This window comes from Acidobacteriota bacterium, from assembly GCA_016196065.1.
In the GTDB taxonomy this organism is placed as follows: domain Bacteria; phylum Acidobacteriota; class Terriglobia; order Terriglobales; family Acidobacteriaceae; genus Acidiflorens.
Map to the genome: position 1 here is coordinate 1 of JACPYL010000008.1, position 115,343 is coordinate 115,343.

A 115,343-nucleotide genomic window follows, 5' to 3' on the forward strand; every position below is an offset into this window, starting at 1 on the left:
ATAAGGCGTTACCGTGGCCAGCCCGGAATTCTCTTCGACCGCCGAGTTGATCGCGCCATTTTCATGCGTCGTGCTGTGGTAGTCACGGAAGGCAACCAGGGGACGAATCTCGAGCGCGAGGTTCCTCGGCGACTCGGGGTGGTTGTTCTTCTTCAGTTCGTACTGAATCACGGTGGTGTTGTCGCCCTGCACCATGAAAACGGTCTTCTCGATTTCGATCCCCTCCACCTCATAGGTGAAAACAGGAAAAGGATCAAGGCGAAATTCTTTTAAGTATTGAAAGCCCTGGGGGTAAACCGTGCGTGGATAACGGTTGGCGGACAAATGAAACATCTGGCCGTCGATGATCAGGTTTTCTTCCAATTTGGAGAGCAGCACGAACCGGCCAACCGGCGGCTTGGTGGCCGCCACCAACAGGCCGTGATAGCGGCGCGTGTTCAGCCCGATGATCGTGGACGAGGCGAAGCCGCCCAGGCCGTTGGTCTCCAGCCACTCGCGGCGAAGTGCCGCATCGAGATCACCGCATGTTTCCCGTTTGAACCGAATCATGACCGCTTCCCTCTCTCGGGACGCTTTTTAGATGTTTCCTGCTCCCCTTCGGGCGCCGCTGAATCTCGTACGCCTGATCGATGACCTTCTCTACGGCCGCCGGCGCAAGGAGCACACCGACATGCTTCAGTCCTTTCGGAATCTTTACGATGAATTCTACGTCGTCGACCTAGGATTCGGTCACGCAGCCTATACCTCAATTCCTGCCACACGCCTAAAGTCTTTCTCCCTGTCCACCGATATACCAGTGAACGAGGTCGAGGAACGAGCCCGCAGCCGGGCAACTTGATCGATCGAGGAAGAGGTCCGATTCATGGACGGCATAACTGCTCTTATCGTGGACGATTCGTCCGTCATGCGGAAGATTGTCGAACGTTCGCTACGCCAGGCCGGTATTGTCCTCGCCCAGGTTTTCGAGGCTGGCAATGGCGCCGAGGGCCTCACCGTACTCGCCGACAACAAGGTTGACCTGATCCTCTGTGACATCAACATGCCCGTCATGGACGGACTCGAATTCGTCAAGAGCCTTCCCGCCGTGCCGAACGCCAAGAATGTACCTGTGGTCATGATCACCACCGAAGGCAGCGAAGCCCACGTCGTACAGGCCCTCTCGAACGGAGCGCGCGGGTATATCCGCAAACCCTTCACTCCCGATCAGGTCAAGGAACAAGTCATCCCCGTACTCGCCGGAAAATCATGAAATCAGTGAACCCCATGCTCGCTTCCGATGCACGTCACGTTGAATGGATTCCCCTTCTCGATACGTCCGTCCGCGAAGTCTTCGAACTCATGCTCAGCAGCCACCTGACAACGCCAGCGGCGGGTTCGGACGCCGACGACCTGGACACAACGGCCATGGTAGGGCTGGCCGGGCAACTGTGCGGCGTTCTCAGTGTTCGCTGCGATCGGAAGGCAGCCGCGCTCACGACTTCCAAGATGTTAGGCGTCCCTTTGGACAAGGTTGGCCCGGAAATATCGGACGCGCTCGGTGAAATCTGCAACATGGTAGCGGGCAACTTCAAGAACAAGATTACTGGCCTGTCGCAGGGCTGCATGCTTTCTCCGCCCACGGTGATTACTGGGACCGACTACAGCATGACGTCCTTGACGGATTCTCCTGCCCTCGAAGTGCGCCTCGCCTTCGAAAGCATGCCGATCGTTGTCTCTCTTGAGATCCACGCCTGAACTTCTCCTGCACTTGACGAGTCTTGCCTCATCTCATCGAAAAGGGAAGGACGCGCATCCAGGATTAATCTGCCGGTAAGAAACGAAATCGTACTTTTCTTGCGGTCACCCGCTCGCGCACCCTCGGATCAGGCACCTACCGGGGCGGCCCCAAACACCGTCGCTACCAGTTCGTGAATCTCTTCGACGGTCTCGTCGAGCTCAAATGTGAAGCGCACCAGGTCCATGCCTTCCAGTTCGCGGTGCTCCTTTGCCAGAATTGACCAGGCCGGATCGGCGATCAGATCCACCATATGGCGCTCGTAGTAGCCGTACCCTAACCCTCGCATGCGACACAGCAGATCACTCAGGTGAACGAGCGCCACCAGTCCCTGTGCCTTCTGGCTTTGCTCGATGGCGTGATGATGCAAGATGACATCTGCCACGTCATCGTCCAGATGCCATTTTTCCGCCAGTGCCTCGCCGGTCTCGCAGTGCGTGAAACCCATGCGAGCCAATTCCGCATCCCACAGGGGAATCCCTTCCTGGCAAGCCCATTCCATCACTTTCGCAAACTCGTTCGGAAAGGACAGGCAGTTCACCATGAACCCGATGTCATGGAGCAATCCCGCCATGTATGCCTTCTCATGATCGGAGTTGGCCAGCTTTTCACTGAACTTGCGGCACACCATCGCACAACCCAGCGAATGCCGCCAGAACACTTCTGGATCAAGCACCCACTTTTTCACGGGAAATGCCTGGCCCAGACAGCACGTCATCAGGATCGTTTCCACCCGCCGCATGCCCAGGCTGATGACGGCTCCCTTGATGGACTTGGGAGGTTGCGCCAGCCCAAACAGCGGCGAACTGGCCAGCCGGAGGCATTGCGCCGCAATCGTGTTGTCATACGAAACCAGCCGCACCACCTCGTCGACCTTCACGTCCTCTTCGGTGGCGCTCAACAACTTCAGTAGAGGCAGAAAGACGGCTGGTATCGCGGGCATCGTTTCGATCTTTTCCACCCGTTCCCGAATCATGGCAGTCAAGGATTCATTCATAGTTTTCCGCTCTTCAAGGAGGGTTTCCAGTACGCGATCGTCCCCGGAAAGTGGACCAGATGAAACTGCTCATTCATCTTCATGAGCGACTCCGAGGTTCCCAGGAAAAAGTAGCCGCCGAAATTCAGGTTGGTGAAGAAGTGGTTGATCACCTTGGCCTTGGACGCACCATCAAAATAGATGAGCACATTGCAGCACAGAATCAGATCCATGCCCTTCATGAAGAGCATTTTGGAATCGTCCTGCAGGTTCAGACGGCTGAAGGTGACCAGTTTCTTCACCTCCGGACGGACCTGCAACTTCTGGCCCTCTCCGGCCGTGAAGTACTTGCGCTTGTAGAGATCGTTTGTATTCCGCAGCGCGTAGTCTCCGTAGATGCCTGCCTTGGCGGTCTCCACCGAGCGGTCATTCAGATCGGTCGCGACAATCTCCACCGTCCACCCTTTCAACAGGCGCTCGCTCTCTTCCAGCATGGTCATGGCCAGGGTGTAGGATTCTTCTCCCGTCGAGCATCCTGCGCTCCAGATCCGCAACCGCTTGGTGATCTGCTTGGTTTTTTCGACCACGAGTTCGGGCAGAATCACTTTGCGGAGCGCATCCAGTTGCGGTTGGCTGCGAAACAGGCAGGTCTCGCCGATGGTGATTTCATTCAGGAGATGCCGTAGCTCTCCATCGCGGCCAGGCTGGGCTGTCAGTTGATCCCAGTAGTCGCGCACGGTGCGCACGTCCAGTTGCTTCATGCGCCGGCTGCAGCCGTCGGAAAGCAGATAAAGCTTTTCGTCCGCCTTGTAAATTCCGGAAACCTTGTAGACCATGTCGCGAATCTGACGGTACACAGGATCAAGCGTATTGGGCTTGATCGCTGCGTTTGCAGGAAGAACGGCTTGAGTCACGATCGTCATTTTGCGGGGCGCTCCAGGCTGGCATGACTTCTCAATTCGACGTGCGGACGAAGGGCGCGGTTCTGCAGCACCCGGCGTGTGATTTCGGTTGCCAGGTGATTCAGGGGATACGCGGCATCGGCGAGGCCGGACGCATGCACCAGGCCAGGCATTCCCCAGACCACGGAACTATCCTCGTCCTGAATGATGACTTCGCCGCCCGCGTCCCGGATCGCTTGCGATCCCAGCACGCCGTCCGAACCCATGCCCGTCATCACAACTCCGAGAACGTTCGCGCCATAGGCTGCGGCCACCGACCGAAACAGCACATCGACAGCTGGACGGCAGGAATTCTCGGGTGGCGCCTGATTCATGCTCAAAGTGCAATGCACGCCTGCCTTCAACACTCGCATATGAAAATTTCCCGGCGCAATCCAGGCTCTTCCCGGCGCCAGGACCATACCTGCGCGGCCTTCTTCTACCGCGATCGCGGAACGGCTGGCGAGACGTTCCGCAAGCAGCCGCGTGAATATGGGCGGCATGTGTTGCACCACCACGATCGGGACGGGAAAATCCTCTGGAATGCGGGGCAACACCTCGGCCAGCGCATTGGGGCCACCCGTCGAAGTGCCGATGGCGACCACCTCGATGCGCGATGGGCTCGGTCGTGTCCGCACTTTCGGCGTCGGGCGCAGTCCGGGCAACGGAAGTAGTTTCAGGGGAACTACGCTACACAACACCTTGATCTTCGGAATCAGCTCACTTTGAATGCGCTCGATCGCGATCGTCGGACTTCCCGTGTTACTCGGTTTCGTTGCATAGTCCGAAGCACCCAACGAAAGCGCTTCCAAAGTAGCCGCCGCACCTCGTTCAGTCAGCGTGCTGAACATGATGACCGGCAGGCGGGGATACAGCTTGCGAATCGCCGCCAGTGTCTGCAAGCCGTCCATCACCGGCATTTCGATATCGAGAGTGACCAGGTCAGGCTTGAGGACTGGAATCTTCGAGAGCGCGATATGGCCATCGCTGGCAGTCCCGACGACTTCGAAAGCCTTGTCTCCGGCCAGCGTGTCGGAGAGCAACTTGCGAATCACCACCGAATCATCGACGACCAAGATGCGAATCGATGCCATAGCCAACCGTACGTTTCCGCTTTCACAACCTGAGTTGCGGGCTGTCGAATTGCCTGCGACCCTTAGCCCGCATGAGCGGCCAGACGCCGGCTTTCCGTAGCGTGCTCACCCTGTTCATGACCCTGGTCGCTCGGATGAATCTTGAACTGCGCCACCAACCTCCGCAGTTCTGTCGACGTCTCCACTAACTGCTGCACTGCTTTTTGCGTATCCCCTGCCCCGCGCGACGTGCTTTCCGCAGCTTGGGCGACGCCAGCTATGTTGCTGGTGATCTCGCCACTTCCCTGCGCCGCTTCGCTGACGTTCCGCGACATCTCGTTGGTGGTGGCGTTCTGTTCCTCCACCGCCGTCGCAATCGTGCTCGAGATGTCGTTAATCTGGTGGATCACGCCGCTGATCGTACTGATCGCGTCCACGGCTGCTTTGGTGTCGGTCTGAATCGCTTCAATCTTGCGGCTGATGTCTTCCGTCGCCTTGGCCGTTTCCTTGGCCAGTTCCTTTACTTCATTGGCGACCACCGCAAAACCTTTTCCCGACTCTCCGGCTCGCGCCGCTTCGATGGTCGCGTTCAGAGCCAGCAGATTGGTTTGCTGTGCAATCGACGTGATCACTTTGATGACTTGCCCGATCTCGGCCGAAGAATCTCCCAGTTTTGCGACCGTGGCCGTGGTGGATTCGGCTACGCGGACCGCGCCCGTGGCCACCTTCGCCGCTTCCGTGGCGTTCTTGGCAATTTCCTTGATGCTGACCCCCATCTCCTCGGCGCCCGTGGCCACTGTCTGCAGGTTTTGACTGACATGCAAGGTGGCATTGGAAACAACTTGCGCCTGCGCCGATGTTTCCTCCGAATTCGCGGAGATTTGCTGGCTCGTACCGGACAACTCTTCACTTGCTCCGGCCACGTTTTGCGCGCTCATTGCGATCGACTCAATGGCACTCGCCATCACGTCGATGGCCTGATTCAACGCGTGTCCCATCGCCCCAATTTCATCCTTGGAGTCCACTTCGACATGCCGCCGCAAATCTCCACTCGCCAGGGTCTGCAGCACGGACAGCGTCCGCGCGAGGGGACCCAGAATCCCTCGGGCCGTCATGTAGCCGAGTCCTCCCACCATCAGGAAGGCGGCCAGGCCGAAAGCGATCATCATCGTGGTGCGCGATGCCAGCACAGAGGTTTCATGCCGCTCGCCCTGTTCGACCATCTGGTTTGCGAGTTTGACGATTTGTTCCACCGACGCGGCATGTTGCAGGTAGAGAGGAGTTAACTTTGTCATCCGCAGGTTGCGCGCTTTGGCTTTGTTGCCCTCCAGAATCGCCGGCACATATTCGTTTTCCGCAACTTCAAACCAGGCCCGCGCCGCGGTGTAGCAATCCCCCGCCATCAGTACCTTGATCTTTCCTTCTGGTACGGTGCCCAGGTAGTAGGCATGGCGATCCTCGAAGTCCTTCCGTGCCTGCCGGAACTGTGCGATCGCCTTCTCCGCCGTCGCCCGATCGGGCGCTTCTTCCATTTCTCCCAGCAGCGTGACCACGTAGGCGATACTCTCCGCCGGCGCGACGTAGTCGGCGATAATGTCCTGTCCCAGCTTGATCTCTTTGTACAGACTCCCGTTCAGTTGCACGATGCGAAGCGTCGCGAATGCCAGCACAGCAAGTACCAACAGGCCCATCGCCGAACTTCCAATCAGCAACGCTAGCTTGGTCTTAAAGGTCAGATTCACGTCAATTCTCTTCTGATCGCCCCTGCCGCCATGTGGCCTCGTTGCATCCCGCTCTTGGACCAGGGGACCGATCCACACGAAATCATCGCGACTGAGGACAATGAAATCATCGGCCTCGAACCAGCCGACTTTAACGAAACACACAATTGGCTGCGCCTTTGGTGTGCTCGTCCGTTTGAAAACACGGAGAAGATGGTTCTACATCGCTCCGTGGGCAGCCCGCGCGCGCTGTGCGGACGATGGTTGTCCGCCGCTGCTAGTATGGATCTTGAATTGTTCAACCAGCCGGCGCAGTTCCGCCGACGTCTCCACCAACTGCTGCGCCGCCTTCTGCGTGTCTCCCGCTCCCTGCGACGTGCTTTCCGCTGCCTGGGCCACGCCCGCAATGTTGCTCGTGATCTCTCCACTGCCGTGCGCCGCTTCACTCACGTTCCGCGACATCTCGTTGGTGGTGGCGTTCTGTTCTTCCACCGCCGTCGCAATCGTCGCGGAAATATCGTTGATCTGGTTGATCACGCCGCTGATCGTCCCGATCGCTTCCACCGCCGCCTTCGTGTCGGTCTGAATCGCTTCGATTTTCCGGCTGATGTCTTCAGTCGCCTTGGCCGTTTCTTTCGCCAGCTCTTTCACTTCGTTCGCCACCACTGCAAAACCTTTGCCGGCTTCTCCGGCGCGTGCCGCCTCGATGGTCGCGTTTAACGCCAGCAGGTTGGTTTACTGCGCGATCGAGGTGATGACCTTGATGACCAGGCCGATCTCCGTGCTCGATTCGCCGAGCTTGGAGACCGTCGCCGTCGTCGTTTCAGCCACCTTCACCGCGCTCGCAGCGATCTTGGCGGCTTCGGTCGCATTCTTGGCAATCTCCTTGATACTGGCTCCCATCTCTTCCGCTCCGGTCGCCACCGTTTGCAGGTTCTGACTCACTTGCGCGGTCGCTTCGGAAACAACTTTTGCCTGGGCCGACGTTTCTTCCGAATTCGCGGTGATTTGCTGGCTGGTGCTAGACAGCTCTTCACTCGCCCCCGCAACCTGCACCGCCGTACCTGAAATGCTCTCGATCACACCATGCAAGTTGTTCTTCATCTGGTTGAGTGCAATTCCGGCCTCTCCAATCGCGTCCCGGGTTGTGATTTCCATGTCTGCGACGGTCAAATTGTTGGCGGCAATAGTCTGGATCATGGCCACCATTTTCGATATCGCTCCCGTGATGGAGCCGGCGAGGAGTATGGCGAGGACAAGTCCGAGCACGACCCCAACCCCGGCCACAGAGAGTGCCATCCACTCGGACCTGGTTCCTTGCGCCCTTTGATTGTTGGAGCTATCCTGCAAATCTTGATCCTGCTTCTCATCGAACTGTCTCAGTGCTGCGCGCAGGCCCTCGTGGATCTCTAACGCCTCCGTTCCGAAAAGGGTTTGGACCGCTTGCCGTTCGTCGCCATTCTTGCGCAGCTCGATTGCCTTGTCTTGTTTATCTCGAAGTCCATCGACAGACTTCTTGATCGCCAAGTTCATTTTTGTTTCCGCGTCGTCGAGTTCCATTTTGCTCAAGCGATCGAATCCAACTTCAACTTCGTGATTTCCCTCCTGATAATCGTGAAGATAGGACTGGTTGCCGGAGAGCAGAAATGCGCGCGTCGAGGCAAGCCCTTTCCATACCCCTTGACTGATGTCCATCGACGCGTCTTTCATCGCGACGGCATCGTCCACTTGTCGAGTAACCCGAGCAACCCCGTTGGCAGAGGAATAGCTGAGATAGCCCATCAGAACCACAAGCATCAGCAACGACCCGAAGCCGAAGCCCAACTTGACCTTCAAACTGAACTTGTTCACCGAGTTTCCCCCTTCAAGGAACCAGACCTGCGACGCCTGGGGCGAAATGCAAGCGAGTCCAGAATCTCCCCGACCCTGACGCCGCACACAGCCGCCTTGATAGAGTGATCGACTGAAGACGCAAGACCCTTACTGGATGGGAATACAAAACTGAAACACGTCCTACTCAGAAGGAGACGACCAACCGAGGAGTTAGGATCGGGCAGTCCGGATTCGACGACAATCCTCCCGGATGATGCAGGAACTGAAAATCCTGTACCAGGGCAACGTGCTTCGCAATGGCAACCTTGTAGTAGCCCTCCAAAACCAATTCGGAAGTGAAGTTGCCTGTGCCCGGTGCTGAGGTAAAGGCAACACGGGTAAACGCAAACCCGAGTGAGTCTTGACTGCGGCGCGCCAACGGTGCCTGAAGAGTCGCGCCTCCGCCAACGTGCTTTGTGAGTTGGCTAACCTGGCCGTCGGCCTGGCCAAACTGAAAGAACATTGACCAGCGCTGCTCCTTCCGAGCGGACAAGGAATTTCTCCACAGGGCCTGCTCCAATACCGCGTAGTAGCCTTGCGTGGAACCCGCTGCTCGCCCATCGAAATGCGGAATAGCGGTGGCGTCCAACCTCCAATATCCAACGCTGACCCGCCCCGGCAATTCCTTTTTGCCGCTTATCGTCCATGTTTTCCCCGGCTCCAGAACCGAAAGTCTGCCTTTGCCATCAGTCTGAAAGACGCCGAATCCGACGCTGCCACTGGTAGTGGGATGAAGGACTGCAAGCACGGCCAGCCTCGGTGAAGGATAGGTCGGAAACGCCATGATCGTCGGACTGAAGCCCATGGAGGAATTTAGAAAATCGCCTGCGCTCTGCACTGTTGCAAATTCGGTATTCGCGTCGATCTTTCCGCCCTTGATGCGGAGTTTCTCACTCCACAATTTCTGTTCCAGCCAGAATTCGTACAGCATGGTTTTGGATGGTGCATCAATATTGGAATAGACCTGGGCGGCGCCGTCATCGCTCCTCCCAAACTCTCGGCTGTGTTGTTTCAGGCGAATCAAGACCGTGCTTCCGTTCCAGCCAAACGCCTTCTTGCCATCAATCGATGACACGAGGTCAAACGACTGCCTGCCATATCCCAAGCTCGGATCGACCTTGCCTCGAAGATCCTTTGACCAGTCGTTGACGAACGTTCCCTGGAACGAAATTCCATGGTCATTCAGGCTATGCAGGAGGTAGCTGGTTCCTGACCACAGTGACTTGTTAGCCGTAGGCTTCATTTGCCCAGGAACTGCCGACAGAGTGAGGCTCGGAATCAGGGGTTCCAGTTGTGGCCATAGCTCGTCCCGTCTCAACCCCGCCGTGAGAAGCAGGCATGGGGGCACCTCGCAGGGTTCATGCGGTGCTTCGCCGCACGCAGAACTGGCGAGGACTTTGTCGCATCCGGCGGCGTCACGGGTCGATGTTTCGCCTGACCACAGAGAGGCGGATGCCGTGAGCACCAACAAACATACGCATAGCAGGTGGTAGAAACGCTCACCTGACCATCGGTGGAACTTCATGGAAGACTCTCCTGCGGATCGTTTCGGCTTTGCTCTAAGGTGCATGCCTAATTGGGAGATCGGCGGGACGGGGTGCTCCTTTACCCGTTTAGAAGTGACGGTCCGGCCATTACTGCGCTTTACCTTGGTAACAACCAACGTAGAGCGCCTACACGGATCACTTTTGCGATGGATTCAACACGCCTGCAAGGTGGATCGGAGTTTGAAGGTGACAGGTTTCAGATTGACTGAGGGTAACGCCCGTAGGGACTCGGCGATCTCGCAGCTAGTTGGCTTCGTTCATCTGGCAGGCTTTTTCAATGTCCAGCACATGCATGAGCCGTTCATTCAGCTTGTGCACGCCGAGGATCATGTCGCGCACCGAGCCGCGCAAAGTTTCTGGCGATGGTTCGAACGTGTCTTCCTCCACCTCGACCACATCGCCAATTTCGTCGACCAGCAGGCTGACCGCACCGTCCTCGGAGCGCACCACCACGTTCATGGACTGCGCGCCTGGCGGGCTCGGCCCCAGTTCCAGGCGCAGGCGCAGATTGACGGCAGTCACGATCTGGCCGCGCAGGTTGATCAACCCGCTGACCACGGCCGGAGCCAGCGGCACCTTGGTGGTATCCAACGTACGAATCACTTCCTGGACGCCTTGCAATCCCACGCCGAACAGCAGGCCATCCAGATAGAACGTACAAAACTGCGACGTGTGCGCCATGGCCTAGTGAGCAGCCTCCGCTGCATGCATCGCCTTGCCCGATTCGGAGCCGCGCAAATCCGCGCTTCGCAGAATGGCAGCGATGTCCAGTAACTCCGTCACTCGGTCACCAATCACGACGGAATAGAGCACGGAGGAGCGCGTGGCCGCCGACTTTACGTCTGCCCGATCCTCGACAATGTCCAGAATTCGTTCCACCACCAACCCGAACGAATGGCCGTCGTGATTCAACACCAGCACCTGGATCGGGCCCGAGCCCGGTACCGGCGCCACCATCAAGGCGCGCAAATGGTTGCGTCGTTCTTCCAGGGCGACACTCAGCCTCACCAGGGGCAGGATTTGTCCGCGATATTGGGTGACCCATTGTTTGCCCGACATTTCCACCTGCTCGAGGGGAAACTCTTCCAGGCGGGCCAGCGTACTCAATGGAATTGCCATGCGCGAATCGCCCGGCCCGGCGAAGAGCAGGAACGTCTGCTTCTCGGAACCCACGACCAGCGCATCCGTCGCCTTTCCAGCCATGGCCCGGTCCCGCGTTTCCGTGACGACACTGGCACGCTGAGCCAGTCCCAGCACATCGAGGATGAGCGCCACCTTGCCGTCCCCCATGATGCTCGAACCGGCAAAGGTCTTCACCGACTTGAGCTGCTTGCGCAACGGCTTGACTACGATCTCTTCGGTGTCGTTGATCTCGTCTACGATCAACCCGAATTGCCGCTCGTCCGCTTGCAGGACCACGATATTGACCGCTCCGTCGCTCTTCGCCACGTCGGAGGCGAGTTTCAGTTCCCGATCCAGATAGACCAAGGGCAGCAACCGGCCGCGCAAGCGGTAGACCGGTGCTCCGTGAACCAGTTCGATCCCCTTACCCGCCTGCTCCGCCTCCAGCCGGACCAGTTCCAGCAAGCTCACCTGTGGAATGGCATAGCGATCGCCGCCACACGTCACCACCAACGCTGGAATAATGGCTAGCGTCAACGGAATCTTGACCCGCACCGTAGTGCCCTGGCCGAGTTTCGATTGCACATCCACCGTCCCGCCAATCCGTTCCACATTCGTTTTCACGACATCCATGCCGACGCCGCGACCCGACACATTCGTCACTTTGGCGGCGGTAGAGAAACCGGGCAGGAAAATCAGATTGAAGATTTCCCGCTCCGACATCCGCACACCCTGCTCCGGGGATACGACTCCGCGTTCCATAGCTTTCTTGCGGATGCGTTCCCCATTCAGCCCGGCACCGTCGTCGGTAATCTCGATGATCACCTGTCCGCCTTCATGGAAGGCGCGCAAGATCAGGCGTCCAGTAGGGTCTTTGCCCGCTTTCACCCGATCCTCAGGAAGTTCAATTCCGTGGTCCACGGAATTCCGCACCAGGTGCGTAAGCGGATCCTTGATCGCCTCGATGATGGTTTTATCGAGCTCTGTCTCTTTCCCTTCCATCTCGATGGCCACCTTCTTGCCGCAACCCAGCGCAACATCGCGCACCGTGCGCGGAAATTGTCCCCAGATATTCCCGATAGGCTGCATGCGAGTCTTCATGACCCCTTCCTGCAGTTCGGTTGTAATCAGGTTCAAGCGTTGCGAGACGGCCAGAAAGCCCGCGTCTTTCATCCGGTTGGAGAATTGCAATACCTGATTCCGCGCCAGCACCAGTTCTCCTACCAGAGTCATCACTCGATCAAGGAGCCCCACATCGACTCGAATCGTGCTGTCGGAAGCCGTGGCCTGCCCTCGCGAGGCTTGTTGCACGTGCAGTGCATCGACCACATCCGACGGCTTCACTGCCCCTTGCTCTACCAGAATCTCTCCCATGTGGCGGGGATCCCCTTCCGCCTGCTGCTCGGCGGCCAGATGGACTTGCTTTGGGGTCGCGCTCGCGTTCTCGATCAAGAGATCGCCAATGTTGGGCACAGCAGGAATTGTCTCGGGCGGCTGTTGCAGCCGGGTCAGGGTCGCGATCAACAACGAGTCGTCGCGCTCGCCTTCCTGTCCGCTCACCTCGATCTGGCTGAGCATCTGGCGCACCGCATCGACCATGCTCAGAAGCGCGGTGGTGATCTCGGGTGTCAAAATCAGCTGCCTATCCCGCAGCCTAGTCAGGAGGTTCTCGCCCACATGCGCGACTGCTTCCAGTTTGTTGAAACCGAGGAAACCGCACGTGCCCTTGATCGTATGAATGGTGCGAAACACGCTCGCCAGCGCATCGCGATCGTCAGGATTCTTCTCCAGCCCCACCAGTTCCCGATCGAGCCGGTCCAGGTTTTCGTAACTCTCGACCAGAAAGTCCTGAACGATATCGCTGTCGCCCATCGCGTTCCCTTCTCGATTCCATTTGGCAAGTTGCGGCGACCGTGGTCCCAAAACCGCAAGAGCACCAATGCGAGTTGTCTTCCCACTGTCCATCGTCGGCCCCATCTGTTTCCTTTACCGATCGTTGTCTAAAGGTGGACGCACGGAGAGTCCTGGTCGTGCGGAGGACCGCCCAACCCTTCTACTTATGAACTTGGGTCTGATCCCCTCCGGTAACTCTCATTCCCAGGCCCTTCCTTCTCCTGCTACATTGGACCGTCTCGCGATCGCCGTTGCCGCATCCGGGTTAGGGAGAATCATGTTGGGACTCGTAACCTTTTCCCATTTCGTGAATCAGACGGAAAGTGGCGCGTTCTTTGCTACGAGGACACCTTGATGAAGTCCCGCACCGACCGAAGGAAATTTGCCGCTGTCACTCGCCGCGAACTCCTGAAACTGACACCCGTCCTGGCCTTGGGCGCATTTGCCATCCCAAAATTCCAAGCACCCCTGCTCAAGGCTGGACTGGGCTTCAGCGACTGGGCCTCCGGCAAGCTCTTCCGCCCGGGCCATTTGGCTCCGACCTATGCAGACTCCGAACTCACTCCGTTCGAGAAGTTCCCCATCAACGGCTACGACGTTGAAGATCCCGAAGTCGATTTGGAGAAATGGACGCTCACCGTCAGTGGAGCCGTCCAGAAGCCGGGTGAATATACCCTGGCGCAAATTAGGACACTCCCCGAGGTAGCGCAGAACACGCGGCACGTTTGCGTGGAAGGCTGGGACGTCATCGGACACTTCAACGGCGTTCGACTCTCTGATTTCCTCACCATGATCGGAGCCGACCCGACTGCTCGCTTTCTCACCGTCGAGTGTGCCGACGATTATTACGAATCCCTCGATATGGCGTCGGCACGTCATCCCCAGTCCTTGCTCTGTTACGGCATGTATGGACAGCCTCTGACCCGCGAACACGGGGCGCCGTTGCGCTTGTCGGTTCCAACCAAGGTCGGCTACAAGCAAGCCAAGTATTTGACCGATTTCAAAGTCGAACACGTGCTCTCCAAAGCAGGGTATTGGGAAGACCAGGGCTATTCGGAGTTCTACGGTCTCTGAGGCACAAAGGAACAAGCCTTGTATTTACAACCAGATTCACAGATTCGTTAAAAGCAGGTAAACATGGCAACCCGCGCGCTGGAAGTCGAGGATGTGAAGACTGGCAAGGTCACCGAAGCTGTCTATGAGCATCACTACATCGTCCGCCTGACCCACTGGGTAAATACGGTCGCGCTCTTCGTGATGGTAGGCAGCGGCCTGCAAATCTTTCGTGCCTTTCCCAGCCTCGGCGCGAAGATCCCACAAAAGGATCTCCTCAACTGGCCAAAGTCGTTTGCGATCGGCGGATGGCTGGGTGGCGCCTTGCAATGGCATCTGACCTTTGTGTGGATCTACATGGCAACTGGTCTGCTGTATCTCGGGTACCAGGTCTTCAGCGGAAACTATCGTCAAGTTCTATTTGGACCGCGCGATGTGCCGGGAGTCTGGCCGATGGTTCGCCACTATTTTTTCTTTGGCCCGAAACCCGCACAGAAGGAACCCTACAACTCGCTCCAGAAGCATGCCTACACGTCAGCGATCGGACTCGGCATCCTCTCGGTACTAACTGGAATCGCCGTGTGGAAACCGGTGCAGTTTTCCTGGCTGGCCTGGCTCATGGGCGGATTCCACCTCGCCCGCATATGGCATTTCCTGACCATGTGGGCGATTCTGGCCTTTGTATTCGGCCATCTCGTCATGGTCGTACTTCACGGATGGGGTAACTTCGTCTCCATGCTGATCGGATGGAAAGAAGATCCGGATTATCCCTCCAGCAAGTAACCAGCGGCACCATATGGCATGCAAGATCGCGTTGAGGATTGATGGCTGACGAGGGCAACAAGCCGGGAGAGGATACCCGGCAATCAGACGAAGAGACGCTGATCCAACGCATCCGGGACGGCGAACACGATCTCTTCTACGAACTGATCCGGCCTTACGAGCGCCGGATCTACGCCACCGCCTTTGCCATTTTACGCAACGAAGCGGACGCTGAAGACGCAGCCCAGGAGGCAGTGCTGAAGGCTTTCAAACATATCCGGCAGTTTCGCGCCGAAGCAAAATTCAGCACCTGGCTGACTCAGATCACGCTCAACGAGGCCCGGATGCGGAAACGCAAGCAGCACGTCCACCTCATGGAAGCGATCGTCGACCAGCAGGACGATCATGGAAATTACGTGCCCCGTGATTTTGCGGACTGGCGCGAGATTCCATCCGAAACATTGGAACGAAAGGAAATCCGGGAAAAACTCACGCATGCGCTCTCTTTACTGGGAGACAAGTATCGCGAAGTGTTCGTGGCCCGCGATATGAATGCGCTGAGCATCGAGGAGACCGCCAAAGCGCTCGGGATTTCAACCGCATCAGTAAAGACCCGTCTGCTGCGGGCACGTCTCATGCTGCGCGACCTGCTCTCCCCGGCGCTGGACGCCAACTGGAGTAGCAAATTGTCATTCGCAAAAGGGAATAAGCCATGGTGATGCGCTGCCAGGACGTCTGGCCGGAAATTTCGAACTACCTGGAAGGCGAGGTTAGTCCGGAATTGCGCGCCGCCATCGAAGAACACATCCGCGGGTGCCAGCACTGCGCCGCCGTCCTGGATGGCACACGCAACGTAGTCCAACTGTACGGAGATGAACGTATGATCGAAGTGCCCCTGGGCTACAGCCAACGCCTGCACCGCCGTCTGGAGGAAAATATGCCTGGAAGAGCCACAAGAAGGAGCTTCATGGGATGGATGGTCGCGGCCGCAGCCGCCGTGGTCACCGTCGGGGCTGTCGAGTTGGCAAGTTCTTCGGCTCTCGGCAAACGCCAGCCGCGTTCGGAGCACGCGCAGTCCGGGAGCGCCATTCCTCCCGAGTTGATGGTGGTGGTCTCCGACAAAGGAAAGATTTTCCATCTCGCCGCCTGCACGTTTATCCACGATCGGAAAAACCTCCGGAGCGTCGCGGCCCGAGATGCACAGCAGCAGGGCTTCGTCCCCTGTGTTCGATGCCTGCGGCAATACCTCAAGAGCTAACCCGCTAAGAAGTCTTCTTTCTCGCACAAAAAAAGACGCGGCTTGCCGCGTCTCCCTGTTCAGAATTGGCGAGGCGAACCTCGCCACTACCATCGATCCCTCGCGATTAGTGCTTCATCGCGTCGTCTTTCTTCATTTCATCCTTCTTCATGTCGTCTTTCTTCATCTTGTCGTGCTTGGTTTTCTTGGACTTCTTGTCCTTCTTCATGTCGTCGTGCTTCATCTGGTCGTCTTTTTTCATCTCGTCGTGCTTCATTTCGTCTTGCTTCATGGCATCGCCCGACTGTGCGAATGCCGCCATGGACAACGTCAGGAAACACATCGCCACCAGTTTGCCGATTACTCTCTTCATTATTCCTCCCACGGCTCTCGATTGATTTTGCGGCGGCCTATTCCCGCCGCATTCATGGGATGCCCGACCATCTGCAAAGTTACGGCAAGATTCCTCTTTCAAAAGAATTTTTCGGCAGCCAGCAACTCCCTCGTTGTAAGATTCCGGGCTATGAATGTCACTGTGGCTGCCTCTCTGCTTTCAGCCGTTCTTCTCGCCGCACCGTTGCTCTTTGCGCAATCCAGCGCGCCCGCGAAACCGCCCGAGTTTGATCACGACGCGATTCACGTCCGCGATCTCGCCAAGAGCGCCGAGTTCTACGAAAAAGTCATCGGCCTCGAAAAAATCGCGGAACCATTCAAGGACGGGCGTCACGTCTGGTTTCGAGTCGGGGACCACAGCCAACTGCACGTTATCAGTGGCGCGACGGAACTGTCAGCGCAGCCGATCGACATTCATTTTGCTTTTCGAGTCCAATCGTTGGCCGACTTCATCGCCCGTCTCGACAAGATGAATGTGAAATATCGCAGTTTCAAGGGAGATGACAAGGTTACCGTCCGGCCCGACGGCGTCCGACAGATTTACCTGCAAGACCCCGATGGCTATTGGATCGAAGTCAACGACGGCAGCTACTAGGCGTCACCGAGAGGACGCACCGGCAAGAATCGTCTGCAGTTGAATTGCCTTGCGGGAATCGACGTGGAAGAGCGGCCCTTCAGGGCCGCGTCAGTTATCTAATTGACAGGGCTTCAGGCCCCGAGAAGTACTACGAATGCGTGCGCCAAATGCTCATGCCCCGAATCTCTCCGCAGCCCGCGCTTTTGCCTTCGCTGCTTCTTCTTCGCGATTTTTCGGAGGCGCGATGGTCTCCAACGAACGCAGCAGCCGGTTTGACACTCCCGCAATCTCCTCGATGGCATTTTGAAATGCCAACTCGTTCGCCTTGGAAGGCTTGTTGAAACCGCTGATCTTTCGGACAAACTGCAGCGATGCCGCGCGCACCTCTTCGTCCGTCACGGGCGGATCGAAATTGAAAAGATTCTTGATATTCCTGCACATATGAATTCACCTTAGAGGCGCGGCTGGGCGCATCTCCGTGCCTACCAGCGCAACCCCACCGTCACCGGGAACAGGGTTGTGCGACGATCGCTGGTATTGGCGTGATGGTAGCGTCCTTCCACATAAACTTTGGTGGACTTGTTCAAGCGATAGGTGAGCCCACCTCCGAAGTTATACCCCCCACCGCTCACGGTATTTCCTGAAAGGACCTGAGCTCCGTCGGTGAGGCCGTTTTTGCACACGATGCCCCACAACTGCCACGCAGGCTGACAAACGGCGCCTCCCGGCAAGTCTTGCGTCCGCGCCTCCAGGTTCCGTTGATACCAACCCGCACCCCCAATTGCATACACTCCCACTTTGCCCTGCACAGGAACGTTATAGAAAAAGTTTAACGTCGCAGCATGCACACGTCCCGTCGCATCCGGCAGGCTCTGTTGCGACTTCACGCCGTTTTGAAAGGACAGGTTGTAGTACATGTACTCCGCTTTTACTCCAAACGCACGACTGAAATTCCATCCCGCGCCCGCTACCCCGTTGTAGGAGGCGTCGGTCACTTTGCCAACGTCGCCCAGGGCGTGACCGTATCCGCCGCCCACATTGAAATTGAAGCGATTAAAAATTTGCGCCGATGCGGCCGTGATTCCCATTCCAAACAAAATTCCGAACACAAGCAGTCTGTTACGCAATCGTAATCTCCTGATGCAACAGTTCGTTTCTGAATCCAACGCCTTCTCATCTCTTGGATGCGGTAACCCGGTCTCGTAAGCGGGTGATCGCTTCGAGTTTTCGGCGATCATCTAGTGTCTACGCAGTTTCTTAAAAATCACCGGCCAATAGTTACGGAAGAAATTCATTCCTGCGCGGCTGGCGATGTCTGTCCCATAGCGTTGGAATGTCTTGCCCACGGTCCGTTCCCCTTCAGGCCAGTAGGCATTCGCCAGGCCCTCGCCCATCGCAGGCCCCAGCAAACCCGACCAGTTGGCCGTTTCGTTTCCATCGTCATTCCGTGTAACGAAGATGCGCTTCACCGCATACTTGATACTGCTGCCCAGGGTTGGATCGGCTTCCGGGAAGAAGCGCGGGTCCTCGTGCAGCGCCGACGCCAGGATGAAGGTTCCAAAAAATTCATTGGACGCATTGCGGGCCATGGAAGCGCCAAAGCGCTTTCCGTATCCTTCTGGGCCCTGCGGGTAGCCATGCGGATAATATTCGATCTGGCCAATCCCCGCGCTAAATGCCGAGCCAAAGATCGCCGAAAACGACGCACTATTGTCGACAAACAACTTGAATTTATCTCCCGTGGATAGCCGGTCCTCGCTGGTGGCAATATCTGGAAAGAATAGAGACTTCCGGTTGATCGTCTCGAACACGCCCTTCGGCGTGTTGCGCCGGGATGTTTGTGCGCTCCGCGTGGCGGATGGAGCGTCGGGGGGATTCTGTGCCGGAGCAGGCTGTTGCGCACTCGCGACGGCGCAGCCCAGCAGGATCGTGCAGGTGGACATGACGAGCCACCCCCACGCAGCCTGACCAGTGTGAGGAACCGAAAATTCCAACAAGGGCTGAAACACACATTTTGGGTTCAGAAGGCACTTGGGAGCCTGGGTGATGAGACGAGGGCTAATTGGCATCCGATCAGGCTAACGAAAGCCTTGCTGCTTAGCAAATGGTCGGGACGAGGTTTGCCTGCGTTTTCGGATCAACCGACCCGATCCACGGGTTTCAGGACGACGGGCTGGTCCGCGCGGCCAGGTACTCGACCAGTTCCACCACGCTGAGACCGGATTCGAGCATATCGATCATCTGCTCGGCGCTGACGCCCACTTGCTTGCCCAGCAAGACGAGTTTGGTGATCGCCCGCTCCAGGACCTCCTGGTCAGTAAGAGTTGGGGTTTCGACCAAATTTGCATACCGGCGGTCAGGAGGATAAACCTCTTCCATGGCACGCTCCCAGGGGCTTTCCGCGGCGTGGACGACGATTCCCGCAAGTATCGTACCCCGAAGGAAGACTCGCACCATCGCCAGCGTTGTCCGAAAGTAGTCCGTTTGCCCACGGCCGGTCAGTGATGTTGATTACAAATGTTTGTGACAACACTTCGTCGCCAGAATCCCGATTTGGATACCCGTGCAGCCTGTTTCCCAACCTGAAATACGGTCGATTTCTTATTCGCATACCGTGAAATTGTCTTTCACATAGCCCGGTGCTACCATCCAATTAAGGTCTGGTAGAGAAAGAGAACGAGGAGGAATTTCATGTCCGATCGTGACAGCAACAGTTTTGTATGGTTCCTGGCAGGCTTGGGTATTGGCGCTGTCGTGGGTGTTCTGTATGCCCCCCGCTCCGGTGACGAGACCCGTGAAGCGTTGCTCGCCAAAGCGCAAGAAGGACAGGAAAAGGTTCGCCATCACGCTCGCAAAGCCCGCGAACAGGCGGAAGACTGGATGGAACGCGGCCGTGACGTCGTCACACAGCAGAAAGAACAACTTCGGTCTGCGTACGAAGCCAGCCGTCAGGCCTATCGCGACAAGACCAGCGTTGCGACCGAACCGACCAGTGGAGAGTAATCAGACGGAAGGACAGTTGTCCCGGTGAAAGTGCTCATGGATGACAATCTACTTAAAGTGTTTATTGCGCTGACCTCGTTCGCTGTGGTCATTCAGTCTGGGATCCTGGTCGCCCTCTATCTCGCGGTGCGCAAGAGCGCCGCTCGCATGGACGCGCTCGCCACTGAGGTTGCAGCGAAAACCCTGCCGACCCTCGAAACCGCGCAAAGCATGCTCGTCGAGTTGCGTCCGAAGATCGAAACGTTGGCCGCCAACGCCGCTGATTCAACCACCATCATGCGCGTCCAACTCGGGCGCCTCGATGCCACGCTCAGCGACATCCTCGACCGCACTCGACTGCAGGTGATCCGCGCCGATGAACTTCTCAACCGCACCATGGACAAAGTGGAAGACACCACCGAGGTCGTGCACAAAACCGTGATGTCGCCGCTACGCCAGGTCTCTGGCCTGATGAGCGCGGTCAGCACGGGATTCGAAGTATTCTTCGGCCAGAAACGCCGCGGGCCGCGCAACGGCATGGGCGTACCGCAAGACGAGATGTTTATCTAACGAATCTGCCTGTAGAGACGCGGCTTGCCGCGTCTCATTCTCTACACTGTCACTTCCCCTCTAAACGTCGCGCCACGAAATCTTTCCCTGCATACCGGTAGGTCAGGCTTTCCACTTTCTTCCCTGCCCCGACATTGAACACCACCCGCCCTAGAAAATTTCTCTCGAGGAATTCCGTCGCAGAAACTGGAACCAGTGGCGTCCGGAAGGTTCCAAGTTCCAGAAGCAAGGCATCACCGTCTACCGCGAGCGTGAACTTGCCGTTGGGGACAAAGTAATCTGGCCCATACTGATACTGCCCTGCGTAAGCGGCCAAGTTTCCGGGTGAGATCCTCGCCGCCGCGAAGACCGGGGGTCTTTCCCGCTGTTCTCCAAAAACAATCGCTCCCAAGGCAGGCGCGATCGGGTCCTGCGACATCGTCGCATAACTATTGCTGAGCACAATCACGGTGACGTCATCGTCCGGATAGCGATCCAATACCGCAGTGAAGCCGGGACTGCGGCCATTGGCCGACATCACACGGCGGCCCGCCCGCTTCCGCTGAAACCAGCCGAACCGGTTCCCCTTACCCTCGACAAAATACTTCTGGCGGGTGGCCGCCTTCAGCAAGGTGTCCGTATTGAGTGCACGATCGAAGCGGTAGAGATCGTCCACCGTGGAGTACAGCGAACCGTTCCCCGTTTTGTTTGTCCAATCGAGATACGGTACTTTCTCGTAGCCAATACTCCCCGCCGGTTGATAGCCCGTCGCCGCATTGGCAATCAGCTGTAAAGCGTCTCCATCGTGCCCGGAGTCTTTCATTCCCGCTGGCTCTAGAATGTGCCTTCGCACATAGTCCCCGTAACGCTCTCCCGTAATTTTCTCCAGGATCAGCGCGAGCAGGTTGTAGTTGGAATTGCTGTAGTGATAATCGCTTCCGGGTTGAAAATCGAGCTGCACTCCCGAGAACTTCGCAACCAGTTGCTCAACCGTATGCGGACTGCGCGCGAACAGATCGTAATCGGGAAGATCGTTGACGTTCGGAATCCCCGAGGTGTGCGTGAGCAAATGATCCAGACGAATCTTGTCACCGTTGGGGAAATCCGGGATGAAGCGCGCCACCGGATCGCTTACGCTGAGTCGTCCCTGCTCCTCGAGTTGGAGGATTGCGATCGCGGTGAATGGCTTGGAGACCGATGCGATATGAAAACGGGTTGAAGGAGAATTCGCGACCCGCAACTCGTAGTTCGCCATCCCGTAAGCCTGGCGAAAGAGCACTTGCCCCTTGCGAGCGACCAGCACCACGCCGGTAAAGTTACCGCTCTCAGCAAAGGAACGGACATACGCGTCAAGACGTTCCGCTACCGGGCGTGCCGCCTGCTTCTGGCCCGAGGCCACGCTTGCAAGGAGAATCGCCGCAACCGCAATTTCGATCCCAATACTCCGCAGAATTCCACTGATCATGAGTGTGCCGGTCCGAATCAACGGATTCTAACCCGCCACTGTCTACATCGCCAGTTGGGAACATGGCTCAGTGCCGGGCCAGCACGCCTTCCTTCGTACGATCCGCCGAACTGGCCCCTTCCAAATTGTGGGCCCGATCGCCGTGGAAAAATATCAAGTGGATAAAGAACATCAAGATCAGAACACCGCCAAACGTGCATACGATGGTCGCGCCCGTCGGCAGATCCATCAGCACTGAGAAATAAACGCCCAGCGCGGAGACAAGTGTACCCATGGTCCATCCGATTGCCAGCCGCCTGCCAATTCTGTCAGCGAACAACATGGCACCGACCGACGGTACGATCAGATAGCAGAAAACCAGCAATACGCCCGCAATCGCCACCGACGAAGTCACGACAAATCCAAACGACGCGTAGAACAGAAAGTCCCACAGCCGGATGTTCATCCCGCTCGCTTCGGCTTTCGGCATATCGGTCGAGATCAGCAGAAACTTTTTGCGGAAGAAATAATGAAAGATGCCGACTGCCCCGTAGAGCACCGCCGTCTTCAGCACTTCGGCCTTGGACACAGCCAGGATGTTGCCGACCAGCATGTCCTTGAGGTGCTCGGTTTCGCCCGTCGCCTTGCTCATGGCTAGGATCGCAGTTGCCGAAGCCACCGCATACGCGATGCCGATGAACGCCTCTTGCGGAATGTGCCCTCGCCGCGTCCGTGCGAACGCAAAAATCCCGGCCCCAAGGAACGTAAACCCAAGGCTAAGAAAATAGGCGCCGCGTCCGTGCGGATCCATTCCCGCCAGGATCGCAATGGTCGCGCCCAACGCGGCGATCTGCGCCAACGCCAGGTCAACAAAAATGACCCCGCGCTCGACCACATGTACGCCCAGATATGCGTGGATCCCGGTGAGGATCAAACTGGCAATAAACGGCCAGATCAAAAAAGGAAGTATGTCCATGCTTCTCCTTACGAACTTTCGAATCTTGTCTCGCTGCCTTCGCGCTACGGATTCGCCTGAAAAGCCTTCACCAGCAAAGCGATATCGTAATCGAAGAGCTGAAAATAGTTTGTGATCTCTTTCACTCCACCTACCGACGGCATATATTCCACTACCGTTCCTTCGGTTTGACGTGCAATCGAATCGGGCGTCTTACGATCAAAATACGGTTCCACCATGATGACCTTCACATGATCGCGTTTCATCATGTTGCTCAATTCAAAAGTGTGGCTTGGAGTCGGAGGAATACCGGGGCGAGGCTCCACAAATCCCACCACATCCAATCCAAAGTGTTTGGCAAAGTTCGGCGCGGAGTTGTGATAGGTGACTACCTTCCGTCCCCGATACGGTTTCATATCGGCGTCCCACTTCTTCTCCGCTTCCGTCAGCCTGCGGTCGAAATCCTGAAAGCGCTGCTGAAAGTAGCCCGCATCTTTCGGATCGAGTTCCGCAAATTTCGCAGCGAAGCCCTTGGCCACACGTCGTCCATTATCCGGATCGAGCCAGTAGTGCGGGTTCCCGAGCGGATGCACATCGCCCATCGCGCGCGTGATCGAACCTTGCGGAATTTCCAGGATCGCCGAAAATTGCGAAGCGTCCAGATATCCGCCTGCACCCGGTTGAATCCGTGAATTGCCGCTCTGCGCAATCAGCGGCGGCAGCCAGCCAATCTCCAATTGCAGTCCCACCACCACCAGCAAATCCGCCTGTCGTAGTTTCAACAGAAAGCTCGGCTTGGCCTCGACAAAGTGCGGATCCTGATAGCCCTTCGCCATCGCTTCCACGTTGATCTTGTCACCGCCGACTTCCTGGACCAGCGCCGCCAGATCAGTCGTAGCCGTCACGACGTTGAGCTTCTTCGCCGCAGCGGTGCCTGGAGAAATCAGGCCCGCCACGAGCACTGCCGCCACAAAAAGTAACAATCCAGCGTTCGAAATCGCCTTATTCATAAAATCTCCTCAACCTAAAACGGATGCGCGCCATGCGCGCCTAGTGAGAACAGCAACTGCATCAGGAATTCGTTCGACTTGTGACCGCCTGCGTAATCGGTGAAACGATACTGTCCGCGAATCTGGCTGAACTCGCTTGGCCAGTACGTCAGGATCGCCGATCCGCCTGTATCAGTGAGATTAGCGGCCCGTGCGCGGTCTGACCAATCGTAGCGTCCGCCCACAAACCATCGCCGCTTGAACTGATACTCGCCGGATGCGTACATTCCAAATGCACGCTGCTCGGTGAGTAGGTCATGACGCTGGCTCCATATGAATTCACTTCGCGCCACGAACGAGTTGTAAATTGCCCGCCGCAGAGGCTTCCAGCGCAGCGTTGCATCCATTCCATACAAACTCGTAATGAAATCGCTGCCCAATTCGTTGTGTCCGCGAGCATAGGACGCACCCAGTTCCAGGTTCGTCGACTCGTTCAGATCCTTGTATCCCCGCAGGTGCGCCACTGTGCTGATATCGCCCTTCTTATGCGACTGGAACACCAGTTCCTCTCCATCGCCCGAATCCCCGCGAAATACCTGCCCCGTAGCCGAGAGGAAGATGCCTTTGGGAAATGGGATGATGCGCTCGACAGAAATTCCGGCATCATCGATGCCATCTTCCCCGCCCACGAGGTTCTGCGTGACCAGAGGACGATCGACAAACGGCAGCACGTGATTGTGCATTCCATTTACCTTGCCGAACGCCGACCGCATCTTGCCGACTCGTGCAACAAAGCTCTCCGGAAGCGCCGTGAAGGTGATGAATCCCTCTTCCACATTCACACCCTGCTCGCCGAAGGTCAGGAAGAAATCTCCCTTCGCGTACGGATCGATCACCGCCTGCACGCCCAGTTCGGACTCATGCATCTCCAGCGAAGGAGATGGACGAATGGAGTTGCCGCCTGCAAAAGCGACGAAGTCGCCAATCATGCTGATATCCGGATTCAGGGCCTTGGCCGCCGAACCGCCCGCTCCGCCCAGACTCACCGGTTCAGGCGCCACACTCGCCACCGGAGCACTTTCCGTGGATGCTGTTGTCTCGGTTGAGCCGGGGACAGGCGACGGCGCAACCGCAGCTGCCTGCCCGCCTTGCGCCTTCAGTGTGCGCATCTGTCCTTCGAGCGCGATCAGACGATCTTCCAGATCACGAATCTTCTGTTGCAGTGCGGCCGTATCGTCCGCGGATGCCGTGCTTCCCTGCTGCCCAAGCGCCATCCCTGACGCCAACAATGCGAATAAACAGAAACCGATCCAAGGCTTCATGACAAACTCCTATAAAAATGGAAATTGGCAGAATTAAGACTTACAACCCAGAACTGGGAAGCCTTAGAAAACGGGAGGAGCCCGCAGATCCAGCCGCAAACGACGCATAACTGGACGTACCTGCTCAGAAATCAGCAGCGTGCGCGAGCGGGTCGGGACGAGAGAGAAAAGAATCAGCAGCAGCGTCAGCAGCAACGTCTGAGACACCGCGCACACGGGACAGACCGGCGTAGACAACGAAAACGACGCCTGCAGCCCCGACGAAGCACGCTCCGACGGTGGACACACATGTGCCCCTTGTACGATCAACGCCAGGCACACTATGCCTACAAGCGTCATCAGTAGCGCGTTGCACCGTAAAGTTTGTCGGGCGGACAGAATCATTACTCTCTCAGTCAGATGCCGCGAACCTTCGAGTAGTCGCTCGAGAGTCCTGACTTAAGCCGGATTCTACCATGCGACGGATCGACCGGCCCTGCCGCCGAGGTAATCAGTGCTAGTCTTCGTCCGCCGAGGACGCCTTGCTCGTTCCCTGGACACGTTCGCTTTTCCCGTCCGGAACCTGCACGGCGTGGACGGACTGCTCGGCTGCAAGCTTCTGAAACGCCGCGATTTCCTTGTTGCGCACATCGTCCCAGTGTCCCAGCAATTGTTCTGTTTCCTTCTTCAGGCGCTCAAACAACTGGCTCTGTGATTCGGTGGGCGCCGAGTCCGACGCGCCCGTCACCGACATCGAAAGGAAAGCCAGCCGTCCATCCAGCCCCGGAGGATAGCTCAGCGAATCTTCATTGGCGCTGATCCTGAGGTTGATCAGAGGATCGCGCACCGAAATCAGCTTCGCATCCAGTCCATTCGCGGCGTCGACCAGGTTCTTGTAGGAATCCGCCGGCCCCAATCGTTTCTCAATTCGCGTCAACTGATCGCGAACATCTTCAATCTGGTTGACTGCGTCATAGACTCGATTCAGTTGTCCGCGCACATCCATTAACAACTGGAATTGTTTTTCCAAATCCGCTTGCGATGTACTCACCCGCGGATCGATCTTCAGTTCCAGTGGAACCGTTGAACTCTTGCCATCCGCTGTCAAGCGCACCTGATACTTGCCCGGCAACGCGAACGGACCGCGCGCCCCTTCGTTGTATTCCCAGAGGTAATAGCCCGGAACGCGGTGCGCTCCTTCATAGCGCAGATCCCACACAAACCGATTCAGCCCTGCTTCGGACTTAATCTGCTTCTCCGGCTTCTTGTCGTCCGGATCGAGCGGTTCATCGGGCAATTCAATCTTCTGATTGGAGAAGTCCCGAATCACCTTGCCTGCCGCATCCAGGATTTCAAGTTTCACTTCCTGCTTCGGCGCCTGTTTCAGATAGAAGTAAATCACCGCGCCGCTGGGTGGATTGTGCCCCGAGAAAGCTGATCTCGGCCCCTCTTCACTGGCAGGAATTCTCCGGCGAAATGCGGTCGAAGGCTGGTAGAGGTGCACATCTTCACTCCCCACCGGGTCTGCAAACTGGCGCAGGGGCCCAACGTCATCCAATATCCAGAACGAGCGTCCGTGAGTGGCGAGTACGAGGTCGTCGTTCTTCACGACCAGATCGTGAATGGGCGCCGTCGGGAGGTTCAATTGCATCGACCGCCACTGCGCGCCATCGTCGAACGAAACAAATACGCCTCGTTCGGTTCCGGCATATAACAGTCCACTCTTTTTCGGATCCTCGCGCACCGCTCGTACGAATGCTGTGTCTGGAATGCCTGTTACGATGCGACTCCACGTCTTGCCATAGTCGCTGGTTCTGTAGATGTAGGGATGCAGATCGTCATTCTGGTGACGATCGATGGCGACGTACGCCTTTCCCGCATCCCGCGGAGACGCTTCGATCAAGCTGACCTTGCTCCATTCCGGCAAGTCTTTTGGAGTGACGTTGGTCCACGTCTTCCCTTCATCCTGGGTCACGTGAATCAATCCGTCATCCGTCCCTGCCCAGATCAAACCCTTGGTCAGAGGCGACGCCGCAATCGAGAACACCGTGTCGTAATATTCAGTTCCAGTGTCGTCGATCGTGATCGGCCCACCCGAAGGCTGCTGTTTCGTCTTGTCGTTCCGCGTCAGGTCGGGGCTGATTGCTTCCCATCGCATGCCACCGTCCGTGGTTTTGAAGACGCGCTCGCCGCCGTAGTAGATCGTGTTCGGGTCCTGCGGCGAAATCACGATTGGCGCCGTCCATTGAAAGCGGTGCTCGAGATTCGCAGCCCCGCGCGCGTCTGACAAGTCAGGCCACACAGCAATATTCTTCACGTGCCCGGTACGCTTATCGAAGCGAGTAATGTTGCCCTCATAGTCGCCTGCGTAGACGATGTTGGGATCGGGCGGGTACGGCACAATGTATCCCGCCTCCCCACCTCCGACCGGAAACCAATCCTTGCTCCCGATTTCACCATCATCGCTGCGGCTCAAGATTGAGATAGTGGAATTGTCCTGCTGCGCGCCGTACACGCGATAGGGATCACCCGTGTCGGTGATCACGTGATAAAACTGCGCGGTCGGCTGGTTGTCCTGGCGCGTCCATGTCTTGCCGCCATCCAGGCTCACGGTCGCGCCGCCATCGTTGCTGGCGATCATGCGCCGCGAATTTTTCGGATCGATCCACAATCCGTGATTGTCGCCGTGCGGGACTTTGATCTTGTTGAACGTGCGCCCCCCATCCGTGGACCGGAAGAACTCCACGTCCATGATGTACACCGTCTCTGCGTCCTGCGGATCGGCGACCACATGCATGTAGTACCACGGCCGTTGATACAGGCTATGGTTGCCGTTCACCAGCGTCCAACTGTCTCCACCATCGTCAGAGCGGTAGAGTCCGCCTTCCTTCGCTTCCACAATTGCGTAAACGCGATCGGAGTTCGCTGCCACTGCCAATCCGATGCGGCCATACGGCCCCTTCGGCAAGCCATGCGATTCCAGTTTTTTCCAGGTCGTACCGCCATCCGTCGAGCGATACAGTCCGCTGCCGGGACCGCCACTGGAGAGGCTCCAGGGCGTACGCCGCGTTTCCCACAGCGACGCAAATAGAATGTTCGCGTTGTTCGGATCGAACGCGATATCGATGGCGCCAGTATTCTCGTCCTTGTAGAGAACTTTGTCCCAGGACTTTCCGCCATCCATCGAGCGGAAGACTCCACGCTCTGTATTGGGGCCGAAGGGATGTCCGAGCGCTGCCACAAAAACAACATCCGGGTTGCGAGGATTTACGATCACCTTTCCGATGGCGCGAGAATCTTTCAGCCCGACGCTCTTCCAGGTCTTGCCCGCATCAAGAGATTTCCACACGCCATTGCCGTCAGAAATGTTTCCCCGAATGCAAGCTTCGCCCGTTCCGACATAGATGACGTTCGGATCCGATTGGGCCACGGAGAGGCTCCCGATGGAAGGCGCCGCATCTTTGTCCAAGATCGACGACCAACTGGTCGCGCCGTCAGTGGATTTCCACACGCCGCCGCCCGTCGCGCCAAAATAATATGTCGTCGGATCCCCCGGAATACCCGACGCAGTCAGCGACCGCCCGCCACGAAATGGACCAATCGCGCGGTACTTCATCCCCTTGAACAGCGGGTCGCCTTCATTCTTCTTGGATGCATCGGCCGGCTCGGCTTGCGCCTGCGGAGGTGTGTTCGTGATCGGTTGCTGATTCCGATTTCTCTCTTTTTGCTGCCCGACAACCGATGAAACGCATGTCACCAGCAACAGTCCCAAACTCGCGAAACGAAAACCAAGCCGCTGCATCATGGACAACTCTCCAGGGGGAAAATGAGTGCGCCTAATGGTAATGCGCTTGGCCTGATCTCACAATCCCTCGGTACCCGGGAAGGTGGCCGTAACGTTCGACGATCCTGAACCCATATAGTCAACACCGCTTGTACAGAAACTCCCGTTGACTTCTACCTGCTTGCACCTAGAATGTTTCAAACATTTCAACCGTAATTTGTTTTAAACAGGACATCATCCGAATGCAGCGGGAATTTACATCCAATGAAGTGATGATCCTGACCGGGATCACCGCACGCCAGCTGCAATGGTGGGACGAACGCAGCATCGTGATCCCGGAACGGCGAGGCCATCGCCGGGTCTATGCCTGGGACCAACTGGTGACCGTGGCCGTGATCTGCCAACTGCGCCGCCGCGGATTTTCTCTGCAGCGCATGCGTAGAGTCATCCGCTTCCTGCAGCAGGAATTTGGAACCAGCTTGGCCGCCACCGTCGGCGCCTCGTCTGAATATCACTTGCTCACTGACGGCACGAACCTTTTCCTGCGCACCTCGGCAAGGCAGGTCGTCGATTTACTGAAGAATTCGCAACAACCGATGCTGGACATCTGCTTAAGCGACGAAGTACGCCGCGTGAAAGCGGAGATCCAGGCTCAGAAGAAGGACGCAGCGTCAGAACAGATCCGGCCCTTACGGCGGATTCAAAAAGCGTAAGTGGAACCAAGGGAGGAACAGATGATCGGCGAACTGAGCGTTCTCAGCGAGTGGATTCCCGAACAGATGGAGCCCGGAACCGTCTTCGTCCTGGAAAATGCAGGCGAGGTTGGCGAAAAGGAAGATCCCTACTGGGCGGTACTGTCCTGCCCGACCTGCGGCACGCTCGGGCTAGTCACACGCAAACAAATGGCTGGCCTGCTGCCTGTAATCTGCGGATCATCCCACTGCTCCGCACAGTTCTTTATTCACGACGAAGAAATTACCGTGCGTAAGCCGTTCTAGAAAACCTTTCTCGGGGAGACGCGGCTTGCCGCGTCTCTCGTCGATCCTCAAACCTTCCCTACAAGAAACGATCTTTCTAAGCCTGCCGCTCCGCCGTTTGTAACTTCACCGGCACCTGCTCCACAATCTCAATATCAAATCCTTCCAACCCCGCCACCCGCCGCGGATGATTCGTCAGCAACCGGATTCGCTTCAGATTCAGATCGGAAAGGATCTGCGCTCCCAGACCGATGTCACGCTGGGTTTTCCGTTCACTCTCTGGCAGAGTCGGCAGCCGTCGTTCGCGATGAAACGTGAGAAACGACTGTTCCCCAATCTTCTCTGCCGAGAATCCTTTGGAAGTCTGGTGCAGATAGATGAGTGCCCCGCGCCCTTCTTCGGCAATGGCCTGCAAGGATCCTTCGAGCGTGGCTCGACAGTCGCAACCGGTGGCGCCAAATACGTCGCCCAGCAGGCAATGCGCGTGCATTCGTACCAGCACCGGGCGCTTCGAATCCGTGATATCTCCGCGGATAAACGCCAGGTGCGAGCCTCCGCCGTCGACTTCGCTTTCGTAAGCGATCACGCGGAACTCGCCGTGCCCCGTCTCGACCATCGCCTCGCCCACGCGATGGACATAGCGCTCGTTCTGCATGCGATAGCGGATCAACTCCGCCACCGTCAGCATCTTCATGTCATGCGCGCGGCAAAACTCCATCAGATCCGGCACCCGTGCCATCGTGCCGTCGTCTCTCATGATTTCGCAGATGATTCCAGCCGGCACCATTCCCGCCAGCCGCGCTAGATCGACGGACGCTTCCGTTTGCCCCGCCCGCACCAGCACTCCGCCCTTGCGTGCCCGCAGTGGAAAAACATGCCCCGGCCGTGCCAAATCCGTCGGACGCGTTGCCGGGTCAATCGCAACCTTGATGGTGTGGGAGCGATCATAGGCCGAAATTCCGGTCGTCACTCCCTGTCGCGCATCAATCGCTTCGCAAAAAGCCGTGCCGTATTGCGAAGTATTCTCCGCGGTCATGTTCCCGATACGGAGATGATCAAGCCGCTCTTCAGTCATTGCCAGACAAACCAGGCCGCGGCCATACTTCGCCATGAAGTTGATAGCCTCAGGCGTAACTTTCTCCGCCGCCAGCGTTAGATCGCCTTCATTTTCACGGTCTTCGTCATCGACAACGATAATCATCCGCCCCGCGCGGATTTCCTCAATCGCAGTCGCAACGTCGGTAAATGGGCTTTTAGGAGACATAGAATTAGCCAACTGATTTCAAACTCAAAATTACTTCGCGGCGTCCGACTTCTGGAAGTCCACGATCTGCTTCATCACCTCCAGAGGCACCCCGCCGGTTAACATGCGCCCGTTGATAAAAATTGACGGCGTACCGTTGACACCCACGGATTTCCCCAACGCCAGAGACGCCTCAATTCTGGACTGCGTGTCCGGCTTTACTGCGCAGGTTGCAGCCGCTTCTGCATCCGACCCCGAATCGGTAGCGATCGCTTTCAACTTTTCGTCTGCATTGGCCGCGGTAATACTTTCCTGTTGCTCGAATGTTTTCTGGACGAACTTCCACACCGCATCCTTCGCCTTTGCATCACGTCCAATGCAATCCACGTAGCCAGCGGCCTTTTGCGCCCAGTCGTGACCGGGAAGGGGGAAATTCTGAAACACAAAGTGAGCGTCCGGTTCCTGCGCCAGCAGCGACTCCACGATGGGAGCAACCACCTTGCAATGCGGACACTGCATGTCACTAAATTCGACGATCGTCACTGGAGCTTTGGACGGCCCTTTCGACGGCCCCGTCAGACTCTTTTCAAGCTTGACGCGGCTCTGTTCGAACGGCTTTGGACCAAACGGGATAATGTCGCCCGTCACCGCGTGCTTGCCGTCGCTCGTAACGTAAAAGCGGTTCGTGTTGGCACCCTGTGCGTCCGTAATCACGACCAGCACTTCCGTGAGCCCTCCCACGCCGGTGGGACGAACGTCCGCTACCCGAAATGTCACGCCCCCGTTGTACCCAACCATCTGGTTCATGAAGGCCGTGATCACTTCCTCTGAGGGCAGCGCGGAGCTATCGGCAGCCACGGGAGCCGCAGGTGCTGGTTTCGGAGCGGTCTTGGCGACAGGCTTCGACCCAGTTGCGGGTTTGGTTTGGGCAGCCGCGACAGCAGCGCAGCAGGCGATTACGAGGAAAGTACGCAACATGCTTGTCATAGTCAGTCTTTGATTTTTACAAATGCCGGCGCAATTGTCGATGTAGCGCCGGGATCGATAGTGGGTCATTTTGAGAACGCTCGCAGAAACACAACCACGAAGGCCACCAAGTTTCACACGAAGTATCACAAAGCCTCGGGCCAAGATTTCCTTCGTGACCCTTCGTGTGAAACTTCGTGACCTTCGTGGTAGTTCGGACAAATTGAGCCACTACTCCGGGATTTCCGATGCCGCTTTACATTTCCGGCTTCGCCGCAATCGGCAACCTGCGCCCGTAGCCAAACGCTTTGGTAGAGATCTTGATTCCCGGCGCCGCCTGTTGGCGCTTATATTCGCTGCGCTCCACCATGTGGATCACGCGCTTCACAAGGTCGAGGTTCAGATCATGCGCCACCGCAATCTGCTCCGCCGACCGCGCCTCTTCCACATAGTCTTCCAGGATCGCGTCCAGCACATCGTATGGCGGCAGAGAGTCAGAATCCTTCTGGTCGGGCTTCAATTCCGCCGAGGGTGGCTTGTCGATGGTGGCCCGCGGGATTACCTCTCTCCTCAGGTTCACGTATTCACTCAGTCGATACACCAGCGTTTTAGGTACATCGGAGATCACCGCCAGCCCACCCACCATGTCGCCGTAGAGCGTGCAATATCCAACCGCGAGTTCGCTCTTGTTGCCGGTCGAAAGCACCAGCGCCCCAAATTTATTGGAAAGAGACATCAGCACCATGCCCCGGCTGCGCGACTGAATATTTTCTTCCGTTGCATCCTCTGGCATTCCCGCAAATACCGGAGCCAGCGTCTCGCGGCAAGCCTTGTACATTTCGTTGATGGACAGCAACTCGAATCGAATCCCGAGATTCTCAGCCAGCTGGCGAGCGTCGTCGATCGATCCTTGCGACGAGTAGGGTCCCGGCATCCCGACGCCCGTAACGTTCCCTGCCCCGACCGCGTCAACGGCAATTGCGGCTGTGAGCGCCGAATCGATGCCGCCACTCAGTCCGATGATCACACGCTGGAATCCGCATTTGCGAATGTAGTCGCGCGTGCCGAGCACCAGCGCTTCGTAGGCACTGGCCTCGTCGCCCTCAATCTGTTCATGCATGTCGCCGGTAAGGCTTTGCGTGTCGAAGTAGATGAGATCTTCAGCAAATGACTTACCCTGTGCGATCACCCGTCCGTCCGGAGCAATCACCAGGCTCGATCCATCGAACACCAGGCTGTCGTTGCCGCCCACCTGGTTCACCATTGCGACCGGAACGTTGTCATTCTTCGCAATCGTCGCCAGCATGTCGCGCCGCAACTCACGCTTGCCCAGCCAGAATGGCGACGCTGAAATATTCAGCACCAGGTTGCCGCCCATCTTGATCAACTCTTCGACTGGGTCCACTCCATACAGCCGTCGATGCCAGAAATGCTTGTCGTTCCACGCGTCTTCGCAAATCGTGAGCGCAATCTGCTTTCCTCCGCCATCAAATAATTGCTGACTCTTCGCAGGAGCGAAATTGCGTGCCTCGTCAAAAACATCGTAGGTGGGAAGCAGCATCTTCGACTGGATGAATTCGATCCGGCCATCGCGCAGCAGAGCCGCCGAGTTCATTACCGACTTGCCGGTCTCGGCCTTCGCTGGAGTGACGAGCCCGCAGATCACGGCAATCCCGTTCGTCGCCGCCGCGATCTTCTCCACCATCTCGCGATTGTGGGCCACAAATGACGGCCGCTCTACCAGGTCGCGGGGCGGATATCCGCAAATGGAAAGTTCCGGAAATAGAATCAGCCCGGCACCGGCGTCACGGGCTTGTTGCGCAAACTGAATGATTTTGGCAGCGTTACCAGAAAAATCCCCTACCGTGGGGTTGATCTGGCCAAGGGCGATCTTCACACCAATAGTTTAGAGGGAGAAGGGTGCCGGATGCCAATCGGTCGATGACACGGCAAGTTTATTCGGCCCCGAATTGCCGCCCGGATCCTTCGACGGCGGCCGCGCCACAGGCGGCGTCTTGTTGATGCCGGTGGCGGGATCGCTCTCCGGCATATCTTCTCCGGGACGCCTGAGCGTCGGCGCATTCACCGGCTGGTCGACCGGCTGGTCGCCAGAAGCAGCGACTGCAGCGGGCAACTCCACTTCGCGTTCAGTGCGAATCTCTTTCTGACCGCCCACTTTCATGGTTTCAACGCGCGCCACCTCGTCGCCGACGAAGCGTACAAAATCCACATCCTGCGGCGGTTCGCCATAGATCCACTCTTCGTAATCGACTTCATCGGCGTGCTCGCGCAACTTCTTTGGCGGACGCCCCTTCGCGTACATCACCATTTCCCGGTTCATCCCGACCAGCACATGGTGATTCTTTATCGCGTCTTTGATTTTCGGAGGCACCGTGTCCAGATAAGCTTCCAGTGGCGACTTGGAGTCGAAATCGAGCACCGGACGCATCACCTGCTTCAATTCCGGCCCCGTCATCTCCGGTACATAGTGATCAAAATAAATATCCACGAACGAGCCGCGCGCATTCGCATTCGAATCCGATGGGGCAACTGGAGTCGAGCCACCCGCGCCCTGAATCTGAATTCGCTGGTACCACTTCTGCTTGCGAACCGGCCCACCGTTCAATTCAAAGTGAATGTAGTCATTCTTGATGGCGATCATCGTGATTCGTGCCTGGTCGCCCGGTTTCGCTGCCGGCCCCCACAACGCCATCAAATGTTGCAGGTCCTCGCCGTGGGGAGTAAGTACTCCGTTCTTCAATTTGAGCCCGGTCTTGCCCATCGGAAAATTTGTGCGGACGTAGCACAACTCAGACTCGAATACGCGGATGATCTGCTGACGGGTCTCCTTCGACATTCGAGGAGGCGGAGTGTCTTCTGCGACAACGAGAGCGCAGCCGAAAAGGGCAACCAGAAGCGGGAGACAGCGGAAACGCACGGAGCACCCCGGACTAATACACTTATTATAGACCCGATCGCAAGTCGATTGAGACATTGCAGTACTGAATCATTGGGCGAATCGTTCAGACCCCGGTTTGCGGCCCTTCAATGTGTAACTGACTAAATCTCTCCATGATTTCAGTGGTTCACACCCGTATACTGCGCGAATGCGGGACTTCTCCCCCGAACCGCCTCTCGAAGCTGAGGGCCCCAGCATCGAAGACCGGCCGAAGGCCTCCACCGGCCTGCCCGCCGCCGTCAATTCGCTCGTCGTATCGCTGCGCCAGCTTGGCGCCGGCCGCACGTATGACACGTGGCGGATGGTCAACAAAGTCGACGGCTTCGACTGCCCCGGCTGCGCCTGGGCCGATCCCGACGGAAAGCCCCACGCAATTGAATTCTGCGAGAACGGAGCCAAAGCCTTCGCCGACGACGCATCGACTCGTCTCTGCGGACCCGAAATATTCTCCCGACACACGGTAGCGGAGCTCGCCCGCCACAGCGACCTCTGGCTCAATGCCCAGGGACGTATCGCGGAGCCCATGTTCCTCCCCCCGTCGGAAGACCATTACCGTCCGATCTCGTGGCCCGAAGCCTTCCGCATCATCGCCGACGAACTACGAGCCTGCTCCACTCCCGCCGAAGCAGTCTTCTACACCAGCGGAAAAGCGATTAACGAGTCCGCATTCCTTTTCCAACTGCTCGCCCGACAGTTCGGCACGAACAATCTGCCGGACTGCTCCAACATGTGTCACGAATCGTCAGGCTTCGCGCTGAAAGAGGCACTGGGAGCAGGCAAAGCCACGGTGACCCTTGAAGATCTCGAGGGCGCGGACGTGATCATCATCCTCGGCCAGAATCCGGGGACCAATCATCCGCGCATGTTGGCTTCGCTTGAAACAGCCAAGAAGCGCGGCGCACGCATTGTTGCGGTCAACCCACTGAAAGAAGTTGGCTTGACCCGTTTCATCCACCCGCAGGATCCGATGGCCATTCTGACGAATGGCACGGCGCTCGCCGATCTCTATCTGCAAGTGCGGATCAACGGCGACGTCGCTCTTCTCCAGGGACTCGCCAAGTGCCTTTTGGCGAGCGATGCCCTCGACCGCGAGTTCCTCGGCCAGCACACCATTGGATTTGCCGAATATCGCCGCCACATCGAGGCCGCAGATTGGGATGTAATCGTCCGCGAATCCGGCATCGAGCGCCCGCAGATCGAGCAAGCCGCGCAGATGCTGGCCACGAGTCGAGGCACCGTTGCGTGCTGGGCAATGGGCCTGACGCAGCACGAAAACGCCGTCGACAATATCCGCGAACTGACAAACCTGTTGCTCATCGGAGGTCACATCGGACGTCCCAACGCGGGCCTGTTCTGCGTGCGGGGACACTCCAACGTTCAGGGCGACCGCACGATGGGAATCGCCGAAGAGATGCCCGAAGCCTTCTATGCCGCGCTGGAGAAGGAATTTGCCATCACCTCTCCACGCAAGCCCGGCTACAACACGGTCGAAGCAATCGAAGCCATGGTCGCGGGAAGCGTGCGAGTATTCCTCAGCCTCGGTGGCAATTTCCTCTCTGCCACGCCGGACACTCACGCGGTCGCCGAGGGCCTGCGAAAAACGCGATTGACTGTCTCGATCGCCACCCGCCTCAATCGCGCTCATCTCGTGACGGGCGATGCAGCGCTGATCTTGCCTTGCTTATCCCGCACCGAACTGGATCAGGTGGGCTCGGTCGAAAACACTGTCTCGTGGATCTCATCCACGCGCGGAATCTTTCCGCCGATCTCGCCCGCGTTGCGCAGTGAAGTTGCCATCGTGGCGGGAATCGCCGACGCACTCTTCAACACCACATGGACCAGCGATTACGCCACCGACTACGCTCGCCTGCGCGACCGAATTTCCCGCATCGTCCCCGGTTTCGAAAATTTCAACGACCGCCTCGGACAGGGCGGCTTCTACGCACCCGTCCCCGCCAAGCAACGTGAGTTTCGCACCGCCAGTGGAAAGGCGGAGTTTGCAGTCTGCCAGATCCAGCCTCTGCCCGTTGAGCCCGGTCAACTGGTGCTGACCAGCATCCGGACGCACGATCAATTCAATACCACCATCTACGGCAATAACGATCGCTATCGCGGCATCCACGACGGACGGCGAGTCATATTTCTGCATCCAGAAGACATGCGAGAGCGCGGCCTGGTCGCTCGACAACTGGTGGATATCACGAGCCACTACCGGGAAGAAAAAAGAACCATTCAATCCGTCAGAGCAATTCCGTACGATCTTCCGCGTGGAAACGCGGCCATGTATTTTCCGGAATCCAATCCGCTCGTCCCTTTAGGACAGCGTGCCCGAGGCAGCATGACGCCTGCCTCGAAGTCCGTCATCATCAGCATCGTGGCCAGTCGCTCAAACACACCGTAGAGACGCGGATTGGCAGCGCCAGTTCCTGGTCTCGCGAGGGAACCGCTACGCTTGCGTCTCCACACGCAATCCATCCCTTGCTACTCTCAGCGGCAAAATGTGTCCACCCGCCCGCGCGACCGCGTTCGACACCGCTTCCTTCGCGCCTTCTTCTACCATCATCAGGACGCATCCGCCTCCGCCCGCCCCGCAAACCTTGGCGGCGCGCCCGCCATGCTTTCGCGCTACCGCGATCAGCTTGTCGATTAACGGAGTCGTAATACCCGGAGCATTAGTACGGCGCGACTTCCATTCCTCGCGGAGAAGCCGTGCGACATCTTCCCAGTCATGCCGCAACAGTGCCTGGTGCATCTCGCGGGCGATCTCGCCAATTTTTTCCAAATTGCGGAACACGTGTTTATCGCCGTTGATGTGAGCTTTGAATACTTCCCAGTTATTGATTCCAGATTTTCGCGGCGCGCCCGTGTAGACCAGCACGAAACGCAGTTCGATCTCTTCCGGAGCAACCGGAACGGCTGCTCGGCGCACCCCATCGGCGTCGAGATGAATGGCACTGACGCCGCCATACAGCGCCGGATAATAATCCTGGCATCCGGTGGGCACGCTGATCACTTGCGCTTCCACGTTCTGCGCAATTACGCGCATCGTTTCCAGATCCAGATCGCGTCCTGTAAACCGGGCTAGTGCCGCGGTCGTCGCGATCATGAGTGCCGACGATCCCGAAATTCCTGCGCCCGCAGGAGACTGAGAATTCGTTTCCACTCGTAGCCCGCGCTCCGGCGCAAAGTACCGCACCAGATAGGCCGCCAGCACATGCTGATGTTTTTTTGCGGCCACCAGCGCGTCGAGATCAGCGAACGTTTCCTCGCGGCTCGTATCCACCGAGCACAGTTCAATACGCTGTCCTTTGAGCGGCGTCACCCGGCAAGTGGTCAGTATCTCAACCGCGAAGTTCAACGTCATCGCCCCAGGATGAAACAGGTAGAGCGGCCAAAGATCGATCGTGCCTCCCGCCAGGTCGGCGCGGCACGGAGCATGAGCGGTAATTGTTGGTTGCAGGACTCCCGAGGTCTTTCCAGCCATGCCAAGTTTGTATCACGGCTGCCCGGTTGAATTCAGTGAAATGGCGCACCAGTCGGCGGATCGGAGTGTTGCAAACGCTAAATTCCGGTTGGGGTGCTGCCTAGGGATGGACTTTCTTTGATGAATGGAGCGGGCCACTGGCATCGTCCAGTCTCTCCAGGTGGTGCCCGGCACAGCGCTCTCTCTGCTTGGCCCGCGTTCTGAACAGACAACAGTTTACATGATCCGCCGACGTGAAGCTCTGGTTGTGAATCGCAGCTGGAATCTTTGGTAAGGGCTGGGAAATTGGCCGCCGACCTTCCTTACCTCGTCGGACGCAACGACTTTTTCCATAACCAGCGGAGCCTTCCACCGATTACTTACGTAACGGTCAGCTGTACTAGCAGCACCTAAGGCTTCGCTCCTCCATCCTCCTAGAATAGGGAGGTAACGGAACGAGCCCGCCACCCCGCTCGCGGCCGTGAAGCACCAAGGACAGGCCTTTTGTCACCCAAGCTGCCCATCCCAACCCGCGTGCCGCTGCTCTACGTCATCCTTGGCGTGTTGCTGGCGCTCAGTGTCGTCCCCATGTATTTCTATTCGGCGCAGATTGAAACCATGAATCGCGACCGGCTGAAAACCAACGAGATGCTGTTGCAGAACACTGTTACGCGATCGTTGGCCGACGACATTTCTCAACATCAGGAAACGCTGCGCATGATGTTGTCGAACCTCGCCTCATCGATCCAGGTGACGACCGGCAACGATATCGGAGCGCAAAATATCGCGGCCCCGGAACTGCGAGCACTGTTGGAGCATTTCGTTTCGTCCTCGAATGACATTGCGTACGCCACCGTCCTGAACCTCGACGCCAAAGGCATTTCCGCCGGACGCATCGAGCCGGACGCATTTCTACAACGCGAACTCGAGCGTGCCTACGCCGCCGCTCATGAAAAACGAAGCTATAGCGGACAGCCGCTGGTGGTGGGCGGCGGAAAATCCGCGCGGACCGTTCTCCTGGTCAGCACGCCTATCGTGTACGGCGACCGCTTCCTGGGAATGATCGGATGTGTCGTCGATCTGCAATACCTGATCCGCCGCTTGCAGGAAGTGAACCGCGCCGGGCTCATCCCCTACGTGGTCGATAGCCAGGGACGCCTGGTCGCCGCCGCCTCTGCCGAGTTTGCCACCGGGCAGGACATGACCACCTTCGACATCGTCCGCAGTTTTGTCGACGATGGCGGCAAGGCTCAACTCGCGGCCACACGCGAATTTACCGTGCGCAGCGGCAAGAACAATACCGAAATGCTGGGAACCTACAGCCCTGTTTCCGCACTGGACTGGGCGGTCGTGGTCCAAAAGCCGCGCGCGGAAGCGTATAGCAGCATCTATGAAATGCAGCGCATCGGCCGTCTGCTCGCGCTGCTGGCAGTTTTCCTGAGCATCGGCCTGAGCATTTTTTCCGCGCGCCGCATCACGCATCCGCTGCAAGTGCTGGCGGAATCCAGCCGCGCGATTGCCAAGGGAGACTTCACCCAGCGCGTTCACATCAAAACGCGAACCGAAATCGGTGAACTGGCGTCTACCTTCAACACCATGTCGGAGGAACTGGAGCAGTTCGTTGAAGACCTGCGTCGCGCCGCCGACGAAAACAAAGCCCTCTTCATGGGCTCGATTCAAATGCTCGCTGGTGCAGTCGACGAAAAAGATCCTTACACCCGCGGCCACTCCGACCGCGTCACGAAATACTCGCTCATGATCGCTACCGAAATGGGGTTGGATCCCGGCTTCCTTGAGATCCTCCGCATCTCAGCGCAATTGCACGACGTCGGCAAGATCGGCATTGAAGACCGGATTCTGAAAAAGCCCGGCGCACTGACGCCCGAAGAATTCGAGATCATGAAGACGCACACCACCAAGGGTGCGAACCTTCTCCGTCCGGTCACGCAGCTGCGCGAAATGTTGCCCGGCATCGAACTCCATCACGAGGCACTCAACGGACGCGGCTATCCCTACGGGCTTTCCGGAGACGACATTCCTCTACTGCCCCGCGTGATCGCCGTCGCCGACACCTTCGATGCGCTCACCACCAACCGCCCTTATCAGCAGGCACACGATCCGTACGAAGCCATACGGATCATCGAGAATCTTTCCGGCAAGCGCCTCGACCCGACTGCCGTCACCGCTCTGTTGGCAATCTTCCTTCGCGGAGACATCAAAATTCCCAAACAAGGGACTCCCGCCGGAGCGACTCCTTCTATACCCGGTCCAATCACTCCACTCGATCCAACTATCGTCGATACGCGCAGATCGTAGAAACGCTGCGAGCTACGAGCTTTGAGCTAAGCGCGAGCCGCTCGCCACGGTTCGAAGACTCAACCGCTATTGGAGTTCGCCGTCTGCGTCTGTCCCAGACGAACGACCGCCACGCTCTCACAACCTCCGCCCGCCTGCTCGCAGCTCGTAGCCCCAAGCTCGCCGCCCTATATAATCACCTCACGGATACCTCATGATTCAGACGCTGTTCGGCAGTCTCGACGAAGTCCAGAAGCCAAGTTTCCTTGATCGTATGAAGGAAGCGGTGACGCGCACCCGCGAGAACCTGGCGGAGCGCATCGAGGACGTCGTCGCCATTGGCAAGGAGATTGACCGCTCCACTCTCGACGATCTGGAAGCGACCCTGATCAGCGCCGACCTCGGCAGCACGACCACCCACGAAGTCCTGCAGAAGCTGCGCGATAAAGCCGATCGTAAGCAGATCAAAGATGTAACCGAACTGAAGCGACTGCTCAAAGAGGAATTGCTGGCGATCCTGACCTCGTCAACCGCCGCCCGTCCGCTCACGAAAGTGGACGGCACCCCCGAAGTCATTCTCGTCGTGGGCGTGAACGGCACTGGCAAGACGACTACGATCGGCAAGCTGTCGCAAGTTTTTCGCTCGCAAGGTAAGACCGTCCTGCTCTGTGCGGCTGACACTTTCCGCGCCGCCGCCATCGAGCAACTGGAAATCTGGGGACAGCGCACCGGCACGGAAGTGATCAAAACGAAAGCCGGCGGCGATCCATCCGCCGTCCTGTTCGACGCCCTGCAGGCCGCTGCTGCACGAAAGACCGACTACGTGATCGTCGACACTGCCGGCCGGTTGCACAACAAGCAGAACCTGATGATGGAACTGGAAAAGATGAAGCGCACCGCCGAGCGCATCATCCCCGGCGCGCCCCATGAGACATTGCTCGTGATGGACGCGACTACTGGACAGAACGGATTGCAGCAGGCACGCCAGTTCACGCAGTCCGCCGGCGTCACCGGAATCGTGCTCACAAAACTCGATGGCACTGCCAAAGGTGGTGTCGTGGTCGCCATCTCGCGCGAGTTAGGACTACCGGTGCGCTTCGTCGGCGTCGGCGAAAAAGCTGGCGACTTGCTGCCCTTCGACGCCAAGGAATTTGTGGATTCGTTGTTTGCATAGGACCACGGGCACGAAAGACGACGGGAGACCCTAGCCACCCTTGAGCGACGAACTCTATCAAATGCGCCGGGCGCTCGAACTGGCCGGCCACGGTGTTGGACTCGTCTCTCCGAATCCAGCCGTCGGCGCGATCGTCGTGAACTCTGCCGGAAAAAAAGTGGGCGAAGGCACGCATACCTATGACGGCATGAAGCACGCCGAAATACTCGCCCTGGCGCAGGCCGGCAATCGCGCCCGCGGCGGCACTCTCTACATCAATCTCGAACCCTGCTCCCATCAGGGACGCACGCCGCCCTGCGCCGACGCCGTCATCGCCGCCGGAATCAGCCGCGTTGTCTGCGCCATGAAAGATCCGAATCCACAAGTGAGCGGTAACGGCTTCTCAAAATTGCGAGCCGCTGGAATTCAGGTCGACGTCGGTCTGTTCGAGGCCGAAGCCAAGAAATTGAACGAGAGCTTCGCGAAGTATGTCCGCACTGCGCTCCCGTTCGTCACGCTGAAGTCAGCGATGACTCTCGATGGCAAAATCGCGGCCGCCGCCAAACCCGGCATCGAGCGCGGTTCCACGACTCCACCCTTGGAAGGTGCGCGCACCGGCCATCATTGGATCACCGGAGAATCGGCGCGAGCCCATGTCCAGTTGCTCCGGCACGCGCACGACGCGATTCTCGTTGGCGTAGGCACCGTAATCGCCGACGACCCTCTCTTGACCGACCGTAGCGGCCTTCCCCGCCGCCGACCCCTGCTTCGCGTGATCCTCGATTCCTTCCTGCGCTTGCCCAACACCTCGCGCATCGTAAAGACCGCGCAGCAGGACGTTCTCGTCCTCTACTCCACTGCCGACGAAAATCGTAAGCGCGAACTGGAAGGACTGGGTATCCGCGTGGAGCAGGTCGCCGCGGACGATGCCGACGGCCGTCCGAACATGGCCGACGTGATTCGCCATCTCGGCCAGCAGACCATTACCAGCCTCTTGATCGAGGGCGGCGCGCTCGTAAACTGGGCGGCTCTCTCCTCTGGCGTCGTCGACAAGATATTTCTTTACTACGCTCCAATGATTCTCGCAGGCACGGGGTCGGTTCCCTTTGCTGGAGGCGAAGGCTACAAGCACGTCAGCGAAGCCGCCCGCGTTAAGAGTCTCGACATTCACCGCTTCGGCGACGACTTCGCCGTCGAGGGCTATTTGCGGGATCCCTACCAGGAATAGACGTCGCATCAGCTAGCCTCCCAGGTGCAAATTCGTGCCTATTGACAATCGCGCTGGCCGGGTCCAAAATCCTCGCCCGTTGCGGGTTTCGGCTTCGAGAAGGCCTCCAGACCATTTGTTTTGTTTCGGAAGCCACGGAACTCTCCGGCATTGTTCAACGTATTGCTCATTCAGCAAGTAACGTTTTCTAAAAAAGGAATCCGATCAAATGTCCCCTGTTCCCTTCTCAGTCCGTCTGTTCGCCGCACTGGCTGCGTTCGCGCTGGTGGCAGCACAGCCGGCAGCCCTGCATGCTTCCACCTGGAATCAGCTCTCTCCGGCGGCATCTCCCCCCGCTCGCTTTTACCCGGCCATGGCATACGACCCCGTAAGCAAGAAAGTCGTCCTGTTCGGAGGTTTTAGCGACAACGGCAACCTCAATGACACATGGACCTACGACGGCAACAACTGGACCCAGGTCGCAACCCCCGTCGCGCCGCCCGTCAGGAATGGCGCAGGCATGGCGTATGACCGTCCGAGCGGCAAGCTGGTGATGTTCGGTGGCTTCGACACCAACCGATTCCTACACGACACGTGGGTCTGGGACGGAGCCTCTTCAACTTGGACGCAAGTCGAGATGCAGCGCATGCCCGCGCACGCCACCGGAGCCTCGTTGTTTACCGACCCGATCTCCGGCGACGCGATGATGTTTGGCGGATACAACTCCAACCGGCGCGTCCCCGCCTTCAATATCACGTGGCGCTGGACGGGGACCTCATGGAAACAGCTTCACCCCCACACGGTTCCTATCCCAAGAGGTTGGGGAACTGCAACCCCCGATCTACTGCGGCATAACGTCGTCCTCACCGGAGGCAACGGCGATACCATTCGCACCGACAACACCTGGATCTGGGACGGGACCGACTGGACATGGGTAACCCCCGCCACTCAGGTTCCCCGATTCATCGGAGCCGGGGGCGTATTCGATCCCGCGGTACATGCGGTTGTTCTGTTCGGAGGATTGGGTGAAACCTGGTCGTGGAGTGGAAGCGACTGGGCTCAAATGATCCCGACTGTCTCCCCGTCCCCGCGCGAGGGAGTGGGAATGGCGTATGACCGCGACGCACATCAGGTCGTCCTCTTCGGCGGGTTGACCGAGGATGGAGTCTTAATGAACGAAACCTGGCGGCTCGTCGGACACTAGCAATGAATTGCTCTATCGGCCGAATGTTCTGTCACTTGCCGGACGCGCAAGTGACGGACTTCGGTCGATGGCAAAGTGAAGCGGACTCGTATCGCACCCGCAATAGCCGGGAAAACCCGAACCATTTATCCTGTAGACACGCGGTTTACGGGAAGGTATTCATGTTCACCGGCATCATCGAGGAAGTCGGCACCATCTCAAAGATCACTCAGCACGGCGAGAATCGTCGCATCACCATTCAGGCGGAGCAAGCTCCCAAAGAGTTGAAGCCCGGCGAGAGCATCGCCGTCAGCGGCGTCTGCCTGACCTCACTCGATATCAAGGCAAATTCATTCTGCGCTGACCTTGCACCCGAAACCTGGGAACGGACCTCGTTCTCGCGCATTCATGAAGGGGCGCGGGTGAACCTGGAACTTTCCATGAAGGCCAACGGCCGCTTTGGCGGACACATCGTGCAGGGCCACGTCGACGGCGTCGGCCGCCTGATCGAACTCGAACGGATCGCCGACTCCGACAACTGGTGGCTCCACATTGAAATGCCGCCCGACATCGAGAAATACACGGTCTTCAAGGGATCGATTTCGATTGAAGGAATCAGCCTGACGGTCGCGAAGCTGGAAAATAACCGCTGCACCATCGCAATCATTCCGCACACAGTGGAGATGACGAACCTCGGCTCCCTCAAACGAGGCGATCCCGTCAACCTGGAAGCCGACCTGATCGCCAAGTATGTCGAGAAAATGATGAAACGCGAACCAGAGAGTACTTTGTCAATCGAGGACTTGGTACAGCAAGGGTTTTAGAAATCAGTGATTAGTGATTGGTGATGAGTGATTCGTCGCTAGTGATCGAGTTCGCTTTTCCTAACCACCAATCACTAATCACTAACCACTGTTCTTAAGCTTCTAGCGTCAACTCGTCCAGATCCAGAAACTCCTGCACAATCGGCTCCTCGGATTTCTCCATCTCTTTGTAGGGTCCGAAGAAAATCACGCGCGCCTCGTGCAGGAACACGATGCGATCCGCCAATTTCTTGGCCAGACGCATGTCATGAGTCACGACCACGGATGTGAGATGAAGCTGCAATTTCAGCCGCGCAATCAGGTCGCCCAGCAACTGCGCCATCAGCGGATCCACCATCGTGGTCGGCTCGTCGTACAAAACGCACTCGGGCTGCGCGGACAATGCACGCGCAATCGCCACCGACCGCTTCATTCCGGTAGAGAGATCCGAAGGAAGCAAGTCGCGCATCTCCTTCACGCCGACCATCTCCAGTAGTCCATCCACCACCTGCAGAATCTGTTCTTCGGACAGTTCTCGCCGCTCGCGCAATGGAAAAGCCACATTTTCGCCAACGCTCAGCGAATCAAACAGCGCTCCATTTTGAAATACCATCGTCACTTTCTTGCGGATCAGTTCCAGCTGCGGTTCGGCATAGTCGGTGATATCTTCCCCCGCAACGATGACGCGCCCAGAATCCGGCTTCAGGAACCCCATGATGTTGTGCAGAGAAACAGATTTCCCGACACCGCTTCGCCCCAGGATGCAGACCATCTCTCCCGGCAGGACATCGAAGCTCACATTGTCCAGAATGACGCGGTCCCCAAAGGCCTTGGAGACGTTCTGAAACTCGATGTAGGGTTTAGTGGTTCCGTTAGCCATCGCCAACAGCATGGCATGAGAGGCGACTCGGGCTCAACCGTTTGTTGAAGAAATTTATCCGTAAAGACGCGGCTTGCCGCGTCTCCGACATCTCCACCGCCACTGCTGGCGGAGACGGGGGCCCCGTATTTACGGATTGGACTGTGCGGCCCGCAAATCGTCTTGTGTATTGATATTCAGGAAGATTCGCTCCGAAAATCCGCCCTGCAGCAACTCTTCTTCGTGGATCACGCGGACGGAGACACTTGGAAACACGGCATCAATCTTGTACTTCCCTGCTCGCAGGGCCACTTCCGCCGCCGCACCAAATTCACGCCGATACAGCGCGCACAAAGGCTGGAATCCCTTGCGCGTCCGGGGTACCACCACTAGCGAATCCGATGCCATCGCCGTCGTCCGCAAAAATGCAAGAAATTCGCGAGAGACAAATGGCATGTCCACCGCCGTCACCATATTTATCTCGGCAGAAGTCTGCGCCAGTGCAGCGTGAATCCCGCCCAGCGGTCCGCAATCTTCATAAACATCGGTGACCACCGCCCCATAGCTTGCAAACTTTGCGGGATCCCCTACGATCGATACCGTGTCGCAAACCTCGCGCATCGTTTCGATCGCCCGTTCGAGCAAACTGCGTCCCTGAAATTCCAGGAACGCCTTGTCGACACCCAGACGCGAGCTTTTCCCTCCCGCCAAAATGAAGCCCGCAATCGAAGGCGCGTTTTCAGAGGATCGTGCAGATGGCATCGGCGTCTAGACTGGCGTTGACAGCAAAGAAGGGTCGGCCAACTGAGAGGGACTCATCAATGCCGCCGCCCCAGCGACTCCGGATTCTTCTCCATAGCGAGCGAGCAGAAGAGGAATCTGATCGGGCCAAGGATTCACGCAGGCCCCCTTCCACCGCCCGCGCAATTCGTCAAGATAGTCCGCCAGCATCGACGCGACTCCGCCACCCATGACGATCGCGTCCGGCTCCAGCAGATCAATGATATTGCCCAGCCAGTAAGCGAGAACGTCCAGCGTTTCTTCAATGACCGCTTTCGCCACCGGATCGCCTTCCGCGGACGCCTGTCCCACCATGTAACTATTTACCTTGTGGAGATCGCCGCCAGCGAGTTCCAGCAGCTTGCCGGACGACACGCCCGACAGTTTCGTTCGAGCGCGGCGCGCAATCGCTGGACCAGAGGCCAGTGCCTCGATGCAGCCTTTCTTACCACACCCGCAGCGCGGACCGTTGAGATCGATCCCCATGTGACCGCCTTCACCAGCTGTGCCGGTCCGGCCATGATAGATGGCTCCATCAAAAACCACGCCGGTGCCGATCCCCGTCCCAATGCAAAAATAAAAAACGTTGCGGTAACCGCGCCCCGCGCCCCATTTGAACTCCGCCAGCGCTGCCGCATTTGCGTCGTTTTCGACCAGCACTGGAACCTGAAACAAATTCCGGATGTTCTCCGCCAGCGGAAAATTACGCCAGCAGGGCAAATTGGGAGGACTGATGATGACTCCCGTATGCGGATCGAGCGGGCCGGGAGAACAGATGCCGATCCCGCGAATCTTCTGATGGGGACCTTTCTGTGCCAGCACAGTCTGAATCGCACTCTCGACTGCAGCCAAGCCTTCCGCCGCAGCGCCCCGCGCCACCATCGGGGACCGGCTCGAAGCCGTAAGCTCGCCCTCAAGATCGACTAGTCCTGCCGCGATCTTGGTTCCCCCAATATCAATGCCAATAACGCAATCTTCGTTCATTACCTACCTTCGACAAGCGGAAATCTTCTTAAGCCTTGCCGTAGCGCTCGCTATTTGTCTTGGAACCGCTCACGGCAAAGAACCAAATGTAGAGATAGCAGATCGTGGCCAGCAGGAGCGCGTAATGAATGCCGTGCCCCCAACTTGTCTTGCCCTCTGTCATCGCCGGGTAGTATGCCCGGTTGATCATGTCGGCAACCTTACCGGTGATCCACGGGATAATCGCGCCACCCACGATTGCCATATTCAAAATGCCGGACCCGTCTCCGGTAAGCGGCCCCAGTTCGGCGATGCTCATCGTGAAAATACAAGGGAACATGATCGAGTTAAACAGTCCAACCGCCAGGATCGACCACATGGCAACGTGACCATTGGTGAAAACGGAAATGGTGACCAGCAACGCCGCCATGATGGCCGCCAGCGCCAGCAATTTCCCAGGTTTGATTTTCTGCAACAGCGCCGACCCTATAAATCTTCCGACCATCGCGCCCAGCCAATAAATCGAGACATACTTGGTCGCCTCTGCCAATGCGGCACGGTAACGGGCAGCAGGTTCCGCGATGTCAGCGACGAATCCACCGATACTCGGCAAGGCCAGATAGTTCGGGATTGAACTTCCAATCGCCACTTCGCCCCCGACATAGACAAAGATCCCAATTGCCCCGTAGACCAGGTTGGGATGTTTCCAGACACTGTCATTTACCTTCTCGCCTAGCCGGTGCTCGGCCGATTGAATCTGCGGGAGTTTCGAAAGCCCGATCCCAACCGCCAAAATGAATAGTGCCAACGCGAAAAAATATACGTATAACTTGAGGATCGCATCTGCTTGCTGCGACGTGCTTTGTGCGATGGCTGAAGTCGTAGTTCCCAAAATGACACGTGCCCCGACCCAGGGAAACACCGCCGTCCCCAGCGAGTTAAATGCCTGCGTCAAATTCAGGCGACTCGAGGCTGTCTTGGCCCTGCCCAGTACCGCCACATACGGATTCGCCGCCACTTGCAGAATCGTGATTCCGGTCGCCAACACGATTAGCGCGCCCAGAAAGAACGGGAATGATGGAATCTTGGCCGCGGGATAAAACCCGATACACGCCGCCACCATCGTCATCAATCCCACCACAATGGCCTTCTTGTATCCAATCCAGTCGACAATCTTCGAGGCCGGAATTGAGAACACGAAGTACGCCGCAAAAAAGGCAGTCTGAATCAGCATGCTCTCCGCGAGGTTCAGCGTGAACGCATGCTGCGCGTAAGGAATCAGCACATCATTCAACGATGTCAGCGATCCCCACATGAAGAACAGTGTGGTGACAATGGCGAGCGCGCTGCCGTAACTCTGATTGGAATCCGATGAAGTAGGGGCCGTGGAACTTACACTGACATTGGCCATCTGGGGTTTTTCTCCGATTCTGCTTGCGCAACGAGTCTACCGCAAGTTTTCCCGGAACATACAGTTGATTCGGCGAGAAAAGACAATGAAGGGACGTTTCCCGCCTCTGAAGAAAATCGGTTTTCTAGGCCTCATGGCGCACTCCGGGACCGGCACGCAACGAATGACCTTCGACTCGTTCTATTTCTTCGAGTACACCCGGACATAGTCGACCAGCATATTTTGCGGGAAAACTGTGGTGTTATCGGGACTACCCGGCCAATCGCCACCGACGGCTACGTTGAGCAGCAAGAAGAATGGATGATCGAAAACCCATGTCGTTCCCGACGGAAGATCTGCCGGCGTACGTGTCTCGTACAAATTACTGTCCACGTAAAAGCGCACCACCGAAGGCTCCCATTCCACCGCAAAGAGGTGATAGCCGTCCGCGAACTTGCCTGATGGCAGAGTAAACATCCCCGACAAACCATTGGCGCCCGAGTAGCCCGGACCATGCATGCTGCCATGTGCCTTGTCCGGTTCCTTGCCGATGTTCTCCATGATGTCAATTTCGCCACAGTCCGGCCATCCGGCTGTGCCGACATTGTTGCCTAGCATCCAGAATGCCGGCCACATTCCCTGCCCCTGCGGAATCTGGATGCGCGCCTCAAAACGTCCATATTTCTGATCAAACAAGCCCGCCGTCTTCAGCCGCGCCGAAGTGTATTGCCGGGTGATTCCATCACTCCCGGTGTAAGTCTCCTTCGCCGCAATGATCATCAGGTTGCCATCCTGGACATGCGCGTTCTGCGTTCGATTGGTGTACGTCTCCAATTCGTTATTTCCCCAGCCGGCGCCACCCGTCTCCATGACCCATTTTGATGAATCCGGCAACGAACCATTGGTCGAAGTGAATTCATCACTCCACGTCAACTGATACGACGGAGGCGGTGGAGGTGGAGTCACCTTGGTCTGTGAAGAACCACAACTCGTAGCAATCACCGAAAAGAATGCAGTCAATCCAATCATCCCTTTAGAAATTCGAATCACAGCAAACCTCCTATTTAGCGCGGCTGCCTTGCCCGTCCGCGCGTCACTTTGCCACAGCCGTAAGTGTAGTCTCGATCAGGTCCACCGAATTGCCGCCCACCATGACCTTGAAGGTTCCGGGCTCGACTACCTTATGCATGTCGCGATCGAGAAATGACAACTGTTCGAAGCCCAGTTTGAAATCGACCGTCTTCGTCTCGCCCGGCTCCAGCGTGATCCTGCGGAAGCCGCGCAATTCTTTAATCGGACGCGTGACGGAACTCACTTCATCGCGGATGTAGAGCTGCACCACTTCATCCCCGCGCATTTTGCCGGAGTTCGTCACATCCACGCTGACTTTCGTCTCGCCTGACGTCCCCATCGTCGGATGGTCCAACCGCAGATTGCCGTACTTGAACGTCGTGTAGCTCAATCCCCATCCAAACGGAAACAGCGGCAGTGTCGTCGATCCCAAATAGCCCCGCTTTGCTGACGGCTTCTGATAGTAGTAATCAGGCAGTTGACCAACTGTTCGCGGCACGGTGATCGGCAGCTTGCCTCCTGGATTCGCATCTCCAAACAGCACATCCGCAACCGCGGTCCCACCTTCCTGCCCGAGGTACCAGCCCTCGAGGATCGCGGGGACATGTTCCGCAATGTAGTTGATCGAATTCGGACGCCCGTGCAGTATGAGAGCAACCACAGGCTTTCCCGTATCGACCATGGCCTTGGCCAGATCATCCTGGCTGCCCAGCAAATCAAGGCTGTCGCGATCCCCAAGATGGTTGACGGCCCAGGCTTCCCGTGAGGTCTGTTCGTTTTCGCCCACTACCAGGAGAATCACATCCGCCTTGCGCGCGACCAGTACCGCTTCCTGAATACGTTTCGCATTCAGCACCGGATCTCCCAGGACGACCTTGTCCACGTCCCAGTCGGGAAGCGATTCCGTAATCTTGCAGCCCTCGGCGAAGAGCACTTCACTACTCGACCCGACTTTGTCCTTGATGCCTTGCAGCACGCTCACGCCGCGGCCGGGCTTGTTGCTGTATCCGCCCAAGTGGACCTCGCCTGCATTCGGACCAATCACCGCAATCCGCTTGTATTTCGTGCGATCCAGCGGCAGCAATCCATTCTGGTTCTTAAGTAGCGTCAAGACTTCCCGCGCCGCCTTCGCCGCCAACTGCTGATGCTCCGGACTATTCGTGACTTTCTCCGCGTATGCCGGATCAACAAATGGATCATCAAACAATCCCGTCAGAAACTTCATGCGCAGAACGCGCCCCACGGCGCGATCGACCAGCGCCTCCGACACCCGGCCGTCGCGCACCTGCTGCAACAGCGTCCGGAAAGTGGCCACCGCAGGAAGCTCAACATCCACGCCCGATTCGAGCGCCGTGCGCGCCGCCACATCCTGATCCGCCACGACGTGATGCAAAATCTGCAGATCGTTCACCGCAAAATAATCGGAGACCACGACTCCCTGGAACCCCCATTCGTTCCGCAGCACATCGTTCAGTAAATGCTTATTGGCGTGCGATGGAATCCCATCGACTTCGTTGTAGGACGGCATCAGGCTGGCCGCATGCGCCTCTTGAATCGCAACTTCAAACGGCTTCAGGAAATATTCGCGAACCACGCGTTCGGAATAGTTTCCTGGTGCGACATTGGTGCCCGCTTCGGGCTGGCCGTGAACCGCAAAATGTTTGGTGGTCGCCATCACGTGCGCTTTATCGATCGCCGGACCATCGCCTTGAAAACCAGTGATGGCAGCCACTCCGATCCGCGACGTCAGATACGGATCTTCGCCGTACGTTTCTTCCGTGCGTCCCCAGCGCGGCTCGCGAGCCAGGTCCAGCACCGGCGTCAGACACTGCTGTGCGCCGCGGGCACGCACTTCCTGCGCCGTCGCCGAGAAAACATCATGGACTAACGCCGTGTCCCACGTGGCCGCAAGGCCAATCGCTTGCGGATACGAAGTCCCCATCGGCGCAGCATGGCCGTGCAGACACTCTTCATGAAACAGGACGGGAATTCCCAGCCGCGTGTGCTCCAGGATCCACTTCTGCAACGTGTTGGTGAACTCCGCCATCTCGCGAGGTCCGCGCTGCTCGCTCGGCCGCGACATCTGACCGAGCCCGTCCTTCAAAAGGACCGCCGCACGATCCGGCTGGAACGCGCGATCCTTGCTCACGAAAAATTGCGTCTCGTCCTGCACGATGCTCCGGTTCTGCCAACTCCCGCCCAACTGTGCGACTTTCTCTTCCAGCGTCATGCGCGAGAGCAGGTCCGCCACGCGCTGTTCGACCGGCAACGCAGGATTGCGATACGGCAACTTCTCTTGTGCCTGGGCCAAGCCAAGCAATCCAGAAAAGGCGGCAAACAGTACGGCAAGAAATATCCAGGCACGGTCCATGAGGTTCTCCAGTAAGCGAGGAATTCTGACATCCAGAATGTGAACGGACGATACTAAACCACTCCGTGAACGTTTACGATAGGGATTTTTGAGGGTTTTCAGATTCGTTGAACTAGAGGTAGAGAACGGCGCTTGCCGCGTCTTCGTCGCGGACGGCTGGCGCCGGGCGGAGAGGAGACGAGGCAAGCCTCGTCTCTACGGTTGATTCATTGCCCGCTATCCATCGGCGCAGTTGGGCTACGCCGCTATTTCGCTGCCACCACTGCCAGCGGCGCATCGAGCGTGCCGATTTTCTGCGATCCGTGATCCATTACACCTAATCGCAGGATGTAGTCTCCGGGGGGCAACTCCAACTCTTGCGGCACTACTAGGCCAGACCGCAAAGCTGCCTCATAGTCAGCCATCGGCAGGGTCGCGTCCGTGGTGTTTGAGATCTGTCCCACCGGAGCGCCCTCCTTGCTGAATGCCACTGCGATGCAATCGATCACCGCACGCTTCCGGTGTTCCGCGGTGTCGGTGAATTCGATTCCTCGAATATCGATCGTGTACCTGATCCGTGTTTTCTTGTTTGTGCTGTCGGGTGGCAACACTTCTACCGTCAGCGGCACGACTGTCGACGGTGGGACCCCTGGCTGCATCGCGACAATCAGAGGATGTGTCTTCGGCGCCGCTCCCTCTGGCACTCCACTCGGGAAATAGCCGGGGCGATACGCCATCTTTACTCCCTTGCGATTCAGCTTCACCACGATCTTGCGGAACTGCTGCCCTTCCTCGCTCTTCGTGGGCGTATAGGCAATCGCATAATACGTGGCGCCATCCTCAATGGCTCGTCCGATCGCGGCGCGCACGTCATTACCGTTGAGCAGTTCTCCACCCGTCTGATCCGCCATTTCCTGCATCGCGCTGTGTTCTTCATAGCGTGTGGCAGATTGCGTATTCATATTGTCCTTAAATGCTCCAGGATTCTCCGTCCCCGCGAAGCTTGCGCTCTCCGACGCTCCGACCCCCGGGTCCACGCCTCCCACCTGAATACCCCGGACGTCCATTGGGTAGACGGCAATGCGTGCTGTCGCCAGGGCTTTGGCCGCAGTCCGTAGGGCAGCAGGAAAATTAGGCGCGTTCTCCAGCCCGCTGGTTTGAGACGTGCCTCCAAGACTCAGTTGGGCCTGGTTCGTGGCGGCTGGATTCAGCCGTATGGGGAAACTCCCTGACAGCCAAATAAGATTCTTGCGGCCCGGATAACTGGAAACTGCTCGCGCCAGAGCGCTGAGCGCGTTGAGCGTACTGAACACACGCTCCGACGTGCGATCCGCCTCCATCGCAGTATTGCTCCGGTTACGCGCCTGAGCGCTTCCCAGGTCAATTCCTGAAGCGCTCAACGCTGTTGGGCTGATCTGGCTTGCCGGGGCACCCGGAGCGTTGATCGTCGGCGTGGCCACCCGGCCCACATCGTCCGCCGCGCCCTGAAACGATTGGCGCTCCGCATCCGTCCTGAGCAGCAGAGATCTCTCGTTCATGATCTTCTCGGCCGCAGCCAACAGCGAGGCGGCGTCATCCGTGAAGCCCTGCACCATTTGGAGTTTGTTCCCAAGGACGAACATCGCCAGAGTTCTACCCTTGGGGAGTTCCTTCAAGAACTTAATGGTCTGTTTGCGCGCATACGCCTGGTCCATGACCGGAGTATTCCAAAGGTCCAAGAGCAAAATATTGAGAGGGCCCTCCGCCGTCACCGTGACCTGGTTGGTAAAGGTGTGCGGTGGGAGCGCGAGCGGAGCTACGGTTGCGGCGGCAGGTGTTGGATTCGTTCCCGGCGCATGTGACTCAAACGCGCGGATCTCCTGCGGCTTTCCGTCTTCGATGACCGTAAAATCCGACTGCTGCAAGCCCAGAACCGGACGCCCGTTAGAGTCCGTCACCGCCACATCCAATTGAACCAGCCGCGCCTGAGAGTGGAACGTTGCGGTCGGAGTCGTATCTGGACTTGGCGTAGACGGCGGCGGTGTTGTGCCGGCTGGCGCAGTCGCAGAGGCGACAATGGGACCAGTAACCTGGGATGTCGCGCTGATTGTCCCGGCCGGTGTGGTCGTTCCGGCCCCCGGCTGCGTGCTTCCTGCCGCAGCCGCCGAGGCCATGGCCGTCGCCGGTGTCGTTTTGGGAAACTTGGGCTGTTCCAGTGCCACCTGACGTATATCGTCGGCATTGGAAGCGGAATCGGAGATTTCCAACTCGTGCCGCTTGTTGAAACGGAGTTTCACCGAGTTGTAATACAGCCCGCTTCCTACGCCTTTGCTGTCCAACATCAGCTTGATCGCGGTGAAGCGAAAGTCCTGTACCGTGCTGCCTTTCGGCTTGATGCGCGTCCCCACCAGCAAGACATAGGGTGCCTTTCCCGAGCTTTGCAGTGAAGCCACCTTGATGCTGTACGCGAGCGCGAGCCCAAACCGGTAGTGACCCTTTTCATTTTCACCTGCCAGTGCATCCGCGAGTGCGTCCTGTCCGCCCTGCTGCAGAATCCGTTCATAGCGGAACAAGTCGTTGCCCGTGGTGAAGCGATCAATCTTCAACGACACCTCGAGCGGGCTGGAGGAAAATAGCCCAGCCGTGTCGACAAGCTTCCCGGCATAGGTACCAGGCTCGACCCAGGGCCGGTCGAGGTTGCGGTCCAAATACAGAACGTATACGGCTAGCAACCGGTAGGTGGCCTCGTAAGCATCCATGTCAAACCCGGTTGCAGTGACGTGACTCGGGATCGCTCCGCTTCTCTGCAACGTCGGCAGCATGTCTGGCCTAGCCGACTGAAGCGCGATTGCCGGAATGTGTTCGTGCTCAAAGGGCTTTGCATTCCCCCACAGATCCTCGTCCTTAGTCGCCAAAACGCCATTCTGGAGTGGCAGGTTGGAGGTGCTCGCATCCACTAGTGCTGGGGTCGGAAATTGCAGCGAGAACGCCGCCACCTGCAGCCAGTTAGCGAGCGTCTTGTCAGCCTGCGCAAGAGCATAGACGGGCGCAGTGTTCCCCAGATTGTCCAGGCTCACCATCGCCTTGATCGGTTTGCGCTGATCCTCCGTCAATTGACTCAAGTACCAACTTGCACCGCGCAACCCGTGCTCGTGGCCGGTAAACGCGATGAGAATGAGGGTGAATCGGTGGTGCACCGGAGCAATCGACTCGGCCAGCAGTGGCAAGAGCGCCAGCGTTCCCCATTGGCCCGGAGACTTTGCGTCCTCGGCCGCGTAGTCCGAGGACGCACCCACCACAATCGTGCCTTCTTCCTCCCCCGGCATCAGGCAGATAAGGTTGGGAAACTCTTCCTTGGGAACTTCCTGCTCGATCACCTGCGGACATCCCGATTTCTTGAGCAGGTTGCGCAGCGTCTGAATGCGATCGCCTTCCGCGTCGCGAGCCAGTTTGAGGTGTTCCTGGATCAGGGGCCGGTCCACTCGCACATAGGTAATGCTGTCAGAGAAGCAGGGAGTCGCCAGAGCTGCCAGAATGAGAAATGACCAGAATGATTTCATAGGAGTAACCACGTACCCGGAAGAGTAGCACCGCCGGCACAACCTTGAAACGCCAAACTGCGCTGTAATCGCCTGCTCAGGACGCCATTTGATACACTGCCACGACAAAGGCATCCCTCACGACCTTATGACCCATCCCGCGAATCGAATGATTGCACGAGTCCTGAGAACCACTTACTTGTCAATGCTAGTGATCGCTCTGCACACGATCCTCGCAAGTGCTCAATCCTCAGCGGAACCACCCAAGACGGCCGAGCAGGCTTTCAAGAATATCCAGACACTGAAGGGGATTCCGGCCAACCAATTCATACCGACCATGCAATTCATCTCCGCCTCCCTCGGAGTCGAATGCGAATTCTGTCACGTCGAGGGCGCATTCGATAAGGACGACAAGAAAACCAAACAGACGGCGCGCAAAATGATGGAGATGGTGTTCTCCATCAACAAGGGCAGTTTCGACGGTCATCGCGACGTGACGTGTTATTCGTGTCACCACGGAAATTCGCATCCCGTGTCGATTCCGGTGATACCGACAACCGCGGAGGCCGCTGCTCTCAGCGCAACGCCAAAAAAAGAAGTTCATTCTGAAGAGCCGGGAAACAACTCCAGCGCCGTGGTTGACCCCATCCTCGAAAAGTACATTGCCGCGATCGGTGGACCTGCTGCCCTGCAAAAGGTTTCCAGTCGTGTCCTTAAAGGATCGGTGGACCTCGCAGGCAAGGAGTTCCCGATCGATATCTATGCACAGCAGCCGGACAAACGCGTCTCCATCATGCATCTACAGAACGGAGACAGCGTCACCGCCTACAACGGAACCGTGGGTTGGCTCAGTGCGCCGGGTCGTCCGACGCAGTGGATGAGTGCAGCGGAAGCAGACGGGGCTCGCCTCGATGCCGACCTCTACCTCCCCTCGCGCTTAAAACAGATTTTCAGCGAACTGCGTGCGCTGCCAACCGAGAAGATCGATGGACACGACATGAACGTATTGCAGGGAATTCGTGAGGGCAAACCTCCGTTGATCTTGTACTTCGACCAGGAATCTGGACTGCTGGTTCGCATGGTTCGCTACGTGGACACCGCTCTGGGACTCAACCCCACGGAGATTGACTATGCGGACTATCGCGATTCAGGCGGAGTGAAGATTCCCTACCGCTGGACGGTAGCCCGTCCGCGCGGACGTTTCACAATCCAAGCCGAGCAGGTTCAGCAAAACGTTCCCATCGACGACCAGAAATTCGTGGCGCCCGCGCCCCAGCCTTCTGACCGTCATTGATCACTTGTTAGTGAGGTAGGCCGCCGGCCGTAGGTGCACTGATCCCGCCGTTGGTGTCGTGGGTTGCGGTCGTGTGGTCCAGCCCTGCGGCCATTCTTTCAGCCACGGTCATCGATCCACCTCCTTGCTGCTTCCCTGCCAGGTTTCTCCAGAAGATGTATTGCGCCTGGGCCTCGACCATCTCTTTCGGAGTTACATCGAAATCCGTCCTCACCGCGTCGTGCTTCACATCGTACTTGTCGACCAAATCCCTTTCCTGGTCCGCGTCTCCATTTTTCTTGTTGAGGAAATGCCGGTAAATATAATCCTCGACCTTCGAGTATTGTTTCTTTGCATTCTCCGCGATCTTCTTCCAGTCGGCGTGCCTCTCGTCTGCAATCTGCCAGACATTCTTCCCTGCTTTCAAATCCGATTCGATCTGAATAGGGCTCAGTCCGCCGGCAATCAATTGATGCGCGACAAAAAAGGACCCGTAGTCCAGGCCGATTCTGCATCGTTCCTTCACCATCTGCGGCCGGGATAACTTCAGAGTGTCGGCGATGGCCATGCTGACCATCTGACGTCCGGTCTTATCGGTTGCCATGGCGGCAATCTTCCTGACCTGTTTCTCTGCTTTCTGGCGATCGTCAGACTGGGCGGCCTGCGTGTATGCAAGCAAAATCAGCAGGGATAAATACCATGCAAAACGACTCATATGCACCCCCGAGCCATCCCCTTCAATGCTGGAATTGTATCGAAAGCCGTCTCGACTGGACAGCGCAATGCTGACTAGTCTCCGGGGGCGAAATGCGCGCCTGGCAACAGCGAATGGCTGCCGCCCGATGCTTGCCTTATCATGCTAAAGTGGTGTGGTTTCGCCCGGCTTTCTCAACTCAAAGTGTTCTTCAAGCAAGTCACTTTTGGAGAATGTAGTCATGAAGGGATTTCGCTTTTCACTGCTCACACTACTCGCACTCACCCTTGCCATCCCCGCTGTCGCCGACGATGAGGACAAAGCACTGAAACAACTCCACAAGCTAACGGCGATGGCCACCGACGCTATCGGTCGCCGTGTAGTCAGTGCCACAATCGCCGATGCAATTCCAGCCAAACGCTCGGACCTTGTACTGGAACGCCGGACCATGAACATCAACTACGGCGACCTTTACGTCGCCCACGTGCTGATCAAAGGCGGCGCCAAGATGGAGGACATTGCTGCTCAGATGAAGGCGGGAAAGACCGTCCCCCAGATTGCCTCCGATCAGCACGCTGACTGGAAACAAATTGCTGCGGATGCCAAGAAATTGAATTCGCAGATGGAAGACAGCCTTTACAAACACTTTCTTGATGGCAAGCCCCTCACAAAACGTGATACCGAAGAGAACTACGATCCCATGATCGACGGAGTGGCGGCGGACAATGACATCTCGAAAGCGGATATCGCCGACGCCGAACACACTTACCTGACCTGGCGCGATCGCGCAGAACAAAAGAAAGGCTCCAGCCTGGACGCATCGAGCGAGAAAGCTGCGCAAGGTACACGCGGCGATCCAGTCCGCTCCAAGGCTGGCAAACTTGCTCCACCCCCTTAGAGTCGAGCGCAGTTCTATTTAGGAATCGATTCGTTGGCACGCACCACGCGAATCTGGTGGTCGGTAAACTTCACCGGAATATCGACTACCTTCTCTTTTGGCATGTGGCAGGTCACGCATTCCTTTCGAGCCGTCGGGCACGCGGCTCCCGGATGATCAGCCGTGGTCTTCGCTCCCACGACATTCACATGACAACTCAGGCAACGCTGATCGTAGGCCGCCGCCTCGCGTTCCAGCGGTTGATGAGGATCGTGGCACGCCACGCACTTCAATCGCACATCCCCATTCCCCCAGCATCGGCTGTTCTGCAATCGATAAGGAGGAAATCGCAAGGATGTCATTCCGGTGGATCCGCTCAGCGTTACGTCCCACCATGTGCGATGGCATGATCCGCAAAAGTCCACCGAGTCAACCGTGCTGAGATGGCGAGGATTCAGGATCATCGTCGTCCCCATCTCTGCCAGGCCCGACTTCACCGCCGCGACGTGATCCGCCCCCGGCCCGTGACAAGCCTCGCAAGTCACACCCGGGATCGAACGCTGGGGATCGAACTTGTCGTTCGTGGTCGCGGCCGTATTGTGGCAGTCAAAGCATCCCCGAAGTTCACTATCCAGAAGATGCCTGCCCACCGCCTTGTCGAACGATTCCGGCACCGAATGCAGAGTGTCGACCGTGAAATCCCAGACTCCCGCCTCCGGATAATACGTAAGCGGCGCCATGAAGATTCCGCCGTTCCTCTCGAACAAAAACGACTGCCCCATCCGAATGCCGAATGCCCATTGCAGGGGAGTTGAATAGGAAGTCATGCCGTCCGTGACGGAAAAGGTCGCCGCGTCACCTTTTCGCGTCGCCTGGTACGTATAAGGACCAAGTTTGTAGTTCAGCGGATGCTGCAGGAGATGATCGGATCCGCCGGCTAATGTTGCCGTTTGCGCCATCGCATTTTTCTTCTGCGAGGCAGCCAACCCGGAGTGGCATTGCGCACACGCCGCACTCCCCAGGAAAGCGCTTGGCGGAAATGTGCCTTTCGTCGGCCACCATCCGCTTTTGCGGACCCGGTCCTCGGTCGCCATCTGATCCGCGATCGTTGCCGGATGAGACTGCGGGGGAGACTGGCTGGTAAGCAGCCGGCATCCGATCACGATCACGAACGTGATCTTCGCGACGAATTGGAAGGCGCACTTCACCACTGCGATCGCTGGCCGGAAATGGCTGGACTGGGCGGCACCGGGCGCGGTCGGGTCTGCTCCGGAGCAACAATCCCTTCGCCTTCTTTCACCACATAAATACGATCCGCAGCCAGATTGCTGACCGTCTGGTTCCCGCCCCCGGGCCAGCGAATCTCCACACGGTCCACCTTGTCCGCGGACCCCACCCCGAAGTGCACTCGCAAATCATTCTGGGACAGATAACTGCTACCGCTGCGGACTTCATCGACCTGCACGAGCGCTCCACTCACCACTTTTACTTTCGCTCCCAGAGCCAGGCGGTTACTCTTTACTCCGATCAACTGCAAGGTAATCCAGTGGCTGGTACTACCTTCGTTGTGCAGGACCATCGGAGAGCCATCGATATTCTCCACCACCACGTCGATCCGTCCATCATTGTCGAGGTCCCCGAACGCCGCTCCCCGGCTCGCTTGCGGGATCTTCACCGCATCCCCTAACGCATTGCTGACATCGGCAAATGTCCCGTCCTTCTTGTTGAGGAACACCAGTTTCCTTTGCCGGTATTTCCCACCCGACGCCAAAGCGTCCACCTGCGGGTACACATGTCCGTCGACGACAAATAGGTCGGCCCAGCCATCATTGTCGAAATCGACGCATCCCGTTCCCCACCCCATGAACGGAATCGATACCTGGGCAATGCCCGCCGGATACGCGACATCCGTGAATGCCATGTCACCGTCGTTGCGATAGAGTGAATTGCTCTGATCCTCAAAGTTCGTCATGTGGATCGAAAAGCGTCCACTGTGATTGAAGTCGCACACCGCCACTCCCATGCCAGCCGTCTCGCCGCCATCGCTGCTCACGGCGGTGCCTGAAATGTAGCTCACATCGGTGAAGTGACCGTTGCCGTCATTCCGGTAGAGATAACTGGGTGTGGAGTCATCCGCGATAAAAAGATCGGGCTTCCCGTCATCATTGAAATCGCTCCACACCAGGCCCAGGCCGTAGTAGCCGGAAGCATCATCCAGTCCCGCAGCCTTGGAAACGTCCGTGAAGGTGCCATCTCCATTGTTGTGATACAGGCTGTCTCCCAAGCCCTTCATACCCCGTGGACCGCATTGCACGGGGATCCCGCGAAAGCGGCACGTGACTCCCACGCCGAATTGCGGCAGATTCTTGAGATCGAATTCCACATAACGCGACACCATCAAGTCTGCGAAGCCGTCGCCGTCGTAGTCTGCAAACGCCGCGCCCGCTGACCAGCGTGGATCCGTCAGGTGAGCTTGTTTCGTTACATCCGCAAACGTCCCATCCCCATTGTTGCGAAACAGCACGATCCCTTCTTCGCAAGTGATCAGCATGTCGGGCCAGCCGTCATTGTTGTAGTCGCCGACTGCGCCACCCATCGCCCAGCATGGATATCCCACGCCCGCCTTGTCCGTGACGTCGGTAAAGGTCCCGTCATGGTTGTTGCGGTAGAGCGCGCTCTTCGCCTTTTGCCCTTGCAGCGCCATCTCGACGCTGGGCGCATTCGTGAAATAGATGTCGAGCCAGCCATCGCCGTCGTAGTCGAGTAAAAGCACGCCCCCAACCATCGATTCGATCAAATACTTCTTCTCGGGAACAACCGTATGCTGAAAAAGAATTCCCGCGCTGGCGGTGATGTCAGAAAAACGGAAGGCAGGAGTGATTGCAGGCTTATCAACCCCAATTCCAGAGGGTTTTTGTGCGATCGCCACGGTGCAGGCGCAGCCCACAAAGAGCAAAACACAACTCACCATGTGTCGCACCCGCATACACATTTTGCTAGAATACACGAATCTCATGGCCGCAATTCTTAGCGTCCTTCTACTTTTTTTCATCGCGATTTATTGCCCGGCGCAGAGCACCAACCCAGCGTTACCGATCCCCCGTTTCGAAGACGTCGGCAAAGCCGCGGGCCTCACCGTCTCGCACAACTCCACTCCCGACAAACGCTACATCCTTGAATCGATGAGTGGCGGCGTGGGTTTCATGGACTGCGACAACGACGGCAAACTGGACATCCTCACCATCAATGGCGCGTCCGTCGACAGCTATCGCAAGGGCGGAGACCTTCTGGTCACTCTCTACCGTCAGGAAGCGGATCTCAAATTTCGCGAGATCACTCAATCCGCCGGACTCAACCGCAAGGGTTGGGGCATGGGAGTCGCGGTCGCCGATTTCGACAACGACGGCTGGCAGGACATTTACGTCACCGGCTACGGCGGCAATGTACTCTACCGCGGCTTGGGCAACTGCAAATTCGAAGACGTCACAGAAAAAGCAGGACTGCGTCTCGGCGGTTTCAGCACCGGAGCTTCCTGGGGCGATTTTGATCGCGATGGCTTCGTCGATCTCTTTGTTCCCCGCTACGTCTCGATTGACGCCAACAAACTGCCCGTCTTCGGGAGCGACGACAAGACCTGCAAATTCCGCGGAATCCCTGTCCAGTGCGGTCCCTGGGGCCTTCCCGGCGAATCTGACTTCCTCTTTAGAAATCGCGGGGACGGAACTTTTGAGGACGTATCCAAGAAAGCGGGAGTCGACGACCCCAATCACTACTTCGGGATGCAGGGGGTGTGGACCGATTATGACAACGATGATTGGCCCGATCTCTACGTCTCCAACGACGCAGGCCCGAACTACCTTTACCACAACAAACACGATGGCACATTCGAAGAACTCGGACTTCTATCCGGCGCCGCGCTCAGTCGTGACGGTCAAGAAGTAGGATCGATGGGCGTCGATGTCGGCGACTTCGATCACGACGGCAAACTCGACATTGTGGTCACCGAATTTACCGAGCAGCCAGACTTGCTCTTCCTGAATCAAGGCGACCAGGGCTTTACAGAAATTGGTTGGAGCGCGCATATCGCGCAGCCCAGCTATCCGCTGGTCGGATGGGGTACAAAGTTTTTCGACATGGACAACGACGGCTGGCTCGACCTCTTCGTCGTCAATGGCCACGTCTATCCCCAAATGGACATGGTGAAAGGCGGCGTTCCCTACCGCCAACCGGTCCTGCTATTCCGAAATCATCGGGACCGAACTTACGACGACGTCACTGCCCTTTCCGGCTTGGACAAGCTCCCCTTGGAATCCAGGCGGGGCGCGGCATTCGGAGACGTCAACAACGACGGTAAAATCGACATCCTGGTCCTCAATGTTGGCCAACCCCCTACTCTTCTCATCAATCGCACACCCGGGACTGGCCACGCAGCCCTGTTCAAACTAGTCGGCACCAAGAGCAATAAGGCTGGCATCGGGGCGCGCCTGACCGTCAAGTCTGGCGACCTGACACAGTTCGATGAAGTCCATGGAGGCGCCAGCTACCTGTCACAAAATGATCTGCGCCTGCACTTCGGATTCGGGCAAAGAAATGTAATGGACACGATTGAAGTAAAGTGGCCCAGCGGGAAGAAAGACTTCATTAAGGACCTGCCGACCGACTTCATTTACACCATCGTCGAAGGTGAAGGCGTGCAGAAGAAAGAACCTCTCGCGGCGGCTGCAAAATAGCGTGAAACTCATACACGCATTCGCCTGCTCGAGCCTCCTCACCGCTTCTCTGGCGCAGCCTTCTCCAACACCCCAGTTCCAAGATGTAACCAGGCAAGCCGGCCTCACCGTCCCAAATCTCGCCCAACCCGGAAACCGCTATGTGATCGAATCCACCAGCGGTGGAGTCGGATTCATCGACTGCGACAACGACGGCCGCCTCGACATCGTCACTGTTAATGGAAGTTCGGTGGATCACTATCGGCAGGGCGGCGATCTGATGCTCACGCTCTACCACCAGACCGGTGACTTGAAGTTCACGGATATCACTCAGTCCGCCGGGTTAACTCGCAAGGGTTATAGCATGGGAGTGGCAGTCGCTGATTTCGACAACGATGGCTGGCAGGACTTATATGTCACTGGCTATGGTGGGAATGTTCTCTACCGCAATCTCGGCAACTGCAGGTTTGACGATGTTACCGACAAGGCGGGGGCTCGCCTGAGCGGTTACAGCACCGGTGCCGCTTGGGGAGACTATGACCGCGACGGCAACGTCGATCTCTTTATCCCTCGTTATTTGCAGGTCGATATCAACAAACTCTCTGAATACGACCGCAAGCTGTGCGATTTTCGGGGTGTCACTATGGAGTGCGCCCGCCGAGGCCACACCGGCGACTCCGATGTCCTGTTGCGTAACCGCGGCAATGGCACCTTCGAAGATGTTTCGCAAAAAGCAGGCGTCAGCGACCCGGGTCATTATCTCGGCATGCAGGGAATATGGTCCGACTACGACAACGACGGCTGGCCTGATCTCTACGTCACCAATGATGGCGGCCCCAACTTCCTCTACCACAATAAGCATGACGGCACATTCGAGGAGATTGGACTACAGACCGGAGTAGCCCTCAGTCTCGATGGGCAGGAACGCGCCGGGATGGGCGTGGATATTGGAGATTTCGATCATGACGGCCTCTTTGACTTCACGGTGACCAACTTCAGCCAGGAATCCAACGCTCTGTATTGGAATCAGGGACAAAAAGGTTTCACGGATATCGCTGCGTCCGCCGGTATTGCGCGGCCAAGCTTTCCACCTGTCGGTTGGGGCACCGCCTTCTTCGACATGGACAACGACGGCTGGCTCGACCTGATCGTTGCCAACGGACATGTCTATCCTCAAATGGACCTCATCGAAGGCGGCGCTCCCTTTCGAGAACCGCTGCTTTTATTCCGCAATAAACGCGACCGCACATTCGAAGATGTGACCGCCCTGTCTGGACTCGACAAACTCCCGCCCGCTTCTCGGCGTGGACTCGCAGTGGGAGATGTGAACAACGACGGCAAACTCGATGTCGTGCTTCTCAATATTGGAGAGCCGCCGACGTTACTCATCAATCGCACATCGATCTCTAATCACGCTGTTTTATTTCACTTGATAGGGACAAAGAGTAACAAAGCGGCAATTGGCGCCAAGGCGATCGTAACGACTTCTAAACAGGTTCAGATAGGTGAGATACGAAGCGGATCAAGTTACTTATCGCAAAATGACTTACGTCTGCACTTTGGCTTGCTCGACGCTACCTCGATAAGCTCCGCGAAGATAGTATGGCCCGACGGAAAAGAAGAAATCTACAAGGATTTGCCGGCGGATTTCATCTATACGATTGTGGAAGAAACGGGAATCAAAGGACGCGTTCCATTTACTGCCGCAAGCCCGGTCACGCCGCGCTGAACACGTCTACCCGCTACTGATGATCGGGCACCCGGGGATTTCCATTCGCGGAATGCTCTTCTTCCTGCATCCTTCGATATCGTTCAAAATGTTTCTTCGCCTCTTCCGGCTTGCCTAGTTTGTTGAGGACGAGCGCAAGGTCATATTCCGTTTTCATATTGCCCGGATCCGCCTCCAGCGACCTGGCAAACGCTTTCTCCGCTTCGGCCAATTCTCCTGACTCGAGATAGACGGTGCCGAGGCTGAACAGGGCCTGCGCGTGTCGAGGCTCTAACTTCACGGCCGTCTGCCACCGACTTATCGCTTCCTGGCGATTTCCTTCCTGATTGGCGAGCAACCCTAACTGGAATTCAGTCTCTCCGAACTCCGGCTTGATCTTGAGCGAACGCTCCAATGCTTGCCGTGCATCCGAATAGCGCAAGAGGTTCAGATACCCAATGCCTAACCCGAGATAAGCCTTGCTGTCTTCGGGGCGTTGCCCGAGATAGTCCTCCAGGATGTGAGTGGCGGGAACAAACTGCTTCTGCTGGAGCATCACGCTCGCAATCAAGTACCGGTCGTCCAGATCACTACTCTTTCGCTGCAGGTCCTGTGCCGCTTCCAGTGCACGATTGTTTTGACCCGACTTCATGGCTTCCACGATGAAATGACGGAGTACGTCGCGAGAATCCGGATTCGCATCGCGTGCCTTCTGCAGCATCGCCAGGCTGTCGCCATGCTTATTCTCTGCCGCTAGTGTCTCCGCCATCGCCACGAACGCTTCGACAGATTTCGGATCCGCTGCAATCGCCTGGCGAAAACTGGCGCCAGCAGCAGCCGAATCTCCCGTTTGCCGCAAAGCACGCCCCTTCAAGTAGGCGACCTGCGCCGTCAACTTCTTTGGGACCGGCCCCACCAGGCTCAGGGCTTTCAATGCCGCTTCGCCATCATTGGCTTCGACAAAGACCTGCGCCAAGTCGAGAGCCACTCCAGGAGAGCCCTGCGCTCGTGCGATCAACCCCACCGCATCGGACTTACGTCCCACCCCAAGCAAACTGGCAGCCTTCAGTGGAATCACAGACGGGGAAACACGATTCGCAGGGATCGCATCAAGGGTAGCAAGCGCTTCCGCGAAGCGACCCCTCGCCAGTTCCATCTTGGCCACTTCAATTCTTAAATCTGAGTCCGCGGGATTCAACTGGATTGCCTGGCGGTATTGCTGGATGGCATCCTCCGGCTTACCCTGCGCGAGCAACGCGCCCGCCAGATTTCGAGATGCCACGATCGACTTGGGATTGAGTTGCAGCACGCGCCGGAACAGCGCTTCCGCCTCGGCATATCGTTGTTGCCGGCCTCGAACCACGCCCAACAGAGTCAGCGCCTGTTCGTTGGATGGCTCCGATCCGAGCACGCTCCAGAGCGTTTCTTCCGCCGCATCAAGGTTGCCGCGGTCGATCTGCGCCTTGGCATTTGCCAGTGGAGTACCCGCGGATGCCGCCGGACGCGATGCTGGACTGGCCTTTTGCGCCCACGAGGTCATCGCGACGCTCAACAGGAAGGCGGAAAGAGTCAACCGCATGCCCCACCTACTCTGTTTGTGGAGCATCTCCACGCCCTCGCTGGCGCCCCTTCAGCGTCTGATACAGCTTGAGTTCCCGCTCCGCATCTTCTTTCCGCGATTCCCGGCGATACGCCATCGCCAACTGGTAGTGAATGTAGTCAGCATCCGGACTCGCCTTCGTCCCGGACTCCAGACTCACCACTGCGCCCTTACTGTCGCCCTGCTCCAACTGCAGCTTGCCCAGTTCGTAATATGCGTCCGCATACGTTGGATCCTGCTGGATCACTTCCTGCAGCAGCGTCTTCGCCTCGTCTTTCTGTTCTGCATGGATCAGTGAAAAAGCCAGATGATACTTCGCCAGGACGTGGGAAGGACTCAGCTTGAGCGCCGTTCGAAATTCTTCCACGGCATCCTTGGGATGCCCGTTTCGAATCAGCGCCAGGCCCGTAAGGTAATGCGCCTGCACCTGATTCGGATCGATCTCAATCGACTTTCGATATTCCTGCAATGCCGTATCGTATTCGCGCTGATCGGCGAACGCAGATCCCAACATCATGTGCACATCCGCGGAATTCGGCTCCGCGTCTGCCATGGTCTTCAGGCGCCGTACACCTTCGTCATACTCTCCCATCTTCACGAGAGAAACAGCAAAGGCATAGCCCAGTCCCGGGTCGGCATCCACGTCACTCTGGATCGGCTTCAGAGTTTCCAGAGTCCCGCGAAAATTCTGCAGCGTGAACAGGCTCAATCCCAATGCCGCCCGCACGCGCACATCGTCTGATTTTTTCTGTAACTGCCTGGTCAGCGGCGCCACTGCATCCTGATACTCGGCCGCATAAAACGAAGCCATGCCCCAGTTGCGGTCCAGCGTCTCCAGCCCAGGACTCCATTCGCCCGCTCTACGAAAATATTCTGCCGCAGTCTTGAAGTTCTTGCGGCCTGCTTCGATCACGCCAAGATTGTTGTAAGCATCGGCAATCGCCGGCTTGAGCCCATTCAAGTACGCACGCATGCTCTCGGCTGTTTGCGGAGGCACTGCGGGTGGGGCCGTGGGCTTCCCCGCCGGCGCGCCTTGCGACATGTTCGCCAGTTCCGGGTCGCTCTTCATCTTCGAGTCCCGCGTGGCATCCGGACGATTCATCCGATCGCGAATCTGTTGCGAGAGAGCCAGTTCCTTTTCTCCTTCTTCCCTCTTTCCGGCCTTCAAGATCAAACGGCCCAGCACGTAGTGTGCGCGTCCGATCAGGTAATCAGTCGACGAGCCGTTAGTTGACAGGCTGATTGCCTTGCGCAACATGGTTTCCGCTTCCGCATCGCGATTCGAATCGGAATAGATCTGGCCAAGATACACAAACGGGTCAGGATTCCTGGGATCCAGTTCGGCCGACTTGAGCAATTCGCTCTCCGCCGTTTTGGTATCGTGCTGCTTCATCGCGATGTAGCCGAGCAGATAGTGAGCACGCGAATCCTGCGGATTGACTTTCAGTTCCGCGCGAAGTTCTTCCGCGGCCTGGGCAAACGCCGACTCGCCATCCCGATCGATGTAAGCCAGTGCAATTAGGAAATGGGCGCGAGCCGCTTGGCTGTCCTTGGCGAGAGCTTTCTTCAACTCCAGGATTGCGTTGTCGAGCGCTTCCCAGCCGCCTTCCTTGTAGGCCATGCCGAACATCATGTGCATCCGCACGGTGTCGCCAAAGCCTGTCACCAGGTCGTCGAACACCAACCGGGCGCGTCCAAAATCACCGAGCTTGATGTAGGTCATGCCCAGCAGATATCCAGTGTCAAAACTGGGTGCCGCCACTACCGCTGCTTCCAGATGTTCGCGTGCGCCTTTGTAGTCCTTCTGCGCAAACAGGACTTGTCCCAGCACAAGTTGTGCCCGCGCGTTGTCCGGAGTCGAAGCCAAGACCTTCTCGGAAACGGCTCGCGCTTCGGCCAGGTTGTCCTGTTGAAAAAGCATCTGGGCGTAATCAGTGCGGGCCTCGGGATCGTCAGGCGACACGCGCAGGGCCTGCTCGAAAAGATTGCTCGCCCGTCCGATTTCGCCGAGTTCGTAGGACGCCTTGGCGCTGCTCCGCAAGGCTCCCGCCAGGAAGGCGGCATATTCCGCTGCCGCATGATCCTGGTCCCCGCTGAGCTGGAAGGTTCGTGCGGCCGTGAAGTGCTGCTGGAAGTTGTCCTGGGGCTTTGGCTTGGCCTGTGGCTTGCCTTTGGAGGGGTCTTGCACTTGCAGTTTCGATTTCGGCGGTGAGACGCGGGAGGGCGTCTGAGCGGTGCAGATAGAAATGAGGGGGAGGGCTGCCGCCAGAACAACAATTCTCAGGCGCAATTTCATATCCCCTGATTGACCGGGATCACGAAAGGATGCACCGTGGGCGGAAAACATGGAAAGCAAGTATTAAAGATATAAGGTGGGACCTGACCGGAGTCAAGTCCCACCCGTGGAGGAAGGCTGAAGATCAGAAAATGATCTTCAAAGCGTACTGAATTTCACGCGGACCGCGGTCTCTTGTGATCTGACCAAAGTTGCCTTGGCCATTGCCCGGAATCGTGTTGGGAACCCCGGGATCGCGGTTGGCATTTTGCGGATCGGCAAAGCCGCTGAAGGTATACGCCGCCGTATTGACGTCGTGCCCGAAGCACGCTGTCGTGTACGGCTGGTTAAGGTGTACGACACCCTCGGAGTCCTTCACATTCTCGAAACGCACGATGTTGTTGTCGGCGTTGCAAGCGGTCGCGCCATTCGCGAGCTGGAAGTTATTCTGATCAGCCCGGAATTGTGTCTTGTTGAACAGGTTGTAGAACTCCATGCGGAACTGGACGTTGACTCGTTCGCCCAACTTGAAGTTCTTGTACAAGGAGAAGTCAGTGTTGGCGATGCCAGGTCCAGAGCAGGATCCAACACCAGAATTTCCGAAGCCACCAATTTGGTAGTTGTCCAACGTGAAGGCATTCGGGTTATACCAGTCATGTGCGGGGCCACCATGCAACCTGCAGTCCTGGAGCACACGATTCGGCTTCTGGTTCGTACCGTACCCGGTTCCCTGAAGGCCACCCGGTGCCGATGCGATGGAGTTAGCGCCAAGTCCCGTGTCACCTAGGTTAGTGTCAGAGTTAAAGTTGTGGATCCCGTTTCCTGCGCCGCCACCCAATCCGAAAATGCTCTGACTCGGACCGCTGGCGTACTGCAGAATGCCGCCCGCTTCCCAGTCGCCAGCAATTGCCCGGAACACTCCGTTATGACCCTTGAACGACGGGAAGTTGTAAACGATGTTCGAGACAAAGACGTGCGGACGGTTGATCGGCGTCGGGCCGTAGTCCAAATTCTGATTTGAAATATCCGTAATCGTGGTCGTACTGCTGGTGTTGCCGCTGTTGGTGATGTCCGTGTTGGCCAGCGACTTGGACCAGGTATAGGCAAATTGCGCATCCACCGACTTCAGGCGTGTGCGATACAACGCTTGCAGAGCGTTATAGTTCGAGCGCGCTGTCCATTGGGCGTAGTTGATCGAACCGAACGAACCTGCGAAGCGATCCGAGTTGCTGTTGTTCAGCGCAAAGTGCAGACGATTATCGGGCAGCACTGCGTTCGCATCTGCGTACGACAGCACATTGTTTCCGCGGTTCCCGACATAGGCCACTTCGAGTTTGCTGTCCCGATACAACTGCTTTTCGAACGTGAAATTCCATTGCCAGGTGTTCGGCATCACGTTTCTTGGATCAAGTCCCCAGCTCGGAGACGCGGAGGCCGTCAAAGATCCCGGCGCCACCGATCCGCTCAAGTGACGACTTCCGCCGGCAGCGAGAGAGAACGGTGAGTTCGTTGCGATGTACAGATAGTTCGACAAGCGCTCGCGTTGGTAGAACTGCCCGATGCCGCCGCGGAATACCATCTTGCCGTCCCCTTTCGGGTCCCAGGCAATACCGATGCGGGGCGCGAACATATGATTGTTGTTGTCCTTGAGCGAACGATTCTGTCCGGGCGTTGATCCGGCTGGATTCACGCCTTCCGGCAACTGCGAACAGGGGTCCGTTCCCGGCACTACCAACAGACCGTTACAGGGAATTCCGCCCAAGTCGGGGTTGTAGAGGCTGCGCTGCCAGCTGGAAATCTTGTCGACAGCGCTGTACGGGTTCCGCAACCGAGAGTAACGGACTCCATACTCCAGCGTGACGTTCCGGCGTACCTTCCAGGTGTCCCCGAAGTACCACTCGAAATCGTGCCAGCGAGTCTGCACAAACGGGTTTGTCTGGCTTTCGCCGAAGCCCCACGTGGTCTGATCCCACAGTGCATTAAAGGTACCGTTCTGCGTGTTGTTTGCGTCTACTCCCCAGTAGTTCGCCGCTTCTCCCGACGACCCGCCAGACAATTCATTCTTTTTGTTGTTGCTGGCCAGGAAACCAACCTTAAAGGTGTGGGCTCCGTGCACTTTCGAGAAGTCGTCTTTCAGGATGTAAAGTTCTTCGTTGTTGTGCCACGGACCCATGTTCCAGAGGTTCTGGTCGCCAGCGCCATTTCCTAGGCCACCCCAGAAGACCGGATAGCCCATGTTGGCTCCCAGGAACTTGCCTTCAATCGGGAAATAGGTGTTATAGGACTGGTTGATCTGTTGCACGATGCCGGGGTTGTCTCCGCCAACGCTCACAGTGATCCGGTTGGCTGCATAAGACAACTGGAAGTCGTTCACCGCCGTGTTACCCAGAAGCTTGGTGACCTTCACGGTCGCCTGGTAACCGGGTTGGATCCAGTTCGGATCGACCGACGGATAGTTATCATCGCCCCAATATCCCAAGGTGCTGGGGGAGGGCTGGTTCCAGTGGTCCTGCGTGTAGCGACCCATGATGCTCCAGGTCTTGCCCAACTTGTAGTCTGCCCGGATATTTTCTTCGCGCCAGTAAATCGGAGAAGCCAACGATACCGACCAGTTGTGGTGGCAATCGGAAGGATTCGCGATGTTCGGATCGGGGAACAGGTTCACCAGCAGTTGTCCGGTGGGCGACACTTGAGGCAGGCCGGTATCGGGATCGAGTGGTATCGAAGTGGCCGGGGAACCGTTCACTGTCGGTGTATTCTCGCAAGCCTCTCCATTGACAACGCGAAGGTTGGAGAAGTCGCCATTCTTTTCTGCAACCGTCGGAACGCCCGCGCTGCGGGCGGCTCCGCGAAGTTCACGGTTCCATTCCTGCGACCAGAAGAAGAACAACTTGTCCTTCACGATCGGTCCGCCGAACGTGTAGCCGAAATCGTTGCGGCGCAGTTTGTCTTTGCCGATACCATTCAGGTTATTGAAATAGTCGGCGGCGTTCAGTGCGTCATTGCGGCCAAAGTAAAATGCTTTGCCGTGGAATTGATTCGTTCCACCCTGGGTCACGATATTGATCACCGCGCCCATCGCCTGTCCGAATTCCGGACCATAGCTGTTGCGGAGAATCTTGAATTCCTGAATGGCGTCGATCGAGGGGTATACAAGGATCGTGCGGTTCGATCCGATGTCGTTGTTGTTGACGCCGTCAACCAGGAAGATGTTGCCGGTTGTATTGTTTCCGTTCACGGAAAAGTCAACGCCAGCTTCGAGACCCTTGTGCTTGGAATCGAAGTTCGATGCGGGCGAGACGCCGGGCATCAACTGCGTCAACTGCGCGAAGCTGCGGCCGTTCAACGGCAGTTCGCGAACCTGATTGCCTTCGACGACGTTGCCGACGGCGCCGGTCGCGGTCTCAACCTGCACGGCGTTGGCTTCGACCGTCATTTGTTCCGAGGCGCTGCCAACGGTCAGCATCGCATTCACGGTCGTCGTGCTGGAGACGAACAGCTGCACGCCTTTGCTGACGTACTCTTTGAAGTTCGCCTGCTTGATCGTGATGTCGTAGCTGCCGGCGGGCAATTCCGTGATCGAGTAATCGCCGGTCGCGCTCGTCTTGGCGCTGCGCGACGTTCCGGTGCTCGGATTCGTCGCCGTCACGTCAGCTCCGGAAACAACCGCTCCGGCCTGATCCGTAACCGCACCAACAATGCTTCCAGTTGTTTTCTGCGCGAACAACGGCAGGGAAAGGACTACGCAACATAACACCACCAACAGCAGCCTAATGGAGCTCCGCATCGCTCAAGCCTCCGCACCTAAAAATCGATTTTCTTAACTTCTGAACAGATTTTTGGTTCCACACACGCCAGCGTCATTAAGGGCTATTCCATTTTTTTTGTCAAGAAGAAAAATCGATTATGTACATCTCCGTAAACGTTTCCAATAAGGGGGTACTAATACGAAAGTATTATACCAATTTCGGGATGCAATTTTCGGCCAAATCCTGCGATATCCGTAAATTAGGAGGGGTCCGCCGTTTTTTTCATAGCGAAAAAAAATCAAAAAAAGTTTCGGCGCCGGTGTCACTTTTGGGCTTCCGACCCTGCTTTTTCGTCGGTGACGCTGCGCGCAACTCGGTCACCGTAGGACTTCAGTTGACCAGGTAAGAGGGCGTTCAGACGTTCAAATTCCGCTCGGGATTCTTGCGCTTCCGAGGCTCGTCCGGCCTTGGCATAAGCTCGCGCCAGGTTGAAATGGACCCTCGGACTATTCGGCGAATAACGGCGCGCCGTCTCCAACTCGCGGATCGCCGCTGGAATGTCTCGCTCGTCCAGAAAACTTCTTCCCAGCAGATACCGCGCCTCCGAAGACTCCGGAGCCAGTGCAACGGCCTTCTTTGCATCTGCCAATGCGTTCGCTGAATGATGCTGCTGCAACTCGATTGACGCCAGCCGGATATATGACAGAGCGTTGTCCGGATTCAGCCGCGTTTCTTCCCGCAATTGCACTTGCGCTTCGTCGTACATCGAAGTCGCCGCCAACGCGTCTCCGTAGGCGTAGTGCAGGAAAAGTGTCGTTGGATATTCCTTCAGAAGTGTTTCGATAATTGGAAATGCTTTCTCATAATGACTGTCCGAAAGAAATGACGCCGCTTCCCCGGCCTTGCGGACAAGTTCCTTCTGCTCGGGCTTGACCTGTTCGGGAAGTGCGGGAATCCTGAGCAAAGCGATTCCCATTGCGAATTGAATCTCGTCTTGCAACCCACCTGGCGCGATCTCGGGAACCAGCAAGTCAAGCGCGCGATCGAACTCTCCGGTGCGATTCAGCAGGAGCGCAAGATGGTAGCGTGCGATCCTTACCGCTGCCGCGTTTCCGGTGAATCCGAATGTGCGTGCTCGTTCCAGGTGCACGAGTGAATTCTTGTAGTCCCTGGTTTCAAACTCGCTCAGTCCCAGCAGAGTCCATGCATCCGGTAGCCTCGCGTCGAGAGCGACTGCCTGCTGCAACGCCGACACCGCCTCCGCATGTTGCGCCTGCATGTATTCGATCGTGCCCACTTGGCGCCATCCCTCCGGCCAAGTGGGCCGAAGCGCGAGCGCACTACGATACGCGGTTGCCGCCTGCTCCAGTCGCCCTGCACGGCGTTCCGAGTCAGCCAGTCGTGCCAACTCCTCAAAGCTTCCACTGGCAGCTGGCGCCGTGCTCTTCGAATTTTCCTTGATGGCGCTTCGACTGAGTGCATACCGTGCCACCTGCGCGCCATCCGCTTCAACGGCTTGCTTCGCGAGTTCGTGCGCTCGTTGCGACGCTGTCGCCGCCTCTTCTTGTTTCTTCTGCGCGCGCAACACGTTGGCCAAAGCGTCGTAGACCAGAGCCGATCGCGGTGTGATCCGAGTCTCTTCCCGAAGATGCGTTTCAGCCTGCGGATACTGCGCGGAAGCAGCCAACATCAATCCATATTGATAGTGCAGATAAGGTGTGTCCGGATAATCGCGCAGCATCTGCTCCATGCTTCGCGCTCCTGCCTCGGTCTGATGATCGGCCAGTAGAACTGCTGCTTCGCCCGCCGCGTGAACCAGCGCATCTTTCGCCGGATCCGCCTGCGACGGCAGGATCGGAACGCGCAGGAATGCGAGTCCGAGCGAGACCCTGATTTGATCGGTGAAGTGATTCGGACCGAACGCGCTCACCAGCACTTCAGTCGCCTGTTCGAACTTTCCCTGCAGGTTGAGCAGCAATCCAAAATGATAGAGCGCCACCTTCTCAACGTCCGGACTCTCTACAAACCCAAGTTCCCGCGCCTTCTGCAGGGCGGAAAATGAGCCGCGATAGTCGCCAGTCTCAAATTCGCTGAGACCCAGAAACGCCCATGCGGGACCAGCCTTCGGCTGCAACGCCACCACCTTGCGCAACGCTGGTACGGCTTCATCAAACCGATCGGCGTCATACAGGATTGTCCCGAGATACCACCAGCCTTCGTCCCAACTCGGGCGAATATCCAACGCGGCTCGATAGTCGTGGATTGCCTCGTCGATCTGGCCCGCGTCGCGAGCCGCATCCGCTTTCACCACAAGACTTTCAAAGCCCGCCGCATTCGAATGCGTCTGCGCAACGCTCCACGAAACGCAAATGAACAGCGGGATGGTTGCCGCGCACCGTAACGCAAGCCGGAAAAGCGAAGAACTGCCAACTTTTGGCATTGGCATGGGAATGAAGTCCCGCACGCTGCGAGAAGTGCGATGGTAGCACGTGGGTTCGGGCGCGAAAATGCTGCGCCTGTTGCCGAGTATCCAACCGGTCCAGCGATTCGAATGTGGTAAAAAAGGACTCCATGCGCGTGCGCACCCGACTGCCTAAACCGTCTCTGGTCTCTCGGCGCAGGTTTCTACACGGACTTGCCGGGGGAGTCGGATACTACGCTTTATCGCGCGCCGCAATGGGACAAGCCCAGCCCGCGCCGCCCATGTTCGAAGAAATTCCACCGTCCGCCAGTGGGATTCACTGGACCCATTCTGCCGCCCGTTCCCCCGAAAAACATTTGCCGGAAGCGACCGGCCCCGGCTGCGCCTTTCTCGACTACGACAACGACGGCTGGCTTGATATCTATCTGGTAAATAGCGGGAAATCCGATTTCTACACACCTTCCCAACCGCTACGCAATGCTCTCTATCACAACAACCGGGACGGCACATTCACGGATGTCACTGAGAAAGCCGGAGTGGCCGGGGGCGGTTTCGGCATGGGCGTCGCTGTCGGCGACTATGACAACGACGGCTTTCCGGATCTTTTCGTGACGCAATACGGGCGCAGCATTCTCTATCGCAATAACGGAAATGGCACCTTTACTGACATCACGGAGAAAGCCGGCCTCCGCGTCCAAGGATGGGCGTCGCACGCGGTGTGGTTTGACTACGATAACGATGGACGTCTCGATCTGTTCGTTGGCCAGTTTGCAGGATTCGATAAAGCGAACGGATGCGGCGTCAGCGCCGACGGCAAACGCCATTACTGTATCCCGCGTGTCTTCCCTTCCCGCCCCAGTTGGCTTTTTCACAACAATGGGGATGGGACGTTCACCAACGTCAGCAAGGAATCCGGCATCGCTGCGTCCCTCGGCAAGGCCTGGGGAGCAGTCGCTACCGACGTCAATAACGACGGCCGCATGGACTTGTTCGTAGCCAACGACACCATTGGGAATTTCCTCTTTATGAATCGCGGCAATGGCCGTTTTGAAGAAGCTGGCTTGCGCGCCGACGTCGCCTATAGTGCCGATGGACGTGCCCGCTCCGGCATGGGCGTCGATTCCGCTGATTTCGATAACGACGGTTGGATGGATCTGTTCGTCTCCAATATCGACGAGGAAATCTTTTCTCTGTACCGCAACAACCGCGAAGACGGTTTCGACGATCAAGCCATGCACCTCGGAGTCGGCATGGCCACGCGCTGGATGAGCGGTTGGGGAATAAAATTCATCGACTATGACAACGATGGCGACCTCGATTTGTTTCTCGCCAATGGATTCCCTGACGACCTGGTCGAAGAGTTTTCCAGCAAGGTGAAATATCAGGAACCCCTACTGCTGTTTCAGAATGCTGGTGGCAAATACAAGAATGTCAGTGACGTTGCCGGACCGGTCTTCGGCAAATCGTTCTCCGCGCGCGGCATGGCGGTAGGGGATTTCAATAATGACGGCGGCATCGACGTGCTCGTCGCCGTCAACGATGGCCCACCGTTGCTCCTGCGAAATAATATTGGCAAAGAAAATCATTGGCTCGGCGTCAAACTCGTTGGCACGAAATCGAATCGCGACGCAGTCGGTGCCCGCCTCACCTACAAGGCCGGCGACCTGACACGCAGCCGCATGAAGATTGGTGGAGGAAGTTTTCTGTCTTCCCACGATCCGCGCATGTTGTTAGGTTTAGGCAAGCGCTCCAAATTGGACTGGCTCGACGTGCAGTGGCCTCAGCCCGGCGGGCCCGTCGAACGTTTTACGGACGTGCCCGTCGACCGCTACATCACGATTGTTGAAGGCTCAGGCAAATGGAAATGAGACGGCGATCTCGCGTAAAACACGACAGAGTGAGGGTGGTCCGGGATCGATGTCTCCTGATGCTCCTCGTGCTGTTGAACGGGCTCGCGTCGGCGCAAATCCAACCCGGGCAAGGCTCCGCCTCAAGCGGCCCCGAACTTCGCATCATCATCTTGAGTTCGCAGGCAGAGGCCGAAAGGCTCTTGCCGCGCCTGCAAGCCGGAGAAGACTTCGCCGCACTGGCTCATCAATACTCCATCGACCCTAGCGCCAGCGATGGCGGTTCCGTGGGATCCGTCGATACCCAGACGCTGCGCACCGAACTCCGCGATGCATTGAAAGACGCCACCCCCGGACAGATCAGAGGGCCAATCAAAGTTGCCACTGGCTTCGCCATCGTAAAGGTTGAAGCGCCGCGCACCGCTGCAGCAGTGGACGCCACTGCGCCCGGTCAAAGTCCGCCGGCCGCAGTCACCGGAACTGGCCTGGGCATGACACCGACCGCGTTGCTGGCGCTGGCCGGCCGCGGCAAGATTACTTATCCACCCGACGTTTCCGGAGCCGTTGAAGTTGAAGTCGCTTTCAAGAACCTACCCAAGCCGGGGGACTGGGACCGCGATTTGCATCGCGTCTGCGAGGTTCGAAAGGAAACGCTCGCACTCGCCGTGACCCACCTCAGGCAATTGCTCGACCCAAAGGACCCTGACAGCTACGCCGTCACGCGTCCCGACGAAGTGGGCCGGGTCCGTTTTTCATTGGCTCAACTTCTCGCCTATCAGGGCGAGATGGACTCCGCTATCCGGGAGTGGCTGGAAGCCTATAAATACGCGATCGCGAAATCTCCGAAGATGGTTTCCGAACTGGAAGAGGTGCTCGGCACCGCCTACTTGCACAAGTCGGAAATGGAGAATGACGTTTACCGCAAGCCTGGAGAACGGTGCCTGTTCCCTCCGCGCAAGCCCAGCCGATATCAGAAGACGGAAGACTCGGAGCGTGCGGTCCAATTCTTTACGCGTTTTCTCGAAAAGAAGCCGGACACTCTGGAAGTGAAGTGGCTCCTCAATCTCGCCTATGTGACTTTGGGAAAGTATCCGTCCGGCGTGCCTGCGAAGTATTTGATCCCGCCATCGAAGTTCGAGCCGAAGCTCGATCCGAATGAGAGTGTCGGGCGATTCATCGATGTTGCACCCGCCGCTGGACTGAATTCTTTTTCCATGGCGGGCGGAGTGATCGTCGATGATTTCGACAACGACGGGTTCCTCGACGTCGTCACCTCCAGCTACGACCAGTGCGAGCGCATGCACTTCTTCCATAACAATGGAGACGGCACCTTCACCGATCGCGCCATCGAAGTTGGACTGAGCGACCAACTTGGCGGCCTGAATCTGATTCAAACGGATTACAACAACGACGGCTGCCTCGACATCTTCGTGCTGCGTGGTGGATGGCAAATGCCGATGCGTCCTTCCCTGCTGCGCAACAACTGCAACGGCACGTTCACGGATGTAACCCAGGCTGCCGGCCTGTCCGACTCGATCGCATCGCAGACCGCCGTCTGGGCCGACATCGATAACGACGGACTCCTCGATCTCTTCATCGGCAACGAGCAGGGACCGAGCCGCCTCTATCACAACAAGGGCGACGGCACGTTCGAGAACATCGCTGCGACAGCAGGTGTGGACAAGACCGCCTTCTCTAAGGGTGTGGCGGCTGCCGACTACGACAACGACGGCTACCTCGACCTCTATGTCTCCAATCTCAGCGGAAACAATTTCCTCTACCACAACAATCACGACCGAACGTTTACGGAAGTCGGCAAGGAAGCTGGAGTCCAGGCTCCGTGGATGAGCTTTGCGACCTGGTTTTTCGACTACGACAATGACGGACTGCCGGACCTCTACGTGAACAGTTACTACATGTCGACGGAAGAAAATTTAAAGAGCCAGTTGGGCCTGCCGCACAACGTTGAGAGCTTGAAGCTCTATCACAATGAGGGCAACGGGAAATTTCGTGACGTCAGCACCGAAGTTGGCCTCGATCGCGTCTTCAATCCGATGGGCTCGAATTTCGGTGACATCGATAACGACGGCTTCCTTGATTTCTATCTCGGTACCGGCACCCCGCCCTACGGTGACATTCTTCCCAATAAGCTCTTTCACAATGTGAACGGGAAGAAATTTGTGGACGTCACCACCTCGTCGGGCACGGGCGAGATCCACAAAGGACACGGCGTCGCCTTCGCCGACCTCGACGGTGACGGAGCCGAAGAAATCGTGGCCGAAACGGGCGGCGCAGTCCCCGGCGACCGGCACGCCATCCGCTTATTCCAGAATCCCGGCAGCAAGAATGACTGGATTACCCTGCACCTGGTCGGAGCTAAGAGTAATCACGCAGCGCTGGGCGCACGAATTAAGGTGACCGTGCAGGACGAAGGCCAGGAACAACGCTTCATCTACCGGACCGTGGGCAGCGGAGGCTCGTTTGGCGCATCGCCCCTGCAACAGCACATCGGCCTCGGCAAGCACGCGCGCATCCTGAACATCGAGATCTGGTGGCCCGCCACGAATACGCGGCAGAACTTCTCAAACGTGGACAAGAATCAGTTCATCGAGATCACAGAATTTGCCAAGGACTACACCAAACTGGAGCGGCGGCGCGTTTACCTCGGAGGAAAGCCAGATGCCAGGGGGAACAAACAAACCGCTGCGGCGAGCAGCATCCAAACAGGTACGACGAAACACTGAGACTCCGATCAATGAGCACCCGGCACTTCAATCTCGAGCGATGGATTCTGGTCGCAACCCTTGTAACCCTGCATTCGCTCGCACGCGCGGAGCAGCGACATCCCACCAGCGGCTTGGTTTTGAGCGTCGATCGTGCCCGTCACACGATCGTCGTCTCCTGTAACGCTATTCCGAATTTCATGGACGCGATGGTGATGCCCTTCTCTGTCCCCGACGCGAAGTCACTTGATCCACTGAAAGAAGGATCACTGATCGATTTCACATTGGTGATCGTCAAGGGCGCGTCTCACGTCGAAGACATCCGCGTTCGTCTCTACGACAGCGCCGAGCGAGAACCTGCCAAGGCTCGCCGCCTGAAAAACCTAGAAGAAGCTCTACGCGGTCCCGTTCATCGCCTCGGCATCGGACAAGCCGTCCCCGATTTCGCGCTCACTGACCAAGTCGGGCGACCGTTTCACTTTCGTGAACTCGCCGGAAAAGTTATCGCGCTCAATTTCGTCTACACCCGATGCGCCCTGCCGGAATATTGTTTTCGTTCCACCAACAATTTCGGAGTCCTGCAGAAGAAGTACCAAAAGCGGCTGGGAAAAGATCTCGTGCTGCTTACCATAACCTTCGATCCGATCCACGATCAGCCCGGAGTCCTGAACGACTACGCAAAGACCTGGAAAGCCGATCCCGAGACGTGGCACTTCCTCAGCGGCCCGGCCGGCGATGTGCAGCATGTCTGCGATTTATTCGGCGTGAACTATGTCCCCGATGAAGGCCTGTTCGTCCATAACCTCCACACCGCCGTCATCGACCGCGACGGCAAAATGGTCGCCAACCTTGAAGGCAATGATTTCACCGCCCAGCAGTTTGCCGATCTGGTAGGAACGGTCCTCGACCGGAAATAGCTTTTCAGCTCGCGGCTTTCAGCCTCAGCCGGGCCATACACGAAAGTAACCTATCCACCAACGCCGTCTCGTCAGAAGATGGATTCAGCCCTTTTAGTTCCGGGCGCACGTGGTCATCATGCCGCAGAAAATCATGGACGTTCTCATGCTTGGTCGCTGTTCGCACGAATTCGCCTGGCCCCGTCGCGCCGCCAATGGAGAGTATTACCAGGTCTGTCTCCAATGCGCTGCCGCTTATCAATACGACTGGAAAACCATGCGCCGCGGAAACCGGGTCGAGACTCCAGTGGCGGATACAGCTGCTGTCAAGCGGCGTTCCAGTGCGAAACAACCGACGTGGGTTCCACGCGCACGGCGCCTGAAGCTCGACACACCCATTCGCTTCCGGGTGAAGAATCTCAGCACCTGGTTTGAAGGCGTGATCCAGAACATCAGCCAGTCCGGCGTGTTGTTCCATGGGCCGCAGCAACTGCCCGCGAATGCACTGATCGAAATGGTTTTTGAAATGCCGGAAGAAATTTCGGGACAGAAGAACAGTACCGTTCTCTGTCAAGGACGTCTGATCCGCGCCAAGGAAGCACGCGCCACCCACGACGGATCCGTGCTCGCAGCCTCCATCCTGGATTACAAGTTTTTACGCCAGGACTCATCGCCGCAAGTCTGATCTCCTCACTACCGGCAGCGCCTAAACCGTTGCGCCCAAACTATTTCCGGCGCTCCCGGTTGATCACTCCCATTCCATAAATTTTTCTGCGGTCGCGGTCCGCGCGGCATCTAAACTGGAGAACAAGTCTTCCTTACGTGCTTAGGAGTTTTTTATGAAACCTCGGATAGGTTTTTACGCTTGGCTCGTACTTCTCGTAGCAATTCTCGCAATGGGGGCGGCTTGCAGCAAGGCCGCCGCCGATGGCGACGTCTCTTCAGAAGTACAGAACAAGATCAACGCAGATTCCGGATTGCAGGGCAAGCAACTGACCGTGCAGACTGCCGCCGGAGTGGTCACACTCTCGGGCACAGTCGACAACGATGCGCAGCGCACGGCGGCTTCCCGCTACGCGGCCTCGGTTTCGGGCGTGAAGGAAGTCGTGAACAATCTGCAAGTGGCCGCACCGGCTGCCGCCGCGCCGCAAGATGAACCTGCTCCAACTCCTGCACCCGTACAGCGCGCCAGCAAGCCCCGGCCAAGTATGCCGCGCGAGCGACCCGCTCCAAGATCAGAGCCGATTGCATCCGCGGCGCCCGTTCCAGCACCAGTGCAGGATTCGCGTCCTGCGCCTGCGCCCGTAGTGTCCGCAACCCCGCCTCCACCTCCGCCGGTAAGACGGGTTACGGTCCCTTCGGGAACGAATTTGGCCATCCGACTGGTGGATGAACTCGACTCCGAAACCGCGCAGCCCGGCCAGGGGTTCAAGGCGACTCTCGACTCTCCTCTTTCCGTCGATGGAGATGTCGTACTCCCCGCCGGCTATGACGTGCAGGGTCATGTAGTCGACGTGAAAAGCGCCGGGAAGTTTGCCGGACGATCAGAACTCGTTCTGCAACTCGATCGAATTTCCGTGGGTGGGAAGTCCTACACGATTCAGACCGACCAGTATCATCGTGAAGGCAGCTCGCGCGGCAAGAACACCGCCGCGAAAGTTGGGACAGGAGCGGCAATCGGCGCCATCATCGGCGGTATCGCCGGCGGCGGCAAGGGAGCAGCCATCGGCGCTGCGGCGGGCGGCGGCATTGGTGGCGGCGTTCAGGCTGCAACCAAAGGCCAGCAAATCAGGTTGCCGTCGGAAACGGTCCTGAACTTCAGCTTGCAGTCTTCGCTCACGGTCACTCCGACGAGCGATGGCCCGAATTCCGGGCGCCACAAGCTCGAGGCTCCAGCACCTGCGCCGGCCCCGGCACAAACACCAGCACCGCCTTCAAGTCCCGAGAACCTCGGCCCGCAGTAATCACTGCGTGGCCGGACCGCGTATTCGAAGGGCGCTCCTCAACGAGCGCCCTTTTTTTTGTGACCTTGGTTTGGGTTCCAGCGAGGACGCACAGGACTTCCGAGCATCGCGGGAGCAAGCCTCGTAAGTTGTTCTAGTGATGTGGGCTGCGGAATTGCAGATCACAAATTCTCCGCGCATTCTCACAGCCGACTGTGATGACGCTCACCGCCGATCGCTGCGCCCGCGACCTAGACTTCTAAGTGTCAGCAGCAGTCAGGGAGTCGTGCAATCCTCAGGAGGAAATCATGCGCACTCGTAGAATTTATTGGATGGTAGTCATAGCGCTCGTCGCGTTCGGTGTCGCAGTGTCCGCACAGGACACGCCCGAAAAAGAAATTAAACATATTCCCATCAAGTCCACTTCGCCCGCTTCGGGCATCGAGATGTATCAAACGTACTGCGCGGTCTGTCACGGAAAAGACGGCCGTGGAGAGGGTCCTGCGGCATCGGCGCTCAAAGTTCCACCGACCGACCTCACCCTTCTCGCTCAGAAAAATGGCGGCAAGTATCCGTCGATGAAGGTCGTCACCACCATTCGCGGCGAAGAGCCTCTTCCCGCCCACGGCAGCAAAGACATGCCGATCTGGGGAAAACTTTTCTGGAGCCTGAGCGGTGGCCACGAAGCCCAGGTACAGCAGCGCGTCTCCAATTTGAACTCGTACATCGAGTCGCTGCAGAAGAAGTAGAAGCTACGGCGGATGGCAATACGCTCCCCCGGCGTATTCCCATCCGCTTGATTCCTCGCATCGGTTGCCGCCGCACCTCGCCTGCTGCTAGAGTTCTCTTAAAGAGCGATGGAATTTCGCTAGACAAATTTCCTGGAACCACGCTCTTCGCTCAACTCACCGTTAACGATCGATACTTCACCGGCATCTTCCAGGATGCCGCACATAAGAACCCATGTTCAGGCAATGGACATTCCTGAAGCGCCATTGGACTCTGGTCCAATACAGCAGCGCCGTTCTGGCCGCCTGGGTCGCTCTCAGTTTGTGGACATTCTCGCCTGTCCTGCATCGCCATCCGTTTGCTCTTTTTCTCGCCGCTGTCGTTGTCACAGCCCGCTTCTTCGGACTCGGGCCCGCACTGTTCTGCTGCGCCGTCTCCACGGCCTGCCTGGACTTCATTGTGTTTCTGCCACGCTACAGCTTCGCCATCAACACCCGTGACGATGCCGAACGGCTCGCCGTATTTCTCGCGCTCGCCATCTTGGTGGGAAGTCTCGCGCGCCAGCGGACCCTGGCGGAACTGAGAGCAGAACGCAGCATGCACGAGATGGCCGCCATCGTCGAATGTTCTGACGACGCCATCTTCAGCATCACTCCGGCGGGAATCATCGCCACCTGGAATCGCGGCGCCGAACAGCTTTATGGCTACACCGCGGTCGAAGCGGTCGGTGCTCCGGTCCTGATGCTTGTGCCCCTCGACCGCCGTGACGAGGCGGAGCGCAATCAGCAAATGCTCCTTCGCGGCGCATCGGTAGAACCCTACAAGACCGAACGTATGCACAAGGATGGAACTCTCGTTCCTGTGCTGTTTACCGTCTCGCCTCTACGGAGCCGTGAAGGAAACATTGTCGGCGCCTCCGCAATCGCGCGCGACATCTCCGAGCAGCAACGTTCCGAAGAAGCCGTCCGCCGCAGCGACAAGCTCGCCACCGCCGGACGCCTGGCCGCCTCGATTGCGCATGAGATCAACAATCCACTCGAGGCCGTGCTCAACCTGCTTTACCTCGCCCGCAACGATCCTCACCGCGCCGGACAATATCTCGAAATGGCAGAACAGGAAGTCGTGCGAGTCGCGCGCCTCGCGCAATCCACTCTGGGATTTGTTCGCGATACTTCTTCGCCGGGTCCGATGGATGCCGCCCGCATCATGGATGAAGTGCTCGATTTCTATGCCCACAAGCTCCAGGCCAAGCAGATCGGTGTAACTCGGCGCTATCGCGGCAACGCACAAATCAGGGGCTACTCCGGTGAGGTCCGCCAGTTGCTGACCAACCTCTTGATGAACGCCGCGGACGCCGTGAACCACGACGGGACCATCGATGTCCGCGTCGCCCACCAGTGGTCCGGCGGAAACGAAGGCGTCCGTATCACTTTGTTCGACAACGGTAGCGGGATTCCCGCCGACGCCCTGCGCCGCATCTTCGAACCCTTCTACAGCACCAAACAGGACGCCGGCACCGGCCTCGGACTCTGGGTTTCCCGCGGTATCGTCGAACGGCACGGAGGATCGATCCGAGTCCGCAGCCGAATCACAGGCCCCCATCGCGGAACCGTATTCTCGATCTTCCTCCCCAACTCCTACGTGGCCAGTCGCGTAGCGTAGAGTCTCTCCCCGCGACCTCAGCGGCTAAAAGCTCTGGACCTTGCCCGGCCGCCCGCGAGGCCGCCCCGCATCCGCTTTGTTAGCAAACACTTGCACCGGGCCAAGAGGACACTGACCTTAGTACCTTAGAAGCCGGGTACCGACCCGGCATATAATCGCCAAACACAGACAAACTGGGCACTTAGCTAACGTGGACCCCCTGCTTTCCATCACGATCTTCGCTCTGGGACTGGCCTTCGGCAGTTTCCTGAACGTGTGCATCTACCGCCTGCCTCTGGGCAAGTCGGTGGTCGCGCCGAGATCTGCGTGTCCACACTGTGAAAAATTCATCCCGCTCTACGACAACTTGCCCGTGCTGAGTTGGCTGATCCTGCGTGGAAAATGCCGCAACTGCAAGGAACCCATCTCGCCGCGCTATCTCGTGGTTGAGTTGATCACGGGTTTGCTGTTCCTCGGTTGCTACGCTCACTTCGGACTCACGCTGGCGATGTTGAAGTGCATCGTCCTCGGCTATCTTCTGCTCGGCCTCATCTTCACGGACGCGGAAACGAAACTTCTTCCTGACGCGCTTACCTTGCCCGGGTTCGCGCTTGGCATCGTGTTCAGCTTGCTCGTGCCGGTCGACGATCTCGCCACGCGCATCATGCCTGGCCTGTTCTCTCTGCCCGTCAGCGGAGATTTTTCCTGGCGCTTGTGGTCGCTGGCAGACTCCGCGCTGGGAGCCATCGTTGGAGCTTCCTTCCTGTACGGCGCGGCCGCGATTTATCTACGCGCTCGCGGTGTAGAAGGAATGGGCTTCGGCGACGTCAAGTTAATGGCGATGATCGGCGCATTCCTCGGCACCAAGCTCACCGTGCTGACCATTTTCGCGGCATCACTGGCGGGATCGCTCTTCGGAATCAGTACCATCCTCGCCGTCTGGATCAAGCGCACGCGCAGAAACGCCTCACGCGGAAGCTCCTCGCCGGACGCTCGACGCCGCGCATGGATTTCCGCCCGACTCGCGCTGCGTCATTACGAAATGCCGTTTGGAGTCTTCCTTGGAAGCATGGCGTTCCTTGCCTTTTTCTTCGGCAACGATCTGCTGCATTGGTATTGGGGGTTGCTGTGAATCTCCTGCTCAATCCGGTGGTCATGCGTTTGGGGATGCTCCTGATGGTCGCTATTGTCGCGTTCGTACTCGGCGCAATTGCGATCCGTCACCTCCGCAAGAGCATGGTCACGGAGACCGCTTCATTTTCGCAGTCGCCCATGTCCGCTGACGGATTGCCGATTCACAGCTATCACGCGGTCATTCAGCAACTGAAACAGCAGAAACACGAACTCACCGCGCTCCAGCAGGCTGACCGGAGAAAAGCGAAAGCGTCCGACACGCTGAGCGCCACCGTGCTGGCGAATCTCTCCTGCGGCGTGATGTTTTTCAATGCCAGCGGATTAGTCCGCCATGCAAATGCCATGTCCCGCCAGATCCTGGGATTCGCCTCTCCCGTGGGCTTGCGCGCCAATGAACTGTTCCGCAACGCAACTTTGCAGGACAGCCAGTTCAACACCATCGACGAGGCGCTCGCTCCCGCCGTTACGGGCGAATCCGTCGTGCGTGGACTCGTCCTGAATTACATCAGTCCCGACGGCGCGAAGCGCGTACTCGATCTGACCGTGTCTCCCGTGCTCGGAGAAGACGCCAGTTTGATGGGAACAACGTTCGTCCTGACGGACCGTACCGAGATCGCGCGCATCCGGCAGGATCAGGAAATGCGCCAGGAAGTTTCCGCCGAAATGGCGCTGGAACTAAGAGGCTCTCTGACTACCATCGCAGGCTACGCGCAACAACTGGCGCACACCCGCGACAACGAAATGGCGCGCCAAATCGCCGACGACATCGCCAGCGAAGCCGCCCAACTTGACCGGACGATCGGCAGTTTCCTGTCCGGCAGTGCCAAGGCGGCAAGCACGAGTTCTTGAGATTGAGCAGTACAGACCACCACAGCAGGCACGCGACTGGATCGCAACCTGCGGAAGGATGATCAAATGAAGCGCACAATCTGGATGGCCATCGGAATCCTGCTCCTCAGCGGAGTCAACCTCGCCTCTGCCCAGGCTCTCGGAGACGTAGCCCGCACCGCCCGTAAAGGCAAGGCACCGCAGACCACCACGCATCACTACGACAACGACAACCTTCCCACCACCGATCATCTGAGTGTCGTCGGCCCGGCACCGGCTACGACTGCCAGCGATGCGAACCAGTCGGCCGAATTGAATAACGGAAGCCAGCAGCCCGCACCGGCCGCTGCGGCTCCTGCCGTCGATCCCAAAGTCGCCGAAGCCGATCGTAAGAAGGCTGCCGACGAATGGAAAGACAAGCTCGACTCGCAGAAGAAGACGATCGAAGCTCTCAATCACGAACTGGATCTTACCCAGCGTGAATACCGCCTGCGCGCCGTCGCCCAGTATTCCGACGCCGGCAACCGCCTGCGCAACTCCGCCCAGTGGGACAAGGAAGAAGTCGACTTCAAGAAGCAGTTGGAGGAAAAACAGAAAGCGGTCGACGCCGCCAAAGTGGATCTAGACAACCTGCAGGAACAAGCCCGTAAAGCCGGCGTGAAAGACCGCGAGTAGCTTACTCAGTTTTGCTCTTTGACTCTCCTGGCGCAGCAGTTCACTGCTGCGCCTTCGCCTTTTTTGCAGCCGCAAAGCAGAGTTGTTCGTTAGGCCAGCGCGTCAGCGCTCTACCTCTTTCGCTTTCCCCAACCGCTCGCGTATCTGCCGCGCATGATGCCGTCCATGCACCCAATGGAATTTCCGCCACTGCCCAGCCGTGAACGGTCCTAGCACGGGATGATCCAAGATTCGCGCGTCCGCGCCGAACTTTCGTTCGCACTCCGCAAACCCCTGATCCATCTTCTGAATCTCGGGAATGATTTCGCGCACCACCTGATCGGACGGCATCCCCTTTGGCACGGCCCGTTCCGGAGACTTTCTGCCGCTCGGAAGATAGCCCGCTTTCACCACCACCAGCGCGCTCAACCGCTGCTTCAGCGTGGCTTGCGTCCCCAATGGCGCCCCGCTCTCCAGGCACTTGGCGATTCCTTTGTTGGTGTTGTGATAAGTCAAATACAAATGCTCCAGCACCTGCGCCGAACTCCACTTCCCGTCCGCGCCTTCTCCCATTTGCTCGGGACGCGCGACGGTCATTGTCTTTTCGAGTTCCTGCTGTAGCTTTTCCAAATAGGAATCCATGCGCACGCTCCAGTACAATATCGATGCACTCAAACATAGAAATGCTACAGGAAATCAATATGAAAAAGTTGGCGATTGCCTTGTTCGCGCTGGCGCTTGCAACCATGACGGCATGTTCCTCCGAACCCAGCAAGCCGTCGGAAGCGGAAAAGCCAAAAGCTCCCGAGCCACTCACCGGACGAGTTGCATTCCAGAAATGCTATGTCGCCGCGCGCGGCTGGGCCCGTGACGCGCAACCGTTCCGGCTCGAATCCCAACTCATCGGAGACTCCAAAGGTCGCGAGGGTAAGTCGCTGGCTTGGCGAGCTGGACTCGCTTCCGTCCTGCAGCATTCCACCCGTCCCTATACCTGGGCCAGCGGAGATGTTTCATTCGGCGTCGAGGACACTTACAGCCCCACTAACACCAGCACCAAGGTGTTCGACATCGCTTTCTTGAAAGTCGACTCCAATCAGGCTCTTGAAACCGCGCAGAAACACGGCGGAGACAAGCTTCTGGAAAAAGCTCCCGACACACCGGTTTTGTACATGCTCGATTGGAACAATCAGACCAACGAGCTTGTCTGGCACGTGATTTACGGCACCGACCGAGCCAGCGCCAAGTTGACGATCGCAGTCAACGCATCGAGTGGCGAGTTTATCCGGGAGGAAAAGTAGTTTTGAAGCAGGTTGCTTTTGAAGTAGCCTGAGTTACTGGACGAGATACTTCCACCTCTCCCCTGCGGGGACCGTTGTATACTTCCTTTCTGCCTTAATCCCCCACCTTGGCAGGAGGTCAGTCCATGAGTCCCAGCCTGTTTCGCGTGTTCGTAGCGACCCTCGTTCTTACTAATATCTCCGCACTATTCGCGCAAACCCAGCCGCCCGGCCCTTTGCCCAAGCGCCACCGCGACGAACTGGTCTTCGTCGCCAATCAATCTGCCAATACCGTGTCCGCATACCAGATCAAGTCCAACGGCGGACTGCTACCTGTACCCGGCTCGCCCTTTCCCGCGGGAGGGGCTCCAAACTCCATCGCCGTGGTTCCCTCCGGACGATTCGCCTACGTAGCCGATGTCATTCCCGGCGGGATCACCGCATTCAGCGTGGCTCATAGCGGCGCCCTGACTCCTCTGTCTGGTTCGCCGTTCTCCGCTCCGACCGGCACCGCCTCGCTGACCATCGATCCGAGTGGACGGTTCCTGTACGCGCTCAACTGCGGAGCGAACTGTTCCGGAACCGGCAACGGCAACATCAATTCCTATGCGATCGATGAGGAAACAGGAAGCCTGACTCCCATCGGGCCTGCCGTGAACGCGGGACAGTATCCCTATTCACTCGCCGTCGAACCGGCCGGCCAGTTCGCCTACGTAGCCTCCGCCGGGTCAGGCGAGGTTTTCTCTTACACCATCGATAGCCACACGGGAGCCTTGACGCAAATTGGATCACCCATCGCCTCCGGAAACCGTCCGATTTTCATCGTCGTCGAGCCATGGGGGCAGTACGTATACGCCGCCAACACCGGATCGAATAACATTTCCGGCTTCTCCATCAACTTCGATGGGTCGCTCAGCGTGGTTGCCGGATCTCCGTTTGCTGCAAGTGACTTCACCGCCGCCATCGCAGCCTCTCGCAACGGTCATTTTCTGATCGTTCCCACGGGTCCCGGCTCCTTCGTCTACGACGTCACGGACTCGGGCGCGTTGATCACGGTGCCAGGTTCACCTTTCGCCGGCGGAGGCTTGCCCAACGACGTTGCGATCAACACGACCGATGGTTTCGCGTATGTCGTGAATCGCTCCTCCAACGATGTCTCGGCCTACCGCTTCAACGATAAGAAAGGAACTTTGATTCCAGTCGCCGGATCGCCATTCCCCGCCGGCTCTTTCGCCGCCGCCATCACGAGCGCACCTGCTCCCACGCGCTAGAGGCCGGTGAAGCGAGGGTCAGTCTGCGCAAACCACAACCCGTTATTAGTTGATCCAGCCCGGTTGAACCAAACCTTGAATGCGTTTATTGTCGATCATCCACCATCGCACTCCGGGGGAATGATCGGCCATGCCACAGGTGATTCGTTCCGCGAAAGTCTACGACGTCTGCATTGTCGGTTCTGGCGCCGGTGGTGGTATGGCCGCCAAGGTCCTCACCGAGGGCGGACTCAGCGTCGCTCTTCTCGAAGCCGGTCCTCCACTTAACCCCGACAAAGACTTCAAGGAGCACGTCTGGCCCTACGAACTTCCCCATCGTGGAGCGGGCGTCGCCGGCAATGCTTTGAAACCCGGCAATGGCATGGAGAACGAGTTCCTCGCGCCCACCGGCGCATGGACGATTGAAGGCGAACCCTACAGCACCGCGCCCGGATCCAAGTTTCGCTGGTTCCGTTCCCGCATCGTCGGCGGTCGCACCAACCACTGGGGGCGCATCGCCCTTCGCTTCGCTCCGGTGGATTTCCACGTCAAGACGCACGACGGTCTGGGCGATGACTGGCCCATCACCTACGAAGACGTCGCGCCTTACTACGACCAGGTCGAGTCTTATATCGGCGTGTTCGGCACTAAGGAAAATTTCCCGAGCGCGCCGGACGGCATTTTCCAGCCGCCGCCAAAATTGCGCTGCTCGGAAGTGATCCTGAAAGCAGCCTGCGAAAAAGTTGGAATCCCGTGCATTCCCGCCCGCCTGGCCGTTCTCACTCGTCCCCTTAACGGACGCCCTGCGTGCCACTATTGCGGACAATGTGGCCGTGGCTGCCGCGTTGCGGCCAACTTCAGCTCCAGCCAGGTCCTGATTCCTCCCGCACAAAAGACGGGACGCCTTACCCTGATCACCGGCGCCATGGCCCGCGAAATTCTTGTCGGCAAGGATGGCCGCGCTGAGGGCGTTTCCTATATCGATAAAGCCACGCTGTCCGAGAAGCGCATACACGCAAAAGCAGTCGTCGTGGCTGCCAGCGCGTGCGAGTCGGCGCGCCTGCTTCTCAATTCCAAATCCTCACTTTTCCCGGACGGAATCGCGAACACCTCCGGCACCGTGGGACGCTACCTGATGGACTCGGTTGGAAGCAGCGGCGCTGGATACTTCCCGCAAATGGAAAAGATTCCGCCGCACAATCACGACGGTACCGGCGGCATGCACGTCTACGTTCCCTGGTGGAAGTTCGATCGCCAGAATGATTTCCCGCGCGGCTACCACATCGAAATGGGTGGCGGCCGAGACATGCCCGGCATCGGCATGTTCCACGATCTCTGCGACGATGTGGAGGGTTACGGCGCAAGCCTGAAACAAGCCTGCCGCAAGAGTTATGGCACCGTCATGGGCCTGAGCGGACGAGGCGAAATGATTCCCAATCCTGACAGCTTCTGCGAAATTGATCCCGACCGCGTCGACCAGTGGGGCATTCCCACACTGCGCTTCCATTTCAAGTGGAGCGATCACGAAATCAAAATGGCGAAGGATATGCAGCAGACTTTCCGCTCGATCGTGGAGGCTGCCGGCGGAACCTATCTCACCAAGACCGATCCCGATGGAGAAAATCCCTACGGCATTGCGGACGGCGGCGTCATCATCCACGAGATCGGGACGGCCCGCATGGGCCCCGATCCGAAGACCTCGGTGCTGAATGGATACTGCCAGGCGCACGATGTGAAGAATCTATTCGTCACCGACGGCGCCAGTTTCGTCAGCAATCCCGACAAGAATCCGACGCTCACCATCCTTGCGTTGTCGTGGCGTGCATCCGACTACCTGCTCGAACAGGCGAAGAAGGGGAACCTCTAACTCGAGGCACTTATGGCATTGAATCCGATCAGCCGTCGCGATGTTTTACGAACACTAGCCATGGGAGCCGCTGGAGGCTCCGTGCTGCAGATCATTCCTCTGCAAGCCGCCGAACACGTGCATTCGCTGTTGACGCAGGAAAAGGCTCGCACTCCCGGCGGCAAGTACAAACCTAAATTCTTCACCGCCCATCAATACAAAACGCTGACCACTCTCTGCGACCTGATCATTCCCGCCGACGACCACTCCGGTGGCGCCGTCGAAGCAGGTGCGCCCGAATTTATCGATTTACTGACCAGCGAAAACAAGGACTACCAACTCGCGCTCGGCGGCGGTTTGATGTGGCTGGATAGCACCTGCTCTGACCGCTTCGGCCACACTTTTCTGGATTGCACTTCCGCGCAGAAAAAAGAAATGCTGGATCAGATTGCCTTTCGCAAGAACGCCATCGCCGATCCCACCCTCAGCCAGGGCGTCAATTTCTTTGCGTTCCTCCGCAACCTGACCACCGACGGCTTTTACACCAGCGCCATCGGCATCAAAGACCTGCAATACATCGGCAACACCGCTTTGAAAGAATTTCCAGGATGCCCCGCACCAGAAGCGTAGCGCCGGCGCCTCGCCGGCCCGAACGCACGCGAAGCCTGCTCAGGTATTCACGGCCGCGCACTGGATAGCGCCCTCTTCTCAATCACCACCGCCCCCTTATCCTCATAAACCCGTGTCCATTCGTCTGGCAATTGCCCCAGCAAATTCGCCAGCGTAGAATCCGCCGGTAGCACAAATGTTTTGATCGGCCACTTCTTCAGCACATCTTTCCACCCCGGCTCTGCCTGGATCAGCACCAGGTAGTCGCGAAACCGATCCGATCCATAGAGATCATGGCGATCGTCAATCATCACGAGCCGCTTCGGGTAGAGACTGTAGATGAAATATCCGCCCCATTGATCCGGCCCGAAGATGGGATCGCTGTTTCCTTCCCGCGCCAGATATTCCAGGGCGTGCGACGGAAAGTGTTCCCCATCAAACTCGTGATGGATCACAGCCTGCGACCCCAGCCGCCCGCCATGCAGACAAATCGTAAGCGCCGCGATCACGCCAAGGACGGGCCATAAATGTCCGCGCAACCGGAATTCCTGTGCACTCGACCGCTGTGAAAACTCCGAGAGCCATACGGCGCTTCGCCGCACCAGCCCCCACGCCAGAGTCTTCTCACCGAGCCCTGCCACGCCCTCCCACAACATCGGACCAGCAATCAGCGCCAGCAACATCGCCGACACCGGCAGGTTCCGCACTGCATACACACCGGACCACGCCGCAAACAGCACGACCAGCCAATGACTCAGACGCATCCGCTGCCTGCTGCCGGCCGCCGCGATCAGTACCAGCACGAGGATCACCACGAAGCAGCGCTGTCCCCAGCCGTGAAAATCAGGCGACCGGAATTCCGCGATCTTATCCATCAGATAGCGGTCGCCCAGATATCTGTAGATATGCTCGTGCAACCGCCAGCCATATGGATTAACGAACGTCGCAATCGCCGAAGCCACGAGCGTCCAGGCTATCGCGCGCGCGCGCTGCGAATGACGAATCCGCAGGAAGGCATCCGGCTCACGCCAACCCTCCACGAGTGCTGCCGCAATATAGATCGCCAGCAATACAAGCCCCAGCAACCATCCACCATGCAGGTTCACCCACAGCAACATCGACAATGGAAAAAGCCATCGTAGCCACGATGGCGTGCTTCCCTGCTCCCACCGTTCCAGCGCAATGAACCAAACCAGCGTAAACAACCAACTGACAATATGGGGGCGGGCAAACATATGAATGCTCGCCGCTCCCAGCACCAGAACCCACATCACGATCGCGACTGGCAACCCCGTTCCGCGAGCCAGCAGTTGCCGAAACACGAGAGCGAATGTCGTCGCCATCAGCAACGCGGCCAGCGATACCACTCCATTGAGACCCATGGCGTTGTGGACAACTCCCAACAGCGCGTCATAGAGCCATTCCCACGCAAACCACGGCTGCCCTTGCATGGTGGAAGAAAACGAATCCGCGCGCGGCACCGAATGTGTCGCCACAATCTGCTCACCCGCGCGAATGTGCCATCCGATATCAGAGTCGGCAAGGGGACGATTGGAGAGAGGTCCGGCCAGCAAAGCCCAAAAGGCAATGAGGAAAAGCAGATCGCGAATCGAGGGCAGAAAAAAGCGCTCCCAGCATGGCGAAGCCGGGACGTTCGGAGCCTGAGCAGCGTCCGCTCGCTCCTGATTGCCGAGGGTCATCAAATTAGTGGGAACCAGATCGTGCGTCAGTGGCCAGCGCTCTCTCCACCCATCTGCGTGGCGAGGTAGTTTTCGATGCCGGCCTCTTTGATGATGCCAAGTTGTGATTCAAGATAGCGCGCGTGATTCTCCTCATCGTGGATCAGCGTTTCGAAAAGTTCTCGCGTGCCATTGTCTCCCTCGGTCCTGCATACCGCCACGGAGGCGTTGTACTGTTTGACGGCATCGAGTTCATCCGTCAGATCGGTTTCCAGATGGGCCTTTACGTTCTTGCCGATCTGCGGCTTGAGCGCTACCCCGACGTCGGGAGTGGAGTCGAAGAAAATAATGCGTTCGATCAATCGTTCCGCGTGACGCATCTCTTCAATTGCGCGCCTCTTCGTGACCGCAGAAAGTCCCGCGAAGCCCCAGTTGGCATGCATCTCCGCCTGCACCATGTATTGCACAATGGCGGTAAGCTCCGCGCTCAATGCCGCGTTCAACTCCTGGATCACTTTTGTGCTTCCCTTCATGAAACCTCCGAATATGGAATATGAATTGTTTGGAAAGCATAAGGCTACTGGAAACGTCGTCGTGGCCGCAAGGCAGCAGGGCGGATACAATCAACCATCGTGGCCGCACTCCAACCCGCGTTTCCCTACTTCATTCCCGTTGCCGGACGCAGCATTCATCCTCACGCCTTCTTCGAGTCGCTCGGGTACGCTTTCGCCTTCGTAATCTTTCTGCTGCTTCGCGCCCGCACTGGCGATGCAGTGTCGTATCCGCTGCGCTGGGCGACCCTTGCCACCGCCTTCGCCGGAGGCACACTGGGAGCGAAGCTTCTCTACTGGCTGGAGAATCCGCAACTGACGATGCAGCACCTTCACGACCCCGCTTATCTCATCGGGGGAAAGACTATCGTGGGCGCGCTGCTGGGCGGCACGTTCGCGGTGGAAGTGTTTAAGCGCTACATCGGTCTCCGGCACTCCACGGGCGACCTGCTGGCGATTCCCGTAGCCGCCGGTATTGCAATTGGCCGCATCGGATGCTTCCTGACAGGCCTTGGCGATAACACCTGCGGCACCCCGACCTCCCTACCGTGGGGCATCGACTTCGGCGACGGCATCCGCCGCCATCCTACACAAATTTACGAGATCATCTTTCTGCTGATCCTGATCGCAATCCTGATGCGCGTCCGTTCTATGACGCCAACGAAAAACGACCAACGACCAACGACGTGGTTCCGTCCCGGCGACGCCTTCAAGTTATTGATGACCAGTTACTTGGCCTTCCGGCTTTTCTGTGATTTCATTAAGCCCTATCCTGCAGTGGCGTTGGGACTAGGCTCTATCCAGTGGGCATGCGTGCTCGGCTTGCTCTATTACTCACGCGACCTGTTGCGCTAGGCTAGGGCTCATGCTGGAGAGAAGTTATTGAGTGGAAACCCGTCTCCATGATCGTTGCAGTGGGCGCGGTAGATATATCCTTCCTGATATTCGGCTCTTCGCGTTCGTGGATGTAAAGATTGATTCATTGAGAGGCTACTAACATGAAAGTGCTCGCCATTCTCATTCTGTCGCTCTTGATCATCGTGGCGAGTCTTTTCTTCCTGGCATTCTGCCTGTGCGCGGCCGATGTGAGCCTGGGTGGACACGCAAGTGTGGGCGAGAGAATCTTGTGGGCGATCGCCGCCGTGCTGGCGCTGGGCGGCATCATTGGTATGGTCAAGCTCGCCCGCAAACTAAACCGGAGCATTGGCCTCTAGCGGAGGTAGATCGCGATACCACTATGGCCAAAACCCGCCCCTACCTCTTCTACGACGTCGCCCTTTCAATCTGCTCTACCTGCTACAGCAAGGTGGAAGCCAAGACGATCTTCCAGGACAACAAAGTCTTCCTGCTCAAGCGCTGCCCCGAGCACGGACACGAGCGCGTTCTGATCGCGGACGACGTGGACTACTACCGCCGCTGCCGCGAGATTTTCATCAAGCCGCCGGAAATGCCCCTCGTCTACAACACGCCCGTCAAATGGGGATGCCCCTACGACTGCGGCCTTTGCACTGACCATGAACAGCACTCCTGCCTGACCCTGATTGAAATCTGCGACTACTGCAATCTGCGTTGTCCCGTGTGTTACGCCGGCAGCGGTCCAGAGCGGCAGCAGTTTCGCGACATCAAACTAATCGAGAAGATGCTGGACGCAGTAGTCCGCAACGAAGGCCATCCCGATGTCGTCCAGATCTCCGGTGGCGAACCCACGCTGCACCCCGAGTTCTTCGCCGTGCTCGATTTGGCGAAAGCACGCCCCATCCGCCACCTGATGGTCAACACCAATGGTGTCCGCATCGCGCAGGACGAAGCTTTTGTGGAACGACTCGCAACGTATGCGGAAGACTTCGAGGTGTACTTACAATTCGATTCGTTCGAGCGCGATCCTCTGATGCAACTCCGTGGCGCCGACCTCCGACGCATCCGGATTAACGCGCTCGAAATGCTGAACCGATACAACATTTCGACCAACCTAGTGGTGACGTTGAAAAAGGGTTTGAACGACCACGAGATCGGGAAGACAATTGACTACGCGCTGCAACAACCGTGCATCCGAGGCGTAACCTTCCAGCCCATTCAGGACGCGGGCCGCCTGGAAAACTTTGATCCCGCTACTGACCGGCTGACCCTGACAGAGGTCCGCCGCAAAATTCTCGAACAAACGTCGACTTTCAAACCCGAGGACATCATCCCCGTTCCCTGCCATCCCGACGCGCTGGCCATGGCCTACGCCTTAAAATTGGGCGGCAAAGTGACTTCGCTCACTTCGATGATCCCACCGGAAATCCTGATCAACGCGGCCGGCAACACGATCTTGTATGAACAGGAAGAGCCCGTACTGAAGACGCTCTTCAACTCGCAGGAAACGCGCGATCGCCTCTTCAAACTCTTTGCCACCAACCAGTCCCCACGCTCCGGCGCAAGCAGCCTGCGCGAACTGTTGTGCTGTCTGCCGCAAGTGCTTGTTCCGGACGCCATTACTTACCAAAACATTTTCCGCATCATCATCATGCAATTCATCGACGCCCACTCGTTTGACGTGCGCTCGGTCAAGAAGACCTGTGTCCACATTGTTCATCCCGACGGACGCTTGATTCCGTTCGACACCTATAACCTGTTCTATCGGGATGATTTGGAGCGGACGCGCTTGGCCCCGCTACGCCGCCGCGCGGAGGTCGCCCAAGGAGCTTCCCCGTACGGACCTTAGAGAGACTTAAGAGGCAGCCTAGTCGTGGGCGTCACTCGCCACCAGGTCGCGGTCCCGCACATCTTCTTCGACTGTCCTGAACTTGCGCCCTTTTCGCGATTTGATCCACTGTTCGAACTTGTCGAGATAGATGTAATAGACGGGAGTGATGTAAAGCGTGAGCATCTGCGAAAACACCAGTCCGCCGACCACTGCCAGTCCCAGCGGACGCCGTGATTCTGCACCTGCGCCCAGTCCCAGCGCGATCGGCAGCGTGCCCATCAGCGCGGCCATCGTGGTCATCATGATCGGACGGAATCGGAGTAGTGCACCTTGATAAATCGCCTCGGCCGGCACTTCGCCGGTCGTGCGCTGTTTTTCCAAAGCAACGTCGATCATCATGATGGCATTCTTCTTCACGATGCCGACCAGCATGATCACGCCGACAAACGCATATAGGTTTAGATCCACCTTGAAGATCATCAACGTGAGCAGCGCGCCGAATCCGGCCGAAGGCAAGCCGGACAGAATTGTCAGCGGATGAATAAAGCTTTCATACAAAATGCCCAGCACCAGATAGATGACCGCAATCGCAACGATCAGAAGGATGCCCAGCCCGCTAAGTGATGATTCGAAAGCCTGTGCCGTGCCCTGAAAACTGGTCGACATATCCTGCGGCAAGGTTTCGCGCGCCACTTTGTTCACGGCATCGACAGCCTGGCCCAACGCTACTCCCGGACGCAAGTTGAATGACAACGTTACCGCCGGCAATTGCCCCAGGTGATTGATCGTCAGCGGGCCGAGGCTGGGAGAAAATTCAGCCACTGCATTCAGCGGAACCAACTGACCTGCCTTCGACCTCACATACAACATCGAAAGCACCGACGGGTCAGCCTGGAATTGCGGCTGCAACTCGGTCACAACTCGATAGGTATTCGAAGGCGCATAAATCGTGGAAATCTGCCGCGCTCCATATGCCGTGTACAGCGCGTCTTCCACCTGTGCCGCCGTAATCCCCAGTGTTGACGCGCGGTCTCGATTGATCTTCACGTCGATCTGCGGATTCTTGATCAGCAAGTCGCTGGTCACGTCCTGCAGCAAGCCGCTGACGCGCGGATCGCTGCGTAACTTGCTCTCCAGTTTGGGTGCCGCGTCGTAAAGATCCTTTGTGTCCGGACTCTGCAGCGTGAACTGATATTGACTCTTGGTAAGTTGTCCGCCGATACGAATCGTCGGCAGCATCTGCGGATACGCATTGATGCCCGGCACAACGGACAGCTTCGCCCGAAGTTCCTGCACCAGATCGGACGCCGAACCGCGCTGGTTGCGCGGCGCCATGTGGATAAAGATTCGGCCCTGGTTGCTACTCTGCGAGACCGACGCACTACCACCGCCTACCGTACTGTTATAGGCGTCGACCCAGGGCAACTTCATCACAATATCGTTCAACTGCAGTTGATGCCGAACCATGCTGTCGTAGGAAATTCCTTGCGGCCCTTCTGTAAACACAAAGAGAAAGCCCTGATCTTCATCCGGCAGGAACCCCTTGGGAATCGTGCGGAACATCTGCACCGTTGCAACCAGCACGAGGAGCGATACGGTCATCGTAGCCGCGCGATGCCGTAACGTGAATTGCAGTGTGCGGTCATAGAACCGCAGCAGACCGTCAAAGAAACCTTCCGTGATCTGCCACAGCCGCCCGTGCTTTTCCCCCTCGTGAGCGCGCAAAAATCGGCTGCATAACATCGGCGTCAGGCTCAAAGAGACAAAGCCCGAGACCAGGATGGCCGCGCCGATCGTGACCGCGAACTCGTGCAGCAACCGTCCTACCAGCCCGCTCATAAACAACACAGGGATGAATACGGCCGCCAGCGACAGCGTCATCGACACGATCGTGAAGCCGATTTCTTTCGACCCCTGCAAGGCCGCCGTCATGGGACGTTCGCCCATTTCCATGTGGCGCACGATATTTTCCAGTACCACGATGGCGTCGTCGACCACGAAGCCGACGCACAAAGTGAGGGCCATCAAGGACAGGTTATCGAGCGAGTAATCCAGCATGTACATCAGCGCGAAGGTGCCCACGAGCGACAAAGGCAGCGCCAGGCTGGGGATCGCGGTCGCGGAAACGTTGCGCAAGAAAAGAAAAATAACGAGCACAACCAGGATGAGTGCCAGCAGCAGCGTGAACTTTACGTCGCTCACGGAGTCCCTAATACTCACCGACCGGTCATAGAGAATATTCATCTTGACCGAAGGAGGCATCTGCTCCTGAAAGGCAGGCAGCAGTTGCTTGATATTGTCGACGACCTCAACCGTGTTCGTTCCCGGCTGCCGTTGAATGGCCAGCATGATCGCGCGGCGCTGGCCGCCATCGCGGTCGAAATACCAGGTCGCGGTCTTGTCGTTTTCTACGCTGTCACGCACTGTGCCCACGTCCGAGAGGCGCACCGGAGCGCCGTTGCGATACGTGATGATGAGCGGAACGTATTCTGACGCCTTGTTCAATTGACCCGTCGCTTGGACAATGAACGCCTGATTCGCTCCAAATAACGTGCCCGTCGGCAGGTTCACATTCCCGCTCTGAATCGACTGTGCGACTTCGTCGATCCCGACCTGGCGGCTCGCCAGTTCTCGAGGATCAAGCGACACGCGCACCGAATACTTCTGTGCGCCCATTACCTGCACCTGCGCGACACCGCTCACCATCGACACGCGCTGTGCGATCAGCGTCTCGGCATATTCGTCCACGTCCGACAGCCGCAGCGTCGGAGAATTGAGCGACATGAACAACACTGGCTGGTCCGCCGGATTGACCTTCTGATAAGAAGGCGGGCTGGGCATGTTCTGCGGAAGGTCGCGCGCAGCCTTGGCGATCATCGACTGAACATCCTGCGCGGCGGCGTCGATATTGCGGCTGAGATTGAATTGCAGAGTAATCTGTGTCGATCCCTGCGAACTGCTCGAGGACATCGAGTCGAGCCCCGCGATGGTCGAGAATTGCCGTTCCAGCGGTTGCGCCACTGACGACGCCATCGTTTCCGGAGTGGCTCCCGGCACACTGGCACTGACGAGCAGAGTCGGGAAATCCACGTTGGGCAGATCGCTGACCGGCAATTGGCGGTATCCCATGATGCCGAACAAGAGAATTGCCAGCATGACCAGAGTGGTCATCACCGGACGCCGGATAAAGCCTTCTGCAATATTCATAGGAAAACCAAATCAGCAGTTAGCAATTAGCCAAACCATATTTTGGCCACCCCGACTTCGCTAAGTGCTCAATGCCAAGTGCTAGCTCTTGATCTGCACCTTGCTGCCGGGCACCAAGCGCAACTGCCCATCCGTAACCACGCGCTCGCCCACTGCCAGACCCTTCTGGACGATCAACTGCCCCGCTTGTTGCGTGTCCGTCGTCGTGACCAGGCGCACTTCAACTGTGTTGTCGTCCTTGATCACGTACACATACGGCCCCTGCTGCCCATTCTGAATGGCCTGCGACGGAATCACCAACGCATTGCTCTGCGTCTTCAGAGTCAGGTAAGCGTCCACAAACTGCCCCGGCCATAAACGCCGATCGCCGTTCGTAAACATGCCTTTCAGCTTGATCGTGCCCGTACCGGGATCCACCATGTTGTCGATGAAACTCAGCTTCCCGGAGATCGGACCGCGCGCGTCCCCCGGAATTGTCGCTTGCACGATCAAACTGCCGTTGCGCGAATATTGTTTGACCTCGCCCAGGTATTGCTGGGGAACCGTAAAGGTTACATAGATCGGCTCAACCTGATTGATGTTGACCAGTGCCGGGACGTCATTCGCCTTGATCATGTTTCCCTGATGAACCATCAGGTTTCCCGTGCGTCCATTGATCGGCGAATAGATGGACGCGTACACCAACTGCACTTTCGCATTCTCCAGCGTGCCACGGTCGGCGCGAACCGCAGCCTGTAGCGCGGTTGCATTGGCCGCCACCCGGTCATATTCCTGCGTCGAGATGACCCCGGCCTTGACCAGCGACTCGTAGCGTTTCTGGTCGCTAAGCGCGTTCTGTGCCTGGGCTTCGTCGCGCGCCAAAGCACCTTGGGCTCGCCGCACATCCGCCTCTCCGGGGCGCTTATCGAGGGTAAACAGCAATTGTCCCTGGCGGACGTCTTCGCCTTCTTTGAAGAACACGCCGGTGAGTTCGCCCGTGATCTGCGTCTTTACCGAAACCGTGGAAAAGGCTTCGACTGCGCCAATCGCGTGCACCTGCAGCGGGATATCCTTCTGCTCCACCGTCGCGGCTAGTACCGGCACCGGGGGCGGCGGCCCGGGAGCAGCCTTCGTCCCAGCGCAAGCCGACAATAATCCCAGCACGGCTGCCATGGCCGTCAGCAACGGAATCCGAAAACAGACTTGGTCTTCTTTTTTCATGCTTTTCTCATGCCTTATTTCACCTGATGCTTTACGCGTCTCGGGCGCGGCAAAACTTTGCGGCCGCCCCGCGCTTTTTTCTTTTCTACCTGCACCCCTTGCAGCCAGATACCAGCCAGAGTCCTGCCGACCTCGCGGCTATCGAAGTCCTGCACGCTTTTCCCGCCGTACAACTCCTGTATCCAGGAGTGATAAATCACCATGCCGAGAAACCCACGCGCGGCCAGCATGGGATCGACTTTCCGGAACCGTCCGGCGGCGACTCCCTGCCGCACGAATCGCGCCAGCACTTCAAAATAGTTCGCAATGTAGTTTCGGAAAAAACGCTCGGAAAGCTCGTGCTTTTCGAGCGCACTGTATAGAAGCAAGCGCGAAAGCGTCTGATCTTTAGCCCGGCGTTCCAGCACTTCGAATGCAACCCGCGACAGCACAGAGAGATCGTCGCCGCCCGCCTCCAGATTTTCCAGCAGATGTTCCTGCGGAGCCGCCCCATCAATTTTGCGCTCGATCACCGACCAGTACAGTTCTTCCTTGCTGGGAAAATGACGGAAAATCAGCGCTTCGGTCACACCCGAACGCTCGGCAATCAACTTCGTCGTCGTCCCCTGGAACCCCTGTTGCGCAAACAGACCAGTAGCCACCTCGAGTATTTGCTCGCGACGGTCGGCCGAAGAAAAACGAGTCTGTGGAGTCGCCATGACGTGAGAACAGCAGGTAAGTAAACACTTACTTATAGGAGATTCAAGGGGGCAGTGTCAAGACGGAATGGCTGGAGGCAGTGGCCTATCGCAGGAACCCGATCCCCACGCGCAAGTTGTAGAGCAAGCTCGCAGGAATGGTGGCGGACAGAGTCAAACCGAGCACCGCGTGCACGATGCCGAGCAGGTAAATACTGCGATAGCGGCGAAACATTTCGCAGAAGAACAGTCCGCCGATCAGAGTGAAGGTCGTCAGCACCATGTTCGGCACGTGGATCACCGCGAAGAACGTTGCCGTAATCCATACCGCGGTTGCACTGCCGAACAACTCTTCGCAGCGCGTAAAGAAAAACGACTGCAGCATGAATTCCTGCACCAGCGCCCAGACCATGTACTGCCATGCCAGGTGCATGTTTGAGAACAGCGGATTAGCCGGAACCGGCCCGCCCACCCAATGAGACAAGAGAGTCAACAATACCGAGCAAACGAGACCGACGCCGAGCATCAGCCCGGTGCCCATGGCCGTCGGCAGTCCCAAACCGAGCCGTCGGACAGAAGGCCGATCGACGAGCGCGAACGTCACCACGATGATGCCCGCCGCGATTGCCCAGCGGTTCCTGACCGACAACCGGGCCGCCCAAACTCCGCACTCCACTGCCAGAAAGGCGATGATCACCTGGGCCCAGACCAGGCGGCGCCGCCACACGGAAGAGAGCGTCTCCGTGTGCACCCGTATCGTCAATGGGGGCAACGGGTTCGCAACCGCGCGAAAAGATTTCGACTCAACTGCCATGTTTTGAATCTCTATAGTGATGACTATGAATAGCCAATCCAAGCCGCGCGTGGTGGTTGTCGGAGCCGGCTTTGGCGGACTGACTGCCGCCCAAAAACTCGTCCGCTTGCCCGTTCACGTGACGATGGTGGACCGCAAAAATCACCATACGTTTCAGCCTCTTCTCTACCAGGTCGCGACTGCCGGATTGTCTCCCGGCGAAATTGCCGCGCCTATCCGCTGGATATTCAGAGGCCATTCCAATATTGAAGTGTTGCTTGAGGAAGTGGTCGATTTCAATCTGAAAGCACGCGAGGTCATTACGAATGAGGGGGTACTACCGTATGACTATCTGGTCATAGCCTCGGGCGCCTCCCATGCTTACTTTGGTCACCCGGATTGGGAGCCCCTCGCCCCGGGCCTCAAAACCATCGAGGATGCCCTCGAAATTCGCCGTCGCGTCCTGCTCGCCTTTGAACTGGCGGAGCGCCAGGTTGCGGCCGGTGTCCCCGACTTCCCCCTGAATTTCGTCGTGGTTGGGGCTGGGCCTACGGGGACGGAATTGGCCGGCACCCTGGCCGAAATCTGTCGCCATGTACTGGCAAAGGAGTTCCGTTCCATCAACCCGGAGCGCACACGGATCCTGTTGCTGGAAGGAGGTCCCCGCGTTCTAGCTGCCTATTCCGAGGATCTGTCTGCGAAGGCAAAGGCCCAACTTGAGCACCTCGGCGTCGAAGTGCGGGTCTCTACGGTTGTCACCGGCATCGAGCCTGGGGCGGTCTGGGTGGGTAACAATCGCATTCCAGCCCATGTGGTGCTGTGGGCGGCAGGTGTTGCGGCCTCTGAGCTTGGCCGGAAGCTGAATACGCCTCTGGACCGTGCTGGGCGCGTCCTGGTGAAGCCTGACCTTAGCATCCCGGATCACCCCGAGGTCTTCGTAATTGGCGATCTCGCCGCGCTCCAGGACCCAAATGGCAAATGGCTTCCGGGAGTCGCTCCGGTAGCCATGCAGGAAGGCAGGTGGGCGGCCAAGACCATCGCCCGCGACCTGGAGCACCAGCCCCGCCGCAATTTCCACTACAACGACAAAGGCAGCCTGGCCACCATCGGACGCGCCTCGGGAGTCGCCCAATTTCCCGGCTTCAGCCTCTCCGGATACTTCGCCTGGCTGGCCTGGCTCTTCATCCACGTGCTGTTCCTGATCGGGTTCCGCAACCGGTTGCTGGTGATGATCCAGTGGGCCTGGTCATATATCACCTACGAACGCGGCGCGCGTCTGATTACCGGCAGCAACCTGCTGCCCGGCTGGACGAACGAACACAAGGAAACCGTCGAACTGATTGATAAGGCGGGCCGCAAAATCGGGTAAGCACGCAGAGACTCACGGAGCAAGCTGGGCTTCTCAGCCGCAAAGCGGCGCAAGAGTGCAGCCCACGGCGCAAGCCGTGGGTAGTTCGCGCAAGAGATGGAGCCCCGAAGGGGCGTAAGATTATGTCGGCAGCAGCCCCGCGCGGAAAGCGCAGCCGCTGCTCGAATCATGAAGCCATTACGATTCCTGCTTGTTGCTCTCATCGTATTTTTCGCTGTCTCGGCCTCCGCCGACGTCCTGAAGATCGTCATCAACGACACGATCCACCCCGTTACCGCCGAGTATATTGGCCGAGCGCTCGAAGCGGCTGCCGCCAATCACGACCAGGCCGTGCTGATCGAGATCAACACGCCCGGTGGATTCCTTGACTCCACCGACCAGATCATCCACGAGATCCTGACCTCGCCCGTACCCGTCGTGATCTATGTGGCGCCCACGGGAGCACGTGCTGCCTCCGCCGGTCTCTTCATCCTCGAATCCGCGGACGTCGCCGCCATGGCTCCCGGCACGCACACCGGCGCCGCCCATCCGGTAGGCGTTTTCGGTAAACCCGATGATGTGATGATGAAGAAGATCGAAAACGACGCTGCCGCCCAGATGCGCTCCGTCGTTTCCAAACGAGGCCGCAATGTCGAGATGGCCGAAAGTGCGGTGCGTGAATCCAAGTCTTTTACCGAACAGGAAGCCCTCGATAAAAAGTTAGTCGACTACGTAGCTTCCGACGAGCAGGACCTTTTCCGCCAGATTTCCGGCAAGGTCGTTAAGCGCTTCGATGGAACCGCTGTCACCCTGAATCTCACCAGCCAGCCCGTGCGCGATTTTCCGATGACGCTCAAGCAGCGCATCCTTGCTTACATTGTCGATCCAAACGTGCTGTACATCATCCTCGCGATCGGCGCGCTGTGCGTGTATTTCGAATTCAACCATCCCGGAGCAGTGATCCCCGGCACGATTGGCGTGATCTTCATTCTGTTTGCCGCCTTCGCCATGCACTTCCTGCCGATTCGCTACGCAGCCCTGGCGATGATCCTTGTGGCTTTCGTCTTATTTGCGGCGGAAGCGAAACTCGCAAGCCACGGAGTCCTCACCACCGGCGGAATCGTTCTCCTGACTCTCGGTGCTTTACTCCTCGTCGATTCCCCCATCCCCGAACTGCGCGTGCGGTTGTTGACCGCGCTGGCCGTCAGCGTTCCGCTCGGACTTATTACCGCCTTCCTGATGAGCATCGCCGTCAGAGCACGCCGCAACAAGATCACCACCGGTGAGCAAGGATTAATCGGCGAAATCGGCGTCACCCAAACCGCGCTCGCGCCCGCCGGAAAAATCATGGTCCACGGCGAACTCTGGGATGCCGTCAGCACCACGCCGGTTCCCGCCGGAGAGCGAGTCATGGTGCGGCACGTTGACGGACTTACCCTGCAAGTTGACCCGGCGCCCTCGGTTCGCCCGGTGATGGTGTAGAGACGCGGATGAATTTGCCTTTGGGTGGCGCAGCGGTTCACCGCTGCGATTATCTGTCCATTTGTGAATTTGGCTTTAGCCGCCGATCACTTGCCGCCACTTCCTTAGGAAGACCCCGCATCACTCTTAACAACGCGCCTCACCGCGCCCGCGTCACTATTTGCGCTACAATCCGCTCATACGCTCTCATTTAAAAAGTTCGCCCGGAGGTAGTTATGGATCTCGGGTTTCCAGTGGTTACGGTTGCGATCGTAATCGTCATTATTTACGCGCTCAGCTCCATCAAGATTCTTGCCGAATATGAACGCGGGGTTATCTTCCGCCTCGGACGCCTGATGGGACACGCCAAGGGCCCGGGCGTCATTCTGGTCTTTGCCCCCGTCGATCGCATCGTCCGCGTCTCGCTCCGCCAGGAAGCGCTCGAAGTGCCGCCGCAGGACATCATCACCCGCGACAACGTCACCTTGAAAGTGAATGCCGTCATTTTCCTGCGCGTGATCGATCCCAACAAAGCTGTGGTCGAAGTCTCGAACTACGTCTACCAGACTTCGCAGTTCGCGCAGACTACGCTGCGGTCGGTCCTCGGCGAACAGGAACTTGATGAACTGCTGGCGCATCGCGAAAAGATCAACCTGCGCCTGCAGAGCATTCTTGACCAGCACACCGCTCCCTGGGGCGTGAAAGTCGTCAACGTGGAAGTGAAGCAGGTCGATATGCCGGAGTCGATGTTGCGCGCGATGGCAAAGCAAGCCGAAGCGGAACGCGAAAAGCGTTCGAAGATCATTCACGCCGAAGGCGAGTTCTCCGCCGCGCAGCGACTGGTCGACGCCGCTCATCTGCTGGCGACCGAACCCGTCAGCGTGCAATTGCGCTACTTGCAAACCCTAACCGAAATCGGCGTTGAGAAGAATACGACTGTAGTTTTCCCTGTCCCAGTTGATTTCTTTGGTGGATTGCAGAGATTACTAGCGGCCCCGCCCGAGAAGACCGGGAGTTAGCTTGGGAAGGCGCGCTACGCCTTGGAACAGCCGTTGGCACCACCGTGGAAGCGCGGCCCTTAAGGGCCGCGTAAAGACGCTCTAAAATGATGAGGGGCTTTAGCCCCGACCCGGAGTATGGCGAACACTCAACAAGACACGGAGATCACCCTCGGCACCGGCCGCATGCTCGCGCTATTTTTCGCGCTGGTCGTGATCTGCGCCGGATTTTTTGCGATCGGCTTTTCGCTTGGACGGAAGGCCAACATGGTTGGAAACGGGAACGTCCTCGCCGCGCAATCCGGAAATCCTTCCGCTGTAGTCCGTCCATCGGCAGGAAAGAACACGCCTCCTCAACCGGCGCCTTCGTCGGACAACTTCAGCTTCCTCAATTCTGGAGGGCAGAAAACCGCTGACACCAAACTAGCGACACCGGACGCGCAAGCACAACCCGCCGCGGCGGCAGCATCAACCGATCAACCCAAGAGCGACGCGAACTCCCCGACCGCTGCTTCGTCGGCCGGCTCCTACTACGTGCAAGTCGCCGCAGTAACCCGCCAGGAAGACGCCGACGCCCTGGTCGAAGCTTTGAAGAAGAAACAGTACCCGGCCTTCTCCGCCAACAATCCATCGGTCGATAAATTCTTCCGCGTCCAAGTCGGCCCGTACGCCGATATCAAGGACGCCGAAGCCATGAGAACCCGCCTGATCGCCGACGGCTACAACCCGATTTTGAAGAAGTAGGATCCGGTTTTTCGAACAGCGGATTCCTCCGCACGTCTCCTACGCCGGAGGAAGGCCCATCTTTTGTACGATGGCGCGGTAGCGCGGCTCGTTGCGCACAAAGTCAAAGGTCGCATCCTGCTGGATAAAGATCAGGAACGGCGCGTGTTTCTGGTAACTTTCCTCCAGGTAACGCAGCGTGTCTTCTTTGTTCCTGATGCGGGCGGAGACCACGGCCAGATCCAAGGGCGAAACGTATCGATGAGCGGCCGCCCGTTTGAGGCTCTCGGCTCGCATGGCAAGCGCCGCTCGCATACCCCCGGCGCGGAACGCACGCCGTAACTCAGCTGACCTTTCCTTTTCGCCATCCAGTTCCACTGCGCGTTCAAACTCCACTTCCGATTCCTCTTCCATTCCCTTCAACAGATAGGCATCCGCCAGGCTGCCATGCAGTATGCTGAGGTTGGGTTGCGCGGCGATTCGAATGCGAGCTTCCTTGATCGCTTCGTCAAAGCGGCGCACGCTCAACAAGGCGGCAACCATACCTGCAGGATCGGCGAAGGGGTCGAGTTCCATCGCCTTGGCTGTTTCCTGGATTGACTCGTCGTACCGATGCAAAACGACCAGCACGTTGGATCGCAGCTCGTGAGCTTGTGAGTTATTGGGATTAAGCGCCACCGCCTTTGCCGATTCTCGCTCCGCCGCCATGACGTCCCAGTGGTGAAACAGGTAATTTGCGGCCACGGAGGTGTGCGCCTCCGAGAGGGAGTCGTCGAGTTCCACAGCACGCTTCGCCGCCGCCTCGCACAGGGGCATCACCGCGTCCGGCGCATACTCTCCCGAAGCCGCGTTCGCACAGTACGCATCGGACAAGCCACTCCAGCCGGCGGCATAGTCCGGCTGAATGTCAACGGCTTTCTGAAAAAAGGGACGGCTTTTTGCGTACTCGCCCGCGAACCAGTAATACCGACCCAGAAGGTAGGCATCGTGCGCCTCCGGGTTTATTTTCTTCTCGGCCCTTTCTGCGATCGAGGTCGCGGTCCCCACCTGCCGCGCGATGGCTTCCGCTAATTCGTTTTGCAGCGTCCCAACGTCGCTCAGATCGCGGTCGAAGGTCTCTGCCCACACATGCGTGTCGGTGGCCGCATGGATCAACTGCGCCGTCATGTGTACCCGGCTTCCCGAACGGCCCACCGAGCCTTCTAGAATCCCATCCACTCCAAGTTCTTTGGCGATCTCCGGCAGCGGCCGATGTACACCCTTGTATTGCATTACGGATGTACGCGAGATCACGCGCAACGCGGGATTCTTTGCCAGCATGGTGATCACTTCATCCGTCATGCCGTCTGCAAAATATTCCTGGGAAGAATCCCCGGAGAAATTGTCCAGCGGCAACACCGCGAGCGAGCGAATCAGGTGAGCGCGTTTTGTGGCCTGCGCCTTCCTGATCTCGTGAACGGTGAGGAAGCCAACCAGAATCAATGCCGAGGCCACCACCACGGCTAGAGCGCTTCGGCGCCCCCAGTTCCCTCCCGTGCCGTGCGTTTCCGAACCCGCCGCCACTTCGACGGGCTCAGCTCCAGGAGCCATGCCTGGCACTGTGTCCTGTGACCGGCTTTCCTCCGTCCATTCCACTTGCCCCACAAACCGGTAACCGCGCCGCGGAACGGTCTCAATCCATCGCGGCTTCTCAGCCGAGTCAGTGAGGCAATCGCGCAATCGCTGCACGGCGGAGTTCAGCCCGTGGTCAAAATCCACAAACGTGTCGTCGGGCCAGAGCTTCGACCGCAACTCCTCCCGCGTCACTAGTTCCCCGGAGGCTTCCAGCAGCACACGCAGGATCTGAAAAGCCTGCTCCCCCATTTTTACCTTCGTCCCAAACTTCCGCAGTTCCCCAGAACGCAGATCGAGCGTGTAGGGACCGAACGAAGCAGTTCTTTGGTTAGGTGTTTTCATGTCCGGAGACTCAGGCCTGGGAATGGGCCCACGAAACAGAAGAACGATTGTGAGGCTGGTTCCGGCGACAGTCAAGAACGGCAGACGCTGCAGCGATTACTCCGAGTGCCGTTGCTCTTTCCACGGATCCCCGTACATGTGATATCCATTCCGTTCCCAGAAGCCTGCGCTATCCTGATCGAGAAATTCCAGCCCGCGCACCCACTTCACTGACTTCCACGCATACAGATGCGGCACAATCAGGCGCGCCGGATACCCGTGGTCCGGAGTCAATGCCTGTCCATCATGATGGGTCGCGACTAACACCTCTTCCCTGTCGAGATCTGCGAGCGGCACGTTCGCCGTGTAGCCCTGTTCCGCATGCACAAGGACATATCTGGCCTGCGGAGCCGGACCAGCCAGCTTGAGAATTTCCCGCATCGCCACCCCGGTCCAGCGATTGTCGAACCGGCTCCAGCGTGTCACACAGTGAAAGTCGCTCGTTCTCTCGGCGCGCGGCAACTTGGAAAATTCTGCCCACGAAAAACGCAGCGGATTCTGGACCAGCCCGAAGACGCGAAAGGCCCATCTCTCCGGATCAAATCGCGGAATCAGACCCGTAATGCAGTACCGGCCACTTCAAGGTCAACGACTGCCCCGGAGGCAGACGCCCCGCCGCCTTCATCTTTCGCTCAAGCTCGCGCCGTTCGTTGCCTTCAAAAAGCATGGTCAGTAGATGCCAACAGCGATCTAAAGTATCACGCTGCGAGCTTCGAGCTGCGAGTGACCCGGTTGCTCGAAGCTCCCAGCTCGTAGCTCGCAGCCGTCTTCTGCTAATCTTCCTCTGATGCCCAACGCTCCCGACCTCGGTCCTTTCCTCCACGCCATCGCCGACCCCGCGCGTCGACGCATCCTGCAAGCACTCAAGGATAAGGGTACCGGGGGCAAAGACCTCGGCCTCAACGCCGGCGACATCGAAGGACGAGTGAAGCTCTCGCAGCCCACCGTCTCGCATCACATGAGGATTCTGGAAACAGCAGGTCTGGTGGAAGTCAAGAAGCAGGGCACGTGGCGATGGTATCGCCGCAACCAGAAGCTGATCTCACAAATGACTCGCGCGATGAAGGCACAACTCTAGCTCCGACACCTTGCCGGCAGTCCGAGGGCGCCGCGCCGTCACTGGTTAAACCACAGCGCTGACGCGATGTCAGGTATCCGTCCTGCGTTTGTACCATGCCCCGTAGAGCACAATCTGCCACCACAACAACGCTACCAATGTGGTTACCCACAACCCGACAAACCGCTTTTGAGCCAGATGACCCGCTGGAAGTCCAAGAGCTACGACAGCTCGGATCACGGCTCCCGCCAAAGCTATTGAAATCACTACCGCCAATACGGTGAGTCTGTGACGTCCCGAGACCCTATGGTTAGTGGATTCATGATGCAGCTTCGCGTTTTGGCGCCACACCAGCAGCCAGATCACCAGGATTCCAACTCCAATCGCGGTACTGCCGTGCTGAAAGAGTTTGTAGAGAGGCGTCGCCCCAATGATTGGAATCTTCAATGACGCATGAAGAATCGCCCAGTGACGATAGACCCACGTATTGGGATGAGTAAAGGAATCCCACCCCAGATGTGTCGCAATCCCCAGCAAGATCGAAAGAAGGATCATCGCGAACCTGGCAGCCCCGCCGAAGCGGAACGCCTCGACATCTTCCGCCAGCCGGTCGCGAAAGCTCGCAGGCAATAGTTCCACTACTGGAGCTTTCACCACAGCGTGGAAGAGCCACAACACGATCAGCGCAAGTGGCAGCGTAAGGAGAAATGTTCCCGGCAGGGTGTGACCGTAACCAACGTCCGGCGCCAGGCGAAGAAAGTACTCGAAATCCGGCGCAAATGTGCCAAGGACTAGCGCTGACCACACGAGTCCTGATCTTCGCAGCGGCAGTGCTGCCGCAGCATGGGCCACTGTGAAAGGCATCGCTGGGATTATGACCTAGACTTGAATCGAAGTCCTACGCGCCCGAACCAGCTGCGTTAGCCTTGGCATCGGCTGCATCTTCCCGTTGCAGCAGGCGCAGTACCTGAGAGATCAGGTCCGCTACTTCAAATGGCTTCGCCAGCGACGGTACATCCTGCTCCTGCAGAAAGCGCCGCGTATCTGCATCCATCACGCTCGAGAACGTCAGCAGCGTCCGCTTCTCCAGCCCCGGACAATTCGCCAACATCCAGCGATGCATTTCTTCCACATTCGGACCACCCGGCATGCGCCCGTTCATCACGACGACATCAAACGAACCGTTGCCCAGGTGCTGTTTTGTTTCGTCAATATTGAGCGAGGTGGTGACGTCGGCTCCAGCGCCCACCAGCACGTCACGCTCAAACTCAAGCACTGCTTCCTCATCTTCCACCAGCAGCACACGCCCCTTGAGTAACGACTCACGTCTTTGCGGAGAACTCGCAACCTCGGGTAACGCCTGCTTCTCGCTGGCCGGCAGCCTGATTTCAATGGCAGCGCCGCCTTCGTCACGGTTGCGAGCCACAATCTCGCCGCCATGTTCCTTGATGATCCCGTAGCAGATGCTGAGCCCGAGTCCCGTCCCTTTGCCGATCGTCTTCGTCGTATAGAAAGGATCGAAAATACGGCTGGGATCCTTGATCCCGGGTCCACTGTCATCGAATTCGGCGCACACGAAGTTGTTGCGGCGGAAGGTGCGCACCTTCAATACGCCACTGCTGTTGCTCTCCAGCATCGCATCCAGCGCGTTATTGATCACGTTGAGGAATACCTGTTCCAACTGGTGGGGATCCGCCACGACCGGCGGCAACTCGTCGACCAGATCGCGTTCCAGCGTGATGTTGCTGACTTTCAGATCATATTCGCGCAACGCCAGCGTTTCTTCCAGAACCCTCTTCAGATCAACAGCCTGCTTCTCCGGTTTGCGTTGGCGAGCGAAGGAAAGCAGGTTCTGCACCACGCGATGCGTGCGCTGCGCCTGCTTGAACAGCTTCTTCACGTAATCCGCGGAGCGCTGGTCTAGTCCCGCCTGGTCCAGCAACTGCGCGTATCCCAGAATTGCGGTGAGTGGATTGTTCAACTCGTGTGCCACCCCGGCAATCAACTGCCCCACCGCCGACATTTTTTCGCTCTGCAGGAGTTGTTCCTGGGTGTGCCGCAGGTCTTCGTACGCCTTGCAGGTCTCTTCGTAGAGCTGAACTTTTTCGATCGTCGTCGCCAGTTGACGGCTGATCGCTACCAGCAGATTTTCGTCGTTGCTCGAATACTGACGAGCTTCTTTACTGGCAATACCCATGATGCCGATCGGCTTGTCCTTACTCCACAGTAGAACCCAGATCCATCCCGGCAACCGGTCCGCGCAGACAAACTCGACGACAGCTGGAGGCAGGTGGGGAACAAAATCCTGACCTACGACTTCCGCCCGCGACCGCATCACGAGGTCGCCAAATCCCTCCGGGAAACTCGCTTCCGACATGCGGACACGCGCTTCACTGCGCGGGCCCCAGCCCGCTCGCCGGCGGAACGTACCTTCCGCACCCGCTGCCAGGTAGACCGATCCCGTTTCCGCCCCAAACAGTGAAATCACCTGCCGGAGCGTGAGGTTAAGAATTTCGTCCAGATCGAACGACTGGGTCGCAATCACCGCCATGGCATTCAGCGCGTTGAGTTCGCGGTTGCGACGGCGCATCTCATCTTCGGAACGTTTCTTCTCCGTGATGTCCAACACGAAGCCCTGATAGCGCTCGATGCCCCCCATCGCATTGCGCGTGGCAAAGCAACTCGCCGCCGCCGTCAGCAGGGTTCCGTCTTTACGCCGGACCGTGATCTCAAAATTGCGCACATAGTTATGCGCTTCGATTTCGTTCCGGAACGCCGCCCGCTCATCCGGCACCGGATACAGCACGCTGTCAATATCGACCGCCGTCAATTCTTCCCGGCTCACATACCCGAGCATGGTCACGAAGGCATCGTTGCAGTCGAGCAGTTTCCCTTCGAGCGTCGCAACAAAGACACCTTCCTGCGCCTGCTCGAAGAGCATGCGATATTTTTCTTCCGCCACATGCCGCTCGGTGGTGTCGCGCACCACGTGAATGGTGCCCTTCTGCTGGCTTCCCTGCTCCGTAAACGACGACGTCGAAACCAGAGCCTGCCCGCCGAAACATGGATCCGCGCCTTCCGTCAGTCCCGCGCCACGATCGCAGTACGGACATCCGCTCCACGGCATGCGCTGCGGCAAAACCATTTCACAAAGGTTGCCGACCACATCCGCGGGCGCCTGTTCCAATCTCTGCAGAAGCGCCTGGTTCGTTTTCAGAATGCGGAAGTCGCCGTCATGCGCGAGGATCAGATCCTGAATCGAATCAAACGTGTTCATCCACTGCCGTTGCGAGCGCAACACCTGCTCCAGCAACCGCAGATTCTCCACCGCAATTCCCAATTGATGGGTTACGGTTTCGAGAAATTCCAACTCTTCAACACTGTGCCGCCGGCTCGACGAACATCCCAGGGAGAATGTGCCGATCACCGACTTCTTGCCCTGCACTGGGAGCACCACCACGTGATGGATTCCCTGCTTCTTCAACTGTTCGCGCACTGACTCCGGCGTCTCCGAAAGTTTCAACACCCTCGCCCGGTTGTCCTGAAAGACCTGGGTCATGGTGTCGTCCATTCCGATCTGGCCGAGCGAACGCGTGGAATCCGGCGACAAACCTACATGTTGCGTCAAAACCAGCTGGCTGCCTTCGAGCATGCGGAACCAGGCCGTCTTCGCCTTGGCCACCGTCTTCAACTTTTCCAACGCCGACTGCATCATCGGCCCGTGATTCTGGGCTCGCGATATCGTGACTGTCAGCTCATTGAGGACCGACAAACGTTCCACGCGTGCCCGCGAATCCCCCAGCACGAGCAGGAACATGCTGGAACCAAGAAGGATTTCGCCGAGCAGGAATCCTTCGACGGGAATGTGATTCGTATAAGGCGGCCAATGCAGATTCAGCGTCAGCAGTCCAAGACTCAGCAGAATTGGACCAATGCCCATCCGTCCAAAGCGATAGCGAAGCAGCCCAAATGCCGCCAGCACTGCAATCACCCGGCAGCCTGCTTCGACCGCGATCTTCATTCCTTCGGAGTCTGGCAGGTAAACCGGGCGCAGGACCGCGCACGCGACGACCACCGACGAGATCATCAGGGCTGCGGTGAGCAACCGCTTGGCATGGACCGACAGCAGCGCCGCCGAGGCAAACAATCCCATGGTTAC

At 57.7% G+C, this 115,343-nt stretch carries 90 protein-coding genes and 3 pseudogenes (1 of these 93 running past the window's edge); 43 read left to right on the forward strand and 50 right to left on the reverse strand.

Annotated elements, in window-relative coordinates:
• Positions 1-549 (reverse strand): glycogen debranching enzyme N-terminal domain-containing protein (locus HY010_01155; GenBank protein ID MBI3474311.1); only part of this gene is annotated, 549 nt, incomplete at its 3' end.
• Between the two features lie 313 nt (positions 550-862).
• Here HY010_01155 and HY010_01160 point away from each other — a divergent pair.
• A complete protein-coding gene (locus HY010_01160) occupies positions 863-1,249 on the forward strand; it encodes a response regulator (GenBank protein MBI3474312.1) in 387 nt (128 codons plus the stop codon).
• Complete coding sequence (locus HY010_01165; protein ID MBI3474313.1) at positions 1,246-1,734, forward strand: chemotaxis protein CheX; 489 nt, start codon at positions 1,246-1,248, stop codon at positions 1,732-1,734. The genes HY010_01160 and HY010_01165 overlap by 4 nt, the downstream gene beginning before the upstream one ends.
• Before the next feature lie 128 nt (positions 1,735-1,862).
• On the opposite strand, the gene HY010_01170 is transcribed toward HY010_01165, so the two are convergent.
• From HY010_01170 to HY010_01210, 9 genes and pseudogenes are all read right to left on the reverse strand, one after another.
• The gene (locus tag HY010_01170) at positions 1,863-2,771 is read right to left on the reverse strand and encodes an HDOD domain-containing protein (GenBank protein ID MBI3474314.1); all 909 of its coding nucleotides are present in this window, start codon (positions 2,769-2,771) and stop codon (positions 1,863-1,865) included.
• Positions 2,768-3,673, reverse strand: a complete 906-nt coding sequence (locus tag HY010_01175) for a protein-glutamate O-methyltransferase CheR (protein MBI3474315.1) — start codon at positions 3,671-3,673, stop codon at positions 2,768-2,770. The genes HY010_01170 and HY010_01175 overlap by 4 nt, the downstream gene beginning before the upstream one ends.
• On the reverse strand, positions 3,670-4,785 hold the full coding sequence (locus HY010_01180) for a chemotaxis response regulator protein-glutamate methylesterase (GenBank protein ID MBI3474316.1): 1,116 nt from the start codon (positions 4,783-4,785) through the stop codon (positions 3,670-3,672). The genes HY010_01175 and HY010_01180 overlap by 4 nt, the downstream gene beginning before the upstream one ends.
• A 62-nt stretch (positions 4,786-4,847) precedes the next feature.
• Positions 4,848-6,455: a methyl-accepting chemotaxis protein gene (locus HY010_01185; protein MBI3474317.1), complete on the reverse strand. Its 1,608-nt coding sequence runs from the start codon at positions 6,453-6,455 to the stop codon at positions 4,848-4,850.
• 249 nt (positions 6,456-6,704) lie between these two features.
• A pseudogene (locus HY010_01190) lies at positions 6,705-7,784 on the reverse strand (methyl-accepting chemotaxis protein).
• 36 nt (positions 7,785-7,820) lie between these two features.
• Positions 7,821-8,282 (reverse strand): annotated as a pseudogene (locus tag HY010_01195) (CHASE3 domain-containing protein).
• Between the two features lie 220 nt (positions 8,283-8,502).
• Positions 8,503-9,882 carry a carbohydrate porin gene (locus HY010_01200; protein MBI3474318.1) on the reverse strand — a complete coding sequence of 460 codons (1,380 nt, stop codon included), beginning with the start codon at positions 9,880-9,882 and terminating at the stop codon, positions 8,503-8,505.
• 265 nt (positions 9,883-10,147) lie between these two features.
• A complete protein-coding gene (locus tag HY010_01205) occupies positions 10,148-10,585 on the reverse strand; it encodes a chemotaxis protein CheW (GenBank protein MBI3474319.1) in 438 nt (145 codons plus the stop codon).
• Positions 10,586-10,588: 3 nt separating this feature from the next.
• The gene (locus tag HY010_01210; protein ID MBI3474320.1) at positions 10,589-12,898 is read right to left on the reverse strand and encodes a chemotaxis protein CheA; all 2,310 of its coding nucleotides are present in this window, start codon (positions 12,896-12,898) and stop codon (positions 10,589-10,591) included.
• 375 nt (positions 12,899-13,273) lie between these two features.
• Here HY010_01210 and HY010_01215 point away from each other — a divergent pair, with 375 nt between their 5' ends.
• From HY010_01215 to HY010_01230, 4 genes are all read left to right on the forward strand, one after another.
• A complete protein-coding gene (locus tag HY010_01215) occupies positions 13,274-13,993 on the forward strand; it encodes a molybdopterin-dependent oxidoreductase (protein ID MBI3474321.1) in 720 nt (239 codons plus the stop codon).
• 63 nt (positions 13,994-14,056) lie between these two features.
• Positions 14,057-14,755: a cytochrome b/b6 domain-containing protein gene (locus HY010_01220; protein MBI3474322.1), complete on the forward strand. Its 699-nt coding sequence runs from the start codon at positions 14,057-14,059 to the stop codon at positions 14,753-14,755.
• Between the two features lie 41 nt (positions 14,756-14,796).
• The gene (locus tag HY010_01225; GenBank protein ID MBI3474323.1) at positions 14,797-15,453 is read left to right on the forward strand and encodes a sigma-70 family RNA polymerase sigma factor; all 657 of its coding nucleotides are present in this window, start codon (positions 14,797-14,799) and stop codon (positions 15,451-15,453) included.
• Positions 15,447-15,992: a zf-HC2 domain-containing protein gene (locus HY010_01230; protein MBI3474324.1), complete on the forward strand. Its 546-nt coding sequence runs from the start codon at positions 15,447-15,449 to the stop codon at positions 15,990-15,992. Before HY010_01225 ends, HY010_01230 begins: the two co-directional genes overlap by 7 nt.
• Before the next feature lie 106 nt (positions 15,993-16,098).
• Here HY010_01230 and HY010_01235 read toward each other — a convergent pair whose 3' ends face one another.
• Positions 16,099-16,344, reverse strand: coding sequence for a pentapeptide MXKDX repeat protein (locus tag HY010_01235; GenBank protein ID MBI3474325.1), 246 nt, complete (start codon positions 16,342-16,344; stop codon positions 16,099-16,101).
• Positions 16,345-16,494: 150 nt separating this feature from the next.
• On the opposite strand from HY010_01235, the gene HY010_01240 reads away from it, so the two are divergent.
• Positions 16,495-16,959, forward strand: coding sequence for a VOC family protein (locus tag HY010_01240; protein ID MBI3474326.1), 465 nt, complete (start codon positions 16,495-16,497; stop codon positions 16,957-16,959).
• Between the two features lie 153 nt (positions 16,960-17,112).
• Here HY010_01240 and HY010_01245 read toward each other — a convergent pair whose 3' ends face one another.
• The 4 genes from HY010_01245 to HY010_01260 form a co-directional block, all read right to left on the reverse strand.
• Positions 17,113-17,382, reverse strand: coding sequence for a DUF2277 domain-containing protein (locus HY010_01245; protein MBI3474327.1), 270 nt, complete (start codon positions 17,380-17,382; stop codon positions 17,113-17,115).
• A gap of 41 nt (positions 17,383-17,423) precedes the next feature.
• Positions 17,424-18,068, reverse strand: a complete 645-nt coding sequence (locus HY010_01250) for an outer membrane beta-barrel protein (protein ID MBI3474328.1) — start codon at positions 18,066-18,068, stop codon at positions 17,424-17,426.
• 111 nt (positions 18,069-18,179) lie between these two features.
• The gene (locus HY010_01255) at positions 18,180-18,884 is read right to left on the reverse strand and encodes a hypothetical protein (GenBank protein ID MBI3474329.1); all 705 of its coding nucleotides are present in this window, start codon (positions 18,882-18,884) and stop codon (positions 18,180-18,182) included.
• Between the two features lie 217 nt (positions 18,885-19,101).
• Positions 19,102-19,320 carry a hypothetical protein gene (locus HY010_01260; protein ID MBI3474330.1) on the reverse strand — a complete coding sequence of 73 codons (219 nt, stop codon included), beginning with the start codon at positions 19,318-19,320 and terminating at the stop codon, positions 19,102-19,104.
• 312 nt (positions 19,321-19,632) lie between these two features.
• Here HY010_01260 and HY010_01265 point away from each other — a divergent pair, with 312 nt between their 5' ends.
• Both HY010_01265 and HY010_01270 read left to right on the forward strand, forming a co-directional pair.
• Positions 19,633-19,944, forward strand: a complete 312-nt coding sequence (locus HY010_01265; protein ID MBI3474331.1) for a YtxH domain-containing protein — start codon at positions 19,633-19,635, stop codon at positions 19,942-19,944.
• Between the two features lie 36 nt (positions 19,945-19,980).
• Positions 19,981-20,493: a hypothetical protein gene (locus tag HY010_01270; protein ID MBI3474332.1), complete on the forward strand. Its 513-nt coding sequence runs from the start codon at positions 19,981-19,983 to the stop codon at positions 20,491-20,493.
• A gap of 49 nt (positions 20,494-20,542) precedes the next feature.
• On the opposite strand, the gene HY010_01275 is transcribed toward HY010_01270, so the two are convergent.
• From HY010_01275 to HY010_01295, 5 genes are all read right to left on the reverse strand, one after another.
• Complete coding sequence (locus HY010_01275) at positions 20,543-21,937, reverse strand: serine hydrolase (GenBank protein ID MBI3474333.1); 1,395 nt, start codon at positions 21,935-21,937, stop codon at positions 20,543-20,545.
• A gap of 67 nt (positions 21,938-22,004) precedes the next feature.
• Positions 22,005-22,892: a metal ABC transporter permease gene (locus HY010_01280; protein ID MBI3474334.1), complete on the reverse strand. Its 888-nt coding sequence runs from the start codon at positions 22,890-22,892 to the stop codon at positions 22,005-22,007.
• Positions 22,893-22,936: 44 nt separating this feature from the next.
• Positions 22,937-23,881, reverse strand: coding sequence for a zinc ABC transporter substrate-binding protein (locus tag HY010_01285; GenBank protein MBI3474335.1), 945 nt, complete (start codon positions 23,879-23,881; stop codon positions 22,937-22,939).
• A 14-nt stretch (positions 23,882-23,895) separates the two neighbouring features.
• Entirely contained in the window at positions 23,896-25,182 is a 1,287-nt protein-coding gene (locus tag HY010_01290) for a hypothetical protein (GenBank protein MBI3474336.1), read from the reverse strand.
• A gap of 496 nt (positions 25,183-25,678) precedes the next feature.
• Positions 25,679-28,777, reverse strand: coding sequence for a glycosyl hydrolase (locus HY010_01295; protein ID MBI3474337.1), 3,099 nt, complete (start codon positions 28,775-28,777; stop codon positions 25,679-25,681).
• A 410-nt stretch (positions 28,778-29,187) separates the two neighbouring features.
• On the opposite strand from HY010_01295, the gene HY010_01300 reads away from it, so the two are divergent.
• Positions 29,188-29,658, forward strand: coding sequence for a MerR family transcriptional regulator (locus tag HY010_01300; protein MBI3474338.1), 471 nt, complete (start codon positions 29,188-29,190; stop codon positions 29,656-29,658).
• Between the two features lie 21 nt (positions 29,659-29,679).
• Positions 29,680-29,943: a hypothetical protein gene (locus HY010_01305; GenBank protein MBI3474339.1), complete on the forward strand. Its 264-nt coding sequence runs from the start codon at positions 29,680-29,682 to the stop codon at positions 29,941-29,943.
• Positions 29,944-30,019: 76 nt separating this feature from the next.
• Here HY010_01305 and ribB read toward each other — a convergent pair whose 3' ends face one another.
• The 4 genes from ribB to HY010_01325 form a co-directional block, all read right to left on the reverse strand.
• Complete coding sequence (gene ribB / locus HY010_01310; GenBank protein ID MBI3474340.1) at positions 30,020-31,186, reverse strand: 3,4-dihydroxy-2-butanone-4-phosphate synthase; 1,167 nt, start codon at positions 31,184-31,186, stop codon at positions 30,020-30,022.
• 30 nt (positions 31,187-31,216) lie between these two features.
• Positions 31,217-32,152 carry a thioredoxin domain-containing protein gene (locus HY010_01315; protein ID MBI3474341.1) on the reverse strand — a complete coding sequence of 312 codons (936 nt, stop codon included), beginning with the start codon at positions 32,150-32,152 and terminating at the stop codon, positions 31,217-31,219.
• A gap of 235 nt (positions 32,153-32,387) precedes the next feature.
• Positions 32,388-34,028 carry an NAD+ synthase gene (locus HY010_01320; GenBank protein MBI3474342.1) on the reverse strand — a complete coding sequence of 547 codons (1,641 nt, stop codon included), beginning with the start codon at positions 34,026-34,028 and terminating at the stop codon, positions 32,388-32,390.
• A gap of 9 nt (positions 34,029-34,037) precedes the next feature.
• Positions 34,038-34,988, reverse strand: coding sequence for a hypothetical protein (locus HY010_01325; protein MBI3474343.1), 951 nt, complete (start codon positions 34,986-34,988; stop codon positions 34,038-34,040).
• A gap of 250 nt (positions 34,989-35,238) precedes the next feature.
• Here HY010_01325 and HY010_01330 point away from each other — a divergent pair, with 250 nt between their 5' ends.
• Positions 35,239-37,491 carry an FdhF/YdeP family oxidoreductase gene (locus tag HY010_01330; GenBank protein ID MBI3474344.1) on the forward strand — a complete coding sequence of 751 codons (2,253 nt, stop codon included), beginning with the start codon at positions 35,239-35,241 and terminating at the stop codon, positions 37,489-37,491.
• Positions 37,492-37,536: 45 nt separating this feature from the next.
• Here the strand turns inward: HY010_01330 and HY010_01335 are convergent, their stop codons facing one another.
• A complete protein-coding gene (locus HY010_01335; GenBank protein MBI3474345.1) occupies positions 37,537-38,574 on the reverse strand; it encodes a GHMP kinase in 1,038 nt (345 codons plus the stop codon).
• Between the two features lie 483 nt (positions 38,575-39,057).
• Between HY010_01335 and HY010_01340 the strand changes: the two genes are divergently transcribed.
• The 5 genes from HY010_01340 to HY010_01360 all read left to right on the forward strand — a co-directional run bounded on the left by HY010_01340 (position 39,058) and on the right by HY010_01360 (position 45,215).
• Positions 39,058-40,869 (forward strand): HAMP domain-containing protein, encoded by a 1,812-nt coding sequence (locus HY010_01340; protein MBI3474346.1) that lies wholly within the window; start codon positions 39,058-39,060, stop codon positions 40,867-40,869.
• Positions 40,870-41,062: 193 nt separating this feature from the next.
• A complete protein-coding gene (ftsY, locus tag HY010_01345; protein MBI3474347.1) occupies positions 41,063-42,022 on the forward strand; it encodes a signal recognition particle-docking protein FtsY in 960 nt (319 codons plus the stop codon).
• Between the two features lie 61 nt (positions 42,023-42,083).
• Entirely contained in the window at positions 42,084-43,229 is a 1,146-nt protein-coding gene (ribD, locus tag HY010_01350) for a bifunctional diaminohydroxyphosphoribosylaminopyrimidine deaminase/5-amino-6-(5-phosphoribosylamino)uracil reductase RibD (protein MBI3474348.1), read from the forward strand.
• A 208-nt stretch (positions 43,230-43,437) separates the two neighbouring features.
• The gene (locus HY010_01355; GenBank protein MBI3474349.1) at positions 43,438-44,412 is read left to right on the forward strand and encodes a hypothetical protein; all 975 of its coding nucleotides are present in this window, start codon (positions 43,438-43,440) and stop codon (positions 44,410-44,412) included.
• Positions 44,413-44,573: 161 nt separating this feature from the next.
• On the forward strand, positions 44,574-45,215 hold the full coding sequence (locus HY010_01360) for a riboflavin synthase (protein ID MBI3474350.1): 642 nt from the start codon (positions 44,574-44,576) through the stop codon (positions 45,213-45,215).
• A 94-nt stretch (positions 45,216-45,309) separates the two neighbouring features.
• On the opposite strand, the gene HY010_01365 is transcribed toward HY010_01360, so the two are convergent.
• From HY010_01365 to HY010_01395, 7 genes are all read right to left on the reverse strand, one after another.
• A complete protein-coding gene (locus HY010_01365) occupies positions 45,310-46,086 on the reverse strand; it encodes an ATP-binding cassette domain-containing protein (protein ID MBI3474351.1) in 777 nt (258 codons plus the stop codon).
• Between the two features lie 117 nt (positions 46,087-46,203).
• Complete coding sequence (locus tag HY010_01370; GenBank protein ID MBI3474352.1) at positions 46,204-46,815, reverse strand: molybdenum cofactor guanylyltransferase; 612 nt, start codon at positions 46,813-46,815, stop codon at positions 46,204-46,206.
• A gap of 6 nt (positions 46,816-46,821) precedes the next feature.
• The gene (locus HY010_01375) at positions 46,822-47,817 is read right to left on the reverse strand and encodes an ROK family protein (protein ID MBI3474353.1); all 996 of its coding nucleotides are present in this window, start codon (positions 47,815-47,817) and stop codon (positions 46,822-46,824) included.
• 28 nt (positions 47,818-47,845) lie between these two features.
• Positions 47,846-49,207: a sugar MFS transporter gene (locus HY010_01380; protein MBI3474354.1), complete on the reverse strand. Its 1,362-nt coding sequence runs from the start codon at positions 49,205-49,207 to the stop codon at positions 47,846-47,848.
• 180 nt (positions 49,208-49,387) lie between these two features.
• Entirely contained in the window at positions 49,388-50,215 is an 828-nt protein-coding gene (locus HY010_01385) for a glycoside hydrolase family 16 protein (protein MBI3474355.1), read from the reverse strand.
• A gap of 64 nt (positions 50,216-50,279) precedes the next feature.
• Positions 50,280-52,628, reverse strand: a complete 2,349-nt coding sequence (locus tag HY010_01390; protein MBI3474356.1) for a glycoside hydrolase family 3 C-terminal domain-containing protein — start codon at positions 52,626-52,628, stop codon at positions 50,280-50,282.
• A 245-nt stretch (positions 52,629-52,873) separates the two neighbouring features.
• Positions 52,874-56,146, reverse strand: coding sequence for a VWA domain-containing protein (locus HY010_01395; GenBank protein MBI3474357.1), 3,273 nt, complete (start codon positions 56,144-56,146; stop codon positions 52,874-52,876).
• A gap of 178 nt (positions 56,147-56,324) precedes the next feature.
• On the opposite strand from HY010_01395, the gene HY010_01400 reads away from it, so the two are divergent.
• On the forward strand, positions 56,325-57,419 hold the full coding sequence (locus HY010_01400) for a c-type cytochrome (protein MBI3474358.1): 1,095 nt from the start codon (positions 56,325-56,327) through the stop codon (positions 57,417-57,419).
• Positions 57,420-57,426: 7 nt separating this feature from the next.
• Here HY010_01400 and HY010_01405 read toward each other — a convergent pair whose 3' ends face one another.
• The gene (locus tag HY010_01405; protein ID MBI3474359.1) at positions 57,427-58,113 is read right to left on the reverse strand and encodes a hypothetical protein; all 687 of its coding nucleotides are present in this window, start codon (positions 58,111-58,113) and stop codon (positions 57,427-57,429) included.
• Between the two features lie 220 nt (positions 58,114-58,333).
• Between HY010_01405 and HY010_01410 the strand changes: the two genes are divergently transcribed.
• A complete protein-coding gene (locus HY010_01410; protein ID MBI3474360.1) occupies positions 58,334-58,990 on the forward strand; it encodes a hypothetical protein in 657 nt (218 codons plus the stop codon).
• Positions 58,991-59,004: 14 nt separating this feature from the next.
• Here HY010_01410 and HY010_01415 read toward each other — a convergent pair whose 3' ends face one another.
• Entirely contained in the window at positions 59,005-60,177 is a 1,173-nt protein-coding gene (locus HY010_01415) for a hypothetical protein (protein MBI3474361.1), read from the reverse strand.
• Positions 60,174-61,985, reverse strand: coding sequence for a CRTAC1 family protein (locus HY010_01420; protein MBI3474362.1), 1,812 nt, complete (start codon positions 61,983-61,985; stop codon positions 60,174-60,176). The genes HY010_01415 and HY010_01420 overlap by 4 nt, the downstream gene beginning before the upstream one ends.
• On the opposite strand from HY010_01420, the gene HY010_01425 reads away from it, so the two are divergent.
• Together HY010_01425 and HY010_01430 are read left to right on the forward strand one after the other, a co-directional pair.
• Positions 61,984-63,699, forward strand: coding sequence for a CRTAC1 family protein (locus HY010_01425; protein MBI3474363.1), 1,716 nt, complete (start codon positions 61,984-61,986; stop codon positions 63,697-63,699). The genes HY010_01420 and HY010_01425 overlap by 2 nt on opposite strands.
• A 1-nt stretch (position 63,700) precedes the next feature.
• On the forward strand, positions 63,701-65,407 hold the full coding sequence (locus HY010_01430) for a CRTAC1 family protein (GenBank protein MBI3474364.1): 1,707 nt from the start codon (positions 63,701-63,703) through the stop codon (positions 65,405-65,407).
• Between the two features lie 13 nt (positions 65,408-65,420).
• Here the strand turns inward: HY010_01430 and HY010_01435 are convergent, their stop codons facing one another.
• The 4 genes from HY010_01435 to HY010_01450 all read right to left on the reverse strand — a co-directional run bounded on the left by HY010_01435 (position 65,421) and on the right by HY010_01450 (position 75,456).
• Positions 65,421-66,965 carry a tetratricopeptide repeat protein gene (locus HY010_01435; protein ID MBI3474365.1) on the reverse strand — a complete coding sequence of 515 codons (1,545 nt, stop codon included), beginning with the start codon at positions 66,963-66,965 and terminating at the stop codon, positions 65,421-65,423.
• Positions 66,966-66,972: 7 nt separating this feature from the next.
• A complete protein-coding gene (locus HY010_01440) occupies positions 66,973-69,282 on the reverse strand; it encodes a tetratricopeptide repeat protein (protein ID MBI3474366.1) in 2,310 nt (769 codons plus the stop codon).
• Positions 69,283-69,406: 124 nt separating this feature from the next.
• Complete coding sequence (locus HY010_01445; GenBank protein ID MBI3474367.1) at positions 69,407-73,048, reverse strand: carboxypeptidase regulatory-like domain-containing protein; 3,642 nt, start codon at positions 73,046-73,048, stop codon at positions 69,407-69,409.
• A 284-nt stretch (positions 73,049-73,332) separates the two neighbouring features.
• On the reverse strand, positions 73,333-75,456 hold the full coding sequence (locus tag HY010_01450; GenBank protein MBI3474368.1) for a tetratricopeptide repeat protein: 2,124 nt from the start codon (positions 75,454-75,456) through the stop codon (positions 73,333-73,335).
• 125 nt (positions 75,457-75,581) lie between these two features.
• Here HY010_01450 and HY010_01455 point away from each other — a divergent pair, with 125 nt between their 5' ends.
• From HY010_01455 to HY010_01500, 10 genes are all read left to right on the forward strand, one after another.
• Positions 75,582-77,300 carry a CRTAC1 family protein gene (locus HY010_01455; protein MBI3474369.1) on the forward strand — a complete coding sequence of 573 codons (1,719 nt, stop codon included), beginning with the start codon at positions 75,582-75,584 and terminating at the stop codon, positions 77,298-77,300.
• Positions 77,301-77,359: 59 nt separating this feature from the next.
• Positions 77,360-80,023, forward strand: a complete 2,664-nt coding sequence (locus HY010_01460; GenBank protein MBI3474370.1) for a VCBS repeat-containing protein — start codon at positions 77,360-77,362, stop codon at positions 80,021-80,023.
• Between the two features lie 11 nt (positions 80,024-80,034).
• Positions 80,035-80,919, forward strand: a complete 885-nt coding sequence (locus HY010_01465; GenBank protein ID MBI3474371.1) for an SCO family protein — start codon at positions 80,035-80,037, stop codon at positions 80,917-80,919.
• Positions 80,920-81,037: 118 nt separating this feature from the next.
• Positions 81,038-81,583, forward strand: a complete 546-nt coding sequence (locus HY010_01470; protein ID MBI3474372.1) for a PilZ domain-containing protein — start codon at positions 81,038-81,040, stop codon at positions 81,581-81,583.
• Positions 81,584-81,737: 154 nt separating this feature from the next.
• Positions 81,738-82,862: a BON domain-containing protein gene (locus HY010_01475; GenBank protein MBI3474373.1), complete on the forward strand. Its 1,125-nt coding sequence runs from the start codon at positions 81,738-81,740 to the stop codon at positions 82,860-82,862.
• Between the two features lie 287 nt (positions 82,863-83,149).
• Positions 83,150-83,590, forward strand: coding sequence for a c-type cytochrome (locus HY010_01480; GenBank protein ID MBI3474374.1), 441 nt, complete (start codon positions 83,150-83,152; stop codon positions 83,588-83,590).
• A gap of 214 nt (positions 83,591-83,804) precedes the next feature.
• Positions 83,805-85,232 (forward strand): PAS domain S-box protein, encoded by a 1,428-nt coding sequence (locus HY010_01485; GenBank protein MBI3474375.1) that lies wholly within the window; start codon positions 83,805-83,807, stop codon positions 85,230-85,232.
• Positions 85,233-85,422: 190 nt separating this feature from the next.
• The gene (locus tag HY010_01490; protein MBI3474376.1) at positions 85,423-86,343 is read left to right on the forward strand and encodes a prepilin peptidase; all 921 of its coding nucleotides are present in this window, start codon (positions 85,423-85,425) and stop codon (positions 86,341-86,343) included.
• Positions 86,340-87,194 (forward strand): PAS domain-containing protein, encoded by an 855-nt coding sequence (locus tag HY010_01495; GenBank protein MBI3474377.1) that lies wholly within the window; start codon positions 86,340-86,342, stop codon positions 87,192-87,194. The genes HY010_01490 and HY010_01495 overlap by 4 nt, the downstream gene beginning before the upstream one ends.
• Positions 87,195-87,260: 66 nt before the next feature.
• Positions 87,261-87,848, forward strand: coding sequence for a hypothetical protein (locus HY010_01500; GenBank protein MBI3474378.1), 588 nt, complete (start codon positions 87,261-87,263; stop codon positions 87,846-87,848).
• Positions 87,849-87,950: 102 nt separating this feature from the next.
• On the opposite strand, the gene HY010_01505 is transcribed toward HY010_01500, so the two are convergent.
• Entirely contained in the window at positions 87,951-88,469 is a 519-nt protein-coding gene (locus HY010_01505) for a DUF1569 domain-containing protein (protein ID MBI3474379.1), read from the reverse strand.
• Positions 88,470-88,528: 59 nt separating this feature from the next.
• On the opposite strand from HY010_01505, the gene HY010_01510 reads away from it, so the two are divergent.
• The 4 genes from HY010_01510 to HY010_01525 all read left to right on the forward strand — a co-directional run bounded on the left by HY010_01510 (position 88,529) and on the right by HY010_01525 (position 92,830).
• Positions 88,529-89,125, forward strand: coding sequence for a hypothetical protein (locus HY010_01510; GenBank protein MBI3474380.1), 597 nt, complete (start codon positions 88,529-88,531; stop codon positions 89,123-89,125).
• A gap of 125 nt (positions 89,126-89,250) precedes the next feature.
• Complete coding sequence (locus tag HY010_01515) at positions 89,251-90,375, forward strand: beta-propeller fold lactonase family protein (protein ID MBI3474381.1); 1,125 nt, start codon at positions 89,251-89,253, stop codon at positions 90,373-90,375.
• Between the two features lie 130 nt (positions 90,376-90,505).
• Positions 90,506-92,221 carry a GMC family oxidoreductase gene (locus HY010_01520; protein MBI3474382.1) on the forward strand — a complete coding sequence of 572 codons (1,716 nt, stop codon included), beginning with the start codon at positions 90,506-90,508 and terminating at the stop codon, positions 92,219-92,221.
• A gap of 12 nt (positions 92,222-92,233) precedes the next feature.
• Positions 92,234-92,830, forward strand: a complete 597-nt coding sequence (locus HY010_01525; GenBank protein ID MBI3474383.1) for a gluconate 2-dehydrogenase subunit 3 family protein — start codon at positions 92,234-92,236, stop codon at positions 92,828-92,830.
• Positions 92,831-92,877: 47 nt separating this feature from the next.
• Here the strand turns inward: HY010_01525 and HY010_01530 are convergent, their stop codons facing one another.
• Together HY010_01530 and bfr are read right to left on the reverse strand one after the other, a co-directional pair.
• Positions 92,878-94,512 (reverse strand): hypothetical protein, encoded by a 1,635-nt coding sequence (locus HY010_01530; GenBank protein MBI3474384.1) that lies wholly within the window; start codon positions 94,510-94,512, stop codon positions 92,878-92,880.
• A gap of 23 nt (positions 94,513-94,535) precedes the next feature.
• The gene (bfr, locus tag HY010_01535) at positions 94,536-95,021 is read right to left on the reverse strand and encodes a bacterioferritin (GenBank protein ID MBI3474385.1); all 486 of its coding nucleotides are present in this window, start codon (positions 95,019-95,021) and stop codon (positions 94,536-94,538) included.
• A gap of 132 nt (positions 95,022-95,153) precedes the next feature.
• Between bfr and HY010_01540 the strand changes: the two genes are divergently transcribed.
• The 3 genes from HY010_01540 (at position 95,154) to HY010_01550 (ending at position 97,743) form a co-directional block, all read left to right on the forward strand.
• A complete protein-coding gene (locus tag HY010_01540) occupies positions 95,154-95,894 on the forward strand; it encodes a prolipoprotein diacylglyceryl transferase (GenBank protein ID MBI3474386.1) in 741 nt (246 codons plus the stop codon).
• Positions 95,895-96,037: 143 nt separating this feature from the next.
• Positions 96,038-96,253, forward strand: coding sequence for a hypothetical protein (locus HY010_01545; GenBank protein ID MBI3474387.1), 216 nt, complete (start codon positions 96,038-96,040; stop codon positions 96,251-96,253).
• 23 nt (positions 96,254-96,276) lie between these two features.
• Positions 96,277-97,743, forward strand: coding sequence for a radical SAM protein (locus HY010_01550; protein ID MBI3474388.1), 1,467 nt, complete (start codon positions 96,277-96,279; stop codon positions 97,741-97,743).
• An 18-nt stretch (positions 97,744-97,761) separates the two neighbouring features.
• Here the strand turns inward: HY010_01550 and HY010_01555 are convergent, their stop codons facing one another.
• From HY010_01555 to HY010_01570, 4 genes are all read right to left on the reverse strand, one after another.
• Positions 97,762-100,932: an efflux RND transporter permease subunit gene (locus HY010_01555; protein ID MBI3474389.1), complete on the reverse strand. Its 3,171-nt coding sequence runs from the start codon at positions 100,930-100,932 to the stop codon at positions 97,762-97,764.
• Between the two features lie 81 nt (positions 100,933-101,013).
• The gene (locus tag HY010_01560; GenBank protein MBI3474390.1) at positions 101,014-102,132 is read right to left on the reverse strand and encodes an efflux RND transporter periplasmic adaptor subunit; all 1,119 of its coding nucleotides are present in this window, start codon (positions 102,130-102,132) and stop codon (positions 101,014-101,016) included.
• Between the two features lie 14 nt (positions 102,133-102,146).
• The gene (locus HY010_01565) at positions 102,147-102,830 is read right to left on the reverse strand and encodes a TetR/AcrR family transcriptional regulator (GenBank protein ID MBI3474391.1); all 684 of its coding nucleotides are present in this window, start codon (positions 102,828-102,830) and stop codon (positions 102,147-102,149) included.
• A gap of 85 nt (positions 102,831-102,915) precedes the next feature.
• Positions 102,916-103,623, reverse strand: coding sequence for a CPBP family intramembrane metalloprotease (locus HY010_01570; GenBank protein ID MBI3474392.1), 708 nt, complete (start codon positions 103,621-103,623; stop codon positions 102,916-102,918).
• 25 nt (positions 103,624-103,648) lie between these two features.
• Here HY010_01570 and HY010_01575 point away from each other — a divergent pair, with 25 nt between their 5' ends.
• From HY010_01575 to HY010_01590, 4 genes are all read left to right on the forward strand, one after another.
• Positions 103,649-104,971: an NAD(P)/FAD-dependent oxidoreductase gene (locus HY010_01575; GenBank protein ID MBI3474393.1), complete on the forward strand. Its 1,323-nt coding sequence runs from the start codon at positions 103,649-103,651 to the stop codon at positions 104,969-104,971.
• Between the two features lie 168 nt (positions 104,972-105,139).
• Positions 105,140-106,432 (forward strand): nodulation protein NfeD, encoded by a 1,293-nt coding sequence (locus tag HY010_01580; protein ID MBI3474394.1) that lies wholly within the window; start codon positions 105,140-105,142, stop codon positions 106,430-106,432.
• A gap of 215 nt (positions 106,433-106,647) precedes the next feature.
• Positions 106,648-107,430, forward strand: coding sequence for a slipin family protein (locus tag HY010_01585; GenBank protein MBI3474395.1), 783 nt, complete (start codon positions 106,648-106,650; stop codon positions 107,428-107,430).
• Between the two features lie 117 nt (positions 107,431-107,547).
• A complete protein-coding gene (locus HY010_01590) occupies positions 107,548-108,153 on the forward strand; it encodes an SPOR domain-containing protein (protein MBI3474396.1) in 606 nt (201 codons plus the stop codon).
• Positions 108,154-108,192: 39 nt separating this feature from the next.
• Here HY010_01590 and HY010_01595 read toward each other — a convergent pair whose 3' ends face one another.
• Both HY010_01595 and HY010_01600 read right to left on the reverse strand, forming a co-directional pair.
• Entirely contained in the window at positions 108,193-110,088 is a 1,896-nt protein-coding gene (locus HY010_01595; protein ID MBI3474397.1) for a winged helix-turn-helix domain-containing protein, read from the reverse strand.
• 96 nt (positions 110,089-110,184) lie between these two features.
• Positions 110,185-110,752, reverse strand: a pseudogene (locus tag HY010_01600) (sulfite oxidase-like oxidoreductase).
• A 162-nt stretch (positions 110,753-110,914) separates the two neighbouring features.
• Here HY010_01600 and HY010_01605 point away from each other — a divergent pair.
• Complete coding sequence (locus HY010_01605; protein ID MBI3474398.1) at positions 110,915-111,205, forward strand: winged helix-turn-helix transcriptional regulator; 291 nt, start codon at positions 110,915-110,917, stop codon at positions 111,203-111,205.
• A gap of 69 nt (positions 111,206-111,274) precedes the next feature.
• Here HY010_01605 and HY010_01610 read toward each other — a convergent pair whose 3' ends face one another.
• Positions 111,275-112,048 (reverse strand): DUF4184 family protein, encoded by a 774-nt coding sequence (locus tag HY010_01610; protein ID MBI3474399.1) that lies wholly within the window; start codon positions 112,046-112,048, stop codon positions 111,275-111,277.
• A gap of 34 nt (positions 112,049-112,082) precedes the next feature.
• Positions 112,083-115,343, reverse strand: the 3' portion of a protein-coding gene (locus tag HY010_01615; GenBank protein MBI3474400.1) for a PAS domain S-box protein. Its footprint extends 255 nt past the window's final position; 3,261 of the gene's 3,516 nt are visible here — the last part of the coding sequence; its start codon lies off the right edge, out of view — the gene reads right to left on this strand; the stop codon is at positions 112,083-112,085.

What these genes read in the sequence shown, in the direction of transcription:
- HY010_01475 (MBI3474373.1), top strand. Translation starts at nt 81,738, where the DNA reads ATGAAACCTCGGATAGGTTTTTACGCTTGGCTCGTACTTCTCGTAGCA.
- HY010_01335 (MBI3474345.1), bottom strand. Translation starts at nt 38,574, where the DNA reads ATGGCTGGAAAGACCTCGGGAGTCCTGCAACCAACAATTACCGCTCAT.
- HY010_01575 (MBI3474393.1), top strand. Translation starts at nt 103,649, where the DNA reads ATGAATAGCCAATCCAAGCCGCGCGTGGTGGTTGTCGGAGCCGGCTTT.
- HY010_01330 (MBI3474344.1), top strand. Translation starts at nt 35,239, where the DNA reads ATGCGGGACTTCTCCCCCGAACCGCCTCTCGAAGCTGAGGGCCCCAGC.
- HY010_01580 (MBI3474394.1), top strand. Translation starts at nt 105,140, where the DNA reads ATGAAGCCATTACGATTCCTGCTTGTTGCTCTCATCGTATTTTTCGCT.
- HY010_01440 (MBI3474366.1), bottom strand. Translation starts at nt 69,282, where the DNA reads ATGAAATTGCGCCTGAGAATTGTTGTTCTGGCGGCAGCCCTCCCCCTC.
- HY010_01215 (MBI3474321.1), top strand. Translation starts at nt 13,274, where the DNA reads ATGAAGTCCCGCACCGACCGAAGGAAATTTGCCGCTGTCACTCGCCGC.
- HY010_01205 (MBI3474319.1), bottom strand. Translation starts at nt 10,585, where the DNA reads ATGGCGCACACGTCGCAGTTTTGTACGTTCTATCTGGATGGCCTGCTG.
- HY010_01265 (MBI3474331.1), top strand. Translation starts at nt 19,633, where the DNA reads ATGTCCGATCGTGACAGCAACAGTTTTGTATGGTTCCTGGCAGGCTTG.
- HY010_01450 (MBI3474368.1), bottom strand. Translation starts at nt 75,456, where the DNA reads ATGCCAATGCCAAAAGTTGGCAGTTCTTCGCTTTTCCGGCTTGCGTTA.
- HY010_01285 (MBI3474335.1), bottom strand. Translation starts at nt 23,881, where the DNA reads ATGAATAAGGCGATTTCGAACGCTGGATTGTTACTTTTTGTGGCGGCA.
- ftsY (MBI3474347.1), top strand. Translation starts at nt 41,063, where the DNA reads ATGATTCAGACGCTGTTCGGCAGTCTCGACGAAGTCCAGAAGCCAAGT.
- HY010_01545 (MBI3474387.1), top strand. Translation starts at nt 96,038, where the DNA reads ATGAAAGTGCTCGCCATTCTCATTCTGTCGCTCTTGATCATCGTGGCG.
- HY010_01160 (MBI3474312.1), top strand. Translation starts at nt 863, where the DNA reads ATGGACGGCATAACTGCTCTTATCGTGGACGATTCGTCCGTCATGCGG.
- HY010_01525 (MBI3474383.1), top strand. Translation starts at nt 92,234, where the DNA reads ATGGCATTGAATCCGATCAGCCGTCGCGATGTTTTACGAACACTAGCC.
- HY010_01420 (MBI3474362.1), bottom strand. Translation starts at nt 61,985, where the DNA reads ATGAGATTCGTGTATTCTAGCAAAATGTGTATGCGGGTGCGACACATG.
- HY010_01175 (MBI3474315.1), bottom strand. Translation starts at nt 3,673, where the DNA reads ATGACGATCGTGACTCAAGCCGTTCTTCCTGCAAACGCAGCGATCAAG.
- HY010_01510 (MBI3474380.1), top strand. Translation starts at nt 88,529, where the DNA reads ATGAAAAAGTTGGCGATTGCCTTGTTCGCGCTGGCGCTTGCAACCATG.
- HY010_01435 (MBI3474365.1), bottom strand. Translation starts at nt 66,965, where the DNA reads ATGCGGTTGACTCTTTCCGCCTTCCTGTTGAGCGTCGCGATGACCTCG.
- HY010_01210 (MBI3474320.1), bottom strand. Translation starts at nt 12,898, where the DNA reads ATGGGCGACAGCGATATCGTTCAGGACTTTCTGGTCGAGAGTTACGAA.
- HY010_01170 (MBI3474314.1), bottom strand. Translation starts at nt 2,771, where the DNA reads ATGAATGAATCCTTGACTGCCATGATTCGGGAACGGGTGGAAAAGATC.
- ribD (MBI3474348.1), top strand. Translation starts at nt 42,084, where the DNA reads ATGCGCCGGGCGCTCGAACTGGCCGGCCACGGTGTTGGACTCGTCTCT.
- HY010_01455 (MBI3474369.1), top strand. Translation starts at nt 75,582, where the DNA reads ATGCGCGTGCGCACCCGACTGCCTAAACCGTCTCTGGTCTCTCGGCGC.
- HY010_01570 (MBI3474392.1), bottom strand. Translation starts at nt 103,623, where the DNA reads ATGGCAGTTGAGTCGAAATCTTTTCGCGCGGTTGCGAACCCGTTGCCC.
- HY010_01505 (MBI3474379.1), bottom strand. Translation starts at nt 88,469, where the DNA reads ATGGATTCCTATTTGGAAAAGCTACAGCAGGAACTCGAAAAGACAATG.
- HY010_01380 (MBI3474354.1), bottom strand. Translation starts at nt 49,207, where the DNA reads ATGGCCAATGTCAGTGTAAGTTCCACGGCCCCTACTTCATCGGATTCC.
- HY010_01290 (MBI3474336.1), bottom strand. Translation starts at nt 25,182, where the DNA reads ATGAAGCCTTGGATCGGTTTCTGTTTATTCGCATTGTTGGCGTCAGGG.
- ribB (MBI3474340.1), bottom strand. Translation starts at nt 31,186, where the DNA reads ATGTCTCCTAAAAGCCCATTTACCGACGTTGCGACTGCGATTGAGGAA.
- HY010_01605 (MBI3474398.1), top strand. Translation starts at nt 110,915, where the DNA reads ATGCCCAACGCTCCCGACCTCGGTCCTTTCCTCCACGCCATCGCCGAC.
- HY010_01255 (MBI3474329.1), bottom strand. Translation starts at nt 18,884, where the DNA reads ATGTCCACCTGCACGATCCTGCTGGGCTGCGCCGTCGCGAGTGCGCAA.
- HY010_01360 (MBI3474350.1), top strand. Translation starts at nt 44,574, where the DNA reads ATGTTCACCGGCATCATCGAGGAAGTCGGCACCATCTCAAAGATCACT.
- HY010_01585 (MBI3474395.1), top strand. Translation starts at nt 106,648, where the DNA reads ATGGATCTCGGGTTTCCAGTGGTTACGGTTGCGATCGTAATCGTCATT.
- HY010_01295 (MBI3474337.1), bottom strand. Translation starts at nt 28,777, where the DNA reads ATGAAGTACCGCGCGATTGGTCCATTTCGTGGCGGGCGGTCGCTGACT.
- HY010_01485 (MBI3474375.1), top strand. Translation starts at nt 83,805, where the DNA reads ATGTTCAGGCAATGGACATTCCTGAAGCGCCATTGGACTCTGGTCCAA.
- HY010_01465 (MBI3474371.1), top strand. Translation starts at nt 80,035, where the DNA reads ATGAGCACCCGGCACTTCAATCTCGAGCGATGGATTCTGGTCGCAACC.
- HY010_01385 (MBI3474355.1), bottom strand. Translation starts at nt 50,215, where the DNA reads ATGATTGGATTGACTGCATTCTTTTCGGTGATTGCTACGAGTTGTGGT.
- HY010_01515 (MBI3474381.1), top strand. Translation starts at nt 89,251, where the DNA reads ATGAGTCCCAGCCTGTTTCGCGTGTTCGTAGCGACCCTCGTTCTTACT.
- bfr (MBI3474385.1), bottom strand. Translation starts at nt 95,021, where the DNA reads ATGAAGGGAAGCACAAAAGTGATCCAGGAGTTGAACGCGGCATTGAGC.
- HY010_01425 (MBI3474363.1), top strand. Translation starts at nt 61,984, where the DNA reads ATGGCCGCAATTCTTAGCGTCCTTCTACTTTTTTTCATCGCGATTTAT.
- HY010_01370 (MBI3474352.1), bottom strand. Translation starts at nt 46,815, where the DNA reads ATGCCATCTGCACGATCCTCTGAAAACGCGCCTTCGATTGCGGGCTTC.
- HY010_01500 (MBI3474378.1), top strand. Translation starts at nt 87,261, where the DNA reads ATGAAGCGCACAATCTGGATGGCCATCGGAATCCTGCTCCTCAGCGGA.
- HY010_01405 (MBI3474359.1), bottom strand. Translation starts at nt 58,113, where the DNA reads ATGAGTCGTTTTGCATGGTATTTATCCCTGCTGATTTTGCTTGCATAC.
- HY010_01275 (MBI3474333.1), bottom strand. Translation starts at nt 21,937, where the DNA reads ATGATCAGTGGAATTCTGCGGAGTATTGGGATCGAAATTGCGGTTGCG.
- HY010_01520 (MBI3474382.1), top strand. Translation starts at nt 90,506, where the DNA reads ATGCCACAGGTGATTCGTTCCGCGAAAGTCTACGACGTCTGCATTGTC.
- HY010_01225 (MBI3474323.1), top strand. Translation starts at nt 14,797, where the DNA reads ATGGCTGACGAGGGCAACAAGCCGGGAGAGGATACCCGGCAATCAGAC.
- HY010_01280 (MBI3474334.1), bottom strand. Translation starts at nt 22,892, where the DNA reads ATGGACATACTTCCTTTTTTGATCTGGCCGTTTATTGCCAGTTTGATC.
- HY010_01220 (MBI3474322.1), top strand. Translation starts at nt 14,057, where the DNA reads ATGGCAACCCGCGCGCTGGAAGTCGAGGATGTGAAGACTGGCAAGGTC.
- HY010_01445 (MBI3474367.1), bottom strand. Translation starts at nt 73,048, where the DNA reads ATGCGGAGCTCCATTAGGCTGCTGTTGGTGGTGTTATGTTGCGTAGTC.
- HY010_01610 (MBI3474399.1), bottom strand. Translation starts at nt 112,048, where the DNA reads ATGCCTTTCACAGTGGCCCATGCTGCGGCAGCACTGCCGCTGCGAAGA.
- HY010_01470 (MBI3474372.1), top strand. Translation starts at nt 81,038, where the DNA reads ATGCCGCAGAAAATCATGGACGTTCTCATGCTTGGTCGCTGTTCGCAC.
- HY010_01590 (MBI3474396.1), top strand. Translation starts at nt 107,548, where the DNA reads ATGGCGAACACTCAACAAGACACGGAGATCACCCTCGGCACCGGCCGC.
- HY010_01595 (MBI3474397.1), bottom strand. Translation starts at nt 110,088, where the DNA reads ATGAAAACACCTAACCAAAGAACTGCTTCGTTCGGTCCCTACACGCTC.
- HY010_01200 (MBI3474318.1), bottom strand. Translation starts at nt 9,882, where the DNA reads ATGAAGTTCCACCGATGGTCAGGTGAGCGTTTCTACCACCTGCTATGC.
- HY010_01245 (MBI3474327.1), bottom strand. Translation starts at nt 17,382, where the DNA reads ATGTGCAGGAATATCAAGAATCTTTTCAATTTCGATCCGCCCGTGACG.
- HY010_01235 (MBI3474325.1), bottom strand. Translation starts at nt 16,344, where the DNA reads ATGAAGAGAGTAATCGGCAAACTGGTGGCGATGTGTTTCCTGACGTTG.
- HY010_01480 (MBI3474374.1), top strand. Translation starts at nt 83,150, where the DNA reads ATGCGCACTCGTAGAATTTATTGGATGGTAGTCATAGCGCTCGTCGCG.
- HY010_01270 (MBI3474332.1), top strand. Translation starts at nt 19,981, where the DNA reads ATGGATGACAATCTACTTAAAGTGTTTATTGCGCTGACCTCGTTCGCT.
- HY010_01185 (MBI3474317.1), bottom strand. Translation starts at nt 6,455, where the DNA reads ATGGGCCTGTTGGTACTTGCTGTGCTGGCATTCGCGACGCTTCGCATC.
- HY010_01240 (MBI3474326.1), top strand. Translation starts at nt 16,495, where the DNA reads ATGAATGTCACTGTGGCTGCCTCTCTGCTTTCAGCCGTTCTTCTCGCC.
- HY010_01565 (MBI3474391.1), bottom strand. Translation starts at nt 102,830, where the DNA reads ATGGCGACTCCACAGACTCGTTTTTCTTCGGCCGACCGTCGCGAGCAA.
- HY010_01410 (MBI3474360.1), top strand. Translation starts at nt 58,334, where the DNA reads ATGAAGGGATTTCGCTTTTCACTGCTCACACTACTCGCACTCACCCTT.
- HY010_01260 (MBI3474330.1), bottom strand. Translation starts at nt 19,320, where the DNA reads ATGGAAGAGGTTTATCCTCCTGACCGCCGGTATGCAAATTTGGTCGAA.
- HY010_01560 (MBI3474390.1), bottom strand. Translation starts at nt 102,132, where the DNA reads ATGAAAAAAGAAGACCAAGTCTGTTTTCGGATTCCGTTGCTGACGGCC.
- HY010_01305 (MBI3474339.1), top strand. Translation starts at nt 29,680, where the DNA reads ATGATCGGCGAACTGAGCGTTCTCAGCGAGTGGATTCCCGAACAGATG.
- HY010_01325 (MBI3474343.1), bottom strand. Translation starts at nt 34,988, where the DNA reads ATGTCGAAGGAGACCCGTCAGCAGATCATCCGCGTATTCGAGTCTGAG.
- HY010_01165 (MBI3474313.1), top strand. Translation starts at nt 1,246, where the DNA reads ATGAAATCAGTGAACCCCATGCTCGCTTCCGATGCACGTCACGTTGAA.
- HY010_01395 (MBI3474357.1), bottom strand. Translation starts at nt 56,146, where the DNA reads ATGAAATCATTCTGGTCATTTCTCATTCTGGCAGCTCTGGCGACTCCC.
- HY010_01375 (MBI3474353.1), bottom strand. Translation starts at nt 47,817, where the DNA reads ATGAACGAAGATTGCGTTATTGGCATTGATATTGGGGGAACCAAGATC.
- HY010_01555 (MBI3474389.1), bottom strand. Translation starts at nt 100,932, where the DNA reads ATGAATATTGCAGAAGGCTTTATCCGGCGTCCGGTGATGACCACTCTG.
- HY010_01230 (MBI3474324.1), top strand. Translation starts at nt 15,447, where the DNA reads ATGGTGATGCGCTGCCAGGACGTCTGGCCGGAAATTTCGAACTACCTG.
- HY010_01460 (MBI3474370.1), top strand. Translation starts at nt 77,360, where the DNA reads ATGCTCCTCGTGCTGTTGAACGGGCTCGCGTCGGCGCAAATCCAACCC.
- HY010_01180 (MBI3474316.1), bottom strand. Translation starts at nt 4,785, where the DNA reads ATGGCATCGATTCGCATCTTGGTCGTCGATGATTCGGTGGTGATTCGC.
- HY010_01550 (MBI3474388.1), top strand. Translation starts at nt 96,277, where the DNA reads ATGGCCAAAACCCGCCCCTACCTCTTCTACGACGTCGCCCTTTCAATC.
- HY010_01365 (MBI3474351.1), bottom strand. Translation starts at nt 46,086, where the DNA reads ATGCTGTTGGCGATGGCTAACGGAACCACTAAACCCTACATCGAGTTT.
- HY010_01300 (MBI3474338.1), top strand. Translation starts at nt 29,188, where the DNA reads ATGCAGCGGGAATTTACATCCAATGAAGTGATGATCCTGACCGGGATC.
- HY010_01315 (MBI3474341.1), bottom strand. Translation starts at nt 32,152, where the DNA reads ATGACAAGCATGTTGCGTACTTTCCTCGTAATCGCCTGCTGCGCTGCT.
- HY010_01390 (MBI3474356.1), bottom strand. Translation starts at nt 52,628, where the DNA reads ATGGACCGTGCCTGGATATTTCTTGCCGTACTGTTTGCCGCCTTTTCT.
- HY010_01355 (MBI3474349.1), top strand. Translation starts at nt 43,438, where the DNA reads ATGTCCCCTGTTCCCTTCTCAGTCCGTCTGTTCGCCGCACTGGCTGCG.